The organism is Vibrio sp. GJ43-1, from assembly GCF_055808835.1.
Map to the genome: position 1 here is coordinate 1,384,117 of NZ_CM147884.1, position 115,343 is coordinate 1,499,459.

Annotated in this window: 87 protein-coding genes, 4 tRNA genes and 26 pseudogenes (1 of these 117 running past the window's edge); 61 read left to right on the top strand and 56 right to left on the bottom strand. The window is 44.7% G+C overall.

Annotated features, from left to right (window positions below):
• A pseudogene (locus tag AC0L66_RS06695) lies at positions 1 to 1,470 on the top strand (methyl-accepting chemotaxis protein); it begins 649 nt to the left of the window's first position.
• 98 nt (positions 1,471 to 1,568) lie between these two features.
• Here the strand turns inward: AC0L66_RS06695 and rsmS are convergent.
• From rsmS to dinG, 4 genes and pseudogenes are all read right to left on the bottom strand, one after another.
• A complete protein-coding gene (rsmS, locus tag AC0L66_RS06700) occupies positions 1,569 to 1,733 on the bottom strand; it encodes a pleiotropic regulatory protein RsmS (RefSeq protein ID WP_473568809.1) in 165 nt (54 codons plus the stop codon).
• A complete protein-coding gene (locus tag AC0L66_RS06705; RefSeq protein WP_265673436.1) occupies positions 1,733 to 2,242 on the bottom strand; it encodes a primosomal replication protein in 510 nt (169 codons plus the stop codon). Before AC0L66_RS06705 ends, rsmS begins: the two co-directional genes overlap by 1 nt.
• 61 nt (positions 2,243 to 2,303) lie before the next feature.
• Positions 2,304 to 3,074 (bottom strand): sulfite exporter TauE/SafE family protein, encoded by a 771-nt coding sequence (locus AC0L66_RS06710; RefSeq protein WP_473568811.1) that lies wholly within the window; start codon positions 3,072 to 3,074, stop codon positions 2,304 to 2,306.
• Between the two features lie 14 nt (positions 3,075 to 3,088).
• Positions 3,089 to 5,177 (bottom strand): annotated as a pseudogene (gene dinG / locus AC0L66_RS06715) (ATP-dependent DNA helicase DinG).
• A gap of 534 nt (positions 5,178 to 5,711) precedes the next feature.
• Here dinG and AC0L66_RS06720 point away from each other — a divergent pair.
• The 4 genes from AC0L66_RS06720 (at position 5,712) to AC0L66_RS06735 (ending at position 10,390) form a co-directional block, all read left to right on the top strand.
• The gene (locus AC0L66_RS06720) at positions 5,712 to 6,752 is read left to right on the top strand and encodes a porin (RefSeq protein WP_473568812.1); all 1,041 of its coding nucleotides are present in this window, start codon (positions 5,712 to 5,714) and stop codon (positions 6,750 to 6,752) included.
• Between the two features lie 167 nt (positions 6,753 to 6,919).
• Entirely contained in the window at positions 6,920 to 7,615 is a 696-nt protein-coding gene (locus tag AC0L66_RS06725) for a DUF2057 family protein (protein WP_473568814.1), read from the top strand.
• Between the two features lie 251 nt (positions 7,616 to 7,866).
• On the top strand, positions 7,867 to 8,790 hold the full coding sequence (locus AC0L66_RS06730; RefSeq protein ID WP_473568815.1) for an MMPL family transporter: 924 nt from the start codon (positions 7,867 to 7,869) through the stop codon (positions 8,788 to 8,790).
• Between the two features lie 10 nt (positions 8,791 to 8,800).
• Positions 8,801 to 10,390, top strand: coding sequence for an MMPL family transporter (locus AC0L66_RS06735; protein ID WP_473568817.1), 1,590 nt, complete (start codon positions 8,801 to 8,803; stop codon positions 10,388 to 10,390).
• A 52-nt stretch (positions 10,391 to 10,442) separates the two neighbouring features.
• Here AC0L66_RS06735 and AC0L66_RS06740 read toward each other — a convergent pair whose 3' ends face one another.
• Together AC0L66_RS06740 and AC0L66_RS06745 are read right to left on the bottom strand one after the other, a co-directional pair.
• A complete protein-coding gene (locus AC0L66_RS06740; protein ID WP_473568819.1) occupies positions 10,443 to 11,291 on the bottom strand; it encodes a TonB-dependent receptor in 849 nt (282 codons plus the stop codon).
• A gap of 214 nt (positions 11,292 to 11,505) precedes the next feature.
• Positions 11,506 to 11,952, bottom strand: coding sequence for a dCMP deaminase family protein (locus tag AC0L66_RS06745; protein ID WP_473568820.1), 447 nt, complete (start codon positions 11,950 to 11,952; stop codon positions 11,506 to 11,508).
• Positions 11,953 to 12,249: 297 nt separating this feature from the next.
• On the opposite strand from AC0L66_RS06745, the gene AC0L66_RS06750 reads away from it, so the two are divergent.
• Entirely contained in the window at positions 12,250 to 13,029 is a 780-nt protein-coding gene (locus AC0L66_RS06750; protein ID WP_473568822.1) for a tetratricopeptide repeat protein, read from the top strand.
• A gap of 110 nt (positions 13,030 to 13,139) precedes the next feature.
• Here AC0L66_RS06750 and AC0L66_RS06755 read toward each other — a convergent pair.
• Positions 13,140 to 14,080 (bottom strand): annotated as a pseudogene (locus AC0L66_RS06755) (1-aminocyclopropane-1-carboxylate deaminase/D-cysteine desulfhydrase).
• A 546-nt stretch (positions 14,081 to 14,626) separates the two neighbouring features.
• Between AC0L66_RS06755 and AC0L66_RS06760 the strand changes: the two are divergent.
• The 7 genes from AC0L66_RS06760 (at position 14,627) to arnF (ending at position 22,184) form a co-directional block, all read left to right on the top strand.
• Entirely contained in the window at positions 14,627 to 15,721 is a 1,095-nt protein-coding gene (locus AC0L66_RS06760) for an aminotransferase class I/II-fold pyridoxal phosphate-dependent enzyme (protein ID WP_473568823.1), read from the top strand.
• Positions 15,722 to 15,724: 3 nt separating this feature from the next.
• Positions 15,725 to 16,603: a glycosyltransferase gene (locus AC0L66_RS06765; RefSeq protein ID WP_473568824.1), complete on the top strand. Its 879-nt coding sequence runs from the start codon at positions 15,725 to 15,727 to the stop codon at positions 16,601 to 16,603.
• A 144-nt stretch (positions 16,604 to 16,747) separates the two neighbouring features.
• Complete coding sequence (arnA, locus tag AC0L66_RS06770; RefSeq protein WP_265673448.1) at positions 16,748 to 18,730, top strand: bifunctional UDP-4-amino-4-deoxy-L-arabinose formyltransferase/UDP-glucuronic acid oxidase ArnA; 1,983 nt, start codon at positions 16,748 to 16,750, stop codon at positions 18,728 to 18,730.
• A gap of 171 nt (positions 18,731 to 18,901) precedes the next feature.
• On the top strand, positions 18,902 to 19,645 hold the full coding sequence (locus AC0L66_RS06775; RefSeq protein ID WP_473568826.1) for a polysaccharide deacetylase family protein: 744 nt from the start codon (positions 18,902 to 18,904) through the stop codon (positions 19,643 to 19,645).
• 117 nt (positions 19,646 to 19,762) lie between these two features.
• Positions 19,763 to 21,415 carry a lipid IV(A) 4-amino-4-deoxy-L-arabinosyltransferase gene (gene arnT / locus AC0L66_RS06780; protein ID WP_265673450.1) on the top strand — a complete coding sequence of 551 codons (1,653 nt, stop codon included), beginning with the start codon at positions 19,763 to 19,765 and terminating at the stop codon, positions 21,413 to 21,415.
• Positions 21,415 to 21,762 carry a DMT family transporter gene (locus AC0L66_RS06785; RefSeq protein WP_473568828.1) on the top strand — a complete coding sequence of 116 codons (348 nt, stop codon included), beginning with the start codon at positions 21,415 to 21,417 and terminating at the stop codon, positions 21,760 to 21,762. The genes arnT and AC0L66_RS06785 overlap by 1 nt, the downstream gene beginning before the upstream one ends.
• Positions 21,762 to 22,184 carry a 4-amino-4-deoxy-L-arabinose-phosphoundecaprenol flippase subunit ArnF gene (arnF, locus tag AC0L66_RS06790; protein ID WP_473568830.1) on the top strand — a complete coding sequence of 141 codons (423 nt, stop codon included), beginning with the start codon at positions 21,762 to 21,764 and terminating at the stop codon, positions 22,182 to 22,184. Before AC0L66_RS06785 ends, arnF begins: the two co-directional genes overlap by 1 nt.
• 41 nt (positions 22,185 to 22,225) lie before the next feature.
• On the opposite strand, the pseudogene AC0L66_RS06795 reads toward arnF, so the two are convergent.
• The 19 genes and pseudogenes from AC0L66_RS06795 to AC0L66_RS06885 form a co-directional block, all read right to left on the bottom strand.
• Positions 22,226 to 22,870: pseudogene (locus AC0L66_RS06795) on the bottom strand (sugar transferase).
• 10 nt (positions 22,871 to 22,880) lie between these two features.
• Positions 22,881 to 24,062: a glycosyltransferase family 2 protein gene (locus AC0L66_RS06800; protein WP_473568832.1), complete on the bottom strand. Its 1,182-nt coding sequence runs from the start codon at positions 24,060 to 24,062 to the stop codon at positions 22,881 to 22,883.
• A 75-nt stretch (positions 24,063 to 24,137) separates the two neighbouring features.
• Positions 24,138 to 25,253 (bottom strand): glycosyltransferase, encoded by a 1,116-nt coding sequence (locus AC0L66_RS06805; RefSeq protein ID WP_473568834.1) that lies wholly within the window; start codon positions 25,251 to 25,253, stop codon positions 24,138 to 24,140.
• Positions 25,254 to 25,478: 225 nt separating this feature from the next.
• Complete coding sequence (locus tag AC0L66_RS06810; RefSeq protein WP_265673456.1) at positions 25,479 to 26,903, bottom strand: GumC family protein; 1,425 nt, start codon at positions 26,901 to 26,903, stop codon at positions 25,479 to 25,481.
• Positions 26,900 to 28,023 (bottom strand): annotated as a pseudogene (locus AC0L66_RS06815) (glycosyltransferase). The gene AC0L66_RS06810 and the pseudogene AC0L66_RS06815 overlap by 4 nt, the downstream one beginning before the upstream one ends.
• Before the next feature lie 52 nt (positions 28,024 to 28,075).
• Positions 28,076 to 28,814 (bottom strand): annotated as a pseudogene (locus AC0L66_RS06820) (acyltransferase).
• A gap of 101 nt (positions 28,815 to 28,915) precedes the next feature.
• Positions 28,916 to 30,307 (bottom strand): O-antigen ligase family protein, encoded by a 1,392-nt coding sequence (locus AC0L66_RS06825; RefSeq protein WP_473568837.1) that lies wholly within the window; start codon positions 30,305 to 30,307, stop codon positions 28,916 to 28,918.
• Positions 30,308 to 31,714: a lipopolysaccharide biosynthesis protein gene (locus AC0L66_RS06830; RefSeq protein WP_265673459.1), complete on the bottom strand. Its 1,407-nt coding sequence runs from the start codon at positions 31,712 to 31,714 to the stop codon at positions 30,308 to 30,310.
• A complete protein-coding gene (locus tag AC0L66_RS06835) occupies positions 31,707 to 32,885 on the bottom strand; it encodes a glycosyltransferase family 4 protein (protein WP_473568840.1) in 1,179 nt (392 codons plus the stop codon). The genes AC0L66_RS06830 and AC0L66_RS06835 overlap by 8 nt, the downstream gene beginning before the upstream one ends.
• Positions 32,878 to 34,098 (bottom strand): glycosyltransferase, encoded by a 1,221-nt coding sequence (locus AC0L66_RS06840; protein WP_473568842.1) that lies wholly within the window; start codon positions 34,096 to 34,098, stop codon positions 32,878 to 32,880. Before AC0L66_RS06840 ends, AC0L66_RS06835 begins: the two co-directional genes overlap by 8 nt.
• A 224-nt stretch (positions 34,099 to 34,322) precedes the next feature.
• Complete coding sequence (locus AC0L66_RS06845; RefSeq protein WP_473568845.1) at positions 34,323 to 34,454, bottom strand: glycosyltransferase; 132 nt, start codon at positions 34,452 to 34,454, stop codon at positions 34,323 to 34,325.
• Positions 34,455 to 34,519: 65 nt separating this feature from the next.
• Positions 34,520 to 35,023, bottom strand: a complete 504-nt coding sequence (locus AC0L66_RS06850; RefSeq protein WP_473568847.1) for a glycosyltransferase — start codon at positions 35,021 to 35,023, stop codon at positions 34,520 to 34,522.
• Positions 34,983 to 35,396, bottom strand: coding sequence for a glycosyltransferase (locus AC0L66_RS06855; RefSeq protein ID WP_473568849.1), 414 nt, complete (start codon positions 35,394 to 35,396; stop codon positions 34,983 to 34,985). Before AC0L66_RS06855 ends, AC0L66_RS06850 begins: the two co-directional genes overlap by 41 nt.
• Complete coding sequence (locus AC0L66_RS06860) at positions 35,380 to 36,963, bottom strand: sigma-54-dependent transcriptional regulator (RefSeq protein WP_265673463.1); 1,584 nt, start codon at positions 36,961 to 36,963, stop codon at positions 35,380 to 35,382. The genes AC0L66_RS06855 and AC0L66_RS06860 overlap by 17 nt, the downstream gene beginning before the upstream one ends.
• Before the next feature lie 160 nt (positions 36,964 to 37,123).
• Complete coding sequence (locus AC0L66_RS06865) at positions 37,124 to 37,831, bottom strand: P-loop NTPase family protein (RefSeq protein ID WP_265673464.1); 708 nt, start codon at positions 37,829 to 37,831, stop codon at positions 37,124 to 37,126.
• Positions 37,831 to 39,933, bottom strand: coding sequence for an SLBB domain-containing protein (locus AC0L66_RS06870; protein WP_265673579.1), 2,103 nt, complete (start codon positions 39,931 to 39,933; stop codon positions 37,831 to 37,833). Before AC0L66_RS06870 ends, AC0L66_RS06865 begins: the two co-directional genes overlap by 1 nt.
• Positions 39,933 to 40,761: pseudogene (locus AC0L66_RS06875) on the bottom strand (OmpA family protein). Before AC0L66_RS06875 ends, AC0L66_RS06870 begins: the two are co-directional and overlap by 1 nt.
• 57 nt (positions 40,762 to 40,818) lie before the next feature.
• The gene (locus AC0L66_RS06880; protein ID WP_265673466.1) at positions 40,819 to 41,151 is read right to left on the bottom strand and encodes an STAS domain-containing protein; all 333 of its coding nucleotides are present in this window, start codon (positions 41,149 to 41,151) and stop codon (positions 40,819 to 40,821) included.
• 193 nt (positions 41,152 to 41,344) lie between these two features.
• Positions 41,345 to 43,652, bottom strand: a pseudogene (locus AC0L66_RS06885) (YgiQ family radical SAM protein).
• Positions 43,653 to 43,830: 178 nt separating this feature from the next.
• Here AC0L66_RS06885 and AC0L66_RS06890 point away from each other — a divergent pair.
• A complete protein-coding gene (locus AC0L66_RS06890) occupies positions 43,831 to 44,514 on the top strand; it encodes a hypothetical protein (protein WP_473568852.1) in 684 nt (227 codons plus the stop codon).
• Between the two features lie 102 nt (positions 44,515 to 44,616).
• On the top strand, positions 44,617 to 44,817 hold the full coding sequence (locus tag AC0L66_RS06895) for a DUF4250 domain-containing protein (protein WP_265673468.1): 201 nt from the start codon (positions 44,617 to 44,619) through the stop codon (positions 44,815 to 44,817).
• 108 nt (positions 44,818 to 44,925) lie between these two features.
• On the opposite strand, the gene AC0L66_RS06900 is transcribed toward AC0L66_RS06895, so the two are convergent.
• The 4 genes and pseudogenes from AC0L66_RS06900 to AC0L66_RS06915 all read right to left on the bottom strand — a co-directional run bounded on the left by AC0L66_RS06900 (position 44,926) and on the right by AC0L66_RS06915 (position 48,015).
• On the bottom strand, positions 44,926 to 45,414 hold the full coding sequence (locus tag AC0L66_RS06900; RefSeq protein WP_265673469.1) for a YchJ family metal-binding protein: 489 nt from the start codon (positions 45,412 to 45,414) through the stop codon (positions 44,926 to 44,928).
• Between the two features lie 12 nt (positions 45,415 to 45,426).
• A pseudogene (locus AC0L66_RS06905) lies at positions 45,427 to 46,660 on the bottom strand (EAL and HDOD domain-containing protein).
• Positions 46,661 to 46,720: 60 nt separating this feature from the next.
• Positions 46,721 to 47,485, bottom strand: coding sequence for a UDP-2,3-diacylglucosamine diphosphatase (gene lpxH, locus AC0L66_RS06910; RefSeq protein WP_265673581.1), 765 nt, complete (start codon positions 47,483 to 47,485; stop codon positions 46,721 to 46,723).
• A gap of 35 nt (positions 47,486 to 47,520) precedes the next feature.
• Complete coding sequence (locus AC0L66_RS06915; protein WP_102470481.1) at positions 47,521 to 48,015, bottom strand: peptidylprolyl isomerase; 495 nt, start codon at positions 48,013 to 48,015, stop codon at positions 47,521 to 47,523.
• Positions 48,016 to 48,252: 237 nt separating this feature from the next.
• Here AC0L66_RS06915 and cysS point away from each other — a divergent pair, with 237 nt between their 5' ends.
• Both cysS and AC0L66_RS06925 read left to right on the top strand, forming a co-directional pair.
• Positions 48,253 to 49,635, top strand: coding sequence for a cysteine--tRNA ligase (gene cysS, locus AC0L66_RS06920; protein WP_473568855.1), 1,383 nt, complete (start codon positions 48,253 to 48,255; stop codon positions 49,633 to 49,635).
• 87 nt (positions 49,636 to 49,722) lie between these two features.
• Complete coding sequence (locus AC0L66_RS06925) at positions 49,723 to 50,301, top strand: thymidine kinase (RefSeq protein WP_265673471.1); 579 nt, start codon at positions 49,723 to 49,725, stop codon at positions 50,299 to 50,301.
• Positions 50,302 to 50,387: 86 nt separating this feature from the next.
• Here AC0L66_RS06925 and AC0L66_RS06930 read toward each other — a convergent pair whose 3' ends face one another.
• From AC0L66_RS06930 to AC0L66_RS06940, 3 genes are read right to left on the bottom strand one after another with little or no spacing between them, the layout of a single operon-like run.
• Positions 50,388 to 50,990: an NAD-dependent epimerase/dehydratase family protein gene (locus AC0L66_RS06930; protein ID WP_473569193.1), complete on the bottom strand. Its 603-nt coding sequence runs from the start codon at positions 50,988 to 50,990 to the stop codon at positions 50,388 to 50,390.
• Positions 50,918 to 51,229, bottom strand: coding sequence for a hypothetical protein (locus AC0L66_RS06935; protein ID WP_473568857.1), 312 nt, complete (start codon positions 51,227 to 51,229; stop codon positions 50,918 to 50,920). The genes AC0L66_RS06930 and AC0L66_RS06935 overlap by 73 nt, the downstream gene beginning before the upstream one ends.
• A gap of 1 nt (position 51,230) precedes the next feature.
• The gene (locus tag AC0L66_RS06940) at positions 51,231 to 52,115 is read right to left on the bottom strand and encodes a LysR family transcriptional regulator (RefSeq protein ID WP_265673473.1); all 885 of its coding nucleotides are present in this window, start codon (positions 52,113 to 52,115) and stop codon (positions 51,231 to 51,233) included.
• 98 nt (positions 52,116 to 52,213) lie between these two features.
• Between AC0L66_RS06940 and AC0L66_RS06945 the strand changes: the two genes are divergently transcribed.
• On the top strand, positions 52,214 to 52,639 hold the full coding sequence (locus AC0L66_RS06945; RefSeq protein ID WP_265673474.1) for a PACE efflux transporter: 426 nt from the start codon (positions 52,214 to 52,216) through the stop codon (positions 52,637 to 52,639).
• Positions 52,640 to 52,788: 149 nt separating this feature from the next.
• Here AC0L66_RS06945 and AC0L66_RS06950 read toward each other — a convergent pair whose 3' ends face one another.
• Complete coding sequence (locus tag AC0L66_RS06950; RefSeq protein WP_250616771.1) at positions 52,789 to 53,028, bottom strand: TIGR02647 family protein; 240 nt, start codon at positions 53,026 to 53,028, stop codon at positions 52,789 to 52,791.
• Between the two features lie 266 nt (positions 53,029 to 53,294).
• Here AC0L66_RS06950 and AC0L66_RS06955 point away from each other — a divergent pair, with 266 nt between their 5' ends.
• Both AC0L66_RS06955 and focA read left to right on the top strand, forming a co-directional pair.
• Positions 53,295 to 54,485 (top strand): BAR domain-containing protein, encoded by a 1,191-nt coding sequence (locus AC0L66_RS06955; RefSeq protein WP_265673475.1) that lies wholly within the window; start codon positions 53,295 to 53,297, stop codon positions 54,483 to 54,485.
• A gap of 276 nt (positions 54,486 to 54,761) precedes the next feature.
• A pseudogene (gene focA, locus AC0L66_RS06960) lies at positions 54,762 to 55,605 on the top strand (formate transporter FocA).
• 691 nt (positions 55,606 to 56,296) lie between these two features.
• Here the strand turns inward: focA and AC0L66_RS06965 are convergent.
• Positions 56,297 to 57,093, bottom strand: a pseudogene (locus AC0L66_RS06965) (ABC transporter permease).
• 436 nt (positions 57,094 to 57,529) lie between these two features.
• Here AC0L66_RS06965 and torE point away from each other — a divergent pair.
• The 4 genes and pseudogenes from torE to AC0L66_RS06985 all read left to right on the top strand — a co-directional run bounded on the left by torE (position 57,530) and on the right by AC0L66_RS06985 (position 63,288).
• A complete protein-coding gene (gene torE / locus AC0L66_RS06970; protein WP_250616776.1) occupies positions 57,530 to 57,706 on the top strand; it encodes a trimethylamine N-oxide reductase system protein TorE in 177 nt (58 codons plus the stop codon).
• Between the two features lie 43 nt (positions 57,707 to 57,749).
• Positions 57,750 to 58,931, top strand: a complete 1,182-nt coding sequence (gene torC, locus AC0L66_RS06975; protein WP_265673479.1) for a pentaheme c-type cytochrome TorC — start codon at positions 57,750 to 57,752, stop codon at positions 58,929 to 58,931.
• A 23-nt stretch (positions 58,932 to 58,954) separates the two neighbouring features.
• A pseudogene (gene torA, locus AC0L66_RS06980) lies at positions 58,955 to 61,418 on the top strand (trimethylamine-N-oxide reductase TorA).
• Between the two features lie 115 nt (positions 61,419 to 61,533).
• The gene (locus AC0L66_RS06985) at positions 61,534 to 63,288 is read left to right on the top strand and encodes a glycoside hydrolase family 36 protein (protein WP_473568861.1); all 1,755 of its coding nucleotides are present in this window, start codon (positions 61,534 to 61,536) and stop codon (positions 63,286 to 63,288) included.
• 148 nt (positions 63,289 to 63,436) lie between these two features.
• Here AC0L66_RS06985 and AC0L66_RS06990 read toward each other — a convergent pair.
• A pseudogene (locus tag AC0L66_RS06990) lies at positions 63,437 to 64,748 on the bottom strand (putative manganese transporter).
• 207 nt (positions 64,749 to 64,955) lie between these two features.
• Here AC0L66_RS06990 and AC0L66_RS06995 point away from each other — a divergent pair.
• The 3 genes from AC0L66_RS06995 (at position 64,956) to AC0L66_RS07005 (ending at position 67,040) form a co-directional block, all read left to right on the top strand.
• Positions 64,956 to 65,861 carry a manganese-dependent inorganic pyrophosphatase gene (locus AC0L66_RS06995; RefSeq protein ID WP_265673483.1) on the top strand — a complete coding sequence of 302 codons (906 nt, stop codon included), beginning with the start codon at positions 64,956 to 64,958 and terminating at the stop codon, positions 65,859 to 65,861.
• Between the two features lie 152 nt (positions 65,862 to 66,013).
• Positions 66,014 to 66,400 (top strand): DUF2750 domain-containing protein, encoded by a 387-nt coding sequence (locus tag AC0L66_RS07000; RefSeq protein ID WP_265673484.1) that lies wholly within the window; start codon positions 66,014 to 66,016, stop codon positions 66,398 to 66,400.
• Positions 66,401 to 66,506: 106 nt separating this feature from the next.
• Positions 66,507 to 67,040: a phosphatase PAP2 family protein gene (locus tag AC0L66_RS07005; RefSeq protein ID WP_265673485.1), complete on the top strand. Its 534-nt coding sequence runs from the start codon at positions 66,507 to 66,509 to the stop codon at positions 67,038 to 67,040.
• A gap of 130 nt (positions 67,041 to 67,170) precedes the next feature.
• On the opposite strand, the gene AC0L66_RS07010 is transcribed toward AC0L66_RS07005, so the two are convergent.
• Together AC0L66_RS07010 and yeiP are read right to left on the bottom strand one after the other, a co-directional pair.
• Positions 67,171 to 67,488 (bottom strand): HI1450 family dsDNA-mimic protein, encoded by a 318-nt coding sequence (locus AC0L66_RS07010; protein WP_265673486.1) that lies wholly within the window; start codon positions 67,486 to 67,488, stop codon positions 67,171 to 67,173.
• Positions 67,489 to 67,492: 4 nt separating this feature from the next.
• Positions 67,493 to 68,059, bottom strand: a complete 567-nt coding sequence (gene yeiP, locus AC0L66_RS07015) for an elongation factor P-like protein YeiP (RefSeq protein WP_250616785.1) — start codon at positions 68,057 to 68,059, stop codon at positions 67,493 to 67,495.
• A gap of 216 nt (positions 68,060 to 68,275) precedes the next feature.
• Between yeiP and AC0L66_RS07020 the strand changes: the two are divergent.
• Positions 68,276 to 69,042: pseudogene (locus tag AC0L66_RS07020) on the top strand (nucleotidyltransferase domain-containing protein).
• Between the two features lie 29 nt (positions 69,043 to 69,071).
• Here AC0L66_RS07020 and AC0L66_RS07025 read toward each other — a convergent pair.
• A pseudogene (locus AC0L66_RS07025) lies at positions 69,072 to 71,451 on the bottom strand (DNA polymerase II).
• Between the two features lie 492 nt (positions 71,452 to 71,943).
• Here AC0L66_RS07025 and uvrY point away from each other — a divergent pair.
• From uvrY to AC0L66_RS07085, 12 genes and pseudogenes are all read left to right on the top strand, one after another.
• Positions 71,944 to 72,588 (top strand): UvrY/SirA/GacA family response regulator transcription factor, encoded by a 645-nt coding sequence (gene uvrY, locus AC0L66_RS07030; protein WP_250616787.1) that lies wholly within the window; start codon positions 71,944 to 71,946, stop codon positions 72,586 to 72,588.
• On the top strand, positions 72,588 to 74,420 hold the full coding sequence (gene uvrC, locus AC0L66_RS07035; protein WP_265673488.1) for an excinuclease ABC subunit UvrC: 1,833 nt from the start codon (positions 72,588 to 72,590) through the stop codon (positions 74,418 to 74,420). Before uvrY ends, uvrC begins: the two co-directional genes overlap by 1 nt.
• A gap of 48 nt (positions 74,421 to 74,468) precedes the next feature.
• A complete protein-coding gene (gene pgsA, locus AC0L66_RS07040) occupies positions 74,469 to 75,026 on the top strand; it encodes a CDP-diacylglycerol--glycerol-3-phosphate 3-phosphatidyltransferase (RefSeq protein WP_473568866.1) in 558 nt (185 codons plus the stop codon).
• 326 nt (positions 75,027 to 75,352) lie between these two features.
• A tRNA-Cys gene (locus AC0L66_RS07045) sits at positions 75,353 to 75,426 on the top strand.
• Positions 75,427 to 75,460: 34 nt separating this feature from the next.
• Positions 75,461 to 75,536, top strand: a tRNA-Gly gene (locus AC0L66_RS07050).
• Between the two features lie 80 nt (positions 75,537 to 75,616).
• Positions 75,617 to 75,704 (top strand) — tRNA-Leu (locus tag AC0L66_RS07055).
• Positions 75,705 to 75,740: 36 nt separating this feature from the next.
• Positions 75,741 to 75,816, top strand: a tRNA-Gly gene (locus AC0L66_RS07060).
• Positions 75,817 to 76,003: 187 nt separating this feature from the next.
• Entirely contained in the window at positions 76,004 to 76,720 is a 717-nt protein-coding gene (locus AC0L66_RS07065) for a riboflavin synthase subunit alpha (RefSeq protein ID WP_473568868.1), read from the top strand.
• A gap of 527 nt (positions 76,721 to 77,247) precedes the next feature.
• Positions 77,248 to 80,153 (top strand): annotated as a pseudogene (locus AC0L66_RS07070) (diaminobutyrate--2-oxoglutarate transaminase family protein).
• Positions 80,153 to 81,398, top strand: a pseudogene (locus tag AC0L66_RS07075) (carboxynorspermidine synthase). The pseudogenes AC0L66_RS07070 and AC0L66_RS07075 overlap by 1 nt, the downstream one beginning before the upstream one ends.
• A gap of 79 nt (positions 81,399 to 81,477) precedes the next feature.
• Positions 81,478 to 82,611, top strand: a complete 1,134-nt coding sequence (gene nspC / locus AC0L66_RS07080) for a carboxynorspermidine decarboxylase (RefSeq protein ID WP_265673583.1) — start codon at positions 81,478 to 81,480, stop codon at positions 82,609 to 82,611.
• Between the two features lie 127 nt (positions 82,612 to 82,738).
• Positions 82,739 to 83,230, top strand: a complete 492-nt coding sequence (locus AC0L66_RS07085; RefSeq protein ID WP_265673493.1) for a peptidylprolyl isomerase — start codon at positions 82,739 to 82,741, stop codon at positions 83,228 to 83,230.
• A 270-nt stretch (positions 83,231 to 83,500) separates the two neighbouring features.
• Here AC0L66_RS07085 and AC0L66_RS07090 read toward each other — a convergent pair.
• Positions 83,501 to 84,176: pseudogene (locus AC0L66_RS07090) on the bottom strand (type 1 glutamine amidotransferase domain-containing protein).
• A gap of 157 nt (positions 84,177 to 84,333) precedes the next feature.
• On the opposite strand from AC0L66_RS07090, the pseudogene AC0L66_RS07095 reads away from it, so the two are divergent.
• Positions 84,334 to 85,231 (top strand): annotated as a pseudogene (locus AC0L66_RS07095) (LysR family transcriptional regulator).
• Positions 85,232 to 85,314: 83 nt separating this feature from the next.
• Here the strand turns inward: AC0L66_RS07095 and AC0L66_RS07100 are convergent.
• The 4 genes from AC0L66_RS07100 to AC0L66_RS07115 all read right to left on the bottom strand — a co-directional run bounded on the left by AC0L66_RS07100 (position 85,315) and on the right by AC0L66_RS07115 (position 87,838).
• Positions 85,315 to 85,665: a putative quinol monooxygenase gene (locus AC0L66_RS07100; protein WP_265673496.1), complete on the bottom strand. Its 351-nt coding sequence runs from the start codon at positions 85,663 to 85,665 to the stop codon at positions 85,315 to 85,317.
• 271 nt (positions 85,666 to 85,936) lie between these two features.
• On the bottom strand, positions 85,937 to 86,131 hold the full coding sequence (locus AC0L66_RS07105; protein WP_473568871.1) for a hypothetical protein: 195 nt from the start codon (positions 86,129 to 86,131) through the stop codon (positions 85,937 to 85,939).
• A 342-nt stretch (positions 86,132 to 86,473) separates the two neighbouring features.
• The gene (locus tag AC0L66_RS07110) at positions 86,474 to 86,893 is read right to left on the bottom strand and encodes a bleomycin resistance protein (RefSeq protein ID WP_265673499.1); all 420 of its coding nucleotides are present in this window, start codon (positions 86,891 to 86,893) and stop codon (positions 86,474 to 86,476) included.
• Positions 86,894 to 87,181: 288 nt separating this feature from the next.
• Complete coding sequence (locus AC0L66_RS07115) at positions 87,182 to 87,838, bottom strand: glutathione S-transferase family protein (protein ID WP_473568873.1); 657 nt, start codon at positions 87,836 to 87,838, stop codon at positions 87,182 to 87,184.
• A 197-nt stretch (positions 87,839 to 88,035) separates the two neighbouring features.
• On the opposite strand from AC0L66_RS07115, the gene AC0L66_RS07120 reads away from it, so the two are divergent.
• The 8 genes and pseudogenes from AC0L66_RS07120 (at position 88,036) to AC0L66_RS07155 (ending at position 94,379) form a co-directional block, all read left to right on the top strand.
• Positions 88,036 to 88,881 (top strand): LysR family transcriptional regulator, encoded by an 846-nt coding sequence (locus AC0L66_RS07120; protein WP_265673501.1) that lies wholly within the window; start codon positions 88,036 to 88,038, stop codon positions 88,879 to 88,881.
• Between the two features lie 229 nt (positions 88,882 to 89,110).
• Positions 89,111 to 91,567: pseudogene (locus AC0L66_RS07125) on the top strand (DmsA/YnfE/YnfF family dimethyl sulfoxide reductase).
• Positions 91,568 to 91,577: 10 nt separating this feature from the next.
• The gene (locus AC0L66_RS07130) at positions 91,578 to 92,192 is read left to right on the top strand and encodes a DMSO/selenate family reductase complex B subunit (protein ID WP_473568875.1); all 615 of its coding nucleotides are present in this window, start codon (positions 91,578 to 91,580) and stop codon (positions 92,190 to 92,192) included.
• Between the two features lies 1 nt (position 92,193).
• The gene (locus AC0L66_RS07135) at positions 92,194 to 93,036 is read left to right on the top strand and encodes a DmsC/YnfH family molybdoenzyme membrane anchor subunit (RefSeq protein WP_473568877.1); all 843 of its coding nucleotides are present in this window, start codon (positions 92,194 to 92,196) and stop codon (positions 93,034 to 93,036) included.
• 117 nt (positions 93,037 to 93,153) lie between these two features.
• Positions 93,154 to 93,786 (top strand): molecular chaperone TorD family protein, encoded by a 633-nt coding sequence (locus AC0L66_RS07140; RefSeq protein WP_265673505.1) that lies wholly within the window; start codon positions 93,154 to 93,156, stop codon positions 93,784 to 93,786.
• 210 nt (positions 93,787 to 93,996) lie between these two features.
• Positions 93,997 to 94,092: pseudogene (locus tag AC0L66_RS07145) on the top strand (4Fe-4S binding protein); the annotation flags it as partial.
• Positions 94,084 to 94,224, top strand: a complete 141-nt coding sequence (locus AC0L66_RS07150; RefSeq protein WP_473569195.1) for a 4Fe-4S binding protein — start codon at positions 94,084 to 94,086, stop codon at positions 94,222 to 94,224. The pseudogene AC0L66_RS07145 and the gene AC0L66_RS07150, both read left to right, overlap by 9 nt.
• A 47-nt stretch (positions 94,225 to 94,271) precedes the next feature.
• Entirely contained in the window at positions 94,272 to 94,379 is a 108-nt protein-coding gene (locus tag AC0L66_RS07155) for a 4Fe-4S binding protein (protein ID WP_473569197.1), read from the top strand.
• Between the two features lie 11 nt (positions 94,380 to 94,390).
• Here AC0L66_RS07155 and AC0L66_RS07160 read toward each other — a convergent pair.
• The 4 genes and pseudogenes from AC0L66_RS07160 to cls form a co-directional block, all read right to left on the bottom strand.
• A pseudogene (locus AC0L66_RS07160) lies at positions 94,391 to 95,013 on the bottom strand (DsbA family protein).
• 32 nt (positions 95,014 to 95,045) lie between these two features.
• A complete protein-coding gene (locus AC0L66_RS07165; protein ID WP_473568879.1) occupies positions 95,046 to 95,360 on the bottom strand; it encodes a DUF6693 family protein in 315 nt (104 codons plus the stop codon).
• A 108-nt stretch (positions 95,361 to 95,468) separates the two neighbouring features.
• Positions 95,469 to 96,697, bottom strand: a pseudogene (locus AC0L66_RS07170) (cystathionine beta-lyase).
• A 224-nt stretch (positions 96,698 to 96,921) separates the two neighbouring features.
• A pseudogene (gene cls, locus AC0L66_RS07175) lies at positions 96,922 to 98,376 on the bottom strand (cardiolipin synthase).
• Positions 98,377 to 98,915: 539 nt separating this feature from the next.
• Between cls and AC0L66_RS07180 the strand changes: the two are divergent.
• From AC0L66_RS07180 to AC0L66_RS07195, 4 genes and pseudogenes are all read left to right on the top strand, one after another.
• The gene (locus tag AC0L66_RS07180; RefSeq protein ID WP_473569199.1) at positions 98,916 to 99,716 is read left to right on the top strand and encodes a sodium-dependent transporter; all 801 of its coding nucleotides are present in this window, start codon (positions 98,916 to 98,918) and stop codon (positions 99,714 to 99,716) included.
• Positions 99,670 to 100,212, top strand: a complete 543-nt coding sequence (locus AC0L66_RS07185; RefSeq protein WP_473568881.1) for a hypothetical protein — start codon at positions 99,670 to 99,672, stop codon at positions 100,210 to 100,212. Before AC0L66_RS07180 ends, AC0L66_RS07185 begins: the two co-directional genes overlap by 47 nt.
• A gap of 204 nt (positions 100,213 to 100,416) precedes the next feature.
• On the top strand, positions 100,417 to 101,106 hold the full coding sequence (locus AC0L66_RS07190; protein WP_473568883.1) for a TIGR01621 family pseudouridine synthase: 690 nt from the start codon (positions 100,417 to 100,419) through the stop codon (positions 101,104 to 101,106).
• A gap of 29 nt (positions 101,107 to 101,135) precedes the next feature.
• Positions 101,136 to 102,078 (top strand): annotated as a pseudogene (locus AC0L66_RS07195) (class I SAM-dependent methyltransferase).
• A 98-nt stretch (positions 102,079 to 102,176) separates the two neighbouring features.
• Here the strand turns inward: AC0L66_RS07195 and AC0L66_RS07200 are convergent.
• Positions 102,177 to 102,635 (bottom strand): META domain-containing protein, encoded by a 459-nt coding sequence (locus tag AC0L66_RS07200; protein ID WP_473568885.1) that lies wholly within the window; start codon positions 102,633 to 102,635, stop codon positions 102,177 to 102,179.
• A 209-nt stretch (positions 102,636 to 102,844) separates the two neighbouring features.
• Here AC0L66_RS07200 and AC0L66_RS07205 point away from each other — a divergent pair.
• From AC0L66_RS07205 to AC0L66_RS07215, 3 genes and pseudogenes are all read left to right on the top strand, one after another.
• Positions 102,845 to 103,092: pseudogene (locus AC0L66_RS07205) on the top strand (DUF1289 domain-containing protein).
• A gap of 354 nt (positions 103,093 to 103,446) precedes the next feature.
• The gene (locus tag AC0L66_RS07210; protein ID WP_265673516.1) at positions 103,447 to 104,409 is read left to right on the top strand and encodes a response regulator; all 963 of its coding nucleotides are present in this window, start codon (positions 103,447 to 103,449) and stop codon (positions 104,407 to 104,409) included.
• Between the two features lie 5 nt (positions 104,410 to 104,414).
• Positions 104,415 to 105,362, top strand: a complete 948-nt coding sequence (locus AC0L66_RS07215) for a sensor domain-containing diguanylate cyclase (protein WP_265673584.1) — start codon at positions 104,415 to 104,417, stop codon at positions 105,360 to 105,362.
• Positions 105,363 to 105,390: 28 nt separating this feature from the next.
• On the opposite strand, the gene AC0L66_RS07220 is transcribed toward AC0L66_RS07215, so the two are convergent.
• The 6 genes from AC0L66_RS07220 to AC0L66_RS07245 form a co-directional block, all read right to left on the bottom strand.
• Positions 105,391 to 105,633, bottom strand: coding sequence for a hypothetical protein (locus AC0L66_RS07220; RefSeq protein ID WP_473568888.1), 243 nt, complete (start codon positions 105,631 to 105,633; stop codon positions 105,391 to 105,393).
• Positions 105,602 to 106,615, bottom strand: a complete 1,014-nt coding sequence (locus tag AC0L66_RS07225) for an MFS transporter (RefSeq protein WP_473568890.1) — start codon at positions 106,613 to 106,615, stop codon at positions 105,602 to 105,604. The genes AC0L66_RS07220 and AC0L66_RS07225 overlap by 32 nt, the downstream gene beginning before the upstream one ends.
• 152 nt (positions 106,616 to 106,767) lie before the next feature.
• Positions 106,768 to 107,907, bottom strand: a complete 1,140-nt coding sequence (locus tag AC0L66_RS07230; protein WP_265673518.1) for an acyl-CoA desaturase — start codon at positions 107,905 to 107,907, stop codon at positions 106,768 to 106,770.
• Between the two features lie 293 nt (positions 107,908 to 108,200).
• Positions 108,201 to 108,338: a hypothetical protein gene (locus tag AC0L66_RS07235; RefSeq protein ID WP_473568892.1), complete on the bottom strand. Its 138-nt coding sequence runs from the start codon at positions 108,336 to 108,338 to the stop codon at positions 108,201 to 108,203.
• A 13-nt stretch (positions 108,339 to 108,351) separates the two neighbouring features.
• A complete protein-coding gene (locus AC0L66_RS07240; RefSeq protein WP_473568894.1) occupies positions 108,352 to 108,954 on the bottom strand; it encodes an HD-GYP domain-containing protein in 603 nt (200 codons plus the stop codon).
• Entirely contained in the window at positions 108,936 to 109,385 is a 450-nt protein-coding gene (locus AC0L66_RS07245) for a hypothetical protein (protein WP_473568896.1), read from the bottom strand. Before AC0L66_RS07245 ends, AC0L66_RS07240 begins: the two co-directional genes overlap by 19 nt.
• Before the next feature lie 231 nt (positions 109,386 to 109,616).
• Here AC0L66_RS07245 and AC0L66_RS07250 point away from each other — a divergent pair, with 231 nt between their 5' ends.
• The 5 genes from AC0L66_RS07250 to AC0L66_RS07270 all read left to right on the top strand — a co-directional run bounded on the left by AC0L66_RS07250 (position 109,617) and on the right by AC0L66_RS07270 (position 113,262).
• Positions 109,617 to 110,693, top strand: a complete 1,077-nt coding sequence (locus tag AC0L66_RS07250; protein WP_473568898.1) for a PfkB family carbohydrate kinase — start codon at positions 109,617 to 109,619, stop codon at positions 110,691 to 110,693.
• Between the two features lie 110 nt (positions 110,694 to 110,803).
• A complete protein-coding gene (locus tag AC0L66_RS07255; RefSeq protein WP_473568900.1) occupies positions 110,804 to 111,322 on the top strand; it encodes a pseudouridine-5'-phosphate glycosidase in 519 nt (172 codons plus the stop codon).
• Positions 111,303 to 111,623 (top strand): pseudouridine-5'-phosphate glycosidase, encoded by a 321-nt coding sequence (locus AC0L66_RS07260; protein ID WP_473568902.1) that lies wholly within the window; start codon positions 111,303 to 111,305, stop codon positions 111,621 to 111,623. The genes AC0L66_RS07255 and AC0L66_RS07260 overlap by 20 nt, the downstream gene beginning before the upstream one ends.
• 121 nt (positions 111,624 to 111,744) lie before the next feature.
• Positions 111,745 to 112,395, top strand: coding sequence for an HAD family hydrolase (locus AC0L66_RS07265; RefSeq protein WP_265673522.1), 651 nt, complete (start codon positions 111,745 to 111,747; stop codon positions 112,393 to 112,395).
• A gap of 105 nt (positions 112,396 to 112,500) precedes the next feature.
• Entirely contained in the window at positions 112,501 to 113,262 is a 762-nt protein-coding gene (locus AC0L66_RS07270) for a DeoR/GlpR family transcriptional regulator (RefSeq protein ID WP_265673523.1), read from the top strand.
• Between the two features lie 329 nt (positions 113,263 to 113,591).
• Here AC0L66_RS07270 and glpK read toward each other — a convergent pair whose 3' ends face one another.
• Positions 113,592 to 115,082: a glycerol kinase GlpK gene (gene glpK, locus AC0L66_RS07275; protein WP_473568905.1), complete on the bottom strand. Its 1,491-nt coding sequence runs from the start codon at positions 115,080 to 115,082 to the stop codon at positions 113,592 to 113,594.
• Between the last annotated feature and the right edge of the window lie 261 nt (positions 115,083 to 115,343).

Sequence of the window (115,343 nt, forward strand, 5' to 3'; positions counted from 1 at the left end):
CGATTGAAGTTGATAACATGATTATTGGTTTTTTAGGTATTGATTTGGGGTTAACGCAACTGGCACAGACTGTCACGCAATCGGATACGAGCTTGTTTGGCGGCAGTGGTCAGGTCAATATTGTCAGCTTGGATGAATCGGTCATTGCCAGTGACAATGCTGATGTAAAAGCTTGCGACGCCATTTGTCAGCTCAGTATTGTCAAACAATCAAGTGACAGATCTGATGTTTGGCGAAGAAGCCGTTATTCAGTGGAGTGCTGATGGTGAGTGGTTAACGGTATTTAACCCTATCTCTATTGCAAATCAAACCTGGGGCGTATTTTTTGATATGCCAAGAAGTTCGGTGTTAAGCGATGCCATTCGTCTTGACCAAACGCTGTCATCTCAACTTGAAGAAGGGATCGTTAGTGAAATTTTAGTCGGTGTAGGGTTTGTATTCATTGGTCTTGTGATCATCGGCGTTATGTCTCATAGCCTGGTAAAGCCAATTCGCGAAGTTGTGTCGAGACTCGAGGACATCGCTACTGGAGAAGGGGATTTAACTCAACGCCTGGAGGTGAAGTCTGGAGACGAAATTGGCCAGCTTGCGACTCAGTTTAACGCTTTCCTAGAGAAGCTTCAGACGACGATTTCGCAGGTTGCCACGACATCAAAACAGGTAATCGAAACCGCGGAGCAGGCGAAATTAACCGCGGCTTCCAGTCGAGTGAGCTGTGATGCGCAGTTTAGAGAGGTGGATCTCGTCGCCACAGCGTCAGAAGAAATGACCCAAACCGCATCGCTGGTGGTGCAAAATGCCGAAACCGCGGTTGAAGCGGCGGCGTCGGCTAATGACTCAGCCAGCCAAGGGCAAGAGGTCGCCGAGCTTTCCGCCGCTGAAATGGTGAGATTGGTCGAGCAAATGAAAGCGACGGTTCCAATAGTGGAAGAGCTGGCTCAGAACAATGCCAATATTACCGCGATTTTGGCGGTCATTGAGGGCATTTCCGAACAGACTAACCTCCTTGCGCTTAATGCGGCGATAGAGGCGGCGCGTGCGGGTGAGCAGGGTAGGGGCTTTGCTGTGGTTGCCGATGAAGTGCGCAGTTTAGCGAGCCGCACACATGACTCGGTAGGTGAGATCCGCGAAGTGATCGAGCGCGTACAAACGGGCACTAAAGATGTGGTTAACGCGATTCAGCAAGGATCGCACCTCGCCGATTCTACCGCCACGCATGTGCAACAAGCGGTGACATCATTGAGTAAGATCTTTGAGTCTATTTCAGCGATCAACGACATGAACTCACAAATCGTCAAGGCCGCTGAAGAGCAGCAGTCAGTCTCGACCGAAGTGAATCAAAACGTGACGAATATACGCGATCTGAGTGCGAAGATCTTAGAACAAGCGAGTGAGTCTGAAAATGTTGGCAACGATATTTATGAATTGTCGTCGCAGCAGCAGGCGTTGATGAAGCAATTTAAAGTGTAGCGGCGATAAGCACAGCAGCTGAAAGTGAAGATAGATAGGTGGGGCAAACAAGCGATACCTATCTTTTTTATTTTGAATTGGCTAATAATAAGTAAGGATTATGATTGGCCTTGTTCGAGCTGTCGTAGTAAATCCGCTCGTACCATATCGATTGCTTTAAGTGCAACTTCCGGGGAGATGTCATTGCTTTCTAGCAAATAAATGAGATCGACGGCCAGTTTAACGTCTTCTGGTGCATTTTCTAAACTTTGATTTGTTGCCATTATAGAAACTTCTCACTTTCATTAATTTGATGTTCGATGTTGAGTAAAGCCGCTCGACAACGTTGCAAGCGCTGCTCGGCGATTTGCCATTCATTCTCAAGCGTCTCCTTATTTCCCCCAGAACCCAACAGACTCTCTTTATGCCTGACGAGTGCGCATAAACGGGCTTCCCATTCTTGGTGCTGGCGTAATTGGCTGTGAAGGTCGTTAGACTCCTGCGGGCTAGTAGTATTGGGCTGAGCAAATGGGGCAAGGGCTCTTTCCAATGCTTCGAGTTGAGCCACTAAGCGATCCGCTAAGTACTGCGCTTTAGTCAGAGAAATTGTATTCGACGAAAGTTGCCTTAGGTTATCTTTTGCTTCGTGCACGCAAGGTGAAAGAAAACGAGAGGATGCATTAAAGAGTTGATCATCAAATAACACCGTTACGCTCTTTTTGCGTTCCGCGTCATAGGCAGCGGCTGATTGGCGAAGCTTTTCTAGACGAGTATGCAGATCCGCGAGTTTCATCTTTTTTCTCAGTGGTCAATCGCATAGTAATTATAGAATGATTTGTATTGGAACGGACGCTTTAAAACCATGCGTCATAGGCCAATTTAATGGCAAGAACACTGACCACGGTGACAAAAATCGGTCGAATGAACTTGCCACCAAATTTTATCGCGGAATGGGCACCAATGTAAGCTCCCGCCATAAGGCAGACCCCCATGGTCAGTCCTAGTACCCAGTTAATGTGTCCTAAGAAAGCAAACGTCACTAAAGAGGTAAAGTTGCTGGTGAAGTTCATCGCTTTTGCCAATCCAGAGGCGAGTAGAATATTTAGCCGATATAAGGCCATTGAACTTACCGTCCAAAACGCGCCAGTTCCAGGGCCAGCAACACCGTCATAGAAGCCAAGTGACAAACCTTGCAGGTATTGCTTACGGTTGAATTTAGGGCAGCCTTTATTGACACCATTGCCGTCGGCACTTGGTGATTTATGAAAAACGGTGTAAAGCGCTGCGGCAAGAATAACGAGAGGCAATACTTTTTCTAACCACTCTGTTGAAATCATATCCACGACAAACGTACCCAAAGTGGCGCCGATAAGCGTGGCTATAAATGCTCTTTTCCAGCACTCTGGATTAAACAGTCGTTTACGATAGTAAGTAAATGCTGCCGTGGAAGAGGCGAACGTCGCCGCTAATTTATTGGTGCCAAGGGCAATATGAGGAGGCAGACCAAGAGACAGTAAGGCAGGCACAGTGAGCATACCACCGCCGTCTACTACCGCATCGATAAAGCCTGCCACAAAGGCAACAAGCGCAAGCACCACAAGCATGCTTGGTTCAATAAATTCCATGGAGACCTGTCACCTTAGTATTCGATAGTTCTTTTAAATGGGGGTAGGGAATCGAGAAGTGACTTGCCATACCTTTTTGTTACGATGCGCCTGTCTAGAATATACAAGGTACCGCAATCTCTTTCTTTACGTAATAGACGTCCCGCTGATTGTATCAGCTTTTTACTGGCCTCAGGAACTGTAATCTGTAGAAATGGATTGCCGCCTTTGCGTTCGATATATTCTGCATGTGCTTGTTCAATCGGTGAAGTCGGCACTCCAAACGGTATTTTAGTTATAATGAGGTTTTCAAGTAACTCTCCGGGCAAATCTAGCCCTTCAGAAAAGCTACCAGTGCCAAAAAGTACACTGGTTTTACCGCATTGAGTCAGCGTTTTATGTTTATTTAGAATTTCTGTGCGTGATGTTTCGCCCTGGATCTGCAGGTGCCAGCCTTTTAAGGCAAATTTGCCTTTAATGTCATTAGCCACTTGGTTCATCTGCCAATAGGAAGAAAACAGTACTAGATTGCTCTTACCATCGGCGATGTATTCCATGAGCTTTTCTTTAAGTTCATCGGTAAACGGAGTCGCCTGCGGCTCATATTTCATTTTTGGCACAACAAGCTCAGCTTGATTAGCGTAATCAAACGGTGAAGCGAGGGCTAGAAATTGCACGCCGTCTTCTTCTTTTTTGGCTAATGCCACTTTGATGGCAAAAGAAAGAGAAGGAATTTAACGCTCGCATTGTGGCAGAGACCAACACAGCGCCAACGCAACGAGACCAAATTTGCTGGTCGAGCTGCCAACCGACTTCCAAAGGCGATACGCTGACAACATGGTCATTATCGCGCTCTTTGCTTTGTTCTATCCAACGCGCAAGTGGCGCCCCTTTTTCTTTTTTAGGCTCACTCATGAGTCGCCATACGGCGGCAAGGTTTTCAAAACGCTGAATATAGAATCCCAGCTCTGCTAAGGCGGGCTCGGCGAGCTTTGCTGAAAGTTCGCCATCTTTAAGACGTTCGGAAATCAAATCCGCAATTTTACCCGAAGCTTGTGCACCTTTTTGAGTGATGGATTTGAGATCTTTAGCTTGGGTTTCAAGCCACGTAGGCAGTTCTCCATCTTCAAATCGGCAATAACTTTCTTCAAAGGTTAACGATGAGCAAAAGGTATTCACTTCACCCAGTATTGGAATGAGTTGCTGAATCGAGTCTTGCAATTCATTACGAAAACGCCCGACGCGTTTTTCATCCGCAAGTCCGGAGAATTTCGACACGGCTTGGTTTAACCGCTCTAACCAACTCACCGCCCCTTTTAATGTTGATGAGGCTGAAGCGTGGTCTCTAGCGACATGCGGTAGATGGTGGGCTTCGTCGAAGATAAAAATGGTGTTTTCTGGTTCCGGCAAAATCACCCCGCCGCCCAAGTCAGCGTCGGCCATGACTAGGCTATGGTTGGCAATAATGACATCGTTTTTGTCTAGCTCTGATCGTGCTTTAGCAAAAGGGCACTGTCTGTGAGCGGGGAGTCCGCTATTGCAGCTGTGCTTTTCACTCACAATGGTTTGCCAAATGGCATCATCAATGGGGGCTGGCCATGAATCTCGGTCACCATTCCACTTATTTTGGGTTAGCTTTTCATACATATCATGAAGCTGTTTGATATCACTTTTCTTTGGTTTGGACTCAAACATGGCAAGTTGGCTATTATCTACGCCGGTTTCGCCACCACATGCCACCGCTAACTTTTCGGCACAGCAATAGCGCTGACGTCCTTTAGCAATAATAAAAGAGAAGTTTTGGTCAGTAATCCGTCGAAATAAAGGCAAATCTTTATCAAGCAGCTGCTCTTGTAATGCGACGGTTGCAGTAGAAATCACTATCTTGCGATTGTTTTGTACCGCGATAGGAATCGCGGCCATTAGATAAGACAGACTTTTACCAATTCCTGTCCCGGCCTCCGCGACGATGATACGTGTCGACTTGTGATATTGACCAAGTAACGTTTTCGCAATTTCAGACACAAGATAGTTTTGTGCACGTCTAGGGACGAAGTTATCCAGCTGATGTTGCAGGTTTTGATAACTTTGGCGAATTGATGATTGTATTTTACTGGTTGTCATACTGTGATCCAAATTGCAGTGCGGCGATGATAGCACACTTCGATTGGTGACATTCAGAGATTCTCGTCATCATTTTGCGGTGATAGTTTTGATCAATGTCACAAAAATTGAGTGAACTTTCATGGACCTATATATCTTTCAACGGTCAAAAAATATAAAACCCCAAAAAATGCATTTTTGCGGTTCTTTGTGTTGATTCTTTGGTGTCTGAGTGTGGTTTTTTGGAGTTTATGCCTGATTGGTGTGGTGATTTTAGTGCTGGGTTTGCACGTTTTGAGTGCGTTTAAAGTTTGCGGTGTGTCACATGTGTTTACCTAACTTATTGTTATTGATGGTTTTATAGTAATTTATGTATTTCGTTTAGGGTGTTTGACATTGTCTTATAACTTTTGCATTCTTGATTTCGAGATTTAACGACGCTGAAACGACTTAGGAACAAAAGGTTGTTGTTCTAAAAAATGATTTTGGCGCGATATATATTAAAAAAGGGAACCGAAAGGGAATTCCCATCTAATGAAAAGGCAGTGGATTATCATGAAAAAGACTCTAGTAGCTCTAGCAGTATTGGCAGCAGGTTCTGCGCAAGCAGGTATCGAAATTTATAACAGCGATAAAGTAACAGTTAACCTAAAAGGTGACATTGAAGTTGTTTACCTACAAGGTGTTGAAGACGGCGCTACAATGCACCAAGAAATCCAAGATGCGGATTTTGGTTTTGATACGCGTTATGCAATTAACGACGACCTACAATTTGGTGCGTACTGGGAATTTGACGGTGCGAACAGCAGCGTAACTAAAGGTACGAGCACAGCTGCTCACGCTGGTAACACATACGTAGCGCTTTACTCTCAAGCTGCTGGTTCTATTAAAGTGGGTCGCCTAGATACTATCCTTGATGATGCTGGTATTGGTTCTGACTACCAGTTCGGTGTTAACTCTTTCTTCTCTAACGGCTCTCCTTTTGGCGGTGATGAAGCAATTCGTTACGACCTAGACAAAGGTATGTTCTACGGCGGTATCGCTTACAAGCAAGACAAAAATAAAAACAATGGTCTTGGCGTAGATGGCAACATGGTTGATGCTAAGCTTGGTGTACGTGTAGCTGATTTTGACTTCACTGGTTTCTATGGCCAAGCTGATTTTAAAGGTGATGGCGCTAAAGCTGGTTTAGACAAAGAATCACTAATGGCAATCGAAGCGCGTTTTGCTGGTGTTGAAAACCTTAACCTAGAAGTAGGTTACTACGGTATGAAGATGGACCCAACTGCGGGTGATTCAACTACTGATACAACAATTGCCTTCGCTGCAGACTATACACTTAACCAAATCGTATTTGCTGGTGGTGTTAGCCAATCAAACTATGACAAAGCTCAATCTGCTAGTTCAACAGACGCTTCGACATACGACAAGCAAATCGGTTGGTTCGTAAACGCTGGTTACAAAGTAGCACCTGGCGCTACAGTTTATGCTGAAGTTGGTGGTAACGATGGTTACTCAAATGTAGGCACTGACGCTAATCCAAACATTAAGCAAAACGGTACTGGCTTCGCTGTTGGTGTTAAAGCTGAATTCTAATCTAGCTTTTAGCTAAAAGATTATTTTAAAAGCCACCCTAGGGTGGCTTTTTTACGTCTGCAATAGAGTGATTTAGATGTCAATTTATCTAAAAAATCCTTTTTTGCGAGTGTTCTCTGTGTCATGCTGTTTGACAAGATAGTAGGCAGCAGTAAAGGAAGCCGATTGTGAAAAATAGTATTGTGGTTCTTGCCGCGTTAGGGCTGGCGTTTAGTGTGAATGCGGCAACGCTTGTGCCGATGAAAGGCGTTTCGGTTTACTTTATTAATGGCCAAGAAGCTGAAGAAAGAATAGGTAAAAACGAACTTGAGCAAGGTGAAAACCAAGTTGTGGTTCGTATGGATAAAAAACTGGGTAAAGGCAGCAGTTCCAATGTTTACACGTCCGCTCCTTATGTCCTCACCGTGAATGTGACGGGCGACGAGGTGAAAATTAATCATCCAGTGGCGCGCAGCGAGCAAGAAGCGAAAGTGGCGTTTCGTGGTGACACGCCGCAGTGGCGCGTGACGCAAGATGGTTATGCCTTAGCGTATGAGCAAGAAAAGCTAAAAGGCAAAGACGGGTTTATGCCGTACATGCAAATGGATGAGCTCATTGCCGCGCATAATGCAGAGCGAGGCATTACTTTCACATCCGGTGAAATGGTGGTAGCGACGTCGGCAGCCCCTGTCGCGACAGCGGCTGCCGCAACTGCGGTTGCTGCGACGGTAGCGGATACCCCTAAAGTATCGGCTAGCGCAGCGTCTAAAGAAGTGGTTGCATTGCAAGCATCAGATAATGTTGGCCAGCTACAGGCTTGGTATTTGAAGGCCTCCAAGCAAGAGCGTAAAGAATTCCGTAAGTGGATGATTGATCAAGAATAGCTAGGGCTGTTTTGAGTGATTATGATCGGATAAAAATATGATGAAAGGAGCTTCGGCTCCTTTTTTGATGCAAGTCGTTCACCAATGGCCACGATAATGGCGATATGAATCCAATAGATAGTACAGATTTCTATCAAGCAGTAAGCAAACAAAAGTGGCTAGAAAAGACGGCGTACTAACAATAATCTGACGGGATTTTGGTGATTTTGAGTTAGACTTAACGCCTTATCGTTACTTATTGTCAATTTATCGTGAATCAACTTATTACCCTTATCCAACGTTTCCCTAAGTGTATTTTACTTTTCGTACTTGCGCTGACTGCAGCCAGTGCTTGGTACGGGCAACAACACTTCAAAATGAACGCCGATCTCTCCTCGCTGGTGAAACAAGATGGCGCGTGGGTTGATAATCTCGCTCACCTTGAAGAGGCATTTCCTGAAACGGGTAATGTGGTGGTGTTGGTCACGAGCCAAGATGGTGAGCTTGCTAAGCAAAGTGTTGAATCACTCGCTGATGAGTTGGCCTCGTCTTCTGTTATTAAAGACGTATTTGCCCCGTCGACTTTATCATGGTTCCAGCAACATGCTCTGGGGTTCATCACCGACAGTGACTATCAAACCCTTAAAAAGATGGCTAGCCAACAGGTAGCACCATTAGTTGCTGGCGCTAACGCTCAGCGCTTAGAGGTGTATTTGGGGCAATTAATTGACCGTAATAGTCACATTGCTACTCGTGCTCTAGGTACCGATAGTTCGGTAGAGCGAGATAAAGCGAACGAAAATATACTGGAGCCTTTATTGTTAGCGGCTAGCGGTCAGAAAGTTGACTGGGCACGCGAGTTAAGCGGTCATATTACCTCGCCAACTGCGTACGCTATAACACTGGTTGCGCAGCCAGATGATAGCGTTAAGGAGCCAAACAGAGCGATAATTGAAGCGATTCATCATGCGGTCACAGCAGCGGAATTACCGTCTAGTGTCGCGGTACAGATTACTGGTCAAGCGGCTTTAGATTTCGACGAAATCGTTGACGCGAATAATAGCATCGCCATTGCAGGTAGTGCGTCGCTGATTGGTCTAGTATTGATACTTGCTATTGGCATTCGCTCGCTTCGTGTCATTGTTGCGTGTTATTTGACGGTCATCATAGGGTTGGTGTGGACGTTCGCCGCCTAGTCTGTTTGTCGTGGGATCGTACAACACCATCTCTATCGTGTTTATGGTGATGTTTATTGGCCTTGCCGTCGACTTTTCCATTCATCTTTGTCTTCATATTCAAGAACTCAAAATTAAAGGCGAAGACAACCGTCATAGCTTGACTCATGCCGTCGCTCATTCGTTTCGCCCGTTGGCGCTGTGCGCGCTTTCCTCTGGAATTGGGTTTCTTAGTTTTTATCCCACTGCCTACACGGGACTGGGTGAGTTAGGTATTGTTTCCGCATTAGGCATGTTACTTGGGTTATTGGCGACATTTGCCGTAATACCACTATTTTTTACCTTATTTGGTTACCCAACGGTTAAACATAAAACTGACACGCGCTATTTTTCTGCGTTTGGTCATGGGCTTGCGACTTATAAGCGGACAATCACCTTTTTAATGGTTTGCCTGTCATTGGTGATGGGTTATGGCGCCACTCAATTTAAGTTTGATTTTTCGACGTTAGTATTGAAAAACCCACAGTCGGAGTCTGTGTTAGGGTTGTATGCATTACAACAACATGGATTGGGTTCTAGCTACCAGTTATATGCGGTCGCCAAGAACGAACAAGAAGCGAAGCAATGGAAGTCACAGTTACTTAACGAACCAACCATCAGTCAAGTCATCATTGCTAGCGATTTCATGCCAACAGAATTGGCACAACGCACGCAGCAATTGTCTGATGTTTTGCAGCCCAACATGACAGCAAAACCATTGTCACTAAGTGAGTTTAAGCGTTTAGCGGTGGAAAAGGGTTGGCCAAATGCTGAGCGTATTCCAACAATGGCGAATGATAGTGCTGATCTTGGGTCACTGACCCAAGCGCTATTTTCTAGTGTCGACAGCGATACGTTATCCGCAATCACGTCAAATGCGACGGGATTGAATATTGATGAAGATTTGCCTCACTCGCTTTATCAACGCTACATCAGTAAGCAAGGAGAATGGCTGGTCGCCGTCACGCCGTTAGGAGACATGAGTAATGTCGAAGAATTAAACCAGTTTATTAGCGATGTGCAGTTTATTGCTCCGAATGCCACGGGGCGCGCCGTCGCCGAAAAAGAAGTGGGGGGCATTGTCGTCGATGCCTTTAGAGCTGCGATTTTGATGTCGATCTTGGCGATCGCGTTGATCCTGATTTGGACGGTGAACAAGAAACGCGACATTGTACTCATTTTTATTCCGTTAGGATTAGCGACGATCACTACCTTAGGGATGATGTATTGGCTCAACTTGTCCATGAATATGGCTAATATTATTGTGGTCCCATTGATTTTTGGCTTAGGGGTGGATAATGGCATTCATATCGTTAAGCGTTTTCGTGCCGTGGGCAGTTTGGAAGGTTTCTTTAAGACCTCGACACCTAAAGCATCCCTAATCAGCTGTTTAACTACTCTCGCGACGTTTGGCGCGTTAATTGTTGCCAAGCATCAAGGGATGCATTCTATCGGACTGGTGTTAACGATCGCCTTGTCGAGTATTCTGGTTTACAGTTTGGTACTGCTACCTATTATGCTAGAAGCGACGAAGAAGTCGGAGAAAATCAGCGAAGTGGAAGCGAGTAGTAAAGAAAGGTAAGCGGTGTAGGAAGTGAGCCACTCATTGACTGGTGAGTGGCTGCGCGGAGTGACTAGAATCTTGCATCCAATGTCATGAAGAAACTTTTTCTTTGTCCAAAACCAATTTCACTGATAAGCACCCAGTTAGGGGTGAATTCATATTGGGCACCGACTAGCGTGTTCCATTTATTCGCTAAGCTCTGGTTTACGGTAAATTTCGCGTTGTCTGGTAAGGAAATGCCACCTAATGGCAAATCGTTAATACTACCGGATAAGGTTTGTTCTATATTCTGATATTGTGCGCCAACCCAAGCTCTGATTGGCCAATCGCTGTTTCTTGAAAAATCATAGCCAACGCGCGGAGAGATCACGATTGAATCGATTTCTCCATCGATAACAGTCAGGCTTGTTTTAGTATAGCTGGCGTCAACTAGGGCAAAAACACTCTCATACCCACCAGCAATGACTGTTCCTGCGCCATAGGTATAACCATCTAAGTCAAGTCGGAAAGGTTCGTTTATTTCAATGCCGTCACCAGGAAGGTTAGGAAACAGTTTAACGTGGCTAATCGTGGTTTCAGAATAGCCATCTAATTTCCCGCCTATAGCGTAAAAATTTAGAAAAGGTAGCACCCATACGTCGGCTTTCAGGGTGATAACTTGACTCTCCTGATAACCACCTTTTGTTTTAATGCCGATATCGTCTAGTGGGCCTAAACCCGCCAATGTAATTGAATCTACATTTATTCCCTGAGAAACGTTCATATAGCCAAAACTCAACCCAATGGCTTCAGGTAATGTATAACCACGCTCTTCTGCCTCTGCTTTAAATAGAGGGAGCTCAAAGGCTTGTAGCGTTGGGGAAATAGTCCCGCTAATCATTGCGATAAGTGCAATCGACAGCGAACGGAATTTGGCCATGAAGTTACTCTTGCTAGTGATGTGACTAAGCCACATTAATAAGGATGGCGAATTCTAAAGGATAGCATTATTGTTGGAAAGTGATATATATCACTTTCTTTATGAAATTGGTTTGGACCAGCAGGCTTGCAGATAACGAAAGTTTGGTGCTTGGGGGGAGCAAGTAAACGACAGCATAGCTAAATGATATCGCTTACTTAATGCTAAATATTGATTATGCCTCGTCCTGATCTAGCGTAAGCCAGTTAATACGGACATTAGCTTGCTCAAACATATCTTGGCTGAGTGAGATTTTATCCCCCCATCGAGAGAGGAAGTCTTCAGATTGTGCGGGGCAATGGACGACTGAAATGCCCGTTTGAATGATCTTAGCGGCGCAGTTAGGGCAAGGGAAGTGCGTGACCCAAATCTCGCACCCATCGAGATCTCTTTTCGCAAAGAGAATCGCGTTTTCTTCCGCGTGCAAGGTTTTCAGGTATTTGGTTTCTCTTTCATCACTTTCGGCACTGTCAGAGATGCCGTGTGGATAACCGTTAAAGCCCACTGAAACGATGCGATTGTTTTTCGTGATCACCGCGCCAACTTGTGTCGAGGGATCTTTACTCCACGACCCAACAAGCTCAGCCATTTGGATAAATCGTTTTGCCCATTTTGAAGCCATGTAGATACCATTATTTAAAATCAATTTGTGACAAAGTTTACAAAAATTAGCCAAGTAACACGAGTGCTAATTGCAAACGATTACATTTTTCCTCACGCTTTTCTTAACGAAAGGGACACTCTATTTTAACTGGCATTGGGTTGAGCTTGTTGCATTGGTTGAGTGAATGGAAGTGGCGTTGGTTTTGTGACTTGAACGAAATTCTTTGTCAGAGTATTGCGAATTCTGTTTAAAATCCCTAAAACTTCTATGAACATGTGTCAGTATTCGACGAATTCTTCAGAAAGGGAAAAGGAAATGCGAAAAACACTGTTAGCGGTTTCACTATGTAGTCTGTGTTTTAGCGCAGGGAGCTTAGCATTTACGAAAGATTGGTCTGCATCAAGTGTAAAAGCCGTAACTCAAGGGGCGAAACAAGGGGATTTGTTTGCACAGATTGAGTTAGGGGACAGATACGCCGTCGGTAATGGCATTAAAGAAGATGATAAGATTGCTGTTGAGTGGTATTTCAAAGCTGCAGAACAAGGCAGTGAGACGGCAATGTATAAGTTGGGCATGATGTATGACAATGGACACGGTGTTCATTACGATGCGAAAGAAGCCGCGTCTTGGTTTGAAAAAGCATCCAACATTGGTCATGACCAAGCGCAATACTATCTTGCGGGTATGTACAAATGGGGTAGAGGCGTTCCTAAGAGCAACGCTAAGGCCGTTGAGTATTATCGCTTAGCGGCTGAGCGTGGCTATGATGTCGCGCAAAATAGCCTAGGAGTGATGTACGCGAAAGGATTGGGTATTGAGCAAAATGACATTGAAGCGGTGAACTGGTATCGAAAAGCCGCAGAAAATGGCTATGCTTACGGTCAACGTAATTTAGCGTTTAAGTATTCATTAGGCGAGGGTGTTGAGCTCAACAATGTTCAAGCGCTTGCTTGGGCGTCGGTGGCTGCGACAAATGGCTATCAAAGCGCTGAGAATCTGCGTGATGAAATAACGACCAAGTTATCGAATGAAGAGATAGATGAAGCGAGCCTTTTGGCGAAGCAATATTTAGCGGCTTATTCCTCTCATAAGTAATCCAGTACGGTAAAGTTAAAGTCGACTTAGCAAAAAAAGGGAAGCCACGCTTCCCTTTTTAGTATTTCCAGTATTTGTGTGAACCATAGAACCATAGAACCATAGAACCATTACCAGCTCAGTATCGAGTTATCTCTTGCGCCAAACTTTCGTTCATATCTCGGTAACATGGTTTCGTTCCCCAACAACCCGCCTTGGTGCACATAAAGTACCGTAGCATCGGGGTTAGCTGCTAACCAAGGGAGCAAGCAGCGCCACATCAGAGGATCATACAGTAGGTCAAACTCTATATCGGTTTGTTCGTATAACAAGCGCCATATGGCGTAGTCTTCTTGATACAGCTTACCAAAATGGTGTTTCGCGTCCCGCTGCAAAATAGTCGGATGAACGTCGAATTCGTTCAGCTCATGAAACTGTTTAACTAAGTAGTCTCGCCCACCAACACAAGGGCAGGTGAGAACTTCAATACCTTCTGAATGCAACGCTTTAGCAAGGTATAATGCAGTGGTACTCGAGTGCCAGAAGGCAGTGCGACTTTTAGGTTAGCGTTCTTTTCAAACCTTGCCCATGCCAAAATTTCTCTGGCAAGCGTTTGCACGCCAACTTCTGCAAGTTGAAACCGTAGCTCGCCCTCTGGGACAATGAGACATGAGTCATCATCGCCATGTTGACGTTGAATAAAGTCACTAGGGTGGCATTTCTCTAGATTATCGACCTGATCGGAGAGTGACACGATATTAGCGCCAAGCTCTAGGGCCATTCGATAATTTCCCATCGGCTTTTCATCTAACCAAGCGGGTTTATGATCAACATAATAAGTCAGCTGCCAACCTTTTATCCTCGCTAAAGCGGCAAGTGATGTCAGCGAGTTTGCTTGGGCTGAGCCCCATCCAATCAAGCGAGAAATATTCGGATTGTGTTGGTCTAATAATGTGGCAAATTTTCGCGCTTTATTGCCATTAAAGTGGCTATGAAGCAAATCATCACGTTTTAAATAAAACGAGCGGCCTTCCACATTATGCTGAGTGACAGGGCTGTCTTTGAGTTTCACTAGAAAAACCGTTTGAACTTGAAAAACTGGATTCTAACGTTAACCATGCTCAGAGACAAATGACACCGTTTACAAACGCATACATTAGCAATTGTGTAGATATGCGATAATTATCCTAATGAGTGCTGAGCCGCTTAACTGAGTAACCTGTTACCTAGCGTCATGCTAGTGGGCAGTTTGCCGCTATTATTGACATAAATCTGACGTTGACGACGTTTACGGAATATTTGTTACACTGAGCCTATACTATGCCTAGTAGTAACGTTTGGAAGGCGAATTTATGTGACGCATTGATTGTTAAGTTTTCTCAGGTTTTGCCGACAATACAATATACTCAGTGAATGTTTGATTTAATAGTGTTCTAAAAGGTCAATAAATTAGACATTTGGACACCTTCAGCCCTTTTAATTCTTTGAACGCCCTAGTAAACTTTGTCGTTCTCCGTGCCAATGCGCACGTGTTATCTGTGAGTTAAATATATGAGCCAGTCTTTTCTCCCTTTATGTCGCCCTGCGGTCGATGAAAAAGATATTCAAGCTGTCGTTGATGTACTGCGTTCAGGATGGATTACAAACCGATCCCAAAAATGCGGATCTGGAAAGTAAAATCTCTGAGCATACTGGCGCGCCGCATGCAGTAGCGTTAAGTAGCGCGACGGCAGGTATGCATTTAGTCTTATTGGCACTTGGTATTGGTCCTGGTGATGAAGTCATTACCCCTTCTCTTACGTGGGTATCGACGATAAACATGATCACCCTAGTGGGTGCTAAGCCAGTTTTTGTCGATGTTGATGTTGACACGTTAATGACGGATGCAGAAAAGATTGAACCGCTGATTACCGATAAAACCAAACTGATCATCCCAGTTCACTATGCTGGCGCGTCATTGGATTTAGATCCAATTTATGCACTTGGTGAGCGTTTTGGTATTCCAGTGGTTGAAGATGCGGCGCATGCTTTAGGCGCAGAGTATCAAGGTCAGCCTATTGGTGCTCGCGGTACGTGTCTATTCTCCATGCATGCGATTAAAAACGTCACCACAGCAGAAGGTGGTGTTTTCACTACATTTGATGCAGAACTGGCTGATAAAATTCGCCGTTTGAAGTTTCATGGCCTAGGCGTCGATGCTTTTGATCGTGAAACTCAAGGTCGAGCGCCTCAAGCCGAGGTCATTGAACCAGGCTTTAAATACAATATGCCAGATATTTGCGCTGTATTGGCACTTGGTCAAATGGATCGTATTGCAGAGATTACGGCAGCCCGTACTGAGTTAGCGTTGAGCTATCGTGAAAAGTTAAGTGCCATTAAAGGTGTGACTCCGTTAGGTCTTGCCAATCATGACCACAAACACTGTTGGCATTTAATGATTGTACGTATTGACCCTGCGCAAGCGGGCATCACACGTGACGAGTTGATTGCTAAACTCAAAGAGAAAGGGATTGGCGCTGGCATTCACTTTAAAGCGTGTCATACCCAGAAATATTATCGAGAAAACTACGCAGAACGATTTGGCGCGATTACGCCAAACTTAGAAAATACAGAGCATAATAGCCAGCAAATTTGTTCACTACCGCTCTTTCCTGATATGACTCAGGAAGATGTTACGCGAGTAGTGAATGCCGTGTCAGAAATAATTGGATAACCCATGAAACAGAATGAACCTATCAATTTTGTGTCTATCGTCATACCGGTATACAACGAAGAAAGTTGCTTACAAGAGCTAATCGAGCGGACGACGAAAGCGGCAGACAGCCTTGGTAAAGACTATGAGCTAGTATTAGTCGACGACGGTAGTCGAGATCGCAGTGTTGAAATCATTGAAGCAGCGTCTGCGAAAGAAGGCAGCCATGTGGTTGGTGTTATCCTTAACCGTAACTATGGTCAGCACAATGCGATCATGGCAGGTTTCGAGCAGGTTCGTGGCGACTTAATTATCACCCTAGATGCCGATTTACAAAACCCGCCAGAAGAGATTCCAAATCTGGTTGCTAAAGCGGAAGAGGGGTTTGATTCGGTCGGCACTGTGCGTCAAAACCGTCAAGATAGCGCGTTGCGTCGTTACCCATCTAAAGTTATCAATAAACTGGTTAAGCGCTCTACAGGCGTTGAGATGAACGATTACGGTTGTATGCTGCGTGCTTACCGCCGACATGTTGTTGATGCAATGCTAGAATGTCATGAGCGCAGTACATTTATTCCAGTACTGGCGAATGGTTTTTCTCGTCATACGACAGAAATCCCAGTTCACCACGACGAACGTGCTGATGGTGAATCTAAGTATAGCTTTATGAAGTTGATCAGTTTGATGTTCGACTTGATCACGAGTATGACAACCGCGCCGTTGCGTTTACTGAGCATCGTGGGCGGTATGACCGCAGCAGCGGGTATCGCGTTCGGTATCATACTAATGCTTATGCGTATTTTATTTGGCTCAGAATGGGCTTGGCGACGGTTTGTTTACGTTATTTGCGATTCTATTTGTATTTGTTGGTGGGCAGTTTATCGGCTTAGGCTTGCTAGGTGAGTATATTGGACGAATTTATTCCGATGTGCGAGCAAGGCCGCGTTACTACGTACAGGATGTTTTGGTGGGTGAGGCAACTCGCACCGCACGTGAAACTGACGAATCAAAGAACAAATAATAAGATTTATATTAGAGGAATATTCCATGAAAGTAGTCGTGTTTGCCTACCACAATATCGGTTGTACAGGCGTTCGTAGTTTGCTTGAAGCAGGCGTTGAAATCGAAGCGGTATTTACCCATGTTGATGACAGCAACGAAAACGTATTTTTTGAGTCTGTAGCGAAGCTTGCGGCGAAAAACGGTATCCCAGTTTATGCGCCAGAAGACGTAAACCACCCACTTTGGGTTGAGAAAATTCGCCAGATGAAACCTGACGCGTTGTTCTCTTTCTACTACCGCAATATGATCAGCCAAGAAGTGTTGGATCTTGCGCCAAAAGGTGGCTTTAACCTGCACGGTTCTTTGCTTCCAACTTACCGTGGTCGTGCTCCTATCAACTGGGCACTGGTTAACGGCGAGACAGAGACTGGCGTGACGCTGCACAAAATGGTGCAAAAAGCGGACGCTGGCGACATCGTTGGTCAAGAAAAAATTGCCATTACTGACGAAGATTCAGCAGAAACACTGCATAAGCGTCTAGCGGTAGCATCAAGCGATCTACTGGCTAAAGTATTGCCAACCATCGTTGATGGTAGCGCAGTAGCAACCGCACAAGATGAAACAAAAGCGACGTACTTTGGTCGCCGTACACCCGCTGATGGTGAAATCAAATGGTCTACAGACTCTCGCACAGTATTTAACTTAGTGCGTGCGGTTACTGAACCATTCCCAGGTGCCTTTACTTTCCTAGGTGAGCGTAAGCTGACAATCTGGAGTGTGACACCAAGCGAAAAAACATTTGAAGCGACGCCAGGTACGATTGTTGCGACTTCTCCTCTAACCATTGCTTGTGCTCAAGGCTCAGTGATTGTTAACTCTGGTGAAGCGGAAAACGGTCTATATCTTGGTGGTGAGCAACTGGCTGCAGAACTTCACTTAATCGAAGGTATGCGTTTTGGTCCTCAAGCAAGCGCGATCATCAATGCTAAGAAACGTCAAAAAGTTCTTATCCTAGGTGCAAACGGCTTCATCGGTACTCACTTAACTAAGCGTCTTCTTGATGATGGCGGTTACGAAGTGTACGCGATGGACATGAGCTCTAACCAGATCTCTGATCACTTGGGTCACCCTGACTTCCATTTCGTTGAAGGTGATATCACCATTCATAACGAATGGATTGAGTACCACATTAAGAAGTGTGACATCGTATTACCATTAGTTGCTATCGCGACTCCAATTGAATACACGCGTAACCCACTCAAAGTATTTGAGCTGGATTTTGAAGAGAACTTGAAGATTGTTCGTGGCTGTGTGAAATACAACAAGCGCATTATCTTCCCATCGACTTCAGAAGTTTACGGTATGTCTACGGATTCTGAGTTCAACGAAGATACGTCGCCGCTTATCGTGGGTCCTATCAACCGTCAGCGTTGGATCTACTCAGTGTCTAAGCAATTGCTTGACCGTGTAATCTGGGCTTATGGTAAAAAAGATGGTCTTAACTTCACACTGTTCCGTCCATTTAACTGGATGGGTCCTCGCCTTGATAGCTTGAACTCAGCACGTGTTGGTTCTAGCCGTGCGATTACTCAGCTTATTCTAAACCTTGTTGAAGGTACGCCAATCAAACTGATTGACGGCGGTGAGCAGAAGCGCTGTTTCACGGACATTTCTGAAGCGATTGAAGCACTATTCCGCATCATCGAAAACAAAGATGGTCTGTGTGACGGTCAAATCATCAACATTGGTGCACCAGAGAACGAAGCGAGCATCAAAGAGTTGGCTGAAACATTGGTAGAGAAGTTTGAAAACCACCCATTACGTGGCAACTTCCCTCCATTTGCGGGCTACAACCTAGTAGAAAGCAAAGCGTTTTACGGCGACGGTTACCAAGACGTTCAACACCGTAAACCAAGCATTGCTAACGCGAAGAAACTTCTGGATTGGGAACCACAGGTTCACATGAATGATACTATCGAAGAGACGTTAGATTTCTTCCTTAAAGGTGCAGTAGCAGAAGATAAGTAATGAATCAGAATGAAGTCACTAAGGTCGGTCTTAGGATCGACGTAGACACGTTTCGAGGAACGAAACTCGGCGTGCCTAAGCTGCTCGAAATTTTCGAAAAGCATGGAGTGATGGCTTCATTCTTCTTTACTGTTGGACCTGATAACATGGGGCGCCATATATGGCGCCTTTTTGCGTCCTGCATTTTTGAAGAAGATGCTTCGCTCAAAAGCTGCGAGTCTTTACGGTTACGATATTCTCATCCGTGGTACGCTGTGGCCGGGTCCAATCATTGGTAAGAAGTTACGTCCTATCATTGAAGCTGCCGATCACGCTGGCCATGAGATTGGTCTCCACGCGTGGGATCACCATAAATGGCAAATGAAAACAGATACCATGTCTGATGCGGAACTTCGCAATCAAATAACCCTTGGCTATAATCTTCTCAAAGACATCACAGGTAAACACTTACCTTGTAGTGCTGTCGCTGGATGGCGTTGTACTGATCAGACTTTGATTGAGAAAAATGCCTTTCCTTTCAAGTACAACAGTGACTGTCGTGGCGATTCCATTTTCTCACCAGGAGAAGGAATGGCACCACAGATCCCTGTCACCTTGCCAACGTATGATGAATTGGTTGGCCAAGATGGCGTGGACAACAGCAACTATAATGACGCTATTCTTAAGCTGATTAAACGCGATGGTCTGAACGTTTATACGATTCATGCCGAAGTGGAAGGTATCGTCTGTGCCGAAATGTTTGAAGAATTGATTGTCAGAGCTAAGCAACAAAATATAGAATTCGTGCCTATGATTGATCTGCTTAATGATGCAGTTGATCCACTTCCTCATGATTCGATAAAAAATATTGAGATGGAAGGACGTGAAGGTTGGTTGACTCACCAAGCCTCATTTGTAAAACGAATGGGACTCTGAGTTACCTTATTTGTATACCTTATTAGCGGTATGCAAAATTGGCAGTATAGAAATAATACGCCACATACTAAACACAAGCCCATGATAGTCGTGGGCTTTTATTCAATTGGATGAAGAATGCAACAATCTCGAATTAACTGGGCGGTATGGGTTCCGCTTTTCTTTATAGCTCTTTACATATTGCCGTTGGATATTCGTCCACTCTGGTCCCCTGATGAGCTGCGTTACGGTGAAATCTCTCGAGAGATGGTCGCATCCGGAAACTGGATTGTACCAACATTTAATGACCTGCGTTATTTTGAAAAGCCGGTAATGGGCTATTGGTTTAATGCGATCGCTCAAGTGATTTTTGGTGAAAATAACTTTTCTGTGCGTATTGCCTCTGCACTCGCGACTTTAGGTGTTGCTCTTAGTTTAGTATTAGTCGTTGGTAAAATGACGACACGCCGTCAAGGTTGGTTAACCGCGGGCGTATTTTTAAGTATGTTTATGGTGGCGGCTGTAGGTACGTACAGCGTACTGGATGGCATGCTTGCGTTCTGGTTGAGTGCTTGTTACGTCGCATTCTTCTTTGCTACCCAATCTCAAACCAGTGCTCAGCGCTGGCTTAATTATGGTCTGGCAGGGTTTTTCTGCGGATGCGCAGTATTAACCAAAGGTTTCCTCGCACTAGCACTGCCCGTGATTGTCGTTGTCCCTTATATGATCATGCAAAAGCAGTTTTTAGAAATACTGCGCTGGGGCTGGTGGGTCATGCTTGTGGCGTTTATCACTTGCTTACCATGGTCACTTGCTGTGCATGCAGCCGAAGCCGATTATTGGAATTACTTCTTCTGGGAAGAGCATATTCACCGATTTACCGCCGAAGACGCTCAACACGTTGCGCCGATCTGGTACTACGTTCCATTCCTGTTTTTGGGTACGCTTCCGTGGATATTTTGGGCGCCGTCGGCAGTGGTGCAACTCAAAGGTGAATTGTCAAAACCGCTCATTCGCTACTCATTGCTTTGGGCGATTGTTCCTTTCCTATTTTTCTCATATGCCAGTGGGAAGTTAGCGACATACATCCTTCCTTGTATGGCGCCTATCGCGATTCTTTTGACTCATGGTCTTTTGAAAGCGGGCGAGAAAAAAGTAAAAGGTTTAACAATTGGTTCAGCCATTAATGGTTTGTTCTTTGCTGTAGTCGCTACGGTATTAGTGGTGATGTTCTTTATGGGCAAACTGCCACTTGAGGCATCCGAATCTTACCGCGTTGCAGTAGCGGCGTTTATTCTTGGTTTTTGGGCTGTTTGTGCCTTCTACGCCATTAAAACGTCGTCATTTGAGAAAAAGTTTGCTGCCTATATGGTGTCACCATTAGCGTTGTTTGCTTTATTTTCATTTGCTGTGCCAAACACAACGATTCACTCGAAAATGCCAGAAGACTTTATGACCATGTTGGCGCCAAAAGTCTCTGATGACATGGTGCTGATTGCCGATTATCCTGACACAATGTCTGCGTTAAATTGGTACTTAAAACGCAGCGATGTCTACCTAACCAGAGGTATGGGCGAAGTGGATTATGGCCTTGAATATGACGATTCAAAACATCGTTATGTTGCGTGGAATCAATTGGGTGAGTTTATTAAAGAAAAACAATTAACTGGGCCTGTTTTGCTCCACTTTAGAGATTTGCCTGCCTTGCCAGAAGGTTTCCCAGAATCGAGTGATCATGTCGATTTAGGTCGTTATCATGCGCTGATTTTTGACAAGAAAGCACAAAATTAATGACAGTTTTTCTGTTTGTTCTTTCTGTCGTCGCCAGTTCGTTAAGCCAGTATTGGCAAAAGCGAGCGGCGATGCACTTTGAAGAAAATCCACACTTATCGGTGATAGGGAAGTTGTTTAGCTTCCCTATGCTACTCGGTATTACATTTTTAGGAACCAGTGCCATTACATGGCTTGGTGTCCTGAGCCAGTGGGATGTCTCGGTGGCCTATCCATTGCTAAGTATTAACTTTGTTATCATGCTGTTGATCTCAAAGTTTGCATTTGGAGAAGTGATCGTTCCGAAGCAGTGGCTTGGTGTGATGTTTATCATGATTGGTGTCGGTATTTTAGGTGGTGCTGGCTAATGGTATTGAAAGATTTAAAAGCAGGACTTCCGGTTGCCTTGTTAAGCGTTGTACTTATTTCTGTCGCTCAATTAGCGATGAAGTGGGGGATGGGTAATGTATCTTCTCAGTGGACCCTAATAGCAGAGCTGCTCGCTCAATATGAGTTAGGGCAACTTTGGCTAGCGACTTGGCCTGCGTTAGTTTGTGTGGCGATAGGGTTGTTATGCTATGCCACCTCAATGGCATGTTGGGTAATGGCGCTTAAACATTTACCTTTAGGCGTAGCTTATCCGTTATTGAGTTTGAGTTACGTTTTAGTTTATGCGCTGGCCGTAACGCTTCCGTGGTTGAATGAGCCATTTAATGGAGTGAAGTTGTTTGGCATTGGGTTTATTCTTGTCGGACTTATGTGCATCTTTACCGCAAAAAAATCCAGCTGAGGCTGGATTTTTTATACTCGTCACAACAGGGGTCGTTATGCTTAACGGCCACGGCCATCAACCATGATTTTCAATGTCTTGATGACGATATGCACATCAGTAATGAACCATGTTTTCAATGATGATAGTGATAACGCGTAGCTGTGATCAAACCCTACTTTTCTTCTCACATCATCTACACAGGTGTCATAACCTTGATTGACTTGTGCAAGCCCCGTGATGCCAGGTAAAACATCATAAGTTCGCTCAGTAAAAAAGGGGATATCTTGTTCAAGCTTTGTATAGAAATCAGGGCGCTCTGGTCTTGGACCAATTAAGGACATATCGCCTTTGATGACATTAATGAACTGCGGTAATTCATCGAGTCGAGTTTTTCTTAAAAATCGTCCAACTGGCGTTATTCTCGGGTCATTTTCCGTCGCCCACGTTGCGCCGCTTCGGCTCTCGGCATTAATGTACATGGTGCGATATTTAAGTACGTGAATAAGGTCAACTTTAGTGGGCGTAAACTTACCCACTCTTAATTGTTGATAGAATACTCAGGTCCTTTGGATGTTAATTTTATTGCGATAGCAATCAGGTATGAATGATATCGCTAAGATTACCATGCCGACACTCGCGCCAATCAAGTCGAAGATACGTTTGGCGATGCGAATGGTTGGTTTTTCATAGGTGGTATTTTTCATGATAAGTCTCCTAGCGTAAAACACGCTTCCATTTTCCGTTTTCAAATCCTAGCAGGTAGCGCAAGCCACCAATGAAATTTGCAGTGTGACCAACGACCAAATACGTTAAAAGCTGCATGGGTTTAGTACGTTGTAAATGAGGGAAGTAATAGGCTAAAGCGGCTAAGCTGTAGATCGCAATTTGAGCAACGAAAAAGCATAGAAACAAAAAGTATTGGCTCAATAAACCCGATGTTATGAGACAGCTAATCATTAAGTAAGGCGTAAGTAGTCTTAGTCCTTTTCCTGAGAAGAAGGCAAAAGCGACCCCCTTAAAGCGTGGGGAAAATAAGTCAAATAACTGAACAACCTGCTGCATGTTACCTGCAGAAATTCTGATCCTACGTTTGAAGTCATCCCCAGCTTGGGTCGCCTCTAATTCAACGGCGTTCATGTCAGGTGAATAGGCTGCGCGATAGCCTTTGTGCACAATGTGCATTGGAATGAGGAAGTCATCGTTAATGGCGTTAGTGGGTAGTGCTTCAAATAGGGCGGTACGAATGAAATACAACGCACCGTGACTACCGATAGTGGAGCCCAATGTCGTTTCTCGATATTTGATCTGATTTTGGTAATGCCAATACGCCGCTTCACTGCTTTTTTGGTCGAGTAAGTGATAAGTGGAATTCACCACTCCAACCTCTGGGTCACGAAATTGTTTCGCTGCAATAATGAGAGCATCGATAGAGATAAGTGATGATACATCGGTGATCGCGGTAATGTCTGAGGAGATACAAGGTAACATTTGATTTAGTATGGCCACTTTACCGCGGTTTTTCTCGTGGGCGATGACTTCAAAATGCGCTTCTGAACATATTGCTTCCTGTATTGTCGATTCTGCTACATGTACAGTGTCATCAGTACAGCCGTCGGCAATAATGAGCACACGAAGTTTGCTTTGGGGATAATCAAGGCTGGCGATATTTCGAATTTTTTCCGCAATCCACAACTCTTCATTAAACGCTGGCATCAAAATAGTAATGCTAGGTAGCACACGGTCTTTATTCTGTTCGCGATAACCGCGGTTTGACGACGCCACGGCCTTGAGCGGATGTCTATTCGAATACCAACGTAGTAGCAATGGGTAGCCCGCATGATGGTAGACAATGAGAGCCGCACATATTGAAAATATTCCTAACCAGATTCCGTCCATTGACTTGCTCCTATGCAATAGATGCTTGACTTAATTTGTGGGTGATATTGAGCGCCATAATCTTGGGGTATGACACTAAGCTTTGAATACCAGATTGCGATAGGCTTGACTCATTGCTCTCACATCGTTGTTTTCTACCACAAAATCCCGAGGACAGAATAGATGCTTGGTCTGAAGGGCAAGAGTTAGAGAATCAATGAGTGATGCAACATTTTTCGGCTCAGTCACGACACCAGACAACGGACACAGTGTTTCTTTTGCCGCGCCAACATCGGTGACAACAACGGGAATATTGCAAGCTTGTGCTTCTAACGGTGATAACGGAAAACCTTCTTGCAGAGATGGTAGGCAAAAAACGTCTAAAGCTTGATAAAAAGTCGGCATTTGGTCAACAAGACCAAGAAAGTGGACGCGGTCTTGAATCTCAAGGTCATGGCATAGCTGTTTCAAATCAGTGTCGAGCGAGCCAATACCAGCGATGGCTAAGTGTATGTGTTTAGGGAGGCGAGATAATGCTTTGAGCAAAAAGATCTGACCTTTGACGGTCTCTAATCTACCAGCAGTACCAATCATCATTGGATGGGCTGGTAAGTTGAGTGCTCGACGAGCGCTGAGGCGATCGCCAGGCACGAAACGATTACAGTCGATACCATTTTTAATAAGTAATGGCTCGGTGTTGGGAAATAGCTCGATAAGTTGTTGCTGTACGCCACATGCATCCGCGACTAAAATCGGTTTCACGAGTTTAAGTGCCAAGCCCTCTACGCTTTGACGCTTTTCGCAATTGAGGTGCCACATGTCATGTTCGGTGTGAATTCGAATGGGTACTTTAGCAAGCCTCGCCGCGATACCGCCGTATAGAAGTGGACCTATATGGTGCGTATGAACGACTTGAGGTGACAGTGCTTTAAACAGACGCGAAAGTGTTCTTACTAAGGTTATTTGCGTTCCTGCTGGTTTAGCAAGAAAGAACAAATGTGAACGGTATTGGCGTAATTTGGGCCAATGTTCCAATGCTTGTTCCATCTCACCTTCCAAGCTCACGATGAATACGCGCTCGGCGTCGTTAGCCTGCTTTAGCAGTTCGAGAACCATGGTTTCCAGTCCACCGGGTGCCATATGTTGTACAACATGAATGACTTTTAAAGTGGATCCTGTGCCCTTTTTGGCAATAAGAGGCGACGTTTTCATGGTGTTCTCCTTATGTTTCTAACTAGAACGACACGTTAGTGTTAATAACTAATAACTAATAACTGCGAAGAGGGTGCTGCTGTAGTTTAGCTATTGCATTCCTTGTGCCATAAAATTAATAGTTATATTTCAATTGCTTAATATGTCTCATTGTCGCCACTGATTTCGATTTTTAAATTGAGAATCAGTTTGAACGTGAATAACAAGCGACAGTGGCGTTAAGTGCTAGTCAAATTTTGGTATTGCAGTGATTAACGGGACACCGGATATGGTTTCTAGTTGATGTCTGCGCCTAATGGTCGTGTCAAATAGCTCTAATACGATCGCCATGCCAATCCCAAGAGCAACGCCAGCCAAGATTCCTACGACGAAAAAGATGATCGCGGGGATATTGGTTGGGGCACTAGGGGTAAAAGGGCGATCAATAATTTTCACTCGTTTGTTTTGTTCAAATACACCAAGCGAACCCGTTAATTGAGCCATTTCGTAACGTTCGACCAGTTCGTCATATAACTGGCGTTTTAACGCGACATCTCGTTGTAGCTTTAACAACTGCTTTGCAGTACTCCCGTAGTTTTGAGCGGTATCAGTGAGATCGTCTATCATGCGCTTTAGGCTACCCGTCTCTTGTTTTAACGATTCATAACGGCTTCTTACCACTTGTAAGCTCAGCAGTTGAGTGATCAACACTGGTTGTAACTCACTGACCTGATTGCTGACTGAAGAATTAGCAATGTCCCATAGTTGGTCATTGTCTAAACTCGATTGTTCGGAGTTGAGAAGCAAGGTTCTTTCTTGCTCAAGCCGATCGAGTTCTCTCTCCCTTGCCTGCACAGCACTGTGGTTATTGGTATATTTCGCTTTGAGTAACGTGAGTGCACTGCGGGTTTCGATGATTTGTTCTTCTATCTTGCCGACAATAGGGTTGGTTTTAGATAGCTGCTGGTCTAACGTCCCGAGACTTTTTTCTACACCAGATAGCTCAGCTTCTTTTTCCGCGAGGGTTTGACGTAAAGACGCAAGGCGACTCAGATTTTCATTTTGCATTTCGGGTGTTGAAGATGAATACTGGTTGTAATAATTAGCCAGTGCTTGCTCTGCTGCGTCGAGATCTTGTTGTCGTTTGTCTATGTGTATGGCGAGAAATTCGCTGGAATCACGAATGGAGGAGCGCTCTGGCGCAAGTAACTCTTCAATAAAGTGGACACTGACGGCTTCGAGCATCGCTTGCATGCCTTCAGGTCGTGAGGCGGTGTGTTCGATTTTGATAAAATCTTTACTAAGTTGCGTTACCATCAAGCTTGACGACATTTTGTTGATGACTTGTTCTACTTCATCTGGGCGCATTTGATCATTGGTTAGCCCCAGATCATCGGCAACAGACAATAAAACGTGACGACTATTGAGCAGCGTTTTTAAGGCTGCGATGCGATCCTTTAGCATGGTAGAGACTGCAAGATCTTCAAGGAACGGATTCATTTTTGCGGTTTCTTGAATCAGCATGCTGGTATGAGCTTTGTATTTTAGCGGTGCTAAAGTGGCAATCGCATAGGCAATAAATGGCATGACCAATATTGGAATCGCGATGGCATAACGTCGTCGCCATGCCGCGGTGAAAATAATAAGGAGACGCAGCTTTAACTCACTCATATCGCCTCCAAATAATGCTCTAGTGTAATGACTCGCTGATCCCAACTTTCGCTGTCTACAATCCCTTTGGGCAGCTCTGCGGAGTGTAATTCAAGACGTTTTAGAGCTTGTATTAGTGAGGCAGAGTCGTGGACGACGTTAACATGCTCGCGGTAAGGGTCGAGCGCAGGAAAGTTACTGGCGACGATTGGGCGTCGAGAGGCTAAATACTCTTTAAGCTTGAGTGGGTTACATGCGATTATTTGTTCGTTCAATACAAAGGGCAATAGGCTGACCGTCCAGTGCTGGCTATAGCTAGGTAATTGCGAATGAGGGCGAGGTCCAAGATAGTGGACGTTATCGGCCTGAATGATAGGAAAGCTATCTAACTCTAATGGTCCAATAAAGACAAAGTCCCAATGGGGCAATGCTCGGATTGCGTCATTCAATAATGGGTAATCTATCCAATCTGACAGGCTGCCATAAAAGCCTGCGATAGGACGCTGATTGTTAGGGAGATCGGTAGCTCGTATTGTAGGAGTCGAAAACTTTCCGCAGTCAACACCATGGCTTAAGACATTTGTTTTGGAGTCTGGGAACTTGCTCAGTAATTTGTCGCTTGCCGTAATGATCATATCGGCATTGGCAACCAGTCTTTCTTCGTGTTCTAACACAGTACGATGGTCAACATATAGGCGAGCGCCCCAAAATCATCGCCGCAATAGTATAGAACAGGGTAGTCTCCTAGCAGTGGGCATACATCAACAGCGGTGGGTAGCGAGGTCCAGACGAGTGCATTATTCAGTGATAACTTATTGATAATAGGTCGAAGCTGATAAGCCATTAGGTTTGCGGCCAGCTTTCTCGCCATTGCAGAGCGAGGAGCTGGTATGGTGATGAGATTGACAATTGTTATTGAACTCGGCACCGTTTCGGTGTCCAAATCAAGTTGATGAGACTTGTCTTTGCCAAGAAGTTTATTTGCCGCTCGATGAAGATCGTGGCGGCTAAAACGGGGTTGGCGTAGGCCAATGGAGTTGATCCACAGCACTTTTCGTTGCTTGGCGAGACGCTTGACCAAGTGCTGTGTGCTTGACGGCAGAGCACCAAAATCTTCCCCAAATACAATCAGATCTCTCATCATTATTCCCTTATTTGAGTGGCAGCGACGGCTATTCATTTGCATTGAACCATTACTGATCTTGGTTGATATATTTGACTATTTTTGCAGGGCTACCTGCTGCAATTACGTTCGAAGGTAAATCATGGGTGACGACGCTACCAGCAGCGACAATTGTCCCTTCGCCAACGGTCACTCCAGGTTGTATGGTGACGCCCGTGGCTAGCCAAACATCTTTTTCAAGGATGATACTGCCGATGCGATGATCTTCATCAGGGTCGCCTAATGCACGTTTCTTTGCGTTGATAGGATGTCCGGAGTAACCAAAGAGCTGACAACGACCCGCAATTCTCACATTATCTTGAATCTCAACCAGCTCTGACACGGCAATGGTGACTTGCCATCCAATATCAACATTGCTACCTACAAGTAGTTTGGGCTGTACTTGAGGGTCTGGATGGGGAGTGGTTCGACCGCTGAATGTCGTGTGTCCGGAGACACGACAGTCGTTACCTAACTCAATGGTCAGCGGTCCAGTAATAAGGGGCAGGCCACTATAAAGATATAAGGAGTGACCATAGCTTGCGATGCGTCCTTTAAATGCTTAGGCGTATAAATAACCAAACGCGTGAATGTTTCAATACTATTGCGACATAAAGTCACCAACGCGTAGAGAACGTTGTTGTAGAACCGTGGTGTGGGAAGGCTTAGGTTGCCCGTGTTTTTTTCAAAAAGACAAACAGCTTTTGCATTTTAGGATTCGGGTGCGAGCGTAACCAAGTTTTAAAATCAAATGAAGTAGTGGCGTTCATCGTTGAAGTCCTTGTCAAAAAGCTTGAGGTCTTCATAGAATTACAAGAAGCGAGCCAACTATTTTTATTGTTTTAAAACAGATAATTAGTTCTATCTGTGGTTAGCGAGGGTGAGTGTTCTCAAATTGAGAAGCAATTTGTGAGACGGCGATAGTGAGAGCAGCGAGGAGATAGATGGGCCAATTGAAGCCTTGAGTGAGAAAAGTACCAGAAACAATAGTGCCGATTAATCCGCTATAAACAGCGAGTGCCATTGACAAAAGATAAGGGGGGACATTGGTTTGGTTATCGATGGTTTGGCTATCGATAGTTTGTAGGGTTTGGCGAGCGCATTTCACTAAAGAATAGATAAACATGATGAACAGGCCTAGACCTAAAAAGCCGGTTTCGGCTAACACGCCAAACCATGTACTGTGGACCGCATGATTGACGCCATCCCAGTGGGGGCTGTAGAAAAAGTAGTTATAATAAAAATTATCCAAACCGACACCAAAGATTGGATTATCTAGTGCCATTTTATAGGCCGCTTCCCAAGCATACAGCCGCCCCATTGCGGACGCATCAATCCCAGCTTCTTCCGCACCGCCAGAAGCACGGTCGGAAATGCCCGCAACGGCGTATAAAGCGAGAGCGGCAATCCCGCCGATAGAAAAGAACAAGGTTTTAGATTGAATAAGTCGCCAAGCATAGACGCCGAATACGGACATTGAGCCAAGCAATCCTCCACGACTTTGAGTCGCGATCACGGCGAGCAACAACACGATAGAGGTAATGAAAGAAAAAGTACGAAAAAAGCCACCTATCCCTTTTGTCGTCGCAGCGCCGACAGAAAACGCCAGTGGGAACATTAGCACTAACGCGAGATCATTTGGGTCACCGAGCATAGAGCCAAAATCTCGCCCAATGGTGACACGGGAGCCCTCAACCAGCCCGATACCGTTAACGGAGTTGAACAGGGCAACGCAACCGACAAGTAATCCTGATGTGACCATCAAGAAAGAGAACCGTGACAGTTCTTTGGGAGAGGTGATAAGCCAAGACACGGCTAATGTCATGACCATGATTTTCCAGTAGGTACCATTGAACATTGCGATGGCAACGCCTCTGTTAGCCGCCAGAATGACGCCGATGATGACCAGCCCCCAAAAAGCAATAAGCCATATGTAAGTTCGATGCCAATAGAGTTTGACTTGCTGACTGACCAGCGTGTGCCAAAGTAAGGCACCAAGTGCTCCTGCGGATAACATTAGCGGGAACTTTAATGGGTAAAGGACCGGGAAAACCTCATGAATTCGGAAAAATGAAAAGACAATGAAGAGGGTCACGAGCCAAAAGGTTTGACTAAGAACAAATAAAATTGCTATGGGCAATAAACTGAGTGCTAGCCCTAAGGCAGGATGGGGGATGAACCACCAAATAAGTCCAACGAACAAGGTAACCCCAAGGCTGAGTAAGCCATGTTTTGCGGTTGGGTTAGCTTGCGTTGTTGTCATCTAAGGCTCACTCTGCTGCAGGGCTGGCAGTTGGGTTAGTGCAAAACGCTGCAGCAATAATGCGGTTAATAGAATAAAAATAGGTGAGAGGAGGCTCATGATCAAGCGAGCAGTCATATCTTGTATATAGATGGACAAGAAGCAAAAACTGATGGATAGCATTGCTAAAGTAAGTAATGAACCACAGTCATAATGGAGATGGTAAAAACGGTGACTGACGATGCTAATAGCAACAAACCGTCCTATGCCCACTAGGGCTAGGGCCGTTAGTATGGCGATGATTCCCCATTGCCCTGCCACAAAAGCGCTAGAAACGCCGCCGACGGCACTGATCAAGTTGATGGTGAATAGGTGCTGAGTCTGTTTGCGATAAAGAATGCCGATGTTAGTGATTTCCCCCATTTCCTTGAACATGGCGATCATTAGGGCGGGAACGATGAAGGTGATGGCAGGCTCGTAGTCAATAGGCAGCGCGATTGAAATAAACAGCGGGGCAGCATAACTCATCGCAGCGACAAGCATAAAAATATAGATGAGTCCGGCTTGCGATATTCTGATGACTGCCGTACGGCCTTGTTCTTTGATCATCTGAAATCGTTTTGGCATCCACCACATACCGAAAGGCTGAACCAATAGACACATGGCAAGCGCAAATTTAGCTGCGATGGCGTATAGCCCAAGTTCCAGTAGTGATGTGTTCGCCGCGAGTATCCACCTTTCGGCACCACTTAGGCCAAAGGCAACAAGACCTGAACCGACAATAGGTAGACTGTAAATGAGGTACTGCTTCATCGGTGATATGGGTATTTTTCGCCAACGAAATTGGTTTGCGACTTGTAATGCCACCATTTGGAATACTGTTGCCACAAGCCCTGCCCAAAGAATGGCGCCCACTGTCGCATGTAGATTGAGTGCAATGACGATCCAGGTGACTTGAATGAGACTGGCGATTGCACTAATGACGAAAAATGAGCGAGCTTTGTCCTGCATTCGAAGCCAAGCAGTGGAGACAGAGAGTGGTCCAGTAAAGAGTACGCTCACTAGTACCAGTAGCAGTTCTTTATGCGTTATAGGAGACAGAAGCTGGTGGTCTAGAGTAAACGCTAACAAACAAAGTGGTAGACCGATAATTGCGGCTACTAAGCACGATAAACTAAAGAGTCGATTAGCGATTACGTATTGTTTTTTTACCGAGGTAAAGTGACCAGCATATCGATAAAGGGCTTCATGAAGGCAAAAGGTAATGAATAAGCCAACAAACACGCTAATTGTTGCCAGTAGTTCAAGCTTACCAATTTGTTCTGGCGCCAAATATCGAGTAATGAACGGCAGCATGATGAGTGAAAGCCCTCGTGTTACGACAATGCTAAAGCCATAAGTGATGAAGTGTTGCCAAGACTTATTCATGAGAACTTTCTCGTAGGCACATTGGTTGAGAAAGTATCGAAATTGAATGAGCAGCATCGTGATAACAAATATCGGCACGGTAGTGTTGCGCTTTTTCTAAAGTTGCAATACTGATTTCTTCGCGTAACAGTGGTGACTGACTGAGTAACACAAGTTTATCTGCAAGAGACGTTGCATTGTTTGGTTGATACTTCAAACAATCAACGTTATCGGTGAGTATTTGATCCCAGTACGCGCCGTCTTCTGGAATCACTGGGCATAAGCCTGCCGCCATCGCTTCTAGTACTGAAAGACCAAAAGGCTCATGGGTACTGGTGGAGACGAAAATACTGCACTGTTTGCGGATATCATCAAGATTGTCTGGTTGCTCGTGCCAGCTTAATGTCGCTAGTGGCTGAGGGGCCTGACATTGTTCGTGTTGCGATATCATGGCACTCGGTTTGATGTAACAAATATCACCTTCAGCAGGGCAATCCATGCTCTTTATTGCTGCCGTAAGAAGGTCGAGGTTTTTCCATTTTAGCAGTGATGCAGCCCAAAATACTCGTGCTTGAGATTGTTGGCGAAGACTTGGCCATTGCGATACGCTGAGCCCATTAATGAACGGTGTCGCATTAATATGGCAAAGTTGAGTGCCATCATTCAGCATTGATAATGCGAGCGTAATGGAGGCTTCTGTGCTTTCTAAGTAATAAATCTGGTCAGCTTGTTTTAGGCACCAGGCGACAGAGCGAGAATTGCCAACCGGTCCGTGGATGAATTGAATAATCGGCAGTTTAAGTAGGGTTTTGAGCAGGTAAAGTACCATGTCTGACCCTGGCTGAGTTGTTCCTATTAGTAAGGTAGCCTTGGGTAGCCAAGTGAGATAAGCCATGCACAAGCATAGGCGAAATAGCAGTACTAAATAAAACGCTCGCCCCGTGATCGACGACATCCAAGATGAAAAAGGAATAGTGAGTATTTTGATTTCCTTTCCCTCAGTTCGAGCATACTCTTGCCATCCTTGTGGGTGAGCGGTAATAACGCTGACGGAAAAATCAGGCTCATCACAAACTGAGAGAATGGCTTGAGTGGCGACTTTTGATCCACCATGAAAGGGCATTGGGTCAAAGATCACCGCGTGGCGGTTTGGTGTAGACTTGCTGTCAGGGACTGGGTTCAAATTAGACATGACGAACACCTCCCACCCAACGGCGCTGAACATAGGTTTTTAGCGGTCTTAATGCGGCAAGAAGAGACACACTTTCCTGAGCTTGGCTTTTGATGACTTTGTCATAGATATGCTCAATCGCTCGGGTGTTAGTTTGTACACTGAGGTGCTTAGACACATAGTTATAAGCATGGTCGGCTAGTGTCGGAGATAAGCTTGAAAACTCATCAATAAGTCGGCACCACTGAACTAATAGCTCATCATCACCATGATTGTCGAAGAGAAGAGCACTGGTATTGTGGGTAACAAATTCTGGGATACCGCCTATATTTGGCGCAATAATGGGCAATTTAGCTAAGGCTGCTTCGGCGATAACCAGTCCAAATGCTTCTTCTCGAGTTGCGCTGATAAATCCGTCGACACCCCCGACTAGCCATTGCGAGACATTGGATTGCTCACCAACGAATGTGACATGCTTTTCGATGCGAAGGTGTGTAGCGAGAGATTGCAGCGCCTGCCTTAATTCCCCATCGCCAATAACCACCAAGTGCAGGTTCGGGTAGTGGGGAGTAAGTCGAGTTAAAGCATGTAGCAACCGATCGACGCCCTTACGGTGAATAAGTGAACCTACGGTTGCAAATAGGAGCGTGTTATCAGGGAGTTGGAGTTCCTGTTTTACCCACGATGACTGCTGTTCTTGTGTAGCCCCTGACGCAGAGGGATTCGGTATGCCGTTGTGAATTACGTCAAGTTGATCTTTTGGGAAGCCGTCAGCAAGCAGGTTTTTAGAGATGGCATGGCTTACCGTCACGACTCGTGGTGAGAGATGTAATCCAAGCCAAAAACGATCGCGTAGCATATAGTCTGAGTGTAGTTGGGTGACTAAAGGCGTACCCGTTATCTTGGCAACGAGGTTCATCCATTGGCATGGTGCGCCACTGTTGACATGAATAGCATCAATGTTGAATTGCTTAATGAGCGCGATCCCTTTACTGATGAGTTGGAACCAGTTTTTGACGTTGAAATTCGGTTGGTATCCTCCCATTAGTAGGGTGAAGTGATCCAGTTGAGAGTCAATGGAGTGGGTCGCCAGCAGATCATTCAGAGCGTGGTTATTCGTCCAGACAACCGGGTGATACTCTGCAGTGTTTAAGTGGTTGATGAGTTGAATGAGGCATTGCTCACTACCACGAATCCAGTTTTCTCCAAAGTGGACATACAAGATGTTTTTCATGTTGGCCTCGCAATCATTCACGCAAAAGTTCAATCGATACCTAACTAGAGCAATTGCGATGCCAATAAAATATATCAATTTAAAACAGTGGTTTACGATTTATGTTGCGTTATTTTAAGAGCGAGTGACAGGGATTCTCAATATAGGAATCAGTTTGCAATGTGAGTGGGTTCGCGTGAGAGCAGAGTTAAAGACAGAAAACCGACGGCTTATTGCTCTCAACCCTAAAGTGATGTTTCTGGTGAGGCGTGTTGGTATAGGTCAAGTAACTGTGGAATGATAATGTCAGTAGAGTAGTGCTGTTGAATTTGTCGGTGAGCCGCTTGGCTGAGCCGTTGGCGCTGTTCAGCTGGCATGTCTAGCCATCTATTGAGTGCGCTCACCATTTCTAGATTGGATTCAACAATCCAGCCATTCTTGCTTAGGTTTCAATTAATGCGGGTAGTTGCCCTAGCGGGAAACTCATTACGGGAATCCCCCTAGACATGGCTTCTAATGCGGCCATGGGCAACCCTTCAAATCTGGAAGTAATGAGCAGCAGATCGATACGCTCCCACACTACATCCATGGTTTTTTGTTGGCCATGGAATGTCACGTTGGACGGAGCATTATCTTGTAGCTGCGCGAGCATGCTTCCGTCTCCATAAATATCGAAGTGACCACTTGGGCAGGATGCTGCGACCTCTAGAAAGCGATCCGGTCCTTTTTCTTCACTTAGACGTCCAACAAAAGCGATTCGGTTTTGGCAATGCGATTGAACAGGCTGAAGTGGAACAAAATTATTAACCAATGCGGCATCCTGCCTACGAGGTAGCTTTGCTAATATTGCTTCACTGACAGCAATACGCAGATGGTTATAGACTGAACTATAACGGTCTAACCAGTCATATAGCCGAACTTTGCCCGATGGGGTCTCGTCGAGCATGGAATGAGGCGACAAAAGCGATGTTGTGGTAACGGCCCCAAACGCGTGTGACCCTCGCTAGAATGTTGGCTTTATAACCGTGAGAGTGGATGACGGCGGGGGTATTTGACGACGCTATTGCCTGTTGAATCGCACAGTGTAACCGCCGCCATATTGGAACCCCGGGGTAGTTGATACTGAGTATTAGCGTAGTAATTTGATGCTGTTTGAGTTTTTCAACTAAAGGTGGTGACGTGCCGTACTGGTCAAATATGACCACAACGACGTCTTGCTGGTGGCGCTTTAACCCTTTCGCAAGCTCTAGAACATGCGTTTCTATGCCGCCAAATTGGCTGCTGTCCAAAACAAGCCAAACGTTATTGTTGATAGGCATCTTCCTCTGATTCCCATGCTTGCTTCTTACGGTAGACGGTTGATGGGCTGAGTTCGAGCAATACCGCTGCGTTCAGGACATTTCCATCACAAAAATCAATGGCTTGTTGGATAGCTTCCCTCTCTATTTGCCACATTGGTCTTATGCCATTGCTATGACTAATGTCTGATGTTGATGAGGAGGCATCGATGCTTGCAGTGTGTTGCTGAGCCACCATAGGCTCTGACTCCACCTCGGGATGCTGAATATCAGACTTACGACGTTCGATACCATTTGGCAGCAGGGCTCTGTTTGTCACATCATGGTTTGTTGGGGAAGGTTCAGGTAATTGCGCAGAGACGCTGGTGATAGAAGCGCGTTGCGCTGAGGCAATACTGAGAGACATTGAGGTACTACCAGGCGATGTCACTTCTGGGGGCAAGTGCTGTACACCTAGTGATTTATCATCATTCAACACGACAATATTACGGATAATGTTTTGAAGCTGCCTCACGTTACCAGGCCACGCGTATTTTTTAAAATAGCGTTGGGCATCTTGTGAAATACTTTGGAAGCGACGGTTATCTTGCTTGGCATACTGATTTAAGAAATGTTCAGCAAGCGTAACAATATCTTGCCCGCGTTCTCTTAATGGCGGCATGTGGACAGGGACCACGTGAACCCGATAGTAAAGGTCTTCCCGGAAACGCCCTTCTTGGACCTCAAGAATAGGATCGCGATTGGTCGCACAAATAATGCGAGTATCGACTTTATGTTCTTTTGTGCCACCTAGCGGCGTAAAGGTTCCGGTTTGTAAAAATCGCAGAAGCTTCTTCTGCATCTCTAAATCCATCTCGCACAGTTCGTCTAAGAATAGCGTACCGCCATGGGCAAGGGTTGCCGCGCCTTTTCGATCGGTTGTCGCGCCTGTAAATGCGCCTTTCATGTGACCAAAAACTTCACTCTCCATGAGATCTTTTGGGATAGCGCCACAGTTTATGGCGATAAACGGTTTGTCGCGACGATCACTTTCATTATGTATTGCGTTCGCGCACACTTCTTTGCCCGTGCCACTTTCACCAATAATGAAGACACTGGCATTGGTGTTCGCGACCGCATCAATAATCTTATATACCCCCTGCATTGGTAGCGAGGCACCGATGAAGCCATGAAAATGTTGTCGGTCTAAACGCTGTTGGATATCGTCCAACATGTGCTCAAGTTTTGCTTGTTTTAAATGAATGCTAATCGAGGTTTTGAGACGGTCGGCTCGAATGGGCTTTTCTAAAAAGTCTTTAGCCCCTTTCTGTATTAAGTGAACCGCAATATCAACACTACCGTGAGCAGTGGCGATAATGACTGGGACTTGCAGATTTTTTTCTGCAATCCATTCTAATATCACTTCACCTTGCATATCTGGAAGTTGCAAATCGAGAATAACTAGGGCAGGCAATGTGCGTTCAAGTACACGTTTTGCCTCACCGCCAGTAGCGACATGAATGACGTCGTAGGGTTCATCTTTCAAAAACTGTTTATAGAGTACAGCAAGAGATGACGAGTCTTCTATGAGAAGTACTTTCGGAGTCATGCCTCAGTCCTTGTTCTTGTTATTCATCCTTGATGACTTTAAGCATAGACGAAAACTGAGCATTGTTAATATTTTTTATCGGTAACAGTATGAAGGTTAAGGCTTTAATCACAAATTGCATTGAAAAAATGACGAGCAAGTCTTAATGGTAGACACATCCTCAAATAGACAATGACAAAAAGCGATTGTTATTGACTGAGCGCTTTAGGCGTGCAGTAAGAGTTTGTGGTAGCCAACTGAATCGATCGATTTCTCGGCAGATTTCTGAAGCGAGAGACGGTTGGTGTTGATAATTTAGAACGGTGCCAAGTACGCGAGTACGTTCGCCTTGAGTGAGACGTGCAATGGCGTTCTCTACTTGGTTAATGACCGTTACACCACTTAGTACGACGAGAATAGTGCCGTCGCACGCATTGGCGACACAAGGTGCAGGGATGTTATTTTTGTTTATGTTGAGAATGGGAGAAGTGTCAATGATCACGCGGTCATATTCCTCCAACCAATGGGTGACTTCTTGTTGTAATAAGCGGGGATCTTTGTAGGTGAGTCTAGTCGCGGGATCGCTTGGAGCGGCAATTCCTAGAAAGACACGAGGTGATGCGTTGTGCTGAACCCACGCGTTGCCGTGGTCCTCGACAGAATGCTCTTCATTAGCTATGGAGAGGGGTAATAGACTTGGGTGATGCATATTGAGGTCGACCAGCAAGGTTCTATACCCTGCCAGCAAATAACGTTCAGTTAATGCTTGAGCAATCGATGAGGTGCCTTCTTCTTCGTTACAAGCGGATATGCATAGTGAGCGACATTGATGAAGCTCTGCATTGAGGTAAATCTCTTCAATCTCTGAGTGAGTCGCAGGAATAGTCATTAGAGCGCTCCTATTAAAATAATCGTCGTGGTGAGTTTAAGAATATCGCTAAGACCCAGACGTGCTTTTTCGGCTAGGCTGTCTCGACGGTCAGGAATATAGATGGTGTCTCCAGCGCGAAGTACGGGAAGCTTTCTAATGTCAGCGGTTTTACTAAAAGACACGAGATCAAAAGAGCGCGCTTGCCCCTGACAACAGGACATATTTACAACGCTGATCTTTTCTAGGTAGGCTTTATCACTTGGGCCGCCAGCCTCTGCCAAAATGTCTAGTATGGTCATGTTGTCGTTAAACGAATAGCGACCAGGGTTATTCACGGCACCTAAGACTCTGATGGTTTCTTCTTTGGGGGTATCCAGCCAATTTTTATCTTTCTCAGGAATGTAGATGGTATCGCCAGGAAGGACATTTGGCAGAATAGTTTCATCCCCTGTTTCAAAGTATAGAGATAGATTCAATTTGCTCACTTTAGCGTAGGTTTTATCACGGTGTGTGACGCGAATATTGTGTATATCGGCGTCTTTAGTGGGACCGTCGGCCGCCGACAGGATATCCAAAAAGTGCATTTCATTGGTGAATCGATAGCGGCCGGGCGCATTGACTTGTCCGAAAACATAAATAGAGGCGTCGGAACTTTGTCTCACCCACTGCGATTTATTGTCAGAGGGATCTTGAGGAAGATCATGAATGCGAACAATGGTACCTGCAGTGATATAAGGCAGACCGGATTGAGGTGCGCCGTTTTTAATAAACTTGTCAAGATTGAAAACTTTCATTTTTCGGCCGTTAGCGATCTCAATTTTGGTTGTATCGGCCCTCAGAGTTGGCCCTCCTACGTGCGCCAATAAATCCATTAAATCCATTTCATCCGACCACTCAATACGCCCCGGGCGAACCACTTCACCAATCACATTCACAGCACGGTCTGGTGCGATTTTTAGCCAGGATTTTTCGTTCATATCGGTTTTTTCGGGAACAAAAATTGCGTCGCCAGGACCAATGTCTGGCGCTTTGTTCCCTTTGAGTCCTTCAGTGAATGCGGTCATATCAAATTTAATGACTTTGCCCGTTGATTTGATGACACGTATTTGACGCGACTCCGCGAAGCGAGTTGGGCCGCCAGCGTTGGCGAGAATGTCCATAAACGTCGCGCCGCGTTTACCTTCATAGGCACCGGGGCTGGCCACTTCACCCATAACATAAACGGTATTGGCTCCGGACTTAATTTCTTCTTCTTGTTTGGGGACGAAAATAGTGGCGCCCGCGACGAGTGGAGGAAGCTGCGAGGTATCACCTGAATCTAAGTAGCGTTTAAGATTGAATAATATCGGAACATTGTTACTGATCACACGAATCTGTTCCACGCCCGCATAGCGAGTGACGCCTCCTGCGCGCATAAGAATGTCAACGAGGTCGGTACCGGATTTGTAAGAAAATGAACCGGGCGCATTCACTTCCCCAAATACCTTGATGGCTTTTTTGGCGTCGGCACTGTCCCCAGCATCGGCAAGTTTAGAGGGATCAAATTCTTGTTCAATGTTACCGACCAGTGGTGAGGCAGGAACAAATAACGTGTCTAGAGATTGTAAGGTGGGTAGGTTGTTGTCATCCCCCGTGTCAAGAAAACGCTTGTAATCAAAATCCTGACGCTCAGCGCCCCGTTTTAAAATCATTTTGTTAAGCTGAGCGCCAGAGCGTAATCCACCTGCCGCGTGCAATGCCATTTGGATATTAGAATTGTGGGGAAGCGTATATTCGCCCGGAGATGTCACATAGCCTTGAACGGACACCAGTATTTGTCGTTCAGCGATGTACACCTTTGCATTCGTAGTATCACGAAAGGCTTGGGATAATGCGGTCGTTACCGTGGTTGCAAGTTGTTCTTCATCGTAGCCAGCAACGAAAATGGTCCCGACTTCCGGAAGTGAGATCCGGCCGCGTTTATCGACTTGAAATCCTCGATTAAGCGTCGACTCTCCGGGTAAGTCCACTTGAATTAGGTCACCAACTTGAACTTGTTTTGTCTCAGCATTAAGTGACAATGACACGAGAAGAAGCAAGCTCGTTAGACAGTACAGAGCAGGAGCCAATATTGATTTCATCATAATGCCTCCATCGCGGCGCTATTGGCCTCGTCGGCGAGAACTTCAATGCTAACTCGGCGGTTTGTTAAGCGAACGCCATCCGTATTACCTTCATACAGCGGTAACTCATCTCCTAGAGAATAGGTATCAATTCTTTTAGGGTTTAAACCGAAAATAGACAGGTAGCGCTTAACCTGCTGGGCTCGACCTAAAGCGAGTTTGTCATTGTGTTCACTGCTACCAGTAATATCAGCATGACTAGGTTACGGAAAGGCGAATAGAGGTGTGACGTTTTAGGATATTCGCCGCTTCAGCAAGGTGTCCCATATATTTGGGGTTAATTTCGGTTGAATCGACGGCAAACTGATTATCGACATTAAGGAGGTCGTAAATCTGCTGAACGACTTGCATTAAGTTGTTGAAATCGTCGCCTTGCATTGGGGGCGCACAGCTCGCTTGTGAGCGGACGTAGTCGAGACGAAGCTCTAGGTCATTAAGTTTTTTGCGTTGAATTATGATGTCATTGGCAGCGTCAATCCATAGGCCTCCTTCTAGCTCTCTTGCAATACGATTTTGCTTTTCTTGGGCTTGTAATACCGCTGCTGGAAAACACCAGCTCGCCCCCTCACGAATGAGCGAATCGAGCTGAAGTTTCGCGAGTTTCCAATCAAACCTTAGTCCGTGCTCTGGGCCTAGTGGTTCATCGGGCATGACGGGTGAAAAATCTGACCCCGCGTATTGTTCTGCAACGCCACCCGTTCCTTCTTCAGGGTAACTTGAACACGCCGCTAACAGAAAAATAGCGGCGGAAACAGTGGCAACTTTTACGTGAGAAAATATATCCATATATTACTCCTAGCTCAACGTGATGAAGCCAAACGCTGTTGTTATTAGTATTCGTTATTACAAGTACTCGTTGTTGACATGCGTGTTGACTGGGATAGCTTGCCCAATTCGTAATAACTTCATGATTTGCAATGGTTGACCCGTGACGTTTTCAATTCTCATTATGCGTTCACGTTCAATCAGACGCTTATACAAATAAACAATAGCACCGATGCCTGAAGAATCCATAAAGTGGACCTTCTTTAGGTCGACTTCGACTTCATGGTGCCAATCATTGTGAATAATATTATCAATTTCAGTCTGAGCTTCGCGGCTACCTCTCGCATCAAAGTCACCGAAAAGCTGCACGCGTAGTGTATGATTATTGGTTTCTGCTTTAACTAGTTCCATGTCTATTGCCTCGAAAATTTGGGGACAATATTGAAATAGCATCAACTGTGCCAATTTATTAAAAGCTTTATTATCAGGTTGTTAGTGAGGGCTAGGGGATTGGAAGGATTGGTTTCTCAAAATAAAAAAAAGCGTCTCTCAATATGAGAGGCGCTTTTTAATACAAGGGATGAACGGACAGTCGGCTGGGTTTCTATCGCGTTCGTGGCTTACGATTTTTGTTGGGCTTGCCTGCGGAGTGCGGTGCATTATTGGTGCGACTACCGTTATTACGACCCCCGCTGTTGCGATTATCGTTGCTTTGACTATCGTTACTGCGGCTGTCATGATTTCTTCCGCCTGATGCCTTTGGCCCTTTGCTATTTCTTGGTTTATCAGTACGGATATCCGGTTGCCCTTTGGTGTGCTTAGTGGCAAACCGGTTTGCACCATGACGTCCTGACTTTCGTCTTTGTGCTGGTGTCTGTGAGTCCACATCTTCAGCAGGGACCAAGCAGCTCGCTTTATCACCAATAAGATAGGCTTTTCCCATGCTGGTTAAGGCTTCTCTGATCATTGGCCAGTTTGCTGGATCGTGGTAGCGCAATAGCGCTTTATGCAGGCGACGTTGACGCTCCCCTTTTGCAACAGGGATGTCTTCGCGCTTTTTGTATTTTACTCGTTTCAACGGGTTGGTTTCTGAGTAATACATTGATGTCGCGTTACACATTGGAGAAGGGTAGAAGTTTTGTACTTGGTCGCACTCGAACTCATTGCGCTTTAACCAAAGTGCAAGGTTCAACATGTCCTCATCCTCTGCTCCAGGGTGAGCTGAAATAAAGTAAGGGATCAGATATTGTTTCTTACCTGCCTCTTTACTGTATTTCTCGAACATCTCTTTAAAGCGGTCATAGGTGCCCATACCCGGTTTCATCATAAGGTCCAGCGGGGCTTTTTCGGTATGTTCAGGCGCAATTTTTAAGTAGCCACCGACGTGGTGCGTGACTAACTCACGAACATATTCAGGTGACTCAATCGCCAAGTCGTATCGAACGCCTGAGGCAATCATGACCTTTTTAATGCCGTCCACTTTCCTTGCTGACCGATAAAGGTCGATGGTGTGCTTGTGGTCGGTATTGAGTTTGTTACAGATACCAGGGAAGACACATGATGGGCGACGGCAGTTCGCTTCAGCTTTAGGATCCGAGCACCCTAAGCGATACATGTTGGCCGTGGGCCCACCTAAATCGGAGATTGTGCCAGTAAATCCAGGCACTTTGTCGCGGATTTCTTCTAGCTCTCCAATGATCGACTCTTTAGAGCGGTTTTGAATAATACGACCTTCATGTTCCGTAATAGAACAGAACGAGCAACCGCCAAAGCAACCTCGCATGATATTCACGGATGTTTTGATCATGTCATATGCTGGAATTTTTGCTTTACCATACATCGGATGTGGAACGCGTGCGTAAGGTAAGCCAAACACGTAATCCATTTCATCTGTTGCGAGAGGAATTGGCGCTTGGTTAACCCATAGTTCACGATTACCGTGGCGCTGGATTAAAGCCCGACCGGAGTAAGGATTGGTTTCTAGGTGCATTACACGGCTGGCATGCGCGTATAGAATACGGTCATTGTTCAGCTTTTCAAATGGAGGCAGCCGAACTGCAGTGGTCTTAGAGTCGTGGCGTGAGGGTCTAATGGCGATCGGTTTCGCTTCGACTGTGATATCGGGTTCTTTTTTATTGGTGTCGCAATTGCTTTCTACCGCGTAAGGGTTTTGTGGTACGAACGCCTTGCCTGGTTTCTCAATTCTAGAGGAATCAATGATGGTATAACCTTCGGGTTCTGCTGGAAGGTTAATCGCGGTACCACGAATGTTGGTTAATGTTGAGATGTCTTCGCCGTCAGCCAGACGATGAGCGACTTCGACCAAGGCACGCTCAGCATTACCGAAAAGCAGTATGTCTGCTTTTGCATCAAACAAAACTGAACGACGGACTTTGTCAGACCAATAGTCATAATGGGCAATGCGACGTAGGCTCGCTTCTATGCCACCGAGTACAATTGGGCATTCTTTGTAGGCTTCACGGCAGCGTTGAGAATAGACCAGTGTTGCACGGTCTGGGCGCTTGCCACCCTCGTTATTTGGTGTGTACGCATCGTCGTGGCGCAGTTTCTTGTCCGCCGTATAACGGTTGATCATGGAGTCCATGTTACTAAGCAGTAATACCAAAAAATAGATTAGGTTGACCGAGTGTCATAAAGGCGTCTTTGTTCTGCCACTCTGGCTGAGCAATAATGCCAACTCGAAATCCTTGCGCTTCTAACAAACGACCGATGATAGCCATACCAAAGCTAGGATGATCGACATAAGCGTCGCCAGTTACAATAATAATGTCACAGCTGTCCCAACCAAGTGCGTCCATTTCTTTTCTGCTTGTTGGCAGAAAGGGAGCGACACCGAAGCATTCTGCCCAGTATTTTTTGGTTTCATGGATTGGGGTTATGTCGTTGTACATGAGTTGACCTCTAACTTTGGAGGCGCGCATTATATACTTCTAATCGGGAGACTTCAAAATTAAAGCTTTGTCAATAAAGACCGTAGGGTTATATGAACAGGGCGTTGAGCAAGAATAGTAAAGTGACTCAAGCTGATATATCATCAGCGCACTTTTAAGTCTGTGAACAATTGAAATTATGGTTTCTTCAATTCTAACGCTGTTAGCGCCGTCCATTACGGTAACCTTGCTGATTCTTACGCTCATTTTAGCCAAAGGTGATATTTGCCCTGGTCAACGTGGTCGAATTCATAAGCTATTGTCGGCCATAGGTTTACTGTGGTTGGCCATTGCTTCAATCAAAATTGAAGCATTTCTTGTCGTTTTCGCGATTTTCTATTTTTACTCCAAGGTAAAAACAGGGAAAACCAGAGATAAAGGACCGTTCTGGGTTATCCATTTAGCGAATGGTTTTGGATTGGCTTTTTCGGGGATTCTTATTTCGTCACAAGCCACTTTAGGGCAAGGTGCTGCGCTATTAAGCTCAGGGCTGTTGCTTGGTAGTGCCTTTGCTCACCTGCTGTTAATTATTGCCCGATCGCGTTTACAAGCATTCCATCGGATTCTACCGATGTTTGGTGTGATTTTGACGATGGTGTTTGTACTGATATTTTTAATCAACGCTTATCACTGGCCTGAAGACATTGCTCAGCGTTATTTAGTCGAATTGCTGATGTCATTTCTGATGCTACTGATTGGTATCGTGTTTTGGATTTGGCATCTTGTTCGTCATACCGCTCCGGAAAAACGCCAACTTAGTATTGCTTTTTTCTGTTTGCTTTCCGCCTGTGTGGGTTTATTTAACCTGTATGCGTTTATGTAGTTTTCTTTGAGTGAATGTTGTCACGGCCTGTGACACTTAACTGTCTATTTCGTTAAAAAAGGCTAGTCTTAAAATGACTGGCCTTTTTTAGGGAGTATGACTATGGATTTGAGTAATGTAAGTGGCTTTGACAGTATTATTTTATTGGGTATCGTCAATGAGAAACTGCGCTTAGAGTGCGAGTCCTTTGAAGAACTGGTATGCATGTATGAGATGGATGTAGAAGGCGTGGTGGGCAAGCTTGATATGTTAGGTTATCAATATGATCCGCTCACTAATCAATTTAAGGCCTATCAGAGATAATCAGTGACAAAATTGAAAACAGCACGCTGCGAACGTGCTGTTGTCCTTAGTCGTGCCTGATTGTCGAGTACGTATGTCATCGGATAAATTATAAGTGGTTTGAGGTGACTAGCCGCAACACTTTTTATATTTTTTATTGCTACCACATGGACAAGGATCATTTCTTGCTATTTTGGTTGACGCAACAGTAAGCGGGCGAGGGGCGATGGTGTCATCTAGCTCACCATCAACGTAATACCACTGGTTGTTTTCAAACAGGAATCGAGAGCATTCTGAAAGGCAATGTTCAAAACCATCTTGCTCAAGAAATGCTTTAAATGTGACATACCCTTCATTTGGACACGTGCCCGCTTCGGTACTTACCACTTCAAGTCTGGTCCAACTCTCATTGATAGATTCCGCAATGGATGCTCGTTCATTTTCGGCGTGACAGCTAGGATGATAGGTTGCGACAACAAAATCGACATTTTTTGTCATATGAGCACAAAAGCGCGCGCGCATTAATTGCTCTGGTGTGTTGGCTAAAAGAGGGTTGAGATGAACGGGTTGGCAACAAGCAGAAAAATCTACTTGGCTACCACAAAAGCAAAGTGACATATTGAGTCCAGATTAAGCGAGAGCGTGATATTCAGATTCGATCGTAAGTAGATCTTCGGTCCATTTTATCGCATCGTCGTAGTGTTTTGCTAGTCTATCATCATTCAGTCGTAACTTGTCGCGAATCGCGATGACAGAGCACCAGTCAGCACTTTCGTACGCTTTAACTAAGCAAAGGATATCGCCCAGCTTACCTTGCTTTATCACCAATGCAGATTTAACCAGGTTATTGATTGGCATTTTATGAACCAGCTCTTCTAAAGGTTGGTCAAATAGCGAATCTAGCAAAGAAAACATACTAGGTTAGGAAGCCAAGTCCATCTTCAATATTGCTATCTAAATCTTGTAAGATGAGTTCACAGAAACGCGCGCGCTGAATCGATAGGCTATAAAGCGAATCGGGCTTGTCGTCTTGCGTTGAAGTAATCGCGACTAAGGAAATAAACTTGCGTAAGCGATCATCGCCCAAGTAAACCAGCGCTTGTTTAAATGATTTAATTTCTGCTCGGATCAAGTAGGACGAATTTACGAATGTGAGTAGTTTGTATGACAGTGTTACATCAACAGAGAACAACCGCTCGAGCTCATCATAATTAATATCAGGGTTAGAAATTTCTTTACACAGTTGAACGACAGTTAAAAACGACGGCTTTATCTGTTTACGTCTAATAAGTTGTGGCTTGCTAAAGAAATAGCCTTGGAATTGGGTGAAGCCGATCGACTTGGCCTGTTCGAACTCCTCATAGGTCTCTACTTTTTCAGCTAGGAAAGTGATGTCATGTGGTCGCAATTTTTCAATCAGTGCTTTCGCCTTATCCAATGGAAATTGGCGAATATCTATTTTAATGATTGAGGTGTAAGGTAAGAAAGGCAGCCACTCTTTTTTAGGTATGAAATCATCCAATGCAATGGTGTAACCCGCATTGGCCATTTTTTTGATTGCGAATAATAATTCTTGTGTCGGCTCACAGCTTTCAAGAATCTCAACCACCAAATTGTCTTTTGGAAACAGGGTTGGGACCAGATTAACGAGGCTTTGATAAGGGAAGTTTACAAAGCCAAGTTTATCGCCAATCGTACTGTAATGCGTTGCCAGAAAATGTTCCGAAAGTAGTCGGTTAGTGGCGATATCGGGATCGATATCAGGAAACGTATTATTGGGGCCATCCCTAAAAAGCAACTCATAACCAACGGTTTTTTGTTGGATATCTAAAATAGGTTGTCTGGCAATGTACGAGTATTTCAAATTTGGCATCATGATCTCATAAACGTATCAACTATCTTAACGTTTAATAGGTAACGTTGACTATCGATCTGTCGGATTTTCTGTGGAATGGCTCATGCTTTCAACAAAATCTCGTACTTGTAGTTGTTGTTTTTCAGGCGTACAGACCAATACGGAGCCTTGTGTGTACCAATCTCCTAAGACGATGCGCGTATATTCTTCGCTTCCAAGCTTGAACGAGTGAATATTAGGACGGTGCGTATGGCCATGAATCATCATATGTACGCCTTCTGCTTTCATTACGGTTTCCACCGCACTTTGTGCGACATCCATAATGTCGAGCGATTTTTCAACTTTCTCTACTCGGATATCGCCTTGTATCTTATTAACAATATGCTGTCTTGTAAAGAAAGGGAGGCGATTAAAAATCCACTGCAACCAAGGTTGATTGACCTTGGCACGGTAAGCTAAGTATTTTGTGTCGTCAGTACAGAGCGTATCGCCATGTAATACCACAACTTTCTTCCCATACAGATCAATAACGGTTTGCTCATGTAATAGCGTGACGCCTGTATCACGACAAAAACGCTTGCCGAGTAAAAAATCACGATTGCCTTGCAGAAAAAAGCACGGTACGCCTGAGTTGGTCAATTGCTTAAACTCATGGCGAATAGATTGAGCAAAATCAGAGGGGTCATCATCGCCGATCCAGAACTCAAATAAATCACCGAGCACATACAAGGCATCAGCGTGTACCGCTTCATGACGCATAAACTTGATGAAGCATTCTGTTGTGTCGGGAAGAGAAGGCGAGAGGTGTAAGTCGGATATAAATAGTGTTGTCATAATTAAAAAGGGGAGAGCCACGCTCTCCCTCACCGTTACTCGTGAATCGTTGTGCTGGTAATAAGCACTTCTTCTAGAGGGACATCTTGGTGCATACCCATAGAGCCAGTGCTAACGCCTTTGATTTTTTCTACGATATCTAGACCTTCAACAACTTCAGCAAAAACGCAGTAACCCCAACCATCAAGACTCTCTGAACGGAAGTCTAGGAACTTGTTGTCGTTTACGTTGATGAAAAACTGAGAGCTAGCAGAATGTGGTTCCATCGTACGAGCCATTGCTAATGTACCTACCTTGTTGCTTAGGCCATTGTTTGCTTCATTTTTGATAGTTGCACGTGTTGTTTTTTCTTTTAGGCCAGACGTCATACCGCCGCCTTGAATCATGAAACCATCGATAACACGGTGGAACAAAGTGTTGTCGTAAAAACCATCACGGCAGTACTGTAAGAAGTTTGCACTTGTTTCTGGTGCTTTCTCTTCGTTTAATTGAACCTTGATGTCGCCGAAATTAGTATGAAGGGTGATCATGATGAATACCTATTCTTGTGTTTTTATGTTGAAACCACGATTCTAGCTTAACTGAGGTGACAAGCAAACGGGCAAATACACAGATCCGTCACTCAGCGCGTGGTTTTTGTTCGATATTGCTGATATCGAGGTTTGATGACGACAATTTGAGAGTTTTCTTTGTTTAAGCCTCCATTCTGGTGAGGTTTATGGTTATAATCGCTGACACTTTTAAACGTAATTATCCAGATAGAGATCATGTTAAAAATATACAACACACTGACGAGACAAAAAGAGGAATTCAAACCTATTCATGCTGGCAAAGTTGGTATGTATGTCTGTGGGGTCACTATTTACGATCTCTGTCATATTGGTCACGGCCGTACGTTTGTATCTTTTGACGTCGTCTCTCGTTATCTTCGATATGTTGGTTACGATCTCACATTCGTACGAAACATTACCGATATTGACGATAAAATCATCAAGCGTGCTAATGAAAACGGTGAGACTTGTGACTCATTGACTGAGCGTCTAATCGGTGAAATGCATGCAGATTTTGATGCGCTAAATATGAAACGCCCGGACATCGAGCCTCGTGCGACCCAGTTTATTGAAGAAATTGTGGCACTTGTCGAGCGTCTTATTGAGCGTGGCTTTGCTTATGTTGCCGCTAATGGTGATGTGATGTTTGAAGTCGGTAAGTTTGACGATTATGGTCGCTTGTCTAAGCAAGACCTCGAGCAGCTTCAAGCTGGTGCTCGTGTCGACATCGAAACAGCAAAGCGCAGCCCGTTGGACTTCGTACTATGGAAAATGTCTAAGCCAGGTGAGCCTACATGGGAATCGCCTTGGGGTCCTGGCCGTCCGGGTTGGCATATTGAGTGTTCAGCAATGAACTCTTCTATCTTGGGCGATCACTTCGATATCCATGGCGGCGGCTCAGATCTACAGTTCCCGCATCATGAAAATGAGATTGCTCAATCTTGCTGTGCCCATGACACACCATATGTGAATACATGGATGCACAGTGGCATGGTGATGATCGACAAAGAAAAAATGTCGAAGTCATTGGGCAACTTCTTTACTATTCGTGATGTGTTGTCACACTACGATGCAGAGACAGTACGTTACTTCCTGATGTCTGGTCACTACCGCAGTCAACTGAACTACAGTGAAGATAATCTCAACATGGCAAGAGCGGCGTTAGAGCGTTTATACACGTCATTACGTGGCTTAGATGCGGATGCGGAACCTACGGGCGGCGAAGAGTACGTGACTCGATACACTACGGCTATGAATGATGACTTCAATACGCCAGAAGCTTACTCTGTATTGTTCGATATGGCTCGAGAAATCAATCGTTTGAAAACCGTCGATGTTGAGCAAGCGAGCCAACTGGGTGCTGTGATGCGAGAATTGGCAGACATCATCGGTATTTTACATCAAGATCCTGAAGCGTTCCTGAAAGGCGATGCTGGCGATGATGATGAAGTGGCTGAGATTGAAGCGCTGATTAAGCTTCGTAACGATTCTCGCGCGTCAAAAGATTGGGCTAATGCTGATTTAGCTCGTAACAAATTGACGGAGATGGGTATTGTTCTTGAAGATGGCGCCGCAGGTACAACATGGCGTCGTAAATAACTCGTCAGTGTTTTGAACGAAACGTAAATTATAACTAGCCCTTGCCTGACAAGGGCTTATTTTTAAGTTTAGATGTGGTGTAACATTTTGGCTCAGATGTATTTTTATTACTCAGCAATGAACGCGGGTAAGTCTACAACTCTTCTTCAGTCTTCGTTTAACTATCAAGAACGAGGAATGACCCCACTTATCTTTACCGCTGCGTTGGATGATCGCTACGGTGTGGGCAAGGTAAGCTCCCGAATTGGCTTACAGTCTGATGCTCAACTATTTCGCCCGGACACCGACCTCTATGATGTGATCGCAACGCTTCACGCTGAAAATCCACGCCACTGTATTTTAGTGGATGAATGTCAGTTTCTTTCTAAGCAACAGGTCTATCAACTGACGGAAGTTGTAGATAAGCTACGCATCCCAGTACTGTGTTACGGGCTAAGAACCGATTTCTTAGGTGAGCTGTTTGAAGGAAGTCGATACTTACTTGCTTGGGCAGATAAACTGGTTGAGCTTAAAACTATTTGTCATTGTGGCCGTAAAGCAAATATGGTGATTCGTACAGACGAAAATGGTGTAGCGATTGCACAAGGTGATCAGGTTGCGATCGGTGGCAATGATCAATATGTCTCAGCGTGTCGTCAGCACTACAAAGAGGCGCTGGGTAAGTAGTACTTCATCAACAAGTTATGGTGTGAAAAAGGAAGCGAAGGCTTCCTTTTTTTGTCCCGACAATATTACTGTATAGCTAATTTTAGCTATAGCGCATCCAACACATGCTGGTATTTAAAGTGATAGCCCAGTCGTTGCAGTTTCTCGCTGGATATGGTTTTCCCCGGCTCGGAGTTGACCAAATTGAGAGACGTATCGAGTCCTGCAGAGCGAAGCGCCGCTCGGTAAAAGGTGACTTTGTCACAGGTAGTGGGTGTTGTGGCATTGACGACACCAGAGTGGATGTTTTCCAGCGAAAAGATGATGGCATGAATGGCATCATCAAGGTGTAGCATATTAGCCGAAGCTTGATCACTGACCGATTTCAGTTTTGAAGCAAACCGAGAAGGATGACGTTGTGGGCCAAACAAGCCACTGCAACGGAGGATGGCATAGTCCAATGTTGAGTTTCTAACGTGCTCTTCTGCCGTCAACATGATGATGGATTTCGCGGTAAAGTCTTCTCGTCCACGAGCGATAGGCAGTCTTGCCATATCTTCTGTCATGAGCTCAGCAGTCTCTGGATAGACCGTCGTTGAGCTTACCATGATGATCTTATCTACCTCTAAGCGCTTGGCTACTTGGCAGAGTTGGTTCCACTGGGACGCATAGCGAGCGCCGCCACCTTGCCGAAAGCCAGGGGAAAGCAGCCAATGATGGTGGTAATTTGTTTGTTGACGAGTTGGTTAGTCAACGCAAGCTCGTCACTCTCGTCTCGAAGCGTGTTGAGGTCTAAGCACAAATTGTCGATGCCGTTTTCCGCAAGGGCTTCACAACCTTGTTGAGAGGTTCGGGTCGCAGTGACTGGGTATCCACGGCTAATTAAGGCTTTGCTAAGTGGGAGACCTAGCCAGCCAGCCCCCACAATGAGTATGTGATTTCCATTCATATTAAACGTCCTCGAAGCGATGTCGCAGCAGCTCTCGTAATTTTTTATGACCCGCGTCTTTGCTTTTACCAGAGTGTTGGATCAAGTCTATATTGGTGATTGCTGATATTTTTTCAAATTCTATAGGAACTTGAACTAACGTGCCTTTCTCAAGTGCAGCTTTTGCCATGTAGGAGGGGGCATAGGTCCAGCCAAATCCTTCTAAACACCATTCCATAATCATAGCGTAGCTATCTGAATACCAAACATCTGGGCTTAATATTTGATGAAAGCTGCTTTTTTGGGCGTTTCTTGCGCTCACGACGAGCTGTCTATGTAAGCTTAACATTTCAATATGAGGTGTCACGCTTTGGGCAAGTGGGTGTGACGCCGCAACAAAGATATCGAACTCAAACGCGCCTATATGTTCAAAATCTAAAGAAAATGGAATAGTGTGTTCGCCGTATACGAGACCAGACGTTGCGCGGCCAGACTGCACCATTTCAATTATATCGACACTGGAGGCAAGTAAGCATTCAAGTTGCAGAGTCGGGAATTCTTGTGACAGCGCTTTTAAGATTGGAGAGATGCGTTCTAGTGGAATGCCTTCGTCAACGGCGAGAATAATGGGTTGGATATCTGTGAGCGTCAAACTTCCGACCAGTTCTGATAATCGATGATGTTGAATCATTGTAGCTTTGGCGTAGGGGAGAAGTTTCGCTCCTGCTTCCGTTAGAATTGGGTAGCGCTTGCTACGGTCAAACACTTCCACGCCACAATCAATCTCAAGGTTCATTATGTTTTGGCTTATCGCTGACTGCACTTTACCCAGCTTCCGAGCCGCAGCAGAAAAGGAACCAGTGTCCACAGTAGTAATAAACGCTTCTATTTGCTCGATACTTAACATATCAGTTTCCCTGATGGTATCTCGTTATTAAGTGAGGTTAGAATAGTGGATAATCACCATATTGGTAATGTTTATTGTTGATTTGTTAGGTTATCCATATGAATAATAAAGAAAGAATCTTCCACGCTATTGCTTTTGAGGTGCTAGCACTTGCTATCATTGTCCCTGTTGTTTCTTTTGCAACGGGTAGTCAGTCTTTGTCATTAATGATCGTTGGTGTTGGCATGAGTCTATTTACGGTCATTTGGAATTATGTGTATAACATTCAGTTCGATAAATGGGTGTCAGGTGCGCGAAGTGAGCGTTCGATACTCGTGAGAGCGGTGCATGCTATTGGTTTTGAAGCGGGTCTCATCTTGTTTACTATTCCCGCCATTGCGTGGTTTTTGCAGGTTTCGTTATGGATGGCTCTGCTGATAGAAGCGGGGTTTTTAGTCTTTTTCTTCTTCTATACGACGATATTCAATTGGGCGTATGATAAATATCAGCCATATCAACGTTGGTGGGGCAGTGTTAATAGTTAATAGTTAATAGTTAATAGTTAATAGTTAATAGTTAATAGTAGTACTAGCCGCAGCACTTAAAACGAATCCGTCTCCGTATTGAAGAGTACGTGAGAGTGCTCGTCGATAAGGCGGAGTTATCTGCCGCCTTATCAGGAAAAGCATTAGAACTAAAGGTTAGCGTTCAATACACGCAAGATTTTATCGGCATGTTCTGCCACTTCAATTCCCTCGCTCGTTAAATAGCCACCGTCAGGCATGGTACATAGTCCTTTAGCATAAAGCTGTTGGACTGCTTTTTGCATCTCTTCGTTGGCGTCGGTATGAACTTTGATTCCAGTAGCTGAACTGCTTAAGTCAAATTGCAGTAGCAAGTTCATTTCGGCAAGGTGTTCTAACGTTAATTTCATAGCTGTGCCTTTTCATTTAGATAGTCCGATCAACATAGAGTGATTTGGGCATAATGACAATCAGATAGTGAATATTTTGTTAGATGACCCCGTGTTCTCTATGTATTCTGTAAGATTTTTACTCTAAGTGGATGAATTGTAACCATTTGAATGTATAAGTCATGTCTTTTACTTTCGAGTTTGCATATAGTGAGTGAAGATCCATAATTATTATGATTTTAGTTGGCTAGGTAAGCTGCGGCTACCTAGTTGTTAAAGGAGCGAAAATGTCTACGCGCAAAGCGGTTGTGGTACTCATGTGTGTTTTGGGCATTACTTCTTGTGCATCAACCCCTACGGCGGTTGAGCGAGATCCAAATCTGAGCCCTGAACAGATTCAGCAAGCACAAAATCAAGTCTATCAAGACGTATTAAAAACGCATTCGATGTGGGCAAGTCAGTTGGAAGATGCTGAGTCATTAAGGATCTATGCACCGGAAAATTATCGCGACATGATGTCTTCGTGGAAAGATGCGCATGAGCTGTTTATTGAAATGAGAAAAGATCCGTCTCAAGTTGATGTGAAGCATTCCGTCTTTTCCAGCGAAACATACGCGATTGCGTTTCGAGATCGCATTAATAGCGTGGAGTATAACTTTACCGCGATCCAACGTTTAAAAAAGCAGGCCGATGAGTTGCTTGAGCCAGCAATGACCCAGATGGCCTACTTAAGAAAAATAGAGGCAGCAAAGTATTTCCGCCACGCGACGACCAGTGTGACGCGCGAATATGAGCGTTTGTTTGAATACCTAGTTGTGTCAGAAGTGGATCGGGCGGAAAGTTATCAGGCCATATTTCTGGAGAAATCGATGGCACTTGAAGTTCGTGTGATCGATGCGATATACGTGGAACCATTGGCGCAAAAGTTATCCTCGTTGTCTAAGGCTAGGTATAATGTGATGGCACCGATTAGCTTTAGCTATGTTGAGCAGGGCATTTTGGAATTACGTCAATTTGTGAGCCAATCACCACGCGATTTTGAAACCATTGAACATGATGTGGATAGCATTAATTTCCAGTTTCGAAGATTGGAGGCCATTGTCTCCGAGGTGACAAAGTTGTCTAATGTTGAAAAGTCCAACTTTGAACCGTTAGTGTTGGATGCCGAATCACGTCTTCATAAAATATCCATTGCCGCGAAAGGCAATGACTACCGAGATCAGGATCTTACATCGCAATCAGAGCGAATTGCGCACGACGTTGAGATGCTAAATAAAGCCGATCAGTCCATTGCTTTACGCAAAGAGAACGCGTTGCTTAAGCAAAAACTGGCGCTGCTGGAAATGCAGCGTGGAGATGTTCAGAGCGCAAATGATCAAGTGGTGTCTGACGCGATGGATAAAGCCGCCAATAATCGAGCTGAAATTGAAAATCTGAAGAAGCTCGTTAGTGCGTTGCAAGAGCAAGCGGCGGACTGACCGTTTTATGCGGATAGCAACATGCTGATATAAGGTCAGAGCGACCTAAAGAGCACTGCCAATAGGCGGTGTTTTTTTTTGAGAAAGTTCAGGTGAAAAATAAGGCTGCAAAAATGTGGACTACCTACTTTGTAGTTGTTTTTTAAGTAATTTTTTTACAATTCACCATAGTCGAGCAATATATATTGATAATGAGTGAAAATGTCACTTGCCATATCTATTGATTGGGAGCATTATCCGCCACCACCAAATTGTTACTAAACATGTATTGAGAAAATGGAAATGAACCAGTTCGATGCTTTGTTGCCACCACAAATGGCAGAGCGTGCCGCTGAAGCGGGTGTAGGTAAAGCGACGAAAGATCCAATGAAATCCTTTTTACTTGCTATCACGGCAGGTTTACACATTGGTATCGCTTTTATTTTTTATACCACCATCACTACTGGCGCAGATGATTTACCTTGGGGTTTAACCCGTTTCTTGGGTGGATTAGCGTTTAGTCTTGGCCTAGTACTTGTGATCATTACAGGTGGCGAATTGTTCACCAGTTCAGTATTGACGCTGGTCGCCAGAGCAAGCGGTAAGATCACTTGGGGTGCGTTATTTAAGAACTGGGCTGTGGTCTATTTTGGCAATATGCTAGGTGCGTTGTTTCTAGTTGCGATAATGCTTACCGCTAAGCAATATCTATTTGATGCAGGGCAGGTTGGCCTTAATACCATGCAAATTGCTCAGCATAAACTGCATCATGGGTTTTGGCAGGCCGTCGCGTTAGGCATTATGTGTAATGTCTTGGTTTGTGTTGCGGTGTGGATGACGTTTAGTGGCAGAACGTTGACAGACAAGATCATTGTGATGGTATTGCTTAGTTGCTATGTTTGTATCTGCAGGGTTTGAACACTGTATCGCTAATATGTTTCAAGTTCCGATGGCGATTGGAATTAAGGTTTTTGCTCCGGCTGAATTTTGGCAAAACATCGGTGCGACGCCCGCAGACTTTGTTGACTTAAATTTGTTGGCATTTATCACTAATAACCTCATCCCCGTGACCTTGGGTAATATTATCGGTGGTGGTATTTTTGTAGGAATGCTGTACTGGTTAATTTATTTGCGCGATTAAGTCAGGCACCTCCTGTCTTCTGTGCGGCGTTGTGCTCACATTCTAGTCGTGCCCTAACAGCTAACGAATAAAGCGCCTTCAGGGCGCTTTATTCGTTTAAAACTGTCGACCCCCGTTTCTTGTGGTGCCTGATTACTATCACAGTGACGGCTAGAACCATGGTGGTGGCACGTCGGGGGACGTTACGTTAAACGTGTTTGATGACAACTCACAAGGCGGAGCTGAATGGCAAATGGTCAACGCTTCTGGCGTGCAAATCAACCAGTTTTTCCCACTATCCTGAATCAAAGCAGCCTCGTGCTCTGTGCTGACTTTATGCGTTATCCAATTAAGTTCACTTTCCATATGCTTGCCCTCATCTTTGTTGGCATCGATTTTTCGTGAGATGGTTTACGTTGGTGAAGTGCTAATCAAATTACTCACTGCGTATGACGAACTGATGAACGTGACAGGCTCGCGTTATTTTTCGTTGATTGAGAAAAGTGATAATAACTCAGTAACTTGGTTATCCACATATCCTGTGGATAACCAAGTTCAAAGTAGGTGTGTAACATGATTTAGAGATATTTTTTACCCGTGCGAAGCGTCATTGTAATGCAAACTTCGAGGGCGGAATCGTGTTCCTCGCTATCGAAAGCAGTGTAAACGAAATGGAATATTTTGAAGCGCTTTGATAGATCAACACCATTATTCAGCGAGTATCACTTTGCGGTAAGGCATAAGGCTTGCCCGCAGGGCTAAAACTTCGTCGGACAATGAGGTTTAAATTAATGGTGATAGAAACACTCATCATGACAAAAATGGCGAGCATGATCAGCAATTGGTACTTAATGGCAACAAGGGGACTTGCACCGCCTAAAATCTGACCAGTCATCATGCCGGGCAGTGATACCAATCCTGTTGTCGCAATGGTTGCGAGAATGGGTGCTAGTGATTTTTGTAGGGCAAGGCGCACAAACGGTAGTGTGGCTAATGGGACGGGGGCGCCTAACGAAATTGCGGCTTCGTACTCCGTCCAGCGATCCTGTAATGCCCCATAAAAGTTTTGCAATGCGACAATGTTCCCACTGAGACTGTTGCCAAGTAGCATACCCGCAAGAGGGATAACGTATTGAGCGCTATAAGCAGGGACTGGTTGGATGATCACTACACATAATACTGTGACGATAGGCAACAAACCAATCAACAGTGATAGGACGGTATAGGGGAGTAATGACTTCTTAGGCAATCGGGCTTTGCTTAGAATCGCACTGCCACCAACGACGACCATCACAGTTAACCAAATCACATTAACAATAACGTTGTCCAAATAGAACAAATATTCAAGATACAGGCCCACGAGAGCGAGCTGTACTGTCATTCGAAGAATACTGATACAAGCATCTTTGTTTAAGTCGAGCTTATAATATCGGCTTATCAAAAGGGAATGGATAACGTTGTCGAAAATCCGAGTAATTGCCACCAAGTGATATCAATGACGTCCTGCATAATCACTATTTTCATCGAAGAAGTAATGGCCATATTTTACGGGAATATTGGAAATCACACACTGATTTTTGGCGGTTTTTACTGTCTCTTGTTAACGGTGATGTAACATTTCGACACGATGGTGCTTATCATTTGATGAATTTCCGTCCGATTCTAGCACGGATAATTCACTGAAATGTTGCATAAATGCGATCTTGTTTACATACTTGTACAGGTATTATTTCTTCACATCTATTAACATTTTTATATATCAGCATTTAATTAATAACAAGTCAGGGTGACCTCAAAAAAGTGTTGATTAACAAGGGTTGAGAGGTCGGAATTGGTTGAACCACACATACAGTATGGTTTAGCATTTTCCTTAGAATAGTTTCAATAATTGATTTATTCATAAGAGTAAATCGCAGCTTTAACACGATACAAAATAGGCAAATGTATGAGTGATGTTAACAAAGTTGAGAGCACAGAAAAACATGGTATGGAATGGAAGTCTTTCTTTTTCATCTGCGCAGTTTTCTTTCCTCTCTTGAGTGTGGCGATCGTAGGCGGTTACGGTTTTACAGTGTGGATGCTTCAGATCTTCGTATTTGGACCTCCAGGTGTTCACGGTTAATAAACCGTCATTCAATCAATTACGAGTTTCGAGAGAGTAAGTCATGAAATCCTTTTTAATCAAGCTTTGGCGCACCATCAGCAGACCCGCAGTTCACATCAGTTTAGGTGTTCTTACCGCTGGTGGTTTTATTGCGGGCGTCATCTTTTGGGGCGGCTTTAACACCGCGTTAGAAGCAACGAACACTGAAGAGTTCTGTATTAGTTGTCACACAATGAGTGAAAACGTCTACGTGGAGCTTCAGGAAACCGTTCACTGGAAAAATGATTCCGGTGTTCGTGCAACGTGTCCAGATTGTCACGTACCCCATAACTGGACAGATAAAATTGCACGTAAAATGCAAGCTTCCAAGGAAGTATTCGCGCAGATTTTTGGTGATTTAGATACGCCAGAGAAATTTGAGGCCCGTCGTCTCGAACTTGCTCGCCATGAGTGGGATCGTTTCTCGGCGAACAAATCATTAGAATGTAAGAACTGTCACGCTTATGAGTCAATGGACTTTGAGCAAATGTCTCCGACTGCGCGTATTCAAATGACATCAGCAGCAGAACGTGATCAAAGTTGTGTTGATTGTCATAAAGGTATTGCCCACCACTTACCAAAAGATATGGCCAGTGCAAGCGGCATTGTTGGCGACTTAGAGCAAGTAGCAAGCAGTACGTCTTACTCTAAAGGGAACGACGTGGTATCCATTCGTCACTTACCACTTTATACCGATGCGACAGCGGCAACAGAAGCTGGCTTGTTGAGTCCGGCAAGTGAAGTGGCAATCGTTGATGATAAAGGCGATATGATTGAAGTTAAAATTGATGGCTGGCGTAAAGCGAAAGGCTTTGGTCGTGTTATTCAAGAAGACTTTGGTATGAACATATCAACCGCTATTTTGACCAAAGAAGTCTCACAAAGCTCGGATGTTATTGTTGGTGAGAAGAAAGAAGATGAGCTGACAGGCCTTCCTTGGGAACAAGTTTCAGTCAACCTATGGATGAAAAAAGAATCCATGCTGCCTGACTACACGCCAATTTGGAACGCGGCAGGTGAAGCGTATCAAACCAACTGCTCAACATGTCATACACAGCCTGATGTTGCACACTTTAGTGCTAACGGTTGGGTAGGTATGCTAGACGGTATGATCGCATTTGTGAACTTCGATAAAGACACTGAAGCGCTAGTGCTTAAGTATCTACAGAAGCATTCATCAGACTTTTCTGAAGGTCACCACTAATAGACGTTAATTGGAGTAGCAAAATGGCAATTACACGAAGAAGCTTCCTTAAAGGTGTGGCAGGTACAAGTGCGGCATCTCTAATCGGCCCAAGCTTGTTAGCTTCGGCGTCTGCTAGTGCAGCAGAGACAGAAGGGACCTGGAAAATATCTGGCTCACACTGGGGTGCGTTTCGCGCCCGAGTGTGGGGTGGTAAAGTACAAGAAATTAAGCCATTCGAAGTCGATAAGCATCCGACTGATATGCTAAATGGCATTAAAGGTATCATCTATAGCCCGTCACGAGTGCGTTACCCAATGGTACGTCTAGACTGGTTAAAGAAACATAAATACGCAGCCGAGACACGCGGTAACAACCGTTTTGTTCGTGTGACATGGGATGAAGCGCTTGATCTTTTCTATCGTGAGTTAGAAACCATTCAGAAAGACTATGGTCCATGGGCTTTGCACATCGGTCAAACGGGCTGGCGTCAAACGGGTCAGTTCCATAGTTGCACCAACCATATGCAGCGCGCGATGGGGCTTCATGGTTACTCAGTTAAGAAAGTGGGAGACTACTCAACGGGTGCTGGACAAACTATTCTACCGTATGTACTTGGTTCAACCGAAGTGTATGCGCAAGGTACGTCTTGGGATTTGATTTTAGAGAATAGTGACAACATTATTCTATGGGGTAATGATCCCGTTAAAAACCTACAAGTAGGTTGGACATGTGAAACCCACCAGTCTTATGCGTATCTAGAGCAATTAAAAGACAAAGTTGCGAACAAGGAGATCAATGTTGTTTCTGTTGATCCCGTTCGTAATAAAACCGCTCGCTATTTAGACAATGAACAACGATACATCAATCCGCAAACTGATGTACCGTTCATGCTGGGTGTTGCTCACGTTCTTTACAATGAAAACCTTTACGACAAGAAGTTTATCGACACTTACTGTTTAGGTTTCGAAGACTTTATTGGTTATGTTCAGGGTAAAACCAAAGATAACGTTGAGAAAACGCCGGAATGGGCGTCGGAAATCTGCGGGGTAAGCCCAGAAGAAATCCGTAAATTTGCTCGTATGTTGGTGAATGGTCGCACTCAGATCATGGTGGGTTGGAGTGTCCAGCGCCAAGAGCACGGTGAGCAACCATACTGGATGTGCGCAGTACTTGCGGCAATGATTGGTCAAATTGGTTTGCCTGGTGGTGGTATTTCCTACGGCCACCATTATTCTGGTATCGGCGTACCGAGCGACCGGATTTGCGGCCCCGGGTTCATTCCCATTGAACATTGACCAAGGGCAGAAGCCTAAATACACCAATCAAGACTTTAATGGTTATAGTCGCGTGATTCCGGTTGCTCGTTGGGTAGATAGCCTTCTAGAGCCAGGTAAAAAGATTAAATCGAACGGTTCAACGGTGACGTTGCCGAACCTAAAAATGATGGTATTTAGTGGTAATAACCCTTGGCACCATCATCAAGACCGTAACAGAATGCACAAAGCCTTTAGGTCTTTGCATACCGTTGTGGCGATTGATTTCGCTTGGACGGCCACATGTCGTCAGTCTGATATCGTACTACCTGCATGTACGCAGTATGAGCGTAATGATATCGATGGTTACGGTGCGTACTCTGGTCGTGGCCTAGTGGCGATGAATAAGCTTGTAGACCCTATGTTCCAGTCTAAATCTGACTTCGAGATCATGGCGAATCTGACTCGTCGTTGGGGCCGTTATGAAGACTACACTCGCGGTATGTCGGAAATGGAATGGGTTAAATCACTCTATGATGGCTGTAGAGAAGCAAACAAAGGTAAGTTTGAGATGCCTGAGTTTGACGAATTCTGGGAGAAAGGTTATCTAGACTTCGGTACAGGTAAGTCTTGGGTTCGTCATGCTGATTTCCGTGAAGATCCAGAGATTAACGCTTTAGGCACACCGTCTGGTTTTATTGAAATTACGAGCCGTACGGTTGGTAACATGGGCTACGAGCACTGCCAAGAGCACCCAATGTGGTTTGAAAAATCTGAGCGTTCACACGGTGGACCAGGCTCAAAAGCGCATCCATATTGGCTACAGTCTTGTCACCCAGACAAGCGTTTGCACTCGCAAATGTGTGAGTCGGAAGAGTTCCGCGCAACGTATACGGTGCAAGGACGTGAACCAATTTACATTAACCCTAAAGATGCAAAAACAAAAGGCATCAAAGATGGTGACTTGGTTCGAGTCTTTAATGACCGCGGACAATTACTTGCAGGTGCAGTCTTAACGGATAGCTACGCCCCAGGCGTTGTCAGAATCGAAGAAGGCGCATGGTACGGTCCAATTGATAACAAGATTGGCGCGTTAGATACGTATGGCGATCCAAATACATTGACGCAGGATATTCCAACATCTGAATTAGCGCAGGCAACGTCAGCGAATACCTGTTTGGTGAGTTTTGAGAAGTTCACAGGTAAAGTACCACCAGTGACCGCGTTCGGTGGACCGATCGAAGTCATCTAGTGAGAATTTAACCGTACAGAGTTTTAAGTAGTACACAAAACCCATTCATTTGAATGGGTTTTTTTTTGTCTGGGAATATACTAATTAAGTAATCTATTAACTAGGTCGAGGACGTATGACCGAATATATTCCATTCTCAAAAGAGGTTGATGCACTGGCTATCAACCCTAACATCAGTATTACTAAGTGCAATGGCGAGCTCTATTTTGAATACACGAGCTTAAATTTTGAACCGTTAGCTTCTCGTACTGCGTTAACTCGATTTGAGAACCAAGTTGAATCTGATGCCATGTTACTGGGCGATGGTTTCCAAATGCTGTGCCAGACATCAGGAACGGTGAATCAACTCGTTGATATCGGTCGATGTCCGGATAATAGTGCAAGCTACCGGATTTATGATGAAGATGCGCCCAAGCGTTTTTATAACTACCTAGTTATTGAGCAATCTTCTGGATTTACACTGTTTGGCTTTACATCCTGCCATCGTTTTTCTGGTTATTTTGAGTTGCATACTACAACTCAAGGTATTGATGTTTTAGCGTTTATTGATGGAGAGGACAGTGCGCCTCAATCTTGGGAAAGTAATCAGTTAGAGTCGCTGGTGGTATTACATAGCGATACTATGGATTCAGTGTTTAGTCAGTTTGCGGACATCATCGCGAGCCACCACCCTGCTAAAGTCGGTGTGTCTCAGCCAAGCCCAATAGGCTGGTGCTCTTGGTACGCATACTATGCTGATGTTGATCGCCAAAATGTGCTTGATAATGTTCAGGTGATGGAACAAGAACAAGAGATGCTTGAGTGGGTGCTACTTGACGACGGTTATCAAGCCTTTATGGGCGACTGGCTAACACCATCGGATAAGTTTGAAGGTGGCGTAAAAGCGCTTATTGAGAGCATTCGCTCCAAAGGCAAGAAACCTGCAATTTGGATCGCTCCTTTTATTGCTCAGGCTGAATCAGAGATTTTCCAGCAACATCCAGATTGGTTTCTCAAGCATTCTGATGATACGGCATTGAAAGCAGAAGATGTGACATATGGCGGCTGGCGGTGCACGCCTTGGTATATCTTAGATTGTTCTAACCCAGAAGTCTTAGCGCACCTTACTCACGTCGTCAAAACCATGCGAGAAGAGTGGGGGATTGAGCTATTTAAGCTTGATGCTAACTATTGGGGGACATTAAAAGGTCAACGCTATCGTCCAGGTGTGACTGGTGTCGAGGCGTATCGATTAGGTATGCAAGCTATTACTGAAGGTGCTGGAGAGGCGCTAGTTTTAGGCTGTAATGCGCCGATGTGGCCATCCTTAGGTTTAGTTGACGCGATGCGTGTCTCTGATGATGTGGAGCGTGATGCGCATCGTTTTGAGCAAATAGCGAAAGAAACGTTTTTGCGTAGCTGGCAGCATCAACGTTTATGGTTGATCGATCCAGATTGTGTGACGTTGACGTCTTTACCTAATCAGGGTACCGATCGTTCAAGCTATGAGTTTCACCGTAATGTGCTGTTAGCATCAGGTGGCGTATTGTTGTCTGGTGATCCATTGCCGGAATTGACGCCCTTTGCAAAAGAAACGCTCGAGAGCTTAGTTACTCGGCAAAAACAAACCAATAACACGTCAGTGTTTCAATCATTGACGATGAATCACTCGATGTTAAAGCTAACCGAACAGCGCCGTCTTCACTGCTTATTTCAGTACACAGAAGACGGGACTGACTATACATTGGCATCCGAGTACCCATGTGATTGGTTTGATTTTTGGACCCGAGAGAAGTTAAATCAAGAACCAAGCCATATTCACGTTATCACGCTAAATCATGCTCGTGAGAGCCGAGCTGTTGTCGCGGTTTTTTCGAGCGAAGAGTACTAAATCTGTTGGAGAATCTAAGTCTGTTGGAGAGCCTAAATCTTTTGGAGAATATAGCTCTATTAGAGAACCTAAGTCTTAAACGGCTTTAGACCTACATAACTTTACGCTCCTATAACTTAAGCTCCTATAATTTAAGCTCCACATAACGTTAGCTCTCAAATAACCAGTAGTAACTGTAGCCCACGATAAGTGCTTAGCAATGCAGAATAGACCGTGGCCACCAACGCAGCTTTGGGGGCCATTGCTATTGCAGGGAATAGCGCATCGCCATCGTTTGAAATTGCATTGGAAAGCTGGGTGGACATGGGTACGGCGCCAGTGAGATATAGACTGGTAATGAGGATCTGAGGGCCGCAGCCAGGGAGTAGGCCGACTAGCATACCTAGTAAAGGCATATAGACACCCCAACCGTTAAGCGAGTGGCTAAGGTCAATGTGCGAGAAATGAAGTGTAATTTCGAAAGCTAAGAAGGCCACAATCACCCAAGCGCTAACAAAGTGAGTATCTTGAGCCGCTTTTTGCATCGGGTGTGAGGTAGACCGTTTTTTATCTTCACCGACAGTGCTCTCATAATCCACGATTTCTTTGGTAAATGCCCATAGCGACATCGTGATTACCGCTAAAATCGCACCAAGCCATTCGATCGTTAGTGGTTTTAAACCAAGAAGCTCGTTCACATCTACTTGGAAAGACATGGTAAATGCAACAGCCAGCGACGGAATGATTAACCATTTCCAAAATAATCCTTGAAGGTTGATCGCCATTGTTTGAACCGGACTGTTTTGGAAGGGATGGTTTTGGAGGGGTGCATCTTCATTCTTGCTACAACGACATTGAGTATCAAAAGTCGATGATTGCTCTATTGGCATCGCTTGCGTATCGCTCAACGTGCGGGCTGATTTAGGTGTAAGCGTTTGCACAAATTCAGTTAATTTAGGGCGAAGGAAATCGGGCTTGTGAATGGCATTAACGATAAGTCCCGTCACGATCCCTACCACGACACCGACTGCAATTAACCCAAATCCGATACTTGGTTTACTCGCTAAAATCAAAAACGCAGCGTCTCCCATCGTTGCGGTCAAAACAGCAACCACGGAGCCAAAGCCAACTTTACCCGACACAAATTGTGTGGTGACGATGATAGCGCCGCCACAGCCAGGTAATGCGCCTAATAATGATGAGAATACGACTTGGTGACTGGCTGAGTGTTGGTAGAGTTCTACAAGCGCATTTTTTTGAGAGAGCAATCTAGAGATATAATGATAAACGGCGAGTGTGAAAACGACATAACAAGATACCGCCCAATAGGCGTCTGAAAGCGCCGTAACCGCAATGAGGCTAGTAGGTTTACTGATTAGTAGCGCAACCATAGTTATGGGTAGTAACAGACGTTTATACGCAGGTTTGAATTGTGATAAAGACAACCCATATAAGCCACGAATTCTTCTAGTTTGTTCCATATAGTGCACCAATGTAAATGAGAGTCGTTCTCATTGTACAATATTGATAATGATTATCAATATTGTTTTTGGTGTTTTATCGGTCAAGAAATTCACTAAAACCGCTTACAAGCGATGACAAATTCACAAAATCAGGTAAAGTATCGCCCTTATGAGCAGTTGTCGTGGGGCGTACACCCACAAGATCAAACATAGTTAGGAAATATAATGATTCTAGTTGTCGGTCATAAAAACCCGGATAGTGATAGCATTTGTGGTGCACTAGTAGCGACAGAACTACTAAAAGCACGTGGCCTTGAAGCGAAACCTATTCGTCAAGGTGAAATCAATCGTGAAACTCAGCACATTCTTGAAACTGCGGGTGTCGACCAACCTGAACTTCGCACAAGTGTTGCGGGCGAAAAAGTATGGTTAGTGGACTATACCGATCTGGCTCAAGCACCAGATGATATTAATGACGCTGAGATCCTTGGCATTGTTGACCACCACCGTTTAGGTGACGTGATGACAGTGAATCCATTGGAAGCATGGATCTGGCCAGTGGGTTGTACTTGTACTATTTTGTTTAACCTATTCAAAATGGAGCAAGCTGAGATTACTCGTCCACTTGCTATCCTAATGATGTCTGCAATCTTGTCTGATACGGTAGGGTTTGCTTCTCCTACCTGTACGCAAAAAGACAAAGATGCAGTAGAAGAGTTGGCAAAAATTGCGGGTATTACAGACTTAGAGCTGTTCATTAAAGAGCTATTGATTGCAAAAACCAACATTGAAGGTCTTTCAGCAGCAGAGCTGGTTGAAAAAGATCTTAAAGCATACCCATTTAATGGCCGTGACGTTGTGGTTGGCCAAGTTGAGCTTGCAACGTTAGAGCAAGTAGACGGCATGATCGAAGCGCTAGAGCAAGATCTGACTCGTCGTTGTGACGAAGATGCCCTTGCATTCGCGGCAGTGATGCTAACAGACATCACAACAGCACAAACCCGTTTGATTTACAAAGGTGAGTGGGCTGCGAAGCTTGCGAAGCATGAAAAAGACGGCATGTTGATGATGGAAAATACGCTAAGTCGTAAGAAGCAAGGTTGGCCTTGGCTTCAAGGTGAGTTGGTTTAATCACTATCTCACCTGACAAATATGTCGATTAACTAAGCCCTAGTGTCGTTTGCGTTAGATGGTCATTGACCTATAAACAAATTTAGATGCTAGGGTTTTTTATTAGGTATAACATTGTACCGACAGTGACTCTCTACAAAAGGCATAACATCATGGCATTAGAGCAAAATCAAATCGAAGAAATTGCACGTTACGACGAAGAAAAACGTCTAAAGTACAGCGTGAAGACAATGGTGCAAGAGCGTCAGATCTGGATTCTTACCGACGAGCATGGCTGTGTGATGCTAAATAGTGAAGAAGAAGATTGTGTTCCAGTTTGGCCTAATGAAGAGTTTGCGCTGCAATGGGCAACGGGCGAGTGGTCTGAATGTAAGGCGGAATCTATTTCATTGAACAAATGGCACAGCCGCTGGACAATGGGTCTTGAAGACGATGAACTGGCTGTTGTTGTGTTTCCGAATCAAAATGAAGAAGGGGTAGTGCTCTTCCCTGATGAGTTTGATTTTGAACTGAAGAAACAGGCGTCAAAAGTCCGTTAATCAATAGTCTTATCAATGCAAGTTTGATAAAACAACCATCTTGGTATGCAACTATAGCTAGCTCAGGTAGAATTATCGCCTTGATGTGAATGGATTAAAGTTTGTTATGCCAAGATTTTTACTGTTTTTTTCTTGCTTAGTGATAAGTCCGTTAGGGCTCGCCTCTAACAGCCAAGGATGGGATACCTTTAGCGATATTGGTGCTTATGGATTAGTTGGACTTGCCGCGGGTTTGCCTGCGTATCAAGAAGATTGGGATGGTGTTTGGCAGGCGGGACTCAGTATTGGTTCGGCGTCCGCTATTGGCTTAATTGGTAAGCATACTATTGATGCGCCACGCCCGGATGGCAGCGATAATAAGAGCTTTCCTTCCAATCATACTGCTAATGCTTTTGCTTCAGCCACGACGTTACATATTCGTCATGGTTGGCAAGTCGGTTTACCTGCTTACGGTGTTGCGACGCTCGTTGGTGTTGGACGGGTACAAGCCAATAAACATTATTGGCGTGATGTTGCCGCTGGTGCCGCAATTGGCGTATTCACTGGGTGGCTCTTTACCGATAAGTTGGATCCAAAGGTGCAGCTGCTGCCTTGGGCAACGCCGCATAGCTCAGGCGTGTCGGTCACCTATGTGTGGTAGTCACGTAGCGGGGGTGAAGTGTTTGGTAATGAGACGTTTGGTCACGCTATATCTGTGAGTGGGACATAAAAAAGCTCAGCGTTTGCTGAGCTTTTTATTAGGCAATTTTTGTCACATTCAGCGGAAAAAATTAGTCTCTTTTCCACAGAATATGGCAGAACTTATTGTCTGGGTCTCGGCTAACGAGTAGGCGAGCAAACACATCATCTAGGACGTCATCTTCTTCGTTTACGAGTCCGATACGTACTTCGGCAAAGGTTTCATCAACAGCGAAGCCAACATGTTCAGGCCAATCTTCTCCCGTCTCAACGAGCTCGGCAGCGCCTCGGTCTTCAAATTGCGCCGTAAACAGGATGACATCTGCGGCTTCAAGGTTATCCGGCGCCATCTCTAGGAAGATGTCGTAAGCGGCATCGATGACGTCGTCGTATGAAATCAGTTCAGACATAATATTAAGCTCGGTTCATGTATTTGCGTTCAGCGGTATTGATCACAACGCGATCACCTGTTGCGATGTACTCTGGCACTTGAATAGTTAGGCCAGTAGCAAAACGTGCAGGCTTAGAGCGAGCAGATGCCGATGCACCTTTGATAGATGGGTCCGTTTCTTCAATGACTAACTCTACCGATGATGGTAGTTCTAGACCTGCAGCGTTGCCATTAATCAAGACAACTTGCACACCTTGAGTTTCTTCATTGATGAGCAGTAGGTCATCTTCGATCTCGTTGTGTTTGAAGGTAAATTGAGTGTAGTCTTCATTGTCCATGAAGATGTACTCGTCGCCATCTACGTAAGAAAACGTCACGTTTCTTTTGCTCATTTCAACGGTATCAACAAGTTCATCAGACTTATATCGTTCTTCGATTTTTGAGCCCGTTGCTAAATCAGTACAGCGCAATTTGTAGATCTTTGCTCCGCCACGACCACCAGGAGTGGTAATCTCGATATCTTTGATTAGCAACGTCTTACCATTTGACTCAATCGCAAAACCTTTTTTAAGCTCACTTGCCTTTGGCATGAAATTTTTCCTTCGTTTAAATTAGACAGTCAATTATACGACCGAATGGTTGATTTGCTCAAGAAACAACTGTTCGCAACAGGAAACTTTGCGAAGAATTTATCCTGTGACAAGGATGGCCGAGAAAACGATAGCCTACGTATCGGTTAAGTGAATTGAATCTAGGCAGAGGTGTCAGTAATATGGGGGCATGTTACTTCTTATACGATAGCGCCAGTGCAGCCGATTACCCTCAACTCTTTACCGATCCCACAAGTCACTTATCATACCGCGATAAAGGACTTACTTATGTGCTTAAAAAGTGCGCTTAGGGATGACCTTCATAGTGTCTATATTTATGGTTCTGTTGCTCAGGGTAGGGCGATTGCTGGTGTGTCAGACCTCAATGTGGTGGTCGTGACGCAATCGTCGCTTTCGGCGAGCCAAAAAAAGTTTTCAATACCATTGATTGGCGATTTCAAAAAAACTTCCCATTTGTTGATGCGGTTTCGATCCGAAGCACCGTCATCAATGATGTCGTGTCTTTAGACGCATTATTTACCTGGGGGTTTTTATTGAAGCAATGCTGCGTATGCGTCCATGGTGATGATCTTGCTGAGTGCTTTGGTGACTATGTCGCAAGTTGGGAAATTGCGAAGCAGTGGAATATGGACATAGGACAATCCGTGCCCATCCTTAGGCACCGTATTGCGGTCGCGAACACAGATAAGGCGCTATTAAAAGCGCAGCGAGAGATGGCTAAAAAGCTGCTTCGTGCCGCTTATGGTTTGATCATGCCTAAAACAAAACGATGGTATGACGAGCCGCATCAGTGCGCTCAACAATTTCTTGTCCATTATCCAGAAAAGCGAATAGTAATAGAACGTCTTGAGATTCTGTTGGGACCACGAGTGATCCCCAAACGCTCGGTGGTTGCGTTGTTGGACGACTTTGGTCAGTGGCTAGTCAGCGAGTACAAAAAAACTGAATTTAGAATCGGTTAGCGATATATGAGTGTACCTTGTCTCGACCGCTAAAATAGCCCCATTTGTGGCGCACTAAGATCATCAAAATTCTTGTCGATAAAAGGCAAAATAGCGTCGGCGACGGGCCTCAATTGTTTATCAATGTAATGTTGGTAATCAATGGCTGACAAGCGATAGTCCTTTGGTTCGGGGCCGTTGACGGTAATGAGGTACTCAATACGACCTTTATTCTGGTATTGCAACGGACGCCCTAATTGTTGATTCATTTGGTCTGCCATTCGTGCCGCTCTTACCTGCGGTGGAATATTTTTTACGTATTCATGCAGCCTTCTTCGGAGACGCTTTTGATAGACCAGTTTATGGTCATTATCGCCATTTGCTGTCGATTCTACGGTTGCGCGGATATAATCGTCTGGATCTTGCCCGGTAAAAATCATTTGATACAGTGTTTGTTGAAACTCTTGCGCGAGCGGTGTCCAATCGGTGCGAGCACTTTCTAATCCTTTAAATATGAGCTTTTCTCCTTCAGAGGTGCGCTGAAGTCCGGCGTAGCGCTTTTTTGACCCGGTCTCTGAGCCGCGTATTGTTGGCATTAAAAATTTGCCGTAATGGGTTTCATACTCCAACTCAAGTATTGAGGTTAGTTGATACTCATCAAGCAAGTGCTGTGTCCACCATTCATTAATGTACGTCACGAGTTGATTGCCAATACCATCAGCCTTGTCGTTGTTATAGCTACCGTTGAGAGAGACAAATATAGAGTCTGTATCCCCATAAATAACCTGATAGCCTTGTTGTTCTATGAGAACCTTTGTTGTTTTCATTATTTCATGTCCACGCATCGTGATAGATGATGCAAGGCGAGTATCGAAGAAGCGGCAACCAGATGAACCTAATACTCCATAAAACGAATTCATGATGATTTTTATAGCTTGAGAAAATGCCTTTTCTTGATTAGCTTTTGCCACGTCACGAGCCTTCCAAAGCTCTTCAATTAAATTTGGAAGAAAATGCTGAGTTCTGTGAAATTGACCGCCGCGAAATCCTGCAATCGCCTGTGAATCATGTCGACCTATCTCTAGCTTTAAGCCTTCAATAAGTCCCATCGGGTCAATTAAAAATGAGCGAATAATCGAAGGGTAAAGGCTTTTAAAATCTAATACTAATACGGAGTCGTAGAGTCCTGGGATCGAGTCCATCACATACCCACCAGGGCTGGCAATCCAGTTTTCAGGGTGAAGGTTTGGAGCCGCATATTGAGCGCGGTGGAGACGAGGGAGATATAGATTGGTGAATGCTGCAACAGAGCCGCCCACACGATCCAATTCCACACCAGTTAGTCGTGTTCGTTCAATGGCGAAGTCGAGTAAATGTGTCGCCTTAAAAATACGGTTTACTAGCACACAGTCTTGCAGGTTGTATTTTGCGAGTGCAGGTTTGTCGCCATGATACATGGCGTTAATCTCATCCATACGGTCATGAGCATTGTGTATCGCTTTACCTTCGCCAAGTAGTTCTTGAGAGACGGCTTCTAGAGACCAAGAGCGAAAAGTGATACGTTGCCGTCTTTAACGTATCTATCCCGTCGAGAACAACTCGACCAGGTATGTTGATGAAGCTTTGTCCGCTAGATTGCAACGTACGGAAATAAATCCGTTGTTCATTGCGTCCAAGGTTGAGTGCTATTCGATGAAGTTCAGCTCGCTTTTGCAGTAATTTGAAATCAAAATCGATGACACTCCAACCAATGATGACGTCCGGATTGAAGTTCTTAAACCATTGGTTTAGCGCAATGAGTAGCGATTTTTCGTCGTTAACCCATTGGATGGTTGTGTCAGCCACTTGTGGTTGACCAACCATGATCACCCGACTGTCATTTTCAGCATCGAAACCAATGGAATAAAGCTGACCTTTTTCCGAGCACTCTATATCTATGGATAGCACATTAAGCTTAGGGGTATGCTTACCCGCTTTCACCTTGGCATTACTAACTTGGGTAAATTGATTAGGCTGGCCAGGGTTGATGATTCGTCGTTGCCCAGTAAATGTTAAGCTGCCTTGAATAAAACGTTCCATCAAAAAGCGATCGGCTAATTTAATGTCACTTTCAAGAACTAGAATGTCAGTGTTTTTTAAGGATTCTGCGAGTTTACGCGAGTCGCTAATACTGCGGCAGTAGACAGCAGTCAGTGCTTCGTCAGCAAAGCTTTTCAGTGCAATCTCTTTAGGAGCGATAGCCACGTTTAGTGACTCCGCGAGAGCGGTGACGGTGTGTAGACTAGTTTGTGGAACAAAAAAAACAGGCTGTTGGTCATCAATCAGTAGTTGCGCTGGTCCTTCTTCTGTCGTCAGCCATAATTCAATGACAGGCCCTGTATGTGTGTCTCGCGCTTGGCGCGTAAGAAGAAAACCAGTACTAATGTCCAAAGGGGATCCTAAATAGCCACAAATAAGATTAATTATTACGCAATACTCAGTGGCTGATAAAAGCGAATTTGTTTTAGTGTATCAAAGCTCAGCAAAGAGAGAAAATTTACCGACATAAGCTAAACTTAAGTGTCAATTTCGATTTTAGCCGTGTTGATGATGATTTTATAATAGTGATTTGTATCGTATTTTAACGATTAATTAGATAATCATGTGGGGGCAGTTTCATAGGGCAAAAGATCAAATTGTTGTGATAAAACGAAGGCTTACAGCGACCGAGTACTTGGTTGTATACTTTGTAACCTAATGATTTTTAAGTTTTTATGATTGACGGTGCTATCACTTCATCGTAATGTGTTTATCAAAGTTTGCGGTCGTGCACGATTTGCGCGAAAGCTTTTTTGTATAATTTGCGATATGATACGCAGCTAAGCTGCTATCCACTAACCTTGAGTGGTCGCAGAGCCAATAAATAAGTGTGGAGATACAAGTTTGATTAATGTTTTCCTTGTAGATGATCACGAACTGGTTCGCACAGGGATCCGACGTATTATAGAAGACGTCCGTGGAATGAACGTAGCAGGGGAAGCTGACAGTGGTGAAGAGTCTGTAAAATGGTGTCGTAACAATCATGTAGACGTTATTTTAATGGACATGAATATGCCCGGAATTGGTGGTTTAGAAGCAACGAAAAAAATTCTTCGCCATAATCCAGACGTTAAGATCATCGTACTAACAGTACATACCGAAAATCCGTTTCCAACCAAAGTGATGCAAGCGGGGGCAGCAGGTTATTTGACCAAAGGCGCAGCGCCTGATGAAATGGTTAACGCAATTCGCTTAGTTCATAGCGGACAGCGCTACATCTCACCTGAAATTGCCCAACAAATGGCTTTGAGTCAGTTTTCTTCGGCTTCAGAAAATCCATTTAAAGATTTGTCTGAGCGCGAGCTTCAGATCATGATGATGATCACTAAGGGGCAAAAAGTGACGGATATTTCTGAACAGCTTAGTCTTAGCCCAAAGACGGTTAACAGCTATCGATATCGCTTATTTAGTAAGTTGGATATTAATGGCGATGTTGAACTGACTCACTTAGCGATCAGACACGGAATGTTAGATACTGAGACATTGTAGTGTCAGACCCAACCTTTGATTCAATCTCTTTTTTAAAAACAGTGACCAACCAACCCGGCGTCTATCGAATGTATGACGCCGAGTCGGTGGTGATATATGTTGGCAAAGCAAAAGATCTAAAAAAACGGTTGGCGAGCTATTTTCGTAAGAAAGTTGACCGTGAAAAGACGCGCGCTTTGGTTAGTCATATCGATAAAATTGACGTGACAGTGACCCACACTGAAACCGAAGCACTGATCTTAGAACATAACTACATTAAGCAATACCTACCGAAGTACAACGTCTTATTACGAGACGACAAGTCTTATCCGTACATTTTCATTTCTAATCATAAGCATCCTCGATTGTCGCTGCACAGAGGGGCTCGTCGACGTAAAGGCGAATATTTTGGTCCTTACCCTGACTCAGGGGCGGTGCGTCAAACATTACACCTTATCCAAAAGATTTTCCCTGTGCGTCAGTGTGAAGATTCCGTTTATGGCAACCGAAGTCGACCTTGTTTGATGTATCAAATTGGACGGTGCGCAGGGCCTTGTGTTAGTCGCATTATCTCGGATGACGACTATCAAGAATTGGTTGGTTATGTTCGTCTTTTCTTACAAGGGAAAGATAAGCATGTATTACAACTGCTTGTTGACAAAATGGATGAAGCCAGTCGGAGCCTTAAGTTTGAAGACGCGGCAAAGTTTCGCGATCAAATCCAAGCTATTCGTCGTGTTCAAGAACAGCAATTTGTTTCCGAGGACAGCGATGATGACATGGATGTATTGGGGTATGCACAAGAAAATGGCGTTGCTTGTATTCATATTCTGATGATTCGCCAAGGAAAGATACTCGGCAGCCGCAGCCATTTCCCCAAAATTCCGGTCGACACAGAACAACATGAAGTGTTTTACAGCTTCTTAAGTCAGTACTATTTAAATCAGAGTGAATCTCGCACGATTCCAAGCCGCATTATTCTTAATAGTGGCCTTATTGAAGATATGGTGGTTTTACAAGCTGGGCTGTCAGACATCGCGGGGCGAAAAGTGACCTTCAACACTGATCCTTCAGGGTCTCGTGGGCAATACCTTAAGCTTTCTAACACCAATGCATTGACGGCTATCACCAGTAAAATTAATCACAAGATGACTGTTAATCAACGCTTTAAGGCGTTGCAGAAAGTCTTTAAACTAGACAGTATTACACGCATGGAGTGTTTTGATATTAGTCATACGATGGGTGAGAACACCATCGCATCTTGTGTCGTATTTAACCAAGAAGGTCCGGTAAAACAAGAGTATCGTCGTTATAACATTACCGGCATTACTGGTGGTGATGATTATGCGGCGATGGGGCAGGTATTAGACCGCCGTTACTCAAAAGTCGATGTAGATAAAATTCCAGACATTATTTTTATCGATGGCGGGAAAGGTCAGCTCAATCGTGCTGTCGAGATTGTTTCGAAATATTGGGGAGAATGGCCTAAGCTGCCGCTGTTGATTGGTATCGCGAAAGGTGTGACTCGAAAGCCCGGTTTAGAAACACTGATTACGCCACAAGGTGATGAGTTTAATTTGCCCAGTGATGCTCCGGCCCTGCATCTAATACAGCATATTCGTGATGAAAGTCACAATCATGCGATTGCTGGGCACAGAGCTAAACGTGCAAAGGCAAGAAGAACCAGTCCACTAGAAGGGATTGAAGGTGTTGGACCAAAACGCCGTCAAGCTTTGCTTAAGTATATGGGTGGCTTACAAGAATTGAAGCGTGCAACTGTAGAAGAAATCGCCAAAGTGCCCGGAATTAGTATTTCTTTGGCAGAAAACATCTATCAAGCATTGAAACACTAGTGAAAATCCCGCAACATAAAGACGCAGTAGAATAGAGCTGATAATTATATGCGTTTAAATATACCTAACATTTTGTCTTTGTTGAGATTATTTCTCATCCCCGTATTCGTCGTAGCGTTTTATCTACCCTATAGTTGGGCGCCTTTTGCCGCCGCAATGATTTTTTGGGTAGCTGGCTTTACCGATTGGTTGGATGGAATGCTAGCAAGAAAGCTAAACCAAACCTCTCGCTTCGGAGCCTTTATTGACCCTGTTGCGGATAAAGTGCTGGTTGCCACAGCATTAATACTTATTACTGAGCATTATCATACCATTTGGATTACCATTCCAGCGGTCACTATGATTGGGCGGGAAATAATCATTTCAGCCCTGAGAGAGTGGATGGCTGAGATAGGGAAGCGAGCAAGTGTTGCCGTTTCTTGGGTTGGTAAAGTCAAAACGGTGACCCAAATGTTTGCTTTGTGGGTACTGGTATGGCGTTATGATGACTGGATGATTTGGGTTGGGTATGTTGCTTTGTATATTGCGACAATTCTTACTTACTGGTCAATGATGCAGTATTTGTCGGCAGCAAAAGACGATTTACTGAATTCAGAAGATGAATAGAATTTAAAGAGAAAAAAGGCGAGCGTTTAGCTCGCCTTTTTCATACTTGTAAGATAGTGACGCTTATGAGCAAAGATAGATTCGCTTATTTTGGCTCAGCCTACTGCTAACCAACCTTCAATCGAATGAAAGTTAGCAGCTAGATAGCAAATAATCTGCATTTTTATGCTACTAAATTGAGCAAATCACCTGTTTTTGAATGTTTATTAGGCAAACGATTCAAAATATAAAAAAATACTATTGACTCATTTGGCTGATTACGTAAAATGCATCCCGTACTCAAGAGGAACTGCTTAAAGCAAACTCAAAAGTAGCAACAAAAAGAAGGCGCCTTGGCAGAGTGGCTATGCAGCGGATTGCAAATCCGTGGACCTCGGTTCGACTCCGGGAGGCGCCTCCATTCTCTTATGAGAAACAGTTGTTGATTGCAACTTGCGATACTAGCTCAGTTGGTAGAGCGCAACCTTGCCAAGGTTGAGGTCATCGGTTCGAACCCGATGTATCGCTCCAAATTTTGAATGCAGCGTGATAACGATGCATAAGATGGTGTTTTACTTTTCAGTAATCGGCATCGCAATAAAGAATTGCGTGCCCTGGTGGTGGAATTGGTAGACACAAGGGATTTAAAATCCCTCGGCGTTCGCGCTGTGCTCGGCTCAAGTCCGGCCCGGGGCACCATCTATTAAAGCCTATATAGTTATGCTATATAGCAATGCGATACTAGCTCAGTTGGTAGAGCGCAACCTTGCCAAGGTTGAGGTCATCGGTTCGAACCCGATGTATCGCTCCAATTCAAAGCCCTAGCAGAAATGCTAGGGCTTTTTAGTTTCCACCATTTCTAACCTTTCATTCTGTTATCTATAACCTTCTATCTCCTATGTTACCGCTGCGCAGAGTGCCAATTCAGGCTTTATCTTAGTGGTGGTTTTTGCCATGATGTGTGACTTATTGCAAAAACAAACGACTCTGGAGTAAGCATGTTTACAGGAATTATCCAATCTGTTGCCACCATCGACAAAATCACGGATTTAAATGGCATTCGTACGTTCGAGATTAACTTTCCAGCGGGTTTTTGTGTTGGTCTTGAAATTGGCGCAAGTGTCGCGGTAGATGGTGTCTGCTTGACCGTGACGGAGCTCGTTGATGAAAACCGCGCTTTGTTCGATGTTATGCTGCAAAGCTTGCTAATTACGACTCTGAGTGACTTCAAACAAGGCCAGCGTATCAATGTCGAGCGAGCGGCTAAGGATGGCGCAGAAATTGGTGGGCATCCATTGTCTGGGCATGTCGACTTTAAAACGACACTGGTCGATATTCTTCAGCAAGAAGATAACTATCGAATTCGATTCTCTTTGCCAAAAGAGTGGAAGCCTTACGTGTTCCCTAAGGGATATATTGCGATTAACGGCGCGAGCTTGACGGTATCTGAAGTGGATAAGGAGCAAAGCTGGTTTGATGTCTGGTTGATTCCTGAAACGCTGCGGATGACGACCTTTGGGCATAAAGGTGCTAGCGACTATGTCAATATCGAAATTGAGCGAGGCACGCAAGTCGTTGTAGATACAGTGCGAGATACCATTAAAGAAACACTGGGTCCTCTGTTACCGATGTTTGAAAAGTTTCTCGAGCAGCACGGGGCGAATATTGATGTAATTGGCCAGGAAACGACTCGTCATCTTTCTGACAAGAAGTAAACGATGGGTTGTCGTTAGATGATGGCGCCGTGAACCATGGTTGCGGCGCTTATTCCACATGTTTCATTTCACCATATTATCGAATGTTCCATAGGTAAAAAACATTGCGATGCTAATGAGTTTTATGTTATTTTTCCGCGCAATCTCGGAGTGATTCTGGGGGATACGCGTTACTATCGCTTATACAGTGATGTGACGTAGGGTAGGTACTGATTATTCGAATAATCAGTAGACGGGATACTGTTGTCGCCAGCGGCATGTTTAAGGGAAACCCAACATTGAAACTTATTAACTCTCACGTTCTTACTAGCATCGTATCTCTACGTTGCCTATTTCCTAACTGTATATTTCCTAACTGTATTGTGCGCGCAAAAAGCCACATTACCGAGCCTTGATCTTAATTAGCTAATACCCGTCTAAACCGAATATTCCGTTTAGCGCTTTGTCACATCTGTCGTTTCAGATGGGGCGTATTTTGCTATCTATTTTGCAGGGTTCTCGCCCCGCATAAACTCTAGGTTACAGAAATGAGTACAGCATTCGATATCGAATCTACACCCTTTGCCGAGGCTATTTCGGCGACTATTCCGCAGGTTAACGGAATTTATGATCTTACGCCTGACCAACTGCTGTTGGATCAAGCTGAGCATGAATCTAACGTCCGCTCATACCCAAGGCGTCTTCCCATTGCGATTAAGCATGCCTATGGCGCATTGGTTGAAGATACTCGAGGGCAAGTTTTTCTCGATTGTTTAGCTGGAGCTAAGCACTCTGGCTATGGGGTATAATCACCCTGAAATCAATCAAGCGTTAAAGGCTCAACTTGATTCGGGTTTACCTTATCAAACACTGGATATAACAACGTCGGCGAAAGAGTTGTTTATTCAGCGTGTTAAAGCTTTTCTTCCCATTGAGTTTTCCAACAATTCGGTGATTCAATTTTGTGGGCCCTCTGGCGCAGATGCTGTTGAAGCGGCCATCAAATTAGCAAAGCAAACAACGGGTCGAAACACCATGTTTGCTTTCCGAGGCGCTTATCATGGCATGACCAACGGCACGATGGGAATGATGGGCAATTTGGGCACCAAAGCACGTCGTACCGGGCTGATGTCTGACGTGCATTTCATGCCATTTCCCTATGATTTACGATGCCCATTTGGTCTTGGTGGCGATGCGGGTGCTAAACAGAGTATTCGTTATATTGAGCGCCTGCTTAATGATGACGAAGCGGGCATCATGAAACCTGCCGCGATGATCGTCGAGCTTGGTGCAGGGGGAAGGTGGCGTTATTCCTGCTCCAGCGTTTTGGCTGAAAGAACTAAGACGTATCTGCGATGAACACAACATATTATTGATTTTAGATGAAATCCAATGTGGTGTCGGTAAATCAGGCTATCGCTTTGCGTTTGAAGAGTCGGGGATTTCACCTGATATTTTGTGTTTATCTAAGGCAATCGGTGGCGGGTTGCCCATGTCACTGTTGGTCTTTGACAAGGCTATAGATACCTGGCAAGCTGACGAGCATACCGGAACGTTTCGTGGCAATCAATTAGCCATGGTTTCTGGCGCAAAAGCGTTAGAAATTATTGAACGTGACAATCTTGTTGAACATGCCAACGTGGCTGGTGCCTATTTGCGTTTAGGATTAGAGCGAATTCAGAGCCGCGTTAATTGTATCGCCCAAGTACGTGGGATGGGGCTGATGCTGGGCTTTGAAGTGATGAAGCCGACAGGAGAGAAAAACAAATTTGGTGAACCTCTTGCTGATGGTGAGTTAACGCTAGCCATTCAACGAGCAGCGTTAGAACGAGGATTAATGGTAGAGAAAGGCGGACGTGATGGGTCAGTCATCCGTTTGTTACCACCACTGATAATTTCCTACGAGCAGATTGATTTTGCCTTACGTGTGCTTGAGGACGCGATTATTGTTGCGGGTGGTGGAGAAAAAACACCACAAGATGCCAAGCGCTTGGAATGGGAAAAACACTTTGTCCATACTGGCGTAAATGGTAGCAACGAGTTCTCACAGGTTATGAACCACACCACTCAAGCAATGAAAGAGGTGCTTGAACAAACCCAAGCACCCTATTCTGCTCTTGACCCCAAGCAACTTGAAGCGGCAATTCATGCCGTAAATTTGGATCGTAATCATCACAGTTTACAGAGCGTTGTGGACAGCACCGCTGATCTTGTTGCTAAAAACGCCATTTTTACCCAGCACCCTCATTGCATCGCCCATCTTCACACGCCACCACTCATGCCCGCGATTGCCGCAGAAGCCATTATTGCTGTCTTGAATCAATCAATGGATTCTTGGGACCAGGCTTCTTCTGCGACGTATGTAGAGCAGAAAGTGCTGAACTGGTTGTGTGAGCGCTATGAGTTAGGGACGCAGGCGGATGGTGTTTTCACTAGCGGCGGCACACAGAGCAATTTAATGGGCCTGCTGCTAGCGAGAGATCGTATTGCTGATATTACCACTCGTCACTCTATCCAAAAGCAAGGCTTGCCAAGCTACGCCGATAAATTGCGTATTGTGTGCTCTGATAAATCGCATTTTACCGTGCAAAAGTCTGCATCACTGCTCGGGCTTGGTGAGAGCGCTGTACATTGTGTTGCAACCAATGAAGACGGCACCATTCAGCTAGAGGCATTGCATGCCGATATTTTGTCATTGCAACAGCAAGGGTTAATACCCTTTGCTTTAGTGGGTACCGCAGGCACGACAGACCACGGCGCTATCGATGACCTCAATGAACTCGCCGCTGTTGCCAATGTTCATAATATGTGGTTCCACGTCGACAGTGCGTACGGTGGGGCATTGATCCTTGGGCGTCATAAAACCAAATTGCAGGGTATCGAAAAAGCGGACTCTGTCAGCGTAGATTTTCATAAGTTGTTCTATCAAACAATCAGTTGTGGTTCATTGCTGATAAAAGACAGAAGCAATTTTAAGTACCTGTTGCATCATGCTGACTATCTTAATCGAGAGCATGATGAACTGCCGAACTTAGTCGATAAATCGATTGCGACTACTAAACGCTTTGACGCGTTAAAGGTCTTTATGACGATGCAAAGTGTGGGGCCGGATGCGTTGGGTAGTATGGTCGACCATCTCATTGATCAAACTCAGGATGTCGCCAAGCTTGTTAGCGAGCATAGTCACTTTGAGTTACTTGCAACACCTTCGCTTTCAACCGTGCTGTTCCGAGCGACACATCTTCAAGCGGCAGACTTAGATTCGCTCAATCAAAAAATTAGACTAGAAGCGCTGACCCAAGGGGTTGCGGTTTTAGGCGAGACCGTTGTGAAAGGGCACTCTGCTTTAAAATTCACAATTCTTAATCCTTGTTTAACGCTTTCGCATTTTGAAACGTTACTGAACAATATTCATCAATTAGCCCTAGAGCTAGTAGCAAAGGAAAACAAATAATGGCAGTTTTACAAATCGGTGCAGGTGGCGTTGGTTGGGTTATCGCACATAAAGCGGCGCAAAATAATCAAGTATTGGGTGATATTACGATTGCATCACGCACCGTCGCTAAATGTGAAAAAATTATCGAATCCATCAAGGGTAAAAACAACCTTCAAGATCCAACTAAGTGCCTGCAAGCGCGTTCGGTCAATGCGGATGATGTAGACGCTTTGGTCACGCTTATCAAAGAAGTTCAACCAGATCTTGTCATCAATGCTGGCCCTCCATGGGTAAACATTGCCATCATGGAAGCGTGTCTGCAAGCGAAAGTGTCTTACCTTGATACCTCAGTTGCCGTTGATCTTTGCTCTGAAGGTCAGCAAGTGCCACAAGCTTATGATTGGCAATGGGGCTTTCGCGACAAATTCAAGGACGCGGGCATTACTCGGCATCTTGGGCGCTGGATTCGATCCTGGCGTGGTGAGTGTTTTTGCTGCGTATGCGGTTAAGCATTTGTTTGATGAGATCGACACGATTGATGTCATGGATGTTAATGCTGGCGATCACGGTAAGAAATTTGCGACTAACTTTGATCCAGAAACCAATATGTTAGAGATTCAAGGTGACTCTTTTTATTGGGAAAATGGTGAGTGGAAGCAAGTGGGCTGCCATTCTCGCATGCTAGAGTTTGACTTCCCGCTTGTGGGTAAGCATAAAGTGTACTCAATGGCGCACGATGAAGTACGCTCTATGCAAGAATTCATCCCTGCTAAGCGTATCGAATTTTGGATGGGCTTTGGTGACAGCTACTTAAACTACTTTAATTGCATGCGTGATATTGGTTTGTTGAGCCCTGATCCTGTCACGCTGCACGACGGTACCGAAGTACACCCATTGCACGTTCTTAAAGCCTTATTGCCTGATCCAACCTCTCTTGCTCCAGGGTATACGGGTAAAACCTGTATTGGTACTTGGGTTCAGGGTACGAAAGACGGTCAGCCTCGTAGCGTATTTATTTATAACAATGCGGATCATGAAGTGGCGTATGAAGATGTTGAGCACCAAGCTATTTCTTATACGACAGGCGTTCCAGCCATTACCGCTGCACTGCAGTACTTCCGTGGCGAGTGGGCTGACGCGGGTGTGTTTAATATGGAACAGTTGAACCCTGATCCATTCCTCGCGACGATGCCAGAGATTGGTTTAGATTGGCATGTTCAAGAACTTGAAGTGGGTCAGCCTGACATTCAAGTTTTAAAGTAGTAGACAGCAGCAAGGTAAGTCAATCCAAGTAGAGTGTATTGTTCATAGGCTTTGTTGGATCTTTATGAGTGATAAAATCATGCAAAATAGCGAATTAAAAACGCCTTATTTTATGATCAATGAAGAAAAATTGATCGCCAATTTAGAGAAGGCAAAACAACTTAAAGCGTGTTCTGGCGTTAAATTAGTACTGGCACTAAAGTGTTTTTCTACTTGGGGCGTTTTTGATGTCATCAAGCCTTATCTTGACGGCACAACAAGCAGTGGGCCGTATGAGGTTAGACTTGGTCACGAAACATTTGGTGGCGAGACGCATGCCTACAGCGTAGGTTACACCGAAGATGATGTGAAAGAAGTGGCTGGGCTTTGCGACAAACTGATTTTTAACTCACAGTCTCAGCTGTCGGCACATCGCCATTTGGTGGAAGGAAAAGCTTCCATTGGCTTGCGACTAAACCCAGGTGTGAGCTATGCCGGACAAGACTTAGCGAATCCAGCAAGGGAATTCTCTCGCTTAGGCGTACAAGCGGATCATCTTGACCCGACCGTTTTTGACACGATCGATGGTGTGATGTTTCACATGAACTGTGAAAACAAAGATGTTGATGCGTTTATAACGTTATTAGATGCCATTTCGACGCAGTTTGGCGAGCAGTTAGACAAGTTAGATTGGGTCAGTCTAGGCGGGGGCGTCTTTTTCACATGGCCTGGTTATGATATTGACAAGTTGGGACAGGCGCTAAAACAGTTTGCCGAAAAGCATGGAGTTCAACTTTACCTAGAACCGGGCGAAGCGATCATTACCAAGACGACAGATTTGGTTGTCACCGTGGTCGATATTGTTGAGAACGGCATGAAAACGGCCATTGTGAACTCTGCGACAGAAGCACATCGATTGGATACCTTGATCTACAACGAACCAGCTTCAATTCGCGAAGCGAGCGATAACGGCTCACATGAATATGTTATCGGCTCATGCTCTTGTTTGGCAGGAGACCAGTTTTGTGTCACGCAGTTTGAGCACCCGCTAGCGATTGGTCAGCAATTGCATATTGAAGACAGCGCGGGTTATACCATGGTGAAATTAAACTGGTTTAATGGCTTAAAAATGCCAGCGATATTCTGTCAACGAGTGGATGGGCGAATTCAAACGCTTAATGAATTTGGCTATGACGATTTTAAGCGCTCACTGTCTCAGTGGCCGATTGATTAGTCATAATAATCTGCCTTGACGAATGAGAGGCGACCAATCAAACTGCGAGCCAAAAATAGAGACGCGATTCTCATTCACCACGGTGAGAGAATCGCGTAGCAACTGAAACATAAATTAAGTGATGACTATGGTAATTATTTCCACCAACTTCGGCGATATTGAAATTGAAGTGAATCTTGAAAAAGCACCAGTGAGTGCGAAAAACTTCCTCAAGTACTGTCAGGATGGCTTTTATGAAGGTACGATCTTTCATCGCGTCATCGATGGCTTTATGATTCAAGGAGGAGGTTTGGATGAGAACATGACAGAAAAGCCGACTCGTGCCCCTATCGTCAATGAAGCGAATCGTGGTTTAAAAAACACTATCGGTACCATTGCGATGGCAAGAACGGATGCGCCTCATTCAGCAACGGCTCAGTTTTTTATTAACCTGGATGATAATGACTTTTTAGATCACACCGCGACCACGAATAATGGTTGGGGGTACGCCGTGTTTGGTAAAGTCAGCGCTGGTATGGAAGTGGTGAGCGCGATTGGTAAAGCCTCTACCACGTCAAAGCTAGGGCATGATGATGTGCCCAATGATGCGATTATTATTCAACGTGTGACGGTTCAGTAATTAAAGCCAATTAACGACACATATCGCTGCTTACGTTATTTAGCTCCTGTGTTAATAAATCAAGCAGCGGTTGAGAGTCGAGAGTGAGTTCACGTCACTCTCATTATTAAGCTGCACTGCCACCCTATCATCCTGCACCACGAACCCAAACTGTGCTTGATAATGTCGACAGTTTCGATACGTGGGCGGATTCAAGTGGTGAGCATCAATGAAATGCCCGGTAGGCCAGTTAACTAAGTGGCCAGTCTAGCTAGTTAGTTAGTTAGTTAGTTAGTTAGTTAGTGCTGCTACTAAGGCTTTGCCTACCGCATGTGCGCTGGTTGGGTTTTGGCTAAGTAATCACTCGCTCATCGGTGAGAACGAGTTCGTGCCACGGTTGCACTTTATTGAAACGTGCTGCGTTACGCGCTAGCGCTTCTTCAAGTAGGAATGGGATATTATCAATAGTACCGAAATCCACTTCTTCTTCACGAGTAAATCCAGTGACAGATTTTGACGCGAGCAGTTTCTCACCATTGCTCAATGTAATAGGTAATAGCGCCGCTGGACCATGACAAACGGCAGCAATGACGCCACCATCTTCGTAGTGTGTCGCAGCCAAGCGAGCAAAATCGTCATTGCTAGCAAGATCAGATAGCAAGCCAAATCCGCCAGGATAGAAAATTGCGTCATAGTCTGCGATATTGATTTGATTGACGGGAATGGTGTTATTGATACGGTTTTGAAGATCGTCATTGCTTAGCAACGCCGCATTCACATCATCACCTTCCATGTCAGTACCATAAAGTGGTGCTTTGCCACCATGAATGGATGCAATATCGTATTCAAATCCTGCTTCCAGCATGGCATGTAGGGCATGCGTCAACTCAGGGGCAAATGTGCCATTTGCATCTTGAGTGTCACCTAATGTGGCGTGGTTAGTGACGGGTATAAGTACTTTCTTCATTTTCTGTCCCTTTTGATGTTGTTATATGCTTTTGCGGTTGTATGAAGTGTAGTCGCAAGTCGAGATGAAGATAATATCGATTAATGACAAAATATTATTGCTAAATAGCAATAATAAAGACAGAGTGCCAAATGAATAGGGCCGTGGAGAAAACGAAGTGGATAGTTTTGAAGGGATTAACGAGTTTGTTGCGGTGGCTGAAAGCCAAGGTTTTTCTGCTGCGGCCAAACAGCTAGGGTGTAGTACTAGCCACGTAAGTCGACAAATCTCAAGATTAGAGGGGCGTTTAGGCACGGCTTTATTTGCCCGTTCTACTCGGCTTGTTAGCTTAACGCAAGCTGGTCAAGCGTATTATCAGCACTGTAAAGATCTCGTTGTTGGGCTGCAGCAAGCAAACGAACAAATCAGCTCTCAACAAATTCAACTCACTCGTGTACGTTACGTGTGAGTGCTGCTGGTGGTTTTGCCGAGCAGTATGTGGCACCAGCATTGATGGAGTTTGCGAAACAGTATCCAGACCTAACCATTGATATGGATTTTAACAGTCGAATGGTTAACTTCATTGAAGATGGTATTGATTTTGCGATTCGATACGGCAAGTTATCTGATTCTGGGCTAGTGGCTCGTAAATTACTTGATCGCCCAATGGCAGCTGTCGCCAGTCCAAGCTATCTGGCGGAACATGGGGAGCCTCAACATCCAGATCAACTTAAGCACCATAGTTGCATCATTTCTAATAATGAACATTGGTCGTTTGACCATCCAAAGGAAGTGATCGAGCGTATTCGAGTTCAGGGAAGATGGAAAAGCAACAATGCCAAAGCGGTTATTCAAGCTTGTGAACAAGGGTTAGGGATTGCTTATATGCCTAATAGCACCTTTGAAGACTCGATTTCACAAGGTCGTTTAGTCCCCATATTGCAACCTTATTGGGAAAAGGTCTAAGTAGTTGGATTGTTTATCAAAACAGACGCTTTCTACCGATGCGAGCCCGCTTGGCGATTGACTATCTATTGGCTTACTTTGCTCATTGGCAGGGTGATGAACGATCGTAGTCTCGTTTTATCATGATAAAAGTGCATTTTGGCTAACTCAGTGCATGACATCACGCTGTTAGTTAGCCAACGCATTAATATTATTAATCAAAAATAGGGTGGTCGAAATCGTAACCTTCGTCGCTGTAGGCCGTGACCATGGCATCTTCCACAAGGCCATCTTTGGCTTGAACTTGGGTTTGGAAAAAGTGTTGAATCTGTTTTCGTCTACCGTGCGCAGCCCACGCTTCGGCATTGTGCCAAATTTCATTAAAAACGATGGGGTATTCATTTCTGGTCGCACTTGGGTGACTAATTTGACGAGTCAACGTGTACTGAATGCAACCTTCTTCACGGTATGAGTCGGGCTCCAATGCTTTTAGAACATTGAATAGTTCAGTTTCTTTGCCTGCTTTCGGTTTAAATTGAGCTAACACATATACTCGGCTTGTCATGGTATCTCCTTGGATAATAATGGTAGGCCTGTTCTTATTGATTTATTTATCAATTGTTTTTTTCGTGAGTACAGTAAACGAAAGTGAGCAGGGATGCGAGAGTAACAAGGGATAAATTTCTACTCCACATGTACCTAAGTATGAGTAGGAGCCTTGCCCTAGTATTTGAAGGAATAATAGGGCGTGTGAGAGCCAATGATGTCGTCCTTAAGATACAGAGATAACGACTCTTTCCTCGTTATCAATCAGTTCCATAATGACGCCATGCGCGTCAGGGTCTCAAGGCAATGTTGAGTAGCTCTTCGAGTTGTTCACTGTTTTCATCAAAACGTGTCACGAAGTCTCTGGGTAGTAACGCCATGAGTGAGTGGGCGATACAAAGCGGGAAGTTGACAGATTCTTCGACGATGTTTTGGTCAATGTGAAATATCTCAATGGTTAATTTACGCACAGAACGAATATGCACTCAGGTGTCTATTTGTTGTTCTATGTTAGGGTAGAGTGGTCGACTTTTCCATGTAATATCGACGAATTTCGTGTGAGTGATGCGAGATAAAGAGGTGCAACTGAATGTATATTAATGAAAGGGTCGGTGATGAAGTCCTTCAGCGTTGCAGTACTAAAATGACGAAACGGTTCGACTTTGAAGTACAGGTTCGACTTTGAAGTACAGTATGGTCGCCTTCCTTCTCCACCGCTTGCCACTCAGCCCGGAACCGTTGATATAATAGAGTGATATGCGAGTCGTGATGCAGGGCGGCTTCAACGACGTTCATGAGATTCTGCTCCTGATAATTTGTCGACAAAATTAGACTTCTGCGATGGCCTGAGTTTTGACGTCGCAAAACCGAATAAGGTAGCCATTTGGGTCTTGTACTACAAATTGTTTTTGTATCACTACTTCATCATCACAGAGGTAGTCGGTGTTTTCGATAGGAAGGTAAATACTATCAGGAGAGTATTGTTTGATATGAGCGTAGAAGGCGTCAATGTTGTAGGTATCCCATTGTAAATTAACACCGCGTCCTAGCGGATACTCAAGTGCACCAGTAATCCAGCGTCGTCCATCACCGTTTAGCCCTTCTAACATGAGGTCGACACCGTGACGAGTTAGAAACACAAACGCTTCGCTTGGACGTTGATATTTCACCCTAAACCCAAGCACATTTACGTAAAAGTCGATGCTTCGCTGAATATCAAAACAGTACAGCTCTGGGACAACTCTCATATATTCACCTAAGTATTTAATAATATGAAAGTTATGTTAGGCGATGTGGCGTATCAATGTTGTGAAGTTGGTGATATTTGAGCTCAATTGCAGCCTTGCACAGAATGATAGATTTCAAATATATGCTATGTGTCTCACTTTATATAAGACTATAGATACAAAGACGAGATACCCACGTAAAGATATGAAGAAGGCGCCTGTCTAATTTAGCCCGATTTCAGATAATAACGGCGAGAATATCGCAGCTACGAATCGTGAATAGGAATATTTAGGCGCAGAGCTGCGTCCTTAATCGATATTAACTGGCTCTCCAGCCTCATCCTCCTCAACGATTTCAGTTTCTTCTAGCGCTTGTGTTAGCCATTGCTGAATGGCGGGACTGTCTAATACGGTTTGTTGGTATTGTTTCGCAGCATCGGATAATGGAATTTGATAGGTAGCAAATCGGAGTGCAATCGGCGCAAACATAGCATCAGCAATTGACCATTCACCAAATAACCATTGATTGGGATAGTGTGCCATCTGTTGAGTCCAGATTTGCTCGATACGAGCAATGTCTTTTTGGGCGTCATCGGATAGGGTTACTTTACGAGAGGCGCGACAGTTCATGGGCATTTCGTTGCGAATGGCCATAAACCCTGAATGCATTTCATTGGCAATAGCTCTAGCGGTTGCGCGTTGCTGTCGGTCTTGGGGCCAGCAGCAATGGTTTAAGTACGCCTCGTTAACGTATTCCAAGATAGCGAGTGAATCCCAAACCGTCGTCTCTCCATCAATAAGTAAGGGCACTTTTGCCGTCGGACTCAGTGGTTGTAGCGTTTGGTAAAACGAATCGGTGAAGAGTGATAGTTTGACTACATCTGGGTTGAGTTCGTGCTGAGCAAAAATAAGCCACGCTCTTAAGGACCAGCTCGAGTAGTTTTGGTTGCCGATATATAGCTGCATAGTTAACCTCCTTGTTTTTGTTGAAATTAATCTTAAAGGATTGTTTTTCGTAAAACTAACGGATAGTTTTAATGTCAGCCATCAATAAAATCGATGGGTAGTAATGAAAATAGGTGCCGATAGATATAGGCGTCGATAGAGTTAGATGTCTATAAATAAAGCGAATACCGCTGATCAGAGCTCAAGGAAGAGAACGCATGGATATAGAGGCACTGCGAAGTTTTTTGGCTTATGTGGAAACGGGAAGTTTCACCCGTGCAGCACGGCAAATTAACCGAACGCAATCGGCATTCAGTGCTCAGATGAAAAAATTGGAAGGCGAACTTGGGGCGGCGCTGTTTGTAAAAGAGGGACGGAACTTAAGTTTAAGTGAAGCGGGTTTGCAGCTCAGTGTTCATGCGACACAATTAATCGCACTGCACGATAGCGCGGTGAATCAACTACAGGGTTATCAAAATAAACGCTCGCTAAAGCTGGGGTGTCCTGAAGATTACAATCATTCGGTATTACCAAAGGTGGTCGAGCGGCTGCAAAGTTTAGCCCCAATGTGCTCGATTCAGATTTTTAATGAGCCAAGCATTACCCTGCGACGTTGGTTGGACGAAGGGAAAATTGATGCGGCTATTATTACGCGCTCTCCTGATAGTGAAGAAGGGTACTGGCTGGCCTCTGATCAGGGCGTATGGATTGCTTCGCCATCTTTTGTCGAAAACGATAATCAGCCGCTTCCGTTGGTGCTATTTCAAGCAGATTGTAAATACCATGCAGCGGCGATTGATGGCTTAACGAAACAAGGGCGAGAGTTTCAACTTTTAGCATGCTGCAATTCCGCTTCGGCGCAAAATGCCTTGGTTAACGCCGGGCTTGCTGTTGGCGCGATGGGTAAGCTGAGTGTGATGAAAGGCATGACGATTTTACCGACTATGCCAGCGTTACCCTCGGTTGATATTGTGTTATCCGTTGGGGTGACACCACACCCACTGCTTCATTCAGATGTCCTTCAGCAGGATTTGTTGCGAAACATAATGGATTACAAAGAGTAAATACCAATCATTACCATTAAGTTATATGTGTTGGTAAGCTTAAATTTTTCGGGTCATTATAAAATTTATTTATATTAGGTTTTATTAAATATCGCACGAACACTAATTAACCGAGTAGTGTAAAATGATTAACCCTTAAGTAGTATTGTTGATTCGTATCAAAAGTTAACAAATTATTCATTTGTATTATGTAGCACGGAAATTACATAAATATAAATGAGCAATCGCTATGACGAATAAATTGAAGCAATTATTGACGCCATCGCTCACACGGAGGGGGTTTATCAAATCCTCTTCAGTGATGGGTGGCCTTGCCGCTGCGACCAGCGCTATATCCCTGCCATTTAAGTCCTCAAAAGTACAAGCGGACGATGTCATACCAAGTGAAGAAAAGGTGGTTTGGAGTGCATGTACGGTAAACTGTGGAAGCCGCTGCCACATTACGAATGCATGTATCTGATGGCGAAATTAAATGGGTAGACGCTGACAATACAGGTTCGGATGATTACGCCGCTAAAGATGTTCAAGTGCGAGCGTGTCTACGTGGCCGTTCTATGCGCCGTCGTGTCTATAACCCCGATCGTTTGAAATACCCAATGAAGCGAGTGGGTAAGCGTGGAGAAGGGGAAATTCAAACGTATTTCTTGGGATGAAGCGTACCGCGAGATTGCCAATAGCATTACCTCAATCAAAGAAGAATACGGTAATGAAGCGTTTTACCTAAACTACGGAACAGGAACGCTGGGCGGTACCGTGACTAAGTCATGGCCTCCAGGTTCAACGCTGATTGCTCGTTTGATGAACTTAACTCGGTGGTTATTTAAATCATTACGGTGACTATTCGACGGCTCAGATTGCCAAGGGTTTGAGCTATACCTATGGTGGCTGGGCGAACGGTAACTCGTTCTCTGATACTGAAAACAGTAAATTGATCGTCCAGTTTGGTAATAACCCTGCTGAAACGCGTATGTCAGGTGGGGGCTTGATTCATCACTTGATCGAGAGTAAAGCCAAGTCGAACGCTCGTATGATCATGATTGATCCTCGTTACAACGATACGGCTGCTGGACGTGAAGATCAGTGGATCCCAATTAAACCAGGAACGGATGCGGCGTTTATCTCTGCAATGGCGCATGTGATGATTAAAGAGGATTTGGTGGATCAGCCTTTCCTTGATAAGTACTGCATTGGTTATGACGAAAAAACGTTACCAGCGTCAGCGCCAGCTAACAGCGATTATAAGTCTTACATTCTAGGCCTAGGCGAAGATGGCGTCGAAAAAACACCAGAGTGGGCAGCTCAAATTAACGGTATTCCTGCGGATATTATCATCAAAACCGCACGTGAAATTGGTTCAACTAAGCCTTGTGCTATTTATCAAGGTTGGGGCTTACAGCGTACTCAAAATGGTGAAATTGCCTCTCGTGCTATTGCTATGCTTGCGTTGCTAACGGGTAACCTTGGCATTCATGGTGGGGGCTCTGGTGCTCGTGAATCGGATTACAATATTCCATTTGTTCGCTTCCCAACACTGAAAAATCCAGTAGAAACATCCATTTCTATGTTCCTTTGGACGGATGCAATTGTGCGCGGTCCCGAAATGACAGCGACACGTGATGGCGTTCGTGGCAAAGATAAGCTAGATGTGCCAATTAAGTTCATCTGGAACTATGCTGCGGTAACTGCTTAATCAACCAGCACTCCGATATCAACCGTACTCATGACATCCTACAAGATGATAGTGCGTGTGAGATGATAGTCGTTATTGATAACCATATGACGTCTTCTGCTAAATATGCCGACATTATTTTGCCCGACTTGACCACCTCAGAGCAGGCAGATTTTTGTATGGACGGTAAAGCGGCCAATATGCCGTACTTTATCTTTGCCGACAAAGCGATTGAGCCACAATTTGAAGCGCGCAGTATTTATCAGATCTGTAGTGACCTTGCCGACCGTTTAGGCATTAAAGATGAGTTTACTGAAGGCAGAGATCAAGAAGGGTGGTTACGTCACCTTTATGCACAAACATTGAAGCTTGATCCTACGCTCCCTGATTTTGAAACGGTTCGTAAGCAGGGCATTGTGAAACGCAGTGATCCAAACGGACGACTATGTGGCGTATCAGGCCTTCCGTGAAGATCCAATCAATAACCCGTTGAATACGCCGTCCGGAAAAGTAGAAATCTATTCTGAGGCACTTGCGACGATCGCCGCTGAATGGGAACTTCCAGAAGGTGACGTGATTCACCCACTGCCGATTTATGTGAGTACATCAGAAGGCTGGGACTCACCAATGCGTGATAAATTCCCACTGCAACTTACAGGCTTTCACTACAAAGCACGCTGTCACTCGACTTACGGTAACGTGGACGTATTGAAACAAGCGGCACAACAAGAAATGTGGATAAACCCGATCGATGCGGAACGCCGTGGCATCAAAAATGGCGATCGAATTCGTATCTTTAACGACCGTGGCGAAGTTCGTATTAATGCCAAGGTCACCCCTCGGATGATGCCAGGTGTTGTTGCACTCGGAGAGGGCGCGTGGTACGCACCAGATGGAAACAAAGTTGACCATAACGGCTCGATCAATGTTCTGACTTCTCAACGCCCAAGCCCGTTGGCTAAAGGTAACCCTCAACATACCAACCTAGTTGAAGTTCAACTAGCCACTAAGGCGTAAGGACTGAATCATGAAGCAATACGGTTTTTATATTGACTCAAGCAAATGTACGGGCTGTAAGACTTGCCAGCTGTCTTGCAAAGACTTTAAAGATTTGGGCGTAGACAGAAGTTATCGCCGAGTCTACGAGTACGCTGGTGGTAATTGGGTAGAAGAAAACGGCACCTATCGTCAAGACGTGTTTGCCTATTACACCTCGATTGCGTGTAACCATTGTGACGAGCCCGCCTGCGCGAAAGTGTGCCCATCGGGTGCGATGCATAAGCGTGACGATGGGTTTGTGGTGGTGGATGAAAAAGTGTGTATCGGCTGTAAGCATTGTGCGAATGCTTGCCCTTACGGTGCGCCGCAATACAGTGTTGAAAAAGGTCACATGACCAAGTGTGATGGTTGTTTTGAACGTGTAGCGGAAGGCTTTGAGCCAATTTGTGTCGGCTCTTGTCCTTTGCGTGCATTGGAGTTTGGCCCTATTGCGGAACTTAGAGAAAAATACGGCACCAATGCGGACGTAGCACCACTGCCATCGTCGTCATTGACCAAACCAAATATCGTGATCAAACCAAACCGTCATGCTCGTCCAACGAATGACACGACTGGTCACCTAGCAAACCCTAAGGAGGTTTAAGATGGGATGGCATGAATGGCCTCTGATTATCTTTACTGTATTTGCACAAACAGCCGTGGGTGCGTTTATTGTATTGGGTTGTCTTAATCTATTTGGCAAAGCAAGTGATGATGTGAAAACGCGCATCAATCGAAACATGTTCTTTATTTGGGTGTTTATGGGGCTTGGCTTCATGGCGTCTACCGCTCACCTTGGAAGTCCAATGCGCGCCATGAATGCGCTTAATCAAGTAGGAAGCTCGTGGCTCTCACGTGAAATTCTATTTGGGTCAGCTTTCTTTGCTTTTGGCGGGCTTTTTTGGTTACTGGAAGTGCTGAATAAAGGCAGCGTCGCCGTTCGTAAAGGGCTAGTCGTAGCGGGCATGCTGATGGGCGTAGTGTTTATGTTCGCGATGACCAATGTGTATCTCATCAACACGGTTCCAACATGGGACACACCGTTTACGACGTATTCATTCGCGATCACAGTGGTATTAAGTGGTGTGATGCTGTCACATGTCTTGATGCGTGGCGCTCATTTTGAGTGCGCTGGATACAACCGAGTCGCAGGGACACTTGTGCTAGTCGCCACGGCGGCGGCTGTATTGGTGACAATGGCGATGGTGACATCATTAAGCGGTATTGAGTCTGCGATTGTGGCCGCAAGTGATCTGGTTCCGAATATGGCGATGATTCAAAATGTACGTTTTGCGCTGATTTTTGTCGGCGTAATATTATGGATGTTGTCACTTCGCAAGCCAACTCAAGCCCTGCCATTTGCGGTATCAGGATTTGCACTTGTGGTTGTCGCTGAGCTTATAGGACGCAGTGTATTCTTTGGTCTCCATATGACTTCAGGTATGTAGGCTAACCGCTTAACTGCGTATGCTTTGTTTATGTCTAAACTACGTGGGGTAAGCCGCCTAGCTTACCCCACGATGATCAACACAAGTGTCACTGATAATGAGTAAAGAGAGTGTTTCATGCAAGATACCCTGCAAAATGATGTGATTGATTTAGAAAACCTGAGTGCCATGGCGAAGGTATTCGGTTCGCTGTTCTATTTTCCTTTAACAGGGGACAATAATCAGGCGCTGTTAACGGCCTTAGCTGACGAATCTCAAGCCTGCGGTGAGCCCGTGCATGAGACTGCATTTACGCAATGGGCGCAAGTCGTGGCAGAAGACGGCACCGATACGCTAAATCAAGACTTCTTTCTTTTGTTTGAAGGAGGGGAGGCGATGTACGCGCCACCTTGGGGCTCGGTTTATCTCGATAAAGAGGAGGTAATATTCGGTGAAACGACCGTGGCTTACCGACAGTTTTTACGCCAAAATGGCGTCGAATTAGATACAGGTATGCGTGAACCAGAAGACCAATTTGGTTTAATGCTGTTTGCAGTAAGCCAGTTTATAGAAGAAAAACACGCCCTTTCCGCTATCAAAGCATTGTTGTCTGAGCATCTGTTTACGTGGTGCTATCGATATCTTGAACTGGTTGAAAAGCATGCTCAAACCAATAGTTACCAACAGCTTGCTTTGCTGGCAACCGAATGGTGTCTAGCCGTTCAAGAGCTACTTGACATTCAGCCTCTGGCTAAGAAGTTATATCGCTAATGCCAAATAGAGATGAGCGCTACTACAAGGCTTATATGGAGCACAAAACAATCAGCCGTCGCGGGTTGTTTCGTGCTTTGTCTGGTGGTGCGCGAGCGAAGCGTTCAAACGATAACCACGTGGAGACGGCTGACACGACAAGTCTTGAGTTAGTGCCATCTCATATTGCTCGCGTTGTAAGCAAGACCTCCGGGTGCGGTAGATGAATTCTTGTTTCAGCAGATATGCAGTGGCTGCGAAGCGTGTGTGTCTGCATGCCCTGAACAAGTCATTATCCTTAATGAACAATTAGCTGAGTTGACTCTTGATTACGGTTATTGTGCGCAATGCAATGAGTGTCAACAAGTTTGCCCAACTGGAGCGATTACACGGACCCAACCGAGATACGTTTATACGCCCAGTATTTGCCAGCGCGTGTCAAAACGCGCTATTTGGTGACTGCTCGTTATGCGCAGAGCAATGTCCATCGCAATCCATTTCAATCCGTGCTCAAGGACTACTCGGCGGTTGACGGAGCGTCGTGCGATGGGTGTGGCCGATGTAAACAGGCTTGCCCGTTTACATCAATCGAACTCAAGCTCGCTAGCGCGTAAAGGCGAGAACGTTAAGGTGTAGCCGTTAGTAGGCTTCTTACTAAGTCGATGGTGGTGGATGGATGTTTGTAATCGATAGGTAACGCCGTCACCTTGTTATGTTGAGATAGAAACAGCGATGGAAACTGCTGCCACCGATTGAACGCGAAAATTGAATTTCTTCTAGTAACGCTTGTTGTGTCGATTGAGCCAGAAAATCCGTTTCAAATTGCATAACATCTAAGCCGATCTCTTGCGCCAGTGCGATAAGTATATTGTTATCGCTCGGGTTCTTTGCCTGTAGGTAGTAAGCTTGTTGGATGGCCTGATTCATCGCTTGTTCTGAATTCTGTTTTCTGGCGGCAAGGATAGCGCGGCATGCAGGGTAGGTTGCTCTACGAGGGGTGTTTTTTGACCAAAACTCGTAGTTAAACTCAGTGCCAAGTTCCTGTTCAATTCGTTGCCAATATGCAGCGATTTGACGTTGCATCGCCTCTGGCATTGCCATTTCTGTGTCTGGAGCTAGACCACCTAATACATACTGGATCGCCACTTCTTGTTTGAGATTGCTTTGTACGGTGTCCCAGGTTGACTTGAACCCCCAACACCAAGAGCACATTGGGTCGTAGACGTAATAGAGCGTGGCGGTAGTCATAGAAAGTAGTCCTTTACTTCATGAGTGGAACGTTAGTCGATATGAGTGTTATTGAGGGCGTAATTCCATACGCGATAAAAGTAAAAAATGTAGCCAATACCAAACGTTAGAATAGAAATAATGAACCACAGCAGCACGTGGCCAAGATCACTAAATAAATCAATATCGCATTTCATCTTCCTTTCTACGCCGTTTGTGTCAACCAGATAAGTGCGGTTGAGAATGAATTTAGAAAAAGAGTAGGGGAAAAAAAACAGAGCGATGCCAAAAGTCACAATAGACAGGATGAGCCACAATATCAGGTGACCGATAATATCAAAAATGGCGACATCGGCTTTTAATCTCATAATGTTATTCCTATGAAGTCAGTTAAAGCGCGATACGATAAGCGATTGCAAACCGTAGCGCTATTGAAATTCAATAGCGCTACTCATCACCAAAGATGCAGAGCGCTATCATTGAATATTGCCAAACGCAATTAGCTTGCTAGGTGCGTCTTGAATTACCTCATTGTAGCGCGTAAAGGCAGCATCCAGATCAACCAAAAGATCATTCACATCTTCTAAACCAATATGAAGTCGAATGAGCGTGCCTGTAAAGTTTGGATGAGCGACGGTACGTAGTGAGTTAAAACTTTTTGGTTCATTAGCCAGTACCAAACTTTCAAATCCACCCCAAGAATAACCCATGCTAAAGTGACTCATTCCGTCTAAGAACGCCGTGGTAGCTCGTGGATAAGAGGTTTTTAGGACGAAAGAAAAACAGGCCGTTACTCCCCGGTAAAGTCGCGATGATAAAATTCGCTCCCCGGACAAGTTTCTAAAGCAGGGTGTCGAACATGATCAACTTCAGGACGCTCCTCGAGCCATTTAGCCACGGTTAAGCTGTTTTCTGCGTGTTGGCGTAGTCGTACATCGAGTGTGCGTATACCGCGTAAGCCAAGATAAGCATCGTCCGGTGATACGCATTGCCCCATTAGGTAGCTCTGTTCGCGTAATTGATCCCAGTACTTTTCTGAGGCAACAGCAGTGCCGAGCATGACATCAGAGTGACCAACAATGTACTTTGTGGCGGCTTGAATTGAGATATCGACACCAAAGTCGAACGGTGAGAAGTTCACCCCAGCGCCCCAGGTATTATCAAGCATGACGATGACATCTTGCTCTTTAGCAATAGCTGCCATGGTAGGCACATCTTGAACCTCCATGGTGACGGAGCCTGGAGATTCCAAAAATAAAATTTTGGTATTTGGCTGAATAAGATCACGAATGCCAGCGCCGATCGTTGGGTCGTAATAGGTGGTCTCAATGCCCATTTTTTTCATGATGGTGTTACAGAAATCACGTGTTGGCTCATAGCACGTATCAACCATCAAAATATGATCACCTGTTTCGACAAATGCCAGAATGGCATTAGAAATAGCAGCGGTGCCACAGGGGTAAAGTGCACACCCTGCGCCACCTTCAATTTCTGTCATGGCATCTTGGAATGCAAAGTGGGTATTCGTACCACGGCGACCATAAAACAACGTTTGTTTCGCACGGTTGATGGTGGCATGGTTTTTTTCTGCAACGGTGTTGAATACGACGGTAGAGGCACGCTGTACAGGCGGATTAACGACACCGTTTGTCCATTTTTTATCGCGGCCCGCGGTGACAAATTTGGTGGTTTTACTTTCTGACATCAAGAATCCCTGTTTGATTGGCTAGTTTGTCACGATGCTATTGTTAAATTCACCGAAACCTTTGTTATCAAGGGTTTCTAGCGTTGTAATGAGCGATGTGAACGGAGAAAAGTGTAACTAGCAATAAAACACGAAGGCTAAAGAGTTTCAAGTCTTTAGCCTCGTGTTTTACTGAATCTTTAACGAAGAGGTCTAGAGCGCATGTGCGCTGGGAGAGCGGGCAGTTATAGCAAAGGGTTGAATAAGTAGAACAGTCGCTCGAAAAATCGATGATACAAACTTCGTTGTTGCCATTGGGCTGAGTCGATTATTTCAGAGTGCAGCATGTAACTGTGTTGCAACTGATTCATTTGTTCCGTGAAAATAGGGTCTTCAACGGCCAGCGTCACTTCAAAATTAAGCCATAAACTACGCATATCCATGTTTACGGTGCCGACTAAGCAAAACAACTCGTCAATGACGACCGATTTAGTGTGCAGCAGACCACCATCAAACTCATGGATTTTTACGCCCGCATTCAGTAACTCAGAATAGAAGGCGCGTGATGCCCATTGCACCATTAGTGAGTCATTGTGCTTAGGGATAATGAGGTCAACAGTGACGCCACGCTGCGCAGTTGTTTTTAATGTTTCTAGCAAGTCGGCACTAGGAACAAAGTAGGGCGTAGTAATGGTGACAGAGCGTTCTGCTTGATGCATGGCTAATGTTAGAACCTGTCCAATCAGTTGATCTGGCATACCTGGACCTGAAGGAACAACTTGGATTGGTTTCGAGTCTTGAGGAATATCAATTTGACAGTCAGGATGCACCGGAAGAGTACGATCCCCCGTTTCTACCTCCCAGTCCCAGCAATGAATGGCCGATAGCACGTTTACGGTTGGACCTTCAATTCGAACCATGATGTCAATCCATTGACCGACGCCAGAGTTTTGTTTGAAGAAAGCTGGGTCAACCATATTCATTGAACTAAGTATAGGCCACTTCATCATCAATAGCGATAATTTTGCGATGTTGCCTCAAATCTAGACGTCTCAAAAGATACGCCATGGTGATACCTCGAGCCCTTCCACTAGCTCAATACCAGCACCGCGCATCATTTTAGCCCAGTGGCTACGGAAAAATGTGGGGCTGCCTGCTGAGTCCAATAATACTTTTACTGCGACGCCGCGCTTCGCTGCTTGGATAAGCGCTGCTGCGACAGAGTCGGCCAACCCGCCGGGGTGCCAAATATAAAACACCATACGAATACTGTGTTTTGCTTGCTCAATGTCGTTGATCACTGAACGTAGGCTAGAGTCAGGGGTCGTGTGCAATTGCAATGTGTTGCCACAAAGCGCAGGGATGCCCATTCTATTGTTACAAAGGTTGTCAATCTTGGAAATGTGAGTGCCAAGTCCGTCTTGAGTATGGGCTTTGCAGTCATTTAATTGATGAAACCAATCGCCGAATGGTTGAAACATGACGCGAGCTCGTTCGGCTCTTTTACGACCGAGGTTTAGCTCTCCAAACATAAAGTAACAAAGGACACCAACAACAGGAATGATGTAGATAACCATGAGCCATGCCAATGAAACACTGACAGCACGACGTTTGAGTACGACTCGCAATGTGACACCAGCAACCAGCACCCAGTATAGGCCAATGCCAGCAAGCGTGAGAAAATGATAGACCTTGTCCATGTCGCCTCGATAGAAGAACGGTAATTAGAGAATAATTGTGTAATCAAGTATTTGGAATAGTCGCGTCGCTGTCAAATAGTTACTGAGATTACAGGGGCGGTTTATCGCACTTTTCGGCCGTGACTGGTGAAAAACTGATGAGAGTAGATATTTATTGTGCCAATGATAGCACTGCTTTTATTCATTAATGCGGTGATTATGTGCTATGTGAAGGTTAATAGGTAAGCAAATAATACATAAATATCGCCATATACAAATGAATATAGCGCTCGGGCTTCCAATTATATTGGTTAGGTGTTTTAATTGCTAGGCGCTTTGGTTAGGTAATAACTTTTCTAGATGTATTGATTTGTTTACACCATGCTGGCGATGCCCACCGCAACATAAGGAAAGGTCTTTTTACGTGAAAGTAGACGATCGTGTTGTGACTCACTTCAGGATAGTAACCAGCTACTTCGTCAAATCATGACGAAAATTGGTACCAATAATGACAAGTTCCACCCGAGGACAATTTACTTCCCGCTTCGGCTTTATCATGGCTGCAGCCGTGCTCTGCTGTCGGTCTAGGCAACGTTTGGGGATTCCCAACCCAAACGGCAAGCAATGGCGGCGCCGCCTTCCTTTTAATTTACCTGTTAATGATGGCGCTTTTAGCTTACCCAATGCTGGTTGCAGAGTTAACGATTGGTCGCTTTGGGCAATCTAACCCTATCGCGTCATTGCGAAAAATATGGACAAAAAACAAGTTCCTTGCAGTTGCGTTTGGTAGCATAGCAATGCTTACTGCTTCAATGATTCTTAGCTTTTATGCCATTTTAGCAGGCTGGCTAATTGGTTTCGGTGCAGAACCGATCCTTCAGTTGATTGGACTCCACAGCCTTGCGGATTGGTTGGTGACCTTTAGTACCGGGCGAAACGTCTTTTTGACCGTGTTGTTTATGTCGCTGACGGTATTTGTTGTTCGACGCGGTGTCGCTGATGGTATTGAAAAAATGGTCGTCGCGATTGATGCCGCTGCTGTTTGGTCTGTTTTTGTTATTGATTATCTACATCCTAACTCAAGATGGTGCAATGACTTAGGTTTGAAAATGTACCTGATTCCAGATTGGAGTCATGTCAATGCAGCACTTGTGGTTAACGCGATGGGTCAGGCTTTCTTTTCGCTTTCCTTAGGCGTAGGCGCGATGATGGTCTACGGTTCGTATTTGAAAAAAGACGTCAACATCCCTAAAACCGCAGGACAGGTCGCGATTATTGACACTCGGTGTCGCGTTTTCAGCTGGGCTTCTAATTATGCCAGCCATGTTCGTAGCAAGAGCGAATGGCGTACAGATTTTTAATGAAGTGGGCGAACTGATTAGCTCTGGCAACCTGGTTTTTGTGGTACTACCAAGTTTGTTTGACACTATGGGGTTTGTTGGTGAGTTTCTCAGTGTGGCATTCTTTGCTTTAATGGTTATCGCAGCTTTAACCTCGTCGATAGCAATGCTAGAAGTGCCAGTTGCTTGTTTACACGAAGAAATGAACATTAAGCGCGATAAAGCAGCAATGATGCTAGGGGGAATTATCCTACTTTGCAGTACCATTATTGCCGCCAACTTTGGTTTATTGTTTGATTGGGTCGCCACCGCTTCAACCATGTACATGCAGCCGTTACTCGGAGTGGTATGGGCAGTCGTGATTGGATGGGTTTGGCATAGAAACGCCCTTCTTCAAGAAATTAAGCAGGGTCATCCAGAGATTGAGACGACGTGGTTTTGGAAGATCTGGCCATGGTATGTCAAGTTTGTGTGCCCAGTGGCTATCTTAACGGTATTTACCTACCCGTTTCTTTAAGCATGACTAACGCGAGGGCTATGCTTGTAGCTTGAGCTTTGTGTCTTGTGTTCGCTTCAACGCTGATGATTTAATGCCAATCGGACTCTGTACGATTGGCATTTGTTATTTGTCCCATTGAAAATGATGCTAACGCTATTATCGCTGCCCATTTGCTTTGTTTTGTGTATGATCGGCGCCAGTAATTTGCCCTGTGTAGTGTCTATGTTTGATATTCAATTTGAAAATGACCATTTTGTGGTCATCAATAAACACCCCGGCGTCAGCGTACATAAAGACGATGGCGATACCATGCTGGTGGAAGAGGTCGCAAAAGTAACGGGCGACGCTAAGCTGTATCTTGTGCATCGTTTGGACAAGATGACGTCAGGTATTTTACTGTTAGCCAAGAATGCTACGATTGCTGCCGAATTGTCACAACTTTTTGCCAATAAACAGATAGAGAAGTTCTATTTAGCGATTGGCGAGAAGAAACCGAAAAAGAAACAGGGACTAATTTCCGGTGATATGGAGCGTTCACGGCGTTCTATGTGGAAATTGATGGCGACGAAAACTAACCCCGCCACGACTCAATTCTTTTCAGTGGCTGGTGAGAATGGCGAGCGGGTTTTTCTTTGCCGCCCTCTAACGGGTAAGACTCACCAAATTCGAGTCGCATTAAAGTCGGTGGGGTCGGCGATTGTAGGGGATCCTATATATAACGTCAGTTCAGAATCCGACCGTGGTTACCTTCATGCTTTCGCGTTGCGTTTTACTTGTTTAGGCACGGACTACGAGTTTGTGTGTGATCCAAGAAGCAATGCGATTTATGGTGACAAATGGCATTCAGACGCAGTGAGCAAAGCCATTCGTACTTGGGAGACACCTTGGGACCTGGCGTGGCCGAAAAAATAGTGAGAGGCTAAGATTCGTGGAGAATAACGATGCATAAAGATAATTTGCTCGAGTTTTTTGAAGAAGTAACATCACAATTAACTTTAGCACCGAATGAAGTTCGCTAAGCTTTTCCATGGACGAGGTAAGCGTTGGCCTGGATTAGAGCAACTCACTTGTGATTGGGTAAACAATCAGTTGTTGGTGAATGTTTTTAAGGAAGTGGATGAAAGCTTCATTAATGCGTTGACGGATGGTTTAGAGCAAATAGTGAACAGTGAGTTATGGCAAGCCAAAGCTGGGCAGTGTGTTGCGATTCAGCATCGCTACCTAGATGGAGCGCCTATGAGTGTCGTTTGGGGAGAATTAGATACACGTCCTGTGGTGATGGAGTCTGGCTGTAAGTACCAATTGGATATCGGGCGTAACCAAAACTTCGGTTTGTTCTTAGATATGCGCTTGGGTCGGGATTGGGTGAAAGCCAACGCAGAAGGGAAGCGGGTGCTTAATCTCTTTGCCTATACGTGTGGCTTTTCTGTTGCCGCAATGGAAGGGGGCGCGACACAAGTTGTTAACGTTGATATGGCTCGCTCGTCACTAAATAAAGGTCGAGAGAATCACCGTGCCAATGGCCATGATCTTTCAAATGTCACATTTTTAGGCTACGACATTTTCAAGTCGTGGGGAAAAATTAAGAAGTGTGGCCCTTATGAGTTAGTGATTATTGATCCGCCATCTTTTCAAAAAGGCAGTTTCGCACTCACCAAAGACTATAAAAAGATCTTACGTCGCTTACCTGAATTAATGACGGAGAGTGGCGAAGTCATCGCATGTGTTAATTCGCCAGTCGTTACCCCTGATTTCCTGATTGATGGTATGAAGGAAGAAGCGCCGGGACTGCAGTTTGTTGAGCGGCTAGACAATCCGTCAGAGTTTGCTGATATTGACCCTGATGCGAGTTTGAAAGTACTGCTGTTTAGAACAACAAACTAGCCAGTAGCTTTGCGAGACTCTATATTGCCCATGTGAAGTGATGAGCAGATATAAAAAACGGCACCTATAGCAGGTGCCGTTTTTTCATCATTAGGTGATTAGTTTACCCAATCTTTCAATTCAAATGTTAGCGTATGCTCGCTACCTTTAAGCTCTAGGCTGTCTTTTGTTAGATGGATTTCGCTCCAGTCGGACAGTGCTTTTGACATTGTCATCTCAACGTTCATTGCAGTATCGCCACACATCTTCATGGTCATACCCATTTTTTCGATGCGGAATTGACCATCTTTGAGTTCACCTTGACCAAAGAAGTTATTACACCCAGCGCTGCCGTTTGCCGTCATTTTCTCACCGATCTCTAGGCGAGGTTGCTGACCTTGTTCGTCGAGTTGAATCGCTTTGCCATCAATCTGCACGAGGTTCCAGTTGTGGTGTTGAAGATCCTGAGCGGTTACGGTTGCCATAGGTTCCTCTGCACTGTTATTTGCAGTAGTACACGCGGTGAGTAATACAGGTACCGCGATAGCAGCCAGTAGCGTCTTTGAAAAAATCTTCATAGTATGTGTCTCCAACTAAATGAAATTATTGATAAGTATAATTAATAAAACACTGTTTTTTGTCAGGCGAGCGTTATCTTTAGTATAGTGTTTTTTTAGGGCTACCGATAATATACGATCGAATTAACAGCAAGAATTATTAAATTGTATTAATTTGAGACTATTCTTACTAAGTTGAATTCTAGACTACAGCGTAAGGGAGGTCTGTGATGGAACAATTAGAGTTTTTCAACGTTCCTAGCCCATGTGTTGGAGTATGTACGGTTGATACTAAAGGCTATTGCCAAGGGTGCATGAGAAAAGAGAGGAGCGTTTTAACTGGTTGTCTTTTACTCCAACTCAACAACTGCATATTATAAAATTGTGTCGTCAGCGTTATCGACGAAAAATGGCCAACGCTAAACAGGATGATGCTTTACAAAATGAGCCGTCAAATCCACAACAAAACTTATTCTGAGTTTGCGTCAGGTATTTCCCCTTTCCTACATGTTAACCTCTGTTCATTACGCTCTAGTATCATGATTCCGATCTGAGTTACCTCAGTTTGTGACTATACGGCGCGAATCACGATTATTTACGGCTAGGGTTGCCTGCATACGAGCAACGACACAGTTCGGTAAATAGCGGTCTAAAATTTCGCATATATTATAAAACGCAGTGAAATTTATTAATTGTGATGGTATTAGCCGCGAATTTTCAAGAAGCGTGAGTAAGCACGAGAAGTGTGATCTTCGTTCATGAATTTTCTGGCTACCAAATGAGAATTCTGTTTATATAGTTGGGAACAGTTATGTAAAATGCGAATAGATTCATGCAGATACTTATTTGTGACGATTCTTCCGTCGCTCGAAAGAGCTTAGAGAGAAGCATCGAAGCACCAAAGAACAGCCATATTATTTTTGCTGAAGATGGATATCAAGCTCTTGATATTCTTAGAGAAGGTAGCATCGACCTCATGTTTTTGGACCTCACTATGCCGAAAATGGATGGCTTCGAAGTGTTAGCCCTAATGAAGCATGAATCTATAACCACAAATATTGTAGTGATATCTGGTGATATTCAACAAAAAGCACAAGAACGTTGTTATCAATTGGGCGCCTATGCGTTTATTGAAAAACCACTAAAGCAAGACATTGCCGAACCGCTATTTCATGATTTAGGCCTGAAATTTCGCCTTCCGGAGCACGTCAAGCAAGTCTTTACCATTAAACAAAGTGTCGAACGGTTTCGTGAAACCGCCAATATTGCCCTCGGTAAAGGCGCAGCGATTATTGCCCAGCAGTTAAAAGAGTTCATTCAATTACCCGTGCCTACCGTTGGAGATCTTTCTTTTGGTGAAGTGACCATGATGATAGAGGACAACCTTAGCCGCGAGGATAACTATACGGTCGCACAACGATTTGTTGGTGGTGGCATGCATGGTGAGGCGCTAATTTGCATTACTGGCAGTGACATTAATCAAGTCGGTTTGAGGTTTGGGTTCGATCAAGGCGAATGTACTCGAGATGAATTAGTGGTGAATTTATCAAATGTGTTGGTTTCTTCTTTTCTAGTTTCAATGTCTGAACAGTTGGGGGTTGAGTTCTCTTTGCGAGAGCCATTACGAATCGACCATTTCGCGCCTCAAAACTCAATGATGAGTGACTCTGAGTACATCTTTACCACTGAATATACCTATGACGCAGAAACGTTGGACTTAAATTGCTCTGTATTATTTATGTTTGACCAAGAATCCGTGGATATTATTCATCGGCAAATGGAGATATTACATTGAAAACGATGACATTAGAGTTGTCCGACTTTCATTGGACGATGCAGCTTATAGATACCTTAGACGCGGGACTAATTGTGGTAGATAAAGAGCATAAGGTCTGTGCTTGGAACAGTTTTATGCAAAACTACAGTGGGGTGAATGCGGATCAAATCATGGGTAGAAGTCTATTTGAATGTTATCCAAATCTCCCAGAAAAATGGCTCAAGACTAAGCTGAGTTCAACGGAAAAAATGCGCACGCGTGGTTTTTCTAATTGGAAAGACAGACCGATTATTTTTGAATTTAAAAACTTCTCTCCCATTTCTCAAGGGCTGTTAAACATGTATCAGAACATGGTTATCACGCCTTTAAAATCACCAACCGGAGAGATCACCCATTTTGCTATCATGCTGCAAGATGTCTCTGATATTGCCAAAAGCCAGATGCATTTAAAACGCTCGAATGAGAAGCTGACAGAATTGGGGCGGGTTGATGGATTAACTGGGTTATTTAATCGTGCTTACTGGGAATCGTGTGTGATTGAAGCGTTCAATGAAGCCAAAACAAAAAACCGACAACCGACGTTAGTTATGTTTGATATTGATTATTTTAAACGAGTTAATGACAACTTTGGTCACTCTTTTGGTGATGAAGTGATTAAAGAAACGGCGAGTCAATTAAGCAAAGCGGCGAGAGGCAGTGATGTTTGTGGGCGGTATGGTGGAGAGGAGTTTGCTGTGTTGCTAAACGATACCACCGCCGATCAAGCGTATTATTTTGCAGAGCGGTTAAGAAAGCGTATTGAATCACTCGATATCGAGACAACAGAGGGTTCACTAAAGTACACCATTAGTCTGGGGATTGCGGAATTAACGACCGACGATAGCAACCATGTTGAGTGGTTAAAGCGAGCAGACAAAGCCCTTTATCAATCAAAAGAAGCGGGACGAAACAGTACCAATATCGCTAGCTAACTTTGCGCTTAAACGATGCAGACTAGCGCTACGGCATGGGAGCTTTGGATTGGTTTCGCACAGCGGTATTGCCGTAGTGATACATCGACATCACGATGCCTGCCGCGACTAAGACGCCAATACCGCTTATTGCTAAGAATGCCATCACACCCTGGATATCCTGATGATCCAGTTGGTAACCGACGATATAAGTCCCTATAGAAAATCCGACAGAGACCGCAGCAGCCATGTAACCTTGGCTAGTCGCTCGATCCAAAAGGGCTAATTTCATCAGCGAAACTGGCAATGGAGATATCATTCCATGCGCCATTTATGATTGATATAAGTATCAACGACAGCGGAAATAGTGCTAAGACATCGTTTCCAAACATGAACCAAATACTGACGCCAACGAAGGTATTAATGAATACCGTTCCTAGCCAAAGCATGTGGCCGCCATGTTTTTCCATCCACTTTCCTGCTGGAGCTAACGCGACGAAAGTAATAAGCGCTGCTGCTGCCATACCAAATGAAGAATGAGACAGGTCGACACCAAAAGCCTGAGCAATAATCACGGGCCCCATTTCAACCATATTCGAACCCACAAACATAGACAACAAAACACACAAAACGAAACCAAACCAAAGTGTCCTTGAGCTCTTTCTTGCCATTGCGTCATTTGAACTGACGTTACTTTCAGTGCTCTCTGGTGATGACGGAATAGATTGTGGCGGATGTAATAGGGTGATGGTGAGGCAGCCGATATCCAGTGCCAGTAATACGGCAAGTTGCATGTTGGTTGAAAGGGAAAACAGATGCACGACGCCCATGGCGACGCCTGCGACAACCACTCCAACCATTTGAAATTGAAAGAGCAACCTCAACGCATTGGCTTTTTCTTTTGCCTCTTGGTTTAGGCGAATCGCAAAGGTTGGATTTAGAATGAGTAAGAGATTGCTTCCTAAACCAATGCACAATGCGACAAACCAATAGTGCCAATGAGTCTGATTGACGAATATTAAAATAAATAAAGCGACACAGTGACAAAGCATCGCACTTAGATGTAATTGGCGATGGAGTAAGTAGCGGTCGGCTATAGCACCGAGCAGCGGTGCCACTAAGCCAGTCAGTCCCAAAATTAACATGACCTGACCGACCAATAAGCCACTAGATGTGCGTTGTAAAATGAGTGGGGCAAGAATAATGGCGACGCCAATCCATTGGACAATGCCCATGGAGGCTTGGCTTGTTAACCATAAGGAAGATCGTTTCATTTTTCAGGTGCGATAAGTAGATCGAGCTAACAGTGTAAAAGAAATAGAAGCCGAGTAGGAGGTCACTGAGCGTCAAATTATTTGAATGGAATGGATAGATATTCTGGTGAGATTAGGTGGCCGCTTAGATACAGCCACCAATAATCAAACTATTAAGATAGCGCTTGCTGAGGGTTATTGACTAGGTGACGCCATTGTTGTTTTTTTAACTTAAGATGACGCTCAAGTTGCTCTAACTGAATAGAAAGGAGCGCCTGCTCATATTTCTGTTTCACATTATGCTTTGCGTCTTTAATGCATTGTTTTTTTAGATCGTCGTATTCTTTTAGTTTAGACACAAGCAATTGAAACTCATGTTCAATCATTGCGACGATACGATCGGAGTCCGGCAAAGAGACCGCCTTAATTTTTGCTACTTGGAGTGTTCGAGCCAATCGCGCTTTCTCTATTTTGTAGGAGGAAACACGCTTAAGATCACTCGTGAGCCCGAACCAAGAACAACTTTTAATTAGCCATTTAGTGGGATCAAACTGCCACCAACGGATGCCGTTTCGGTAGTCATGTTCAAAGATGTGATGAAAATTATGATAGCCCTCGCCAAAGGTCAGGAAGGCCAGCACCCCATTGTCTCTCGCGGTATTTTTAGTGGTGTAAGGCTGGGAGCCCCAAACGTGTGCTAGCGAGTTAATGAAGAAGGTAGTGTGGTGACTTAGCACTAAACGTAAGGCACCAATCACTAGCATAAAGCCGAGTAAGTCACCGTAAAGTAAACCAAGACCGATAGGGAGGCCCACATTCATCAACAACGCTAATGGCACATAGTATTTATGTTGCCACATAACGACCGGATCCTTTTGTATATCTCGGCAGTTCTTATAATCAGTATACCGAGATGCTTGGTACTCTCTTAACATCCAACCGATGTGGGAATACCAAAACCCTCGCTTCGCAGAGTAGGGATCTTTGTCATTGTTGTCGACATGCTTGTGGTGAACACGATGATCGGAGGACCAGTGAAGAATACTGTTTTGTAAGGCAAAAGCGCCCCCGATAGCAAAAATGTAACGCATGACAGGGTGGGCATTATAGGTCTTGTGTGACCATAAACGGTGGTATCCAGCGGTGATAGACATTCCACAGAAAATAAAGCTAATCACCAACCAAACCCAGTGATGAGCCGTGTAGCCATAGGCGATGCCATACCAAGTCACGCCGAGTGTTGCCAGTAAGAATGTCCCCAAAAAAATGGTGACGTTTAGCCATATAATTGGAGGTTTATTTGTCTTGCTCATAAGTTCCTGACCGAGTTGATTGTCCATTTAAGCTTACGCTTGTACGCTAGAATATCAGCGTACAGTTGTAAGTCAAATGGACTAATTAAATTTTGGCGTATGGCATAAAAAGAGTTGTTACAAAGGGTAAGTGATGGGCGTGAATCCAGCGTGGGTTGGTACCAAGCAGCAAGGCTGCAACGTTTAACCTGAAGCTGAAATAAACGTTATAGCTGACAATAAAAGTTAAAGATGAAATAAAGGTTAAAGCTGAATTTAAAGAGGTGTGGTCACTTCAGCTAGTGAGTCTTGGGTTATTGTGTTGATTTAGCCGTTTTAGGTGTGGGTTTTCGTTTTGCCATACTGCAATCCACGTCGTTCTCTTGAGGCGGATATTGTTGGTAGATGGCTTCAAAACGTTCGAAGTTAGACACGAGAATGTCTACGATCATTGGGTCGAATGCTTTACTCGGTTTGTGCCGCGATATATTGTTTTGTCTGTTCGATAGGCCATGCCGGTTTGTAGGCTCTTTTGCTAACGAGCGCATCGAAGACATCAGCGATGCTGACAATACGAGCTTCCAGCGGAATTGCGGTATGGGCGAGATTTAATGGATAACCTTTACCATCATAACGTTCATGGTGACATAGGATAATATTTTTCAAAAATTCTATTTCAGCACTGGTGGAGTGAACAGCATCAATTGTCGTTAACACATCATCAATAATATCGACGCCATAATGAACATGCTGATTCATGATGCTTCTTTCTTTAGTCGTAAAACGTTTAGTGCTAAAAAGGATTTCATCAGGAATGCGATATTTCCCAATATCATGAAATGGCGCGTAGAGTTCAATCCATTGAATAAACCGATGATTAATAGGCTGAGATTTCGCTAGTAATTCGGCAAGGAGCTTGCTGTATAGACCCATTCGGTGTAAATGATCCGCTGTTTCCGGATCACGTTTATGACTAATGCTTAACGCCAGTTTTAATGCTTGGAGCAACATCTGATGTTTGTTTTTATCATGACAGAGCAGACTAAAGATCACTTCTTTGACAAACAAAAGATCCGAATGCAAGGCGCCGTTTTCAAAATAGCCAGGTTGCGTGGAATTAAAAAAAGTAGTGCCCCTTCCGTTTGATTCAGCTTGATACCCATAGTGAGACTGCTTTGGTGTCCAAGAGAACGGAGCTTTCTGACTCGCTCATTGTTGGGTAATTCAGCTAGGTCAGAGACAATACGAATTTCTTCATTCTCAATGATTTGCATAAGAGACAGACAGGAAGAAGAAGCCATTGATACCACATCATAACGATCGCCAGTATGCTGAGAATCAATGACGTGAAAGTTCTCTAAATAATCTGAATGAGTCACGGTGACGCAGAGTCGTGACAGCAGTGGATAGCTGACTTTGAGGGAGTCAAATAATTCATCTATGCCATTGCGACAGCTTAGAGCGCGGTTTGTTGTTGAGATGCAATCAATATAATCCATACGTTTCTTATCAATAGTTTTTATATGGTTATTTGAATAGTAGACAGGATTATGCCGTGAGTTCAAGTGATCAACTTCGCACCCAATGATGAAAAGCGATGAACAATAAGTTGCATCTTTGACTTGTGATCTCTCTATCAAGGTAATGATATTGATGATGAAAACGTTTGCCTGGTGTTTTTTTAAACGGTAATGTTGCAAACAAGTGTTTGACTATGCGGACATATGTTTATGACGGAACGTGAGCAACAGATTCTAGAGTTAATCAAACAAGACCCGATGATAGCCCAGCAAACATTGGCAGAGCAGTTAGGATTAAGCCGCAGTGCGGTCGCGGGTCATATTATGAATTTGACTCGTAAAGGGTTTATTCATGGTAAAGGATACGTGATCGCTCCGGAGCGATACGTGACCGTTGTTGGCGGCGCCAATATGGATCTATGCGGTCGATCTAATGCTGAGCTTATCATGGGCGACTCCAACCCTGGCGCGCTTACATCGAGTGCTGGAGGCGTGGCAAGAAATATCGCAGACAATCTCAGTCGTTTGGGCAGCAAGGTTGAATTCATTGGTGCCGTTGGTGATGATCTTTGGGGTGAACAATTAAAAGACGCGTGTCGACAAGCGAGCATGGGTATCGAACATGTGCTGACAGTAACCAGTAAGCCAACCAGTACTTACCTGTCTATCCATGACCCCGTAGGGGAGCTGCAACTTGCGCTCAATGATATGTCCTTAATTGATGCCCTGACCGGAGAGCAATTGGCAAAACGAGCCAATATTCTAAAGTGCGCCTCTGCCATTGTTCTTGATGCCAACCTAAGTGAAAGCGCGTTGGACTACCTGTTCTATGCCCACGCGGATAAACCGATATTTGTTGACCCTGTGTCTAGTGTGAAAGCCAAGAAACTTACCCCTTATCTCCATCAAATTCATACCTTAAAACCCAACCTATCGGAAGCGGAGCTTTTGGCGGGTTATACGCTGAGTCACATAGATGATTTACCTGAACTAGCAAAGCGGTTGCACGACAAAGGGGTGAGCCAAATGCTCATCAGTTTAGGGCGACAAGGCGCGTTTTCTAGCTGCGAAGGTGTTGGTCAATTTATCCCTGCCCAAGACGTTGCAGTGAATAATGTGACGGGGGCAGGGGATGCCCTAATGGCGGGCGTGACACACGGATTTATAATCCGATTGGGATTGGTCACAGAGCGTAAATTTTGCGCTAGGCGCAGCGATGTTAGCCTTACAGTCCAATTCGACCATCAATACTATTATGTCAGAAAGAGCGGTAACACGCTTGATTAAGGAAGTAGCATGTTAAACACCTATTTAGATATATTACCGGAAGTTGCCGATGCTTTAGCCAATAATCGGCTACGATTGTCGCACTGGAGTCCACCATTATCTCACATGGTATGCCTTATCCTCGTAACGTAGAGACGGCGCTGCTTGTAGAACGAACCATACGAGATTCAGGTGCGACCCCGGCAACCATCGCCATTATAGAAGGGCGACTTAAAGTCGGGTTGAGTGAGGCGGAAATTACGCATCTTGGTCAAGCAGGTACGGCCGTGACTAAAGTGAGCCGACGTGATATCCCATTTATGGTAGCGGGTAAAAAAGACGGTGCAACGACCGTCGCCGCCACGATGATCCTTGCGGAAATGGCAGGTATTAAAGTGTTTGCGACAGGCGGTATTGGTGGCGTACATCGAGGCGCTCAGGAAACGTTTGACATTTCAGCTGATCTTCAAGAATTGGCCAGTACCGATGTGGCAGTGGTTTGTGCGGGCGCAAAATCAATCTTAGATCTGGCACTGACGCGTGAATACCTTGAAACACAGGGCGTTCCAGTGATTGGTTATCAGACAAGTAGCTTACCGGCTGTTTTATACGCGAGAAAGCGAGCACGGGGTGGACTATCGCCTAGATAGTGCACAGCAGATTGCAGCGGCCTTGAAAGCAAAGTGGACGATGGGATTAACTGGTGGGGTTGTGGTAGCCAATCCAATACCGCAAGAGTTTGCAATGCCTGTTGAACGAATTAATGCCGTTATCGAGCAGGCGTTGGCAGAAGCGGATGAGCAAGGTATATCGGGCAAAGACTCTACACCATTTTTATTGGCGCGCGTCTGCGAATTAACGGGTGGAAACAGCTTGGACTCAAACATTCAATTGGTACTCAATAATGCTAAGTTAGGCGCTGAGATTGCCAAAGAGTATTGCCAAAGCTAGCACATACCCTACAGGTTGCGCTAATTGAGATGCCGTAGTAAAACGCTGACAGGACCTGCGGTAGTAATCATTAAATAGTTAAGGCAAAATGCTAGCAATTTTTGTTAGTTAAGTGAGCCTTATGATGTTTAAAGCCGCAATCTTCGACATGGATGGATTGTTACTCGATACCGAGAATGTATGTAAAAAGGTGTTTAGTGAAGCCTGTCAAACACTTGGGGTACCGTTTTTTGAAGAGCTGTACCTTTCAATCATAGGTTGCAATGCGAAAACGATCCGTACTCGTCTTACCGAGGGCTACAAAGATGTGATTGACTATGAATTGATCCATCAAGAATGGCGTAAAAACTACGATGCTGTGGTACTTCATCAAGCGATTCCGGTTAAAAAGGGGGCCATTGCACTTCTTGATTGGCTAACGTCAAATAACATTCCTTTGGCCGTTGCCACATCTACGCAGCGTGATGTCGCTGAGGTGAAACTTAAACTCGCGGGATTAGACGCGTATTTTAGTAATATCACGACGGGATGCGAAGTGACACATGGCAAGCCTCATCCAGAAATTTACTTACTTGCGGCACAACGATTAGGTGTTGAACCGAAGACTTGTTTGGCGTTTGAAGACTCCAATAATGGTGTGAAATCAGCCATGGCGGCGACGATGAAAACTTATCAAATCCTTGATCTGGTTGAGCCTTGTGATGAAGTACGCGCACTAAATCCACATACGCATGAATCACTATTCTCCGTCTACCTGGAGTTATCAAAATAGTTTGTATCTGTTCCCAAATTGCCTCTTCGAACGCGTGATGAATTCTGCATTTTGAAGTCATTTGGGTATATAATTGAATTTCTTGGAGAATAGTGGAGTGACGTTTTGAAGCAAACGCAGCGCCATCGTGAAATTCTTGCGATGCTGACACAAAGCGGTTTTGTCAATACCGAAGAGTTTGTTGACGAATTTGGGGTTAGCCCACAGACCATTCGTCGCGATCTAAATGATTTAGCTAAACAGGGATTGGTCACACGCCACCACGGCGGTGCATCATTGCATTCAAGTACTGAGAACGAAGCCTATTCGGCGAGAAAAGTTCATTATCAAGAAGAGAAGACACGGATTGCGAATGCTTTGGTGCGTCGAATCCCAAATGGTTCGTCACTATTTATTGATATTGGTACGACGACAGAAGCGGTCGCTCTCGCACTATTGAATCATCAAGACCTGAAAGTCGTAACCAACAACATTAACGTCGCGAACATTTTGCGAGTAAAAGATGATTTCACCGTCATTGTTGCTGGTGGACAGATCCGTAATAAAGATGGTGGCATTATTGGTGAAGCGGCGAAAGAGTTCATTGAACAGTTTCGTCTAGACTTTGGCATCTTAGGTATCTCTGGAATCCATGAAGACGGCAGTTTACTTGACTTTGATTTTTCTGAAGTTCGTATTGCGCAAGCTATCATGGAGTGTTCCGGTCAAACATTATTAGCGGCAGATAGCACGAAGTTTAACCGTGGGGCTATGGTGAATTTAGGGCATATTTCTCAGGTTGATGCATTTTTTACCGATGAACAGCCGCCACAAGAGCTTATTGATATCATGGAACAAAGTGATATTGATTGGTATGTGTGCGAATAAACACAAGTTGGATGAGCCCATTTTCATGCTAAATGTATGGTCTTTTATATTTAGATACAATTCGTTATTAAATGCTGTAGCTTTGACACTTATTGATGAGGTTATCTGCTGTAGTGAGCGAGATGAATGTGATGTAATAATCCACGTGAGCAGTTGATCGTCCACTTTCAACTCGGTCGCGCATCCAACTTAGACATAGTATCGATTAGATACGGTACTGATGTTGCCTTGCTGTGTTGTGCAGCAAGGCTTTTTTTATTTAGGTTCCCATAAAACTATAATATTTAGGCTCTAGTAAAGCCCTGTCGACGTTGCGAAACGTCTCGGAATTAGGATTTAGTCCGCCCGATAGCCTCTTCCCAACCGCGATATAGGGTGTCACGTTGCTGCCGATCAATGGCTGGACGGAATACACGCTCAATCTCTTTTTTATCAGCCAGTTCATCTTGGCTTTGCCAAAACCCAGTCGCCAGCCCCGCTAACATAGCAGCACCCAATGCGGTGGATTCACGCACAACGGGTCTAACGACTTTACTGCCCATAATATCGGCTTGAAATTGCATTAAGAAGTCATTGGCAACCGCACCGCCATCGACACGAATTTGGGTCAGCTTGATACCAGAGTCTTCTTCCATCGCAAGAAGTACATCGCGGCTTTGATAGGCAATGGATTCTAGTGCGGCACGAATGATGTGATTGCGATTGGTACCTCGTGTGAGTCCTGTTAAAGAACCACGAGCATGTGGGTCCCAATACGGGGCTCCTAGCCCAACAAATGCAGGCACCAAGTACACGCCATTTGTGTCACTAACTTTTTCTGCAAAATACTGCGTGTCTTGTGCATCACGGATTAAGCCCAGTTCATCACGAAGCCACTGAATCGTCGCCCCACCCATAAAGACGCTGCCTTCTAATGCGTAGGTCACGCTGTCCCCAACTTGGTAGCCGATCGTCGTCAGTAGACCGTGCTTAGAGCGCATGGGTGTGCCACCCGTGTTCATTAATAGAAAGCACCCAGTACCGTAAGTGTTTTTTACCATGCCTTTTTTAAAGCATTGTTGACCAAAAAGTGCCGCTTGTTGATCGTCAGCAATACCACTGATTGGAATGTGTTCTGTCCCACCACCAATATGAGCATAGCCATATATCTCACTGCTTGATTTGACGTCGGGGAGCATCGACTTAGGGATATTAAAAATATCAAGCAGAGTGCTATCCCATTGCAGCGTATGAATATTAAATAGCATCGTTCGCGAGGCGTTACTGACATCGGTCACATGCGACTTACCATGAGTGAGCTTCCAAACTAACCAAGTGTCTACGGTGCCAAATAGCAACTCACCTTTTTCGGCTCGCTCACGAGCTCCGTCGACGTTGTCGAGTATCCACGCAATTTTAGAGGCAGAAAAGTACGCGTCAACGACCAGTCCGGTACGTTGGTTAATGATGGTGTCATGACCATCTTGCTTGAGTTGGTCACAAAAGTTGGCCGTGCGGCGACATTGCCAAACAATGGCATTGTAAATGGGTTGACCGGACTCTTTGTCCCAAACGATGGTGGTTTCACGTTGGTTAGTAATGCCAATGGCGGCAACATCTTCGTTGGCGATATCCGCTTGAGCAAGCACTTCGGTCAAAGATGAACGCTGTGTTGCCCATATCTCCATAGGATCATGTTCGACCCAACCTGGTTGCGGATAGATTTGAGTGAACTCTCTTTGTGCTGAGCACACGGCGTTGGCATCGCGGTCGAAGACGATAGCGCGTGAGCTAGTAGTACCTTGGTCTAATGCAACGACGACTTTTTTATGCTGGTTCATATCGTTCTCATTTTGTTTTTATGGAAATAGATTGGATTTTAAAATCCCCAATAGTGTGCTGTATCTCACCGAACTGCGTGATTAATCCTAGCGAACTTAATCCTAGTGAACAACGTTGGACACATTGGCGGTTACTACCTTTGTCACGTTACGGTTCTAAATGTTCGTTATCGACCATGCTAGCGTACAACTCAAGACAGTTTAATAATTATTCGAACAATTTGCTTGTACCTATCTCGCAAAACTTGCCTTGTAACACTT

Excerpts from the sequence above, each read along its gene's own strand:
- rsmS (WP_473568809.1), bottom strand. The coding sequence starts at position 1,733 with ATGGCAACAAATCAAAGTTTAGAAAATGCACCAGAAGACGTTAAACTG.
- AC0L66_RS06705 (WP_265673436.1), bottom strand. The coding sequence starts at position 2,242 with ATGAAACTCGCGGATCTGCATACTCGTCTAGAAAAGCTTCGCCAATCA.
- AC0L66_RS06710 (WP_473568811.1), bottom strand. The coding sequence starts at position 3,074 with ATGGAATTTATTGAACCAAGCATGCTTGTGGTGCTTGCGCTTGTTGCC.
- AC0L66_RS06720 (WP_473568812.1), top strand. The coding sequence starts at position 5,712 with ATGAAAAAGACTCTAGTAGCTCTAGCAGTATTGGCAGCAGGTTCTGCG.
- AC0L66_RS06740 (WP_473568819.1), bottom strand. The coding sequence starts at position 11,291 with ATGGCCAAATTCCGTTCGCTGTCGATTGCACTTATCGCAATGATTAGC.
- AC0L66_RS06745 (WP_473568820.1), bottom strand. The coding sequence starts at position 11,952 with ATGGCTTCAAAATGGGCAAAACGATTTATCCAAATGGCTGAGCTTGTT.
- AC0L66_RS06750 (WP_473568822.1), top strand. The coding sequence starts at position 12,250 with ATGCGAAAAACACTGTTAGCGGTTTCACTATGTAGTCTGTGTTTTAGC.
- AC0L66_RS06760 (WP_473568823.1), top strand. The coding sequence starts at position 14,627 with ATGTACTGCGTTCAGGATGGATTACAAACCGATCCCAAAAATGCGGAT.
- AC0L66_RS06765 (WP_473568824.1), top strand. The coding sequence starts at position 15,725 with ATGAAACAGAATGAACCTATCAATTTTGTGTCTATCGTCATACCGGTA.
- arnA (WP_265673448.1), top strand. The coding sequence starts at position 16,748 with ATGAAAGTAGTCGTGTTTGCCTACCACAATATCGGTTGTACAGGCGTT.
- arnT (WP_265673450.1), top strand. The coding sequence starts at position 19,763 with ATGCAACAATCTCGAATTAACTGGGCGGTATGGGTTCCGCTTTTCTTT.
- AC0L66_RS06785 (WP_473568828.1), top strand. The coding sequence starts at position 21,415 with ATGACAGTTTTTCTGTTTGTTCTTTCTGTCGTCGCCAGTTCGTTAAGC.
- arnF (WP_473568830.1), top strand. The coding sequence starts at position 21,762 with ATGGTATTGAAAGATTTAAAAGCAGGACTTCCGGTTGCCTTGTTAAGC.
- AC0L66_RS06800 (WP_473568832.1), bottom strand. The coding sequence starts at position 24,062 with ATGGACGGAATCTGGTTAGGAATATTTTCAATATGTGCGGCTCTCATT.
- AC0L66_RS06805 (WP_473568834.1), bottom strand. The coding sequence starts at position 25,253 with ATGAAAACGTCGCCTCTTATTGCCAAAAAGGGCACAGGATCCACTTTA.
- AC0L66_RS06810 (WP_265673456.1), bottom strand. The coding sequence starts at position 26,903 with ATGAGTGAGTTAAAGCTGCGTCTCCTTATTATTTTCACCGCGGCATGG.
- AC0L66_RS06825 (WP_473568837.1), bottom strand. The coding sequence starts at position 30,307 with ATGACAACAACGCAAGCTAACCCAACCGCAAAACATGGCTTACTCAGC.
- AC0L66_RS06830 (WP_265673459.1), bottom strand. The coding sequence starts at position 31,714 with ATGAATAAGTCTTGGCAACACTTCATCACTTATGGCTTTAGCATTGTC.
- AC0L66_RS06835 (WP_473568840.1), bottom strand. The coding sequence starts at position 32,885 with ATGTCTAATTTGAACCCAGTCCCTGACAGCAAGTCTACACCAAACCGC.
- AC0L66_RS06840 (WP_473568842.1), bottom strand. The coding sequence starts at position 34,098 with ATGAAAAACATCTTGTATGTCCACTTTGGAGAAAACTGGATTCGTGGT.
- AC0L66_RS06845 (WP_473568845.1), bottom strand. The coding sequence starts at position 34,454 with ATGCCAGCTGAACAGCGCCAACGGCTCAGCCAAGCGGCTCACCGACAA.
- AC0L66_RS06850 (WP_473568847.1), bottom strand. The coding sequence starts at position 35,023 with ATGCTCGACGAGACCCCATCGGGCAAAGTTCGGCTATATGACTGGTTA.
- AC0L66_RS06855 (WP_473568849.1), bottom strand. The coding sequence starts at position 35,396 with ATGCCTATCAACAATAACGTTTGGCTTGTTTTGGACAGCAGCCAATTT.
- AC0L66_RS06860 (WP_265673463.1), bottom strand. The coding sequence starts at position 36,963 with ATGACTCCGAAAGTACTTCTCATAGAAGACTCGTCATCTCTTGCTGTA.
- AC0L66_RS06865 (WP_265673464.1), bottom strand. The coding sequence starts at position 37,831 with ATGACTATTCCTGCGACTCACTCAGAGATTGAAGAGATTTACCTCAAT.
- AC0L66_RS06870 (WP_265673579.1), bottom strand. The coding sequence starts at position 39,933 with ATGAAATCAATATTGGCTCCTGCTCTGTACTGTCTAACGAGCTTGCTT.
- AC0L66_RS06880 (WP_265673466.1), bottom strand. The coding sequence starts at position 41,151 with ATGGAACTAGTTAAAGCAGAAACCAATAATCATACACTACGCGTGCAG.
- AC0L66_RS06890 (WP_473568852.1), top strand. The coding sequence starts at position 43,831 with ATGGTTTCTTCAATTCTAACGCTGTTAGCGCCGTCCATTACGGTAACC.
- AC0L66_RS06895 (WP_265673468.1), top strand. The coding sequence starts at position 44,617 with ATGGATTTGAGTAATGTAAGTGGCTTTGACAGTATTATTTTATTGGGT.
- AC0L66_RS06900 (WP_265673469.1), bottom strand. The coding sequence starts at position 45,414 with ATGTCACTTTGCTTTTGTGGTAGCCAAGTAGATTTTTCTGCTTGTTGC.
- lpxH (WP_265673581.1), bottom strand. The coding sequence starts at position 47,485 with ATGACAACACTATTTATATCCGACTTACACCTCTCGCCTTCTCTTCCC.
- AC0L66_RS06915 (WP_102470481.1), bottom strand. The coding sequence starts at position 48,015 with ATGATCACCCTTCATACTAATTTCGGCGACATCAAGGTTCAATTAAAC.
- cysS (WP_473568855.1), top strand. The coding sequence starts at position 48,253 with ATGTTAAAAATATACAACACACTGACGAGACAAAAAGAGGAATTCAAA.
- AC0L66_RS06935 (WP_473568857.1), bottom strand. The coding sequence starts at position 51,229 with ATGAATGGAAATCACATACTCATTGTGGGGGCTGGCTGGCTAGGTCTC.
- AC0L66_RS06940 (WP_265673473.1), bottom strand. The coding sequence starts at position 52,115 with ATGTTAAGTATCGAGCAAATAGAAGCGTTTATTACTACTGTGGACACT.
- AC0L66_RS06945 (WP_265673474.1), top strand. The coding sequence starts at position 52,214 with ATGAATAATAAAGAAAGAATCTTCCACGCTATTGCTTTTGAGGTGCTA.
- AC0L66_RS06950 (WP_250616771.1), bottom strand. The coding sequence starts at position 53,028 with ATGAAATTAACGTTAGAACACCTTGCCGAAATGAACTTGCTACTGCAA.
- AC0L66_RS06955 (WP_265673475.1), top strand. The coding sequence starts at position 53,295 with ATGTCTACGCGCAAAGCGGTTGTGGTACTCATGTGTGTTTTGGGCATT.
- torE (WP_250616776.1), top strand. The coding sequence starts at position 57,530 with ATGAGTGATGTTAACAAAGTTGAGAGCACAGAAAAACATGGTATGGAA.
- torC (WP_265673479.1), top strand. The coding sequence starts at position 57,750 with ATGAAATCCTTTTTAATCAAGCTTTGGCGCACCATCAGCAGACCCGCA.
- AC0L66_RS06985 (WP_473568861.1), top strand. The coding sequence starts at position 61,534 with ATGACCGAATATATTCCATTCTCAAAAGAGGTTGATGCACTGGCTATC.
- AC0L66_RS06995 (WP_265673483.1), top strand. The coding sequence starts at position 64,956 with ATGATTCTAGTTGTCGGTCATAAAAACCCGGATAGTGATAGCATTTGT.
- AC0L66_RS07000 (WP_265673484.1), top strand. The coding sequence starts at position 66,014 with ATGGCATTAGAGCAAAATCAAATCGAAGAAATTGCACGTTACGACGAA.
- AC0L66_RS07005 (WP_265673485.1), top strand. The coding sequence starts at position 66,507 with ATGCCAAGATTTTTACTGTTTTTTTCTTGCTTAGTGATAAGTCCGTTA.
- AC0L66_RS07010 (WP_265673486.1), bottom strand. The coding sequence starts at position 67,488 with ATGTCTGAACTGATTTCATACGACGACGTCATCGATGCCGCTTACGAC.
- yeiP (WP_250616785.1), bottom strand. The coding sequence starts at position 68,059 with ATGCCAAAGGCAAGTGAGCTTAAAAAAGGTTTTGCGATTGAGTCAAAT.
- pgsA (WP_473568866.1), top strand. The coding sequence starts at position 74,469 with ATGCGTTTAAATATACCTAACATTTTGTCTTTGTTGAGATTATTTCTC.
- AC0L66_RS07065 (WP_473568868.1), top strand. The coding sequence starts at position 76,004 with ATGTTTACAGGAATTATCCAATCTGTTGCCACCATCGACAAAATCACG.
- nspC (WP_265673583.1), top strand. The coding sequence starts at position 81,478 with ATGCAAAATAGCGAATTAAAAACGCCTTATTTTATGATCAATGAAGAA.
- AC0L66_RS07085 (WP_265673493.1), top strand. The coding sequence starts at position 82,739 with ATGGTAATTATTTCCACCAACTTCGGCGATATTGAAATTGAAGTGAAT.
- AC0L66_RS07100 (WP_265673496.1), bottom strand. The coding sequence starts at position 85,665 with ATGACAAGCCGAGTATATGTGTTAGCTCAATTTAAACCGAAAGCAGGC.
- AC0L66_RS07110 (WP_265673499.1), bottom strand. The coding sequence starts at position 86,893 with ATGAGAGTTGTCCCAGAGCTGTACTGTTTTGATATTCAGCGAAGCATC.
- AC0L66_RS07115 (WP_473568873.1), bottom strand. The coding sequence starts at position 87,838 with ATGCAGCTATATATCGGCAACCAAAACTACTCGAGCTGGTCCTTAAGA.
- AC0L66_RS07120 (WP_265673501.1), top strand. The coding sequence starts at position 88,036 with ATGGATATAGAGGCACTGCGAAGTTTTTTGGCTTATGTGGAAACGGGA.
- AC0L66_RS07130 (WP_473568875.1), top strand. The coding sequence starts at position 91,578 with ATGAAGCAATACGGTTTTTATATTGACTCAAGCAAATGTACGGGCTGT.
- AC0L66_RS07135 (WP_473568877.1), top strand. The coding sequence starts at position 92,194 with ATGGGATGGCATGAATGGCCTCTGATTATCTTTACTGTATTTGCACAA.
- AC0L66_RS07140 (WP_265673505.1), top strand. The coding sequence starts at position 93,154 with ATGCAAGATACCCTGCAAAATGATGTGATTGATTTAGAAAACCTGAGT.
- AC0L66_RS07165 (WP_473568879.1), bottom strand. The coding sequence starts at position 95,360 with ATGAGATTAAAAGCCGATGTCGCCATTTTTGATATTATCGGTCACCTG.
- AC0L66_RS07185 (WP_473568881.1), top strand. The coding sequence starts at position 99,670 with ATGCCAGCCATGTTCGTAGCAAGAGCGAATGGCGTACAGATTTTTAAT.
- AC0L66_RS07190 (WP_473568883.1), top strand. The coding sequence starts at position 100,417 with ATGTTTGATATTCAATTTGAAAATGACCATTTTGTGGTCATCAATAAA.
- AC0L66_RS07200 (WP_473568885.1), bottom strand. The coding sequence starts at position 102,635 with ATGAAGATTTTTTCAAAGACGCTACTGGCTGCTATCGCGGTACCTGTA.
- AC0L66_RS07210 (WP_265673516.1), top strand. The coding sequence starts at position 103,447 with ATGCAGATACTTATTTGTGACGATTCTTCCGTCGCTCGAAAGAGCTTA.
- AC0L66_RS07215 (WP_265673584.1), top strand. The coding sequence starts at position 104,415 with ATGACATTAGAGTTGTCCGACTTTCATTGGACGATGCAGCTTATAGAT.
- AC0L66_RS07220 (WP_473568888.1), bottom strand. The coding sequence starts at position 105,633 with ATGAAATTAGCCCTTTTGGATCGAGCGACTAGCCAAGGTTACATGGCT.
- AC0L66_RS07225 (WP_473568890.1), bottom strand. The coding sequence starts at position 106,615 with ATGAAACGATCTTCCTTATGGTTAACAAGCCAAGCCTCCATGGGCATT.
- AC0L66_RS07230 (WP_265673518.1), bottom strand. The coding sequence starts at position 107,907 with ATGAGCAAGACAAATAAACCTCCAATTATATGGCTAAACGTCACCATT.
- AC0L66_RS07235 (WP_473568892.1), bottom strand. The coding sequence starts at position 108,338 with ATGATCGTAGACATTCTCGTGTCTAACTTCGAACGTTTTGAAGCCATC.
- AC0L66_RS07245 (WP_473568896.1), bottom strand. The coding sequence starts at position 109,385 with ATGGATTATATTGATTGCATCTCAACAACAAACCGCGCTCTAAGCTGT.
- AC0L66_RS07250 (WP_473568898.1), top strand. The coding sequence starts at position 109,617 with ATGACGGAACGTGAGCAACAGATTCTAGAGTTAATCAAACAAGACCCG.
- AC0L66_RS07255 (WP_473568900.1), top strand. The coding sequence starts at position 110,804 with ATGCCTTATCCTCGTAACGTAGAGACGGCGCTGCTTGTAGAACGAACC.
- AC0L66_RS07265 (WP_265673522.1), top strand. The coding sequence starts at position 111,745 with ATGATGTTTAAAGCCGCAATCTTCGACATGGATGGATTGTTACTCGAT.
- glpK (WP_473568905.1), bottom strand. The coding sequence starts at position 115,082 with ATGAACCAGCATAAAAAAGTCGTCGTTGCATTAGACCAAGGTACTACT.